Source organism: Azospirillum sp. UENF 112521 (assembly GCF_058780665.1).
In genome coordinates this window covers 1-113,856 of record NZ_JBSNCI010000003.1, presented here as the reverse complement: position 1 = coordinate 113,856, position 113,856 = coordinate 1, and the positions used below count along the sequence as shown (strand labels likewise).

The window sequence follows — 113,856 nt, the reverse complement described above, 5'->3', positions numbered from 1 at the left end:
ATCGATGGCGCGGAACTCGCCGGCCAGCCCGTTGCGGGCCAACTCGGCGATGGCGCCGGCCAACTCGACGCCGGTCGGGCCGCCGCCGACGATCACGAAGGTCAGGTGGGCGCGGCGCAGTTCGGGATCGGTGGCGTTCTCCGCCTCCTCGAAGGCGAGCAGCAGGCGGCGACGGATTTCGGTGGCGTCCTCGACCTTCTTCAGGCCGGGAGCGAAAGGCTCCCACTCCTCGCGGCCGAAATAGCCGTGACGGGCGCCTGTCGCGAGCACGAGTTGATCGTAGGGCACGCGGCGCCCATCCTCCAGCAGGACGGACTGCTCCGAGGTGTCCACCCCGGACACGTCGCCCAGCAGGACGCGGGCGTTGGGCTGGTCGCGCAGCAGGCTGCGGATCGGCGTGGCGATGTCGGCCGGCGACAGGCTGGCGGTCGCCACCTGATAGAGCAGTGGCTGAAACAGGTGGTGGTTGCGCCGGTCGATCAGCGTGACGCGGCACGCCGTCCGCGCCAGTCCGCGCACCGCCGCCAGCCCTCCGAAGCCGCCACCGACCACCACCACGCGCGGCGCGTCCTCCGGCAGTGCCGGAGCCATGCCGGCCAGCCGCGGGAAACGGCTGCGCACGGTCCCGGCGATGACGCGATCCAGCGACAGCGGGCCGGGGCCGCGGGCAACGATGAGGCCCAGCAGCATCAGCCAATAGAGGTGGTCGACGTGGTGCAGGTAGGTGGCGTCGATGACCAGCGTCATGCCGATCAACGGCAATGCGGCGAGGCGTGTACCCAGCCCGATCACCAGCAGCACCGGGCACATCAGCTCGAACGCGGTGGAGACGACCGCGGCCAGTTCTGGCGACAGCAGCGGCACCGAATACTCGGACTGGAACAGCAGGACCGTCGTCTCGAAATCGGCGATCTTCGTCAGGCCGGAGCGAAAGAACACCCCGGCGATCCAGTACCGGACGATAAGCTGCACCAACGGCCCGGCGTACCGCGTCACCGCAGCCAGCAACCGTGCCCCGCTCTGCGCGAAGGGCAGGGCGCTGCCCGGCAGCCCGCGCGCCAGGCGCCGGTCGAGCGACAGCGGCCCGGCACCCAGGACGACGTACCAGACCAGCAGCACGGCCTGGAACAGGTGCTGGTCGAGCGCCAGGTAGGCATACTGCGTGACCAGCGACAGGGCCAGCAGCGGCAGCGCCGCGGCGCGGGTGGCGAGGCCGAGCGCCAGCAGCGGCGGGCCGATCAGTTCGACCGCCGCGCCGAGAACGGCGGCGGTCACCGGGTCGAGCCAGGACACCGGGTATTCGGTGCGGGCGAGGAACAGCGCCTGTTCCCAGTCGTGCAGCTTGACGATGCCCGACACCCAGAAGGTCTGGGCCAGCCACAGGCGGATGAGCAGGTCGAGCACCGGCCACGCCGCCCGCTGGGCGAGGCGCAGCAGGTCGAGCGCGCGCTCGGCGCGATGCAGGGTTCGGTCAATCATGGGCGTGGTCCTGTCGCGAGGGTTGGGCGAGGACGAAGGCGTGTCCGTCCGGGTCGCGGGCCATCAGCGCCCGTCCGAGGCCAAGGTTGCGGTCCGGCAGGACGACGATCTCCGGCGACACCAAGCGGTGCCGTGCGGCGTCGGCCGGGGTGAGGTCGTCGGTGAGCAGCGTGACCTGCTCGTGCCAGAGGTCGTTGGCGCGGGTGTCGGCGGGGGCCAGGCGGCCATCGCGCGGCGTCAGATATTCCAGCAATTCGATGCCCGGCCCGGAGGCGGCGCGCAGCGTGGTGATGCGCAGCCGCGCGCCGAAGACGTTGTTCAGGTGCTCCTGCTCGGTCCCGTAATTTTCCGCACCGCCCGCCACCCGCAGGCCGAGGCGGTCGCGGTAGAGGGCAAGGCTGGCATCGGTGTCGGCGACCACGATGGCGGTGTGGTCGATGCCGAGGAACAGGCGGTCATCGGCACGGTGCCACTTCGGATCGCCCTTGCCGGGCGGGAATTGCAAGATCTCCAGCGGGTTGCCGTCCGGGTCCTTGAAATAGAAGGCGCGGATGCCCCCAGCGTTTGGGTTCCAGTCCGGCAGGGTCTGCGGGCCGGTGGAGGCGTGCCTCGCCTTTGCGGCACGCAGCCGCGCGTAGGCCCGATCCATGTCGCTGACGATGATGGCGACATGCTGGAACCAGCGGTCGTTGCTGCGGGAGTCCGCCGGGATCGGCCGGCCCTCGGGGGCAAGGTACTGGATCAGTTCCACCGCCTCGTCGCCCAGAGCCATGCGAACCACGCGGATGCGCGCGCCAAAGACGCCGGTCAGCGCCTCGTACTCGGGACCCGCCATCTCCACATCGGAAACGGGGCGGAAGTCGAGCGCGCCGCGGTAGAACGCCAGCGCCCGGTCCATATCGGACACAGTGATGCCGACGGAATCCACCGCCCGCACCGTCTGCGCCATGGCGGCTGCGCTCAGCATCAGCACGGCGAAGCCGGCCAGGACGATAATGGGGAGGATGGAGCGGGAGGGAGTCATGCCGCACCTCCCGCCGCCCCGAGGCGCTCGATCAGGTGGTCGCCGACGCGCAGCGCGTTGGCGATGATGGTCAGCGTCGGGTTCACCGCCGCGCTGGAAGGAAAGATGCTGGCGTCCGCCACGTACAGATTGTCCACCTCGTGCGCCTTGCAGTTCACGTCTAGCGCCGAGGTCTTCGGGTCGTGCCCGAAGCGGATGGTCCCGTTCTGGTGGCCGGTGCCGGCGATGGGGATGCGCTTGCCGAAATAGGCCTCGCGAGGGATCAGGGTGCGCTCACAGCCGATGCGGGCCAGGAGACCCTTCAGCTTGGCGACCAGCCGTTCATGTGCCTCGACGTTGTTCGGCGTGTAGCGCAGGGTGATGCGGCCGTCTCGCCCGACCTCCACCCGGTTGTCGGGATCGGGCAGATCCTCCGACGTCAGCCAGAAGTCGAGCGCGCGCCTTGCCAGCGTGTCGGCGGCAAAGCCCGGCAGCAGCCCGCCGCTTTCGGCGGCGAACATGGCGGCGTCGGTCTTGCCGAGCATCTGGATATGGCCAAGCGGATGGTCCCAGTCGTCCGCCCCGAAATAGAAGTCGTTGAGTCCCAGCGTCTTCTGGAAACGCGTCGGATTGGGGCGGCGCGACACGGCGACGAGGGCCGAATTCAGGTGGCACATGTAATGCCGCCCGACCACGCCCGAGCCGTTGGCGAGCCCGTCCGGATGCCGGTCGTTGGCCGAGCGCAGCAGCAGCGCGGCGGAGTTGATGGCTCCGCAGGAGACGACGACGAGATCGCCACGGTAGGTCTCGGCCATGCCGTGCCGGCGGACCGCCACGCCGGTGACGGTGCGTCCCGAGGAGTCGGTTTCCAGCCGTTCCACATAGGCGCCGGTGAGCAGTGTGACGTTGGGATGCTCGACCGCCGGAGCGACGCAGGTGACATGCGCGTCCGCCTTGGCTTGCACCAGGCATGGAAAACCGTCGCAGGTGGAGCAGCGCAGGCAGGCGCTGCGATGCGGCTGCGCTTCGTCCAGGCGGATGCCGACGGGCAGCGGGAACGGCCGGTGTCCGGCGCGCATCAGGTCGTCGGACAGTTCCTGGATGCGGGGCTCGTGGCTGACCGGTGGGTGGGGGTAAGGATCGGCGCAGGGCGGCTCGGTCGGATCGCTGCCGCGCAGGCCATGCACGCCGTAGAGCCGTTCGGCCCTGATGTAGTAGGGCGCCAGGTCGGCGTAGCCGATCGGCCAGGGCGGCGAGATCCCGCCCCTGTGGTGCAGCGTGCCGAAATCCCGCTCGCGCAGGCGCAGCAGCACGGCGCCGTAGAATTTGGTGTTGCCGCCGACGCAGTAATGGATGCCGGGATGGAAGGGGCGGCCGTCCTTGTCGAGCCAGGTCTCGTCCGCCTTGTACTTGCCGTCCACCACGACGGCTCTGGAATCCCAGTTATCGCGCTCGCGCGGCAGATAGTCGCCGCGTTCCAGCAGCAGGATGCGCTTGCCGGTGGGCGCCAGATGGTGGGCCAGTGTGCCGCCCCCCGCCCCGGTGCCGACGATGATGACGTCGTAGCGCTCAGTGGACATGGATGTCCTCCATGGAGTGGGCCGCCGCGCCGGGATGGCCGCAGAAGATGCAGGGATGCCGCGGGTCGTGGTCGAGCTTGGCGCAGGCGGCAGGGCGCCCCACCCGCAGATGCGCCTCGGCGGCCAGCAGCATCCCCAGGGGTGGTGCCACGGCGTAAATCCAGGCGTGGGTCCACACCCCGCCGGCGACCGCCGAGGCCAGCGTGCGCGCCGGGTTGATGCTCATGCCCGACAGCGGTGCCGCGGCGGTGATGAAGAACGCCACCAGTGCTCCGGCGCACAGCCCGGTCAGGCGCATCCGGCGCGTGTCGCCGGAGATGGCCAGCACCGTCGACATCAGGACGAAAGCCATCGCCGCTTCGACGGTGAAGGCCGCTGCCGGACCGGCAGGGCCCGGTACCGTGGCGATGGCGGAGAGTGGCGGCAGCGTGAACCGCTCACCCAGCAACCCCGCCACCAGCAGCGCGCCGGTGATGCCTCCCAGGCACTGGAAGACCACGTAGAAGGCCGCGTCGGCCGCGGTGATCTTGCCCAGACGCAGGAAGGCCAGCGTGACGGCCGGGTTGATGTGCGCTCCCGACCGCCGGCCCATGGGGGAGTGGATGATCGCCACCGCCATCAGGCCCATGGTTGCCCCCATCAGCGCACGCCGGCCAAATGCCGACGGCAGCGCGTGGCGGACCGGCGAGGCGGGGTGCTCCAGCAGCGTGGCGACGAGACCGGCGGACAGCATGAAGAGACCAACCCCGATCGCCTCCATGAGGTACTCCGGCCAGTGCGCGCGAAGGGTGTCCGGCATCGCTCAGCCTCCGGACTCGAAGCCGGGGTAGAGCGTCATGCCGCCGTCCACGAACAGCGTCGTGCCGGTGATGTAGTCGGCGGCATCCGACGCCAGCCATGCCGCCGCCGCCGCGATGTCCTCCGGCTCGCCGATGCGCTTGTAGGGGACGAGCTTCAGGAGCGACGCGTAGGCTTCCGGTGTCTCCCAGGCCTCGCGGTTGATCGGCGTGCGGATGGCGCCGGGAGCGATGCCGACGACGCGGATGCGGTCGGCCGCCAATTCCTGCGCCAGGGTCTTCATCATCAGCATGACGCCGCCCTTCGAAGCCGCGTAATTGACGTGCCCGGCCCATGGGATAATCTCGTGCACCGAGCTGACACAGATGATCTTGCCGAGCGCGCGCGAGACCTCCGGGCGTGGCCCGCGCCGCTTGAACTCGCGCACGGCTGCGCGGGCGCAGAGAAACTGGCCGGTGAGGTTCACGCCGATCACCCGGTTCCACTGCTCCAGCGTCATCGTCTCGACCGGTGCGTCCTGTTGCAGGCCGGCGTTGTTGACCAGGATGTCCAGCGTGCCGAATGCGGTGATGGTGTGGGCGAACATCGCCTCGACCTCGTCCTCGCGCGAAACATCGGCCTTCACCGTGACGGCGCGCACGCCGAGGTCGCGGAATTCGGCCGCGGCCGCCTCGGCGGCGGCCTCCCCACGGGTGTAGTTGAGCGCGACGTCGGCGCCGGCCTCCGCCAGGGCACGCGCTATTGCGCGTCCGATTCCCGAACTGGACCCGGTCACCAAGGCCCGCTGACCGTACAGTGGACGCGCGTCTCCTCTCGCCGGCCCATGCCCGGGCCGCCCGAAATTGCCTTCCATGACTGACCTCCTGTATGAACGGTGGCGCACGGCCCGGATGTCACGGGGGGCGGTTCGCGCCGTCTTTCGCATTTCGGAGCCTAAGTGCCCCGGCCTGCGGTTGTGAAATGCCCGATGTCTTTGGTCTCCATAGCGGCCGGCTATGGCATGCGCTCAGGGCAGGAAGTTGACGACGGGTGCCACCGCCACGAGGACAAGGATGAGGGTCGCGGCCCGCCGCTCGACCGAGGACCAGCGTGCCCAGTCGCGCAGGAAGCTGCGCAGGGTCTGTCGCAGGCTGAGGGTATGCGCGGTGGACGGTTCGGTGCGTGCGTTGGCATCGCTCATGGCATCCTCCTTTGAACTACCGGCCCCTGAGTTGCTGGTGATCCGACGCCGTTCATGCTAGAGTCGGGCGGGCGGTCTTGTTAAATGGCAAGAATTCATCGCTTCGATGCCGGGTGGCTATGGTGCGGCAGCGATGTCCAGGCGCGGCCGCTATCGTATCGATGTCATCAATCGATTTCGCTCCGTCGTTCTTCCGGACCTATCGTTCAGTTATAAAGTTGGAAGGCTGAAATTATCTTCTGGACGAGCAGGAAAATCGCAATCAAATGAGTTCGCCGTGTCGTCACATCGTCTTATCACTATCGCTGCTCTTACCTTCACTTCCTTGGAATCATCAAAATTTCTTGCAAAATTGTTTTTTCGCCTTCTGCAGTAAAGTCCCGGTGCAGCTTGCGGAGACCAAGTCCTCCGTCTGCACCTTCAACAGAGCGACCCTGGACTGGACGGAGCGCTTAGAGGCCGACAAGTACGTCGCCCGCCCGGAATCGCTGTACGGCCTTGGTTCGGAGAAGAATGCCAGGGAGTTCCTTGACGTGGCACGCAGCCGGCTGCGGCATGTCGATCATGCCCTGGGACATGCAGTTGACCTCAGGTGTCGGGGACCAACTCCGCTCGCCGCACTGAGCATCGGAACACGCAAAGATCGGCGAGGGTTGCCCGTCGCCGGGCGAGCCTCTTTCGGCATTTGCAGCAAGGAGATGTCGCTTCAGATCGAGATGGCTGGCAGCCGCAATTCTCGGTGGCTTCGCGCCCCCGCAACCAACCTTTACCGAACATACCAAAGGCCGGCCGCTTTCTCAGCGCCGGCCTTCTGTTTTTGGGCTCAGCCGAAGGCCGAGAGGCGTCACCAGATCACTCTCCAACTCGATCTCGACGACGCTGGGTCATCAGCGGTGCTGATGCGCACCGTTACCTGCTCGATCAGCGAACGCAGCCGGTCGAGCGTTTCGATCTGACGATGGGGATGCCGCGGATCTGGCTATACATCGCGCAGATGCACCCTCAAGTACAACGTCCGGGGCGCAGGCGAATTGGACATCGCGCCAGCTATACCCTCAGCCGAGCAGCAGTTGCCCCGTTTTGTGACGGGCTTCCAATGATTTGGGTCGGAGGTCATAGCCGGTCTCCGGCGCAGCAGGAGCTATACCTGATCAATACCCAGCGCAACCAACTGTGCCAATTCAACGCCTCATCCAGATGTCTTCAACATTCCGCCGGATAACCTCCTATAGCGTCGTGCATTTCATAGGAAACGCACGACGCCATCGTCCCGATACCGACTCACCTGTCGGATGTGATCGGCAGATTCCGAACACGGTTGCCCGTCGCTGCATACACGGCGTTTGCAACGGCAGGGGCGATGCCGGACGTACCGGATTCACCGACACCGAACGGCGCCTCCCCACTTTCGATGAGATGAACGGCCACGCGTGGAGCTTCGTCCATCCGCACCGCGGCGTAGCTGTCGAAATTCCGCTGTTCGACACGCCCCTCGGAGAAGGTGATCTGGCCGTAGAGCGCGGCGGAGAGGCCGAAGATGACGCCGCCCTGGATCTGGGCGATCACCGTGTCGGGATTGACCAGCTTGCCGCAGTCGACGACGGAGGTGACCCTGCCCACCCGAAGCGATCCGCCGTCATGGACGGAGACCTCGGCGATCTGGGCAAGGATCGTTCCGCCGAAATCCTGAAGAAGACTGATGCCGCGGCCGCTTCCTGGAGGCAATGGCTCGCCCCAGGCGGATTTTTCGGCTGCCAGATCCAGCACGGCCCGCAGGCGCGGGTCATCCCGAAGGTGCCGCCGGCGGAATTCCAACGGATCGACCCCGCTCGCCGCGGCCAGTTCGTCGATGAAGCTCTCGACGACGAACACGTTGTGAGTGGTTCCGACGCCTCTCCAGAAGCCGGACCGGAAAGCGTGCTCCTCATGCCGGACATAATCGACATGCCGGTTCGGGAATTGGTAAGGACCGGTCGCACTGGTCACCGCATCGGGGTCGAGCCCGTTCTGAACGGCCGGCGGCAGCCAGCGGGCGAGGGGCGACGGGCCGACGATCCGGTGGAACCAGCTCGTGACCCGGCCGTCCCGATCGAGTCCGGCTCGCAGCGTGTTGTGATAGGCCGGCCGGTAGAAATCGTGCTGCGTGTCCTCCTCGCGGCTCCAGACGACCTTGACCGGGTGGTCCAGACGCCGCGCGATGGACACGGCCTGGACGATGTTGTCGGTCTCGGCACGCCTGCCGAACGAGCCGCCGAGATATTGGTTGTGAATCGTCACACGATCCTGCTGCAGGCCCGCGGCGGCAGCCGCGGCAGCCTGGGCGCGGCTTGCCGCCTGGGTGCCGACCCAGACGTCACAGCGCCCGCCGTGCAGATGGACGGTGCAGTTGAGCGGTTCCATCGCCGCGTGGGCCAGGAGCGGCAGCCGGTAAACGGCCTCCGCCCGCCGCGCCGCGCTGGCGAAGGCGCCCGCCTCGTCGCCCGCCTCGTCGCCGACCACGCCGTCCCGCTGTGAGGCGGCGTCCAGTTCGCCCTTGAGGCGGGCGGTCGAGAAGCCGGCGTTCGGCCCATCGTCCCAGGTGACGACCATGGTATCGAGAGCTTTCTTCGCGGCCGCCCAGTGGTCGGCGACGACCGCCACGGCATCCTCGAGGCGAACAACGCTGCGGACTCCCGTCACCCGGCGTGCTTCGCGGTCGTCCAGACTGGCGATCCGCCCCCCGAGCACCGGCGAGGCCATCACCGCGGCGATCTTCATTCCCGGCAATCGCACATCCATGCCGAAGATCGCGGTGCCATTGATCTTGTCCGCCGAGTCCAGCCGCTTCTGCGGCCGTCCAATCAGGGTGAAGGCCGCCGCGTCTTTCAGTGTCACCTGCGGCGGTATGGGCAAGGTCGCCGCCCGTTCGGCGAGGTCGCCATAGGCGATGCGGCGGCGCGTCCGATCATGGACGACGAATCCCTCCGCCGCCCGGCATTCGGCGGCGTCCACCCGCCACTCCGCGGCGGCCGCGGCGATCAGCATCGTCCGCGCCGTGGCCCCGGCGCGGCGCATCGGCTCCCACGCCGCACGCATCGACAGCGAACCGTCGGTCTCCTGCGCTCCCATGATCGGGTTGCGGTAAAGCATGTCGTCGGCCGGCGCGTGTTCGAGCGTCACCGCGGCAAGCGGCACCTCCAGCTCCTCCGCGATCAGCATCGGCACCGAAGTATAGGTGCCTTGTCCCATCTCGACATAGGGCATGGTCAGCGTGACGGTGCCGTTCCGGGCGATCCTGATGAACGCGTTCGGAGCAAAATCGACCGGGCCGCTCTTCGAGAGAACCGGCGCAGCCAGCGGAACGCCGACCAGCAGCCCGCCCCCGACGGCGATGCCTGCGGACAGGACGGTGCGGCGCGATGGGCCGTGGCCCGGGCGGGTGGCGGGAGTCGTCATTGCGTCGTCTCCATGGCCGGCTTGCCGAGATGGGCGGCGTGTCGGATCGCGTCGCGGATGCGGCTGTAGGTTCCGCAGCGGCAGAGATTTCCCGACATCGCCTCGTCGATCTCGCCATCGGACGGGTCGGGGTTTCCGGCGAGCAGGGCGGCGGCCGACATGATCTGGCCGGGCTGGCAATAGCCGCACTGCACCACCTCCAAGTCGATCCAGGCCTGCTGGACAAACCGGCCGGCGTCGGTGCGGTCCACGCCCTCGACGGTCACGATCCCGGCGGTGCCGACGCTGTCGATCGGAGTTTGGCAGGCGCGGATCGCCACGCCGTCGATGTGCACCGTGCAGCAGCCGCAAAGGCCGGCACCACAACCGAATTTCGTTCCAGTCATCCCGAGGATGTCGCGGAGCGCCCACAGCAGGGGCGTGTCGCCATCGGCGTCGATCTCGCGCGTCTCGCCGTTGATGGTCAGTCTGTAGGGCATGTCGTCGATCTCCTGATCCAAAGGGGGCCACGGTCATCGCCAACCCCGCATCAGTGCGTTCCGGTGTTTGGCGAAGGGCGGTCGGCAGGCCCTGCATTTTCTGGATCAGGAGGTATTGCGGCAGGTTTACCCGTACAATCCCGGGGCGTTTGACTTGAAAATTCACATTATGTGAACGTAGGCGCCGGCCGGCGTGCCGGTTGCCTCGGATCGGGTTCCGAAATCGCCGAGTTTCGCGGGAGGAGCATGTGGACAGATTGCGGGCCATGGAAGTTTTCGTCCATGTCGTGGATAGGAACGGCTTCCAGAAGGCCGCCCATGCCCTATCCCTGCCTCGCTCGTCTGTCACTATGACGATCCAGAGGCTGGAGCAGCATCTCGGGGTCCAGCTGATCAACCGCACGACGCGCCAGATCAAGCTGACCCCGGACGGGGAAGCCTATTACGAACAGAGCCGCCAGATCCTGTCGATGGTCGACACCGTCGAGAATGGGCTGCGGGACGGGCGCGGGCGAGCCAGCGGCCGGTTGAGGGTGAACATGCCGGCCTCCATCGGGCGTTCGATCATTCTTCCCGCGCTTCCAGGATTCCGTGAACGGTATCCGGAGGTGGACCTCGTGATCGGCATGAGCGACCGGCTGGTCGATCTCGTCCAGGAAGGGATCGATTGCGTCATCCGCACTGGAACCCTGCCGGATTCCAGCCTCATTGCGCGGCGCATCGGCTGCTTCCGCTGGGTTGTCTGCGCCGCGCCGTCCTATCTTGCCGCGCGCGGTGAACCACAGGAACTGGCGGACCTCCAGGATCATATCGCCATCGGCTACTCGTCCTCCCGCAACGGCCGGCCCGATGGGTGGACCTTCAGCGAGGGCGGTGCATCGACCACCATGACCATGCGGACCGGCTTGGTGGTCGACGAGACCTTCGCGCTCCGCGACCTCGCCACGGCCGGATTCGGGCTTGCCCGCCTGTCCGATTTCATCGTCGCCGACGCTGTGAAACGCGGTGGCCTGCGCGAGGTGCTCGGCTCGTACAGCCCCGAACCGGTCCCCGTGTCCGTCCTCTATCCGTCGTCACGGCATCTTTCGCCTGCCTTGCGGGTCTTCGTCGATTGGGTGCAGAGCATAGCAGGCGCCAGACTAGCCCCTCCCTCGGTCGTATGAATTGGCAGGCCACATTTCTGATTCCCGAAGAGGTGCGCTCGGCATCGGTCGGCCGACAGTTCTTCTTCACCACCGTTTCTTTCCAGATGCGTTTGCGGACAGAGGTAAAACCTATGACGGCCAAAGGAGGCCGCGCGGTGGCGTTTGACTTCATTTGCATGTGGAGCTAGGGCTTTATTGCCACACGGCTACGCCGGCCCGTCGCGAAGCGGGCGAATTGGCAGGGTCGTGCGAATACTGCCTGTAAAAGGCGGATTATACATAAAGCCGGCTGAGCGCTGCGAGCAATCCCCGCTATTTCCGGTGCATTCGGGATGGGAAGGAACGTCATGTCGGACAAGCAGAATTACTCGGATTTTGAAGCGGACGTCGTCGTCGTCGGCGGAACGGCGGCCGGCTGTTCCGCGGCCATAGCGGCAGCCCGCGGCGGCATGACAGTCATCGTCCTGGAGCCGACGCCGACCCTGGGTGGGGTGACGACGAACGGTGTGCATTGCTTCGATACCGGCTCGTTGCAAGCCCTGAGCGGAATCGCGGAAGAGTTCGTGGACCTCGTGCTGAGGCATTACAAGCAGGTCGGCCTGGTCGATCCGATGCTCGCAAGCCGGTCGGATGTCTTCTGGGAGTTCCATGTCGCCGAACGCATCTGGCGCGAGCTTCTGGCGAACCATCCGAACATCACGGTCATCACCGGTGCCGTCCCCGTCGATGTCGTGGTCGACCGGAAACGCCTCAGGGAGGTTCACTGGGAACCGGCCAGCGATTCCTTCGGCAACCCGCCCGGCGAGCCGACGCAGCCGAACCGGGTGCGCGGCAAGGTTTTCATCGATGCGAGTTACGAAGGCGACGTGGCGGCCTGGGCGGGAGCGCCGTTCGACATCGGCCGCGAAGCCCGCTCGGCGGAGGAGCCGCATGCCGGCGTGATCTACACCGCGACGCACGAACGCCGGGTCGACGACCAGGGGTTCCTGCCGTCGACGATCCTGCCGGGCAGCACGGGCGCGATGGACGACAACATCATGGCCTTCACCTACCGGTTGAGCCTGCGCTATCTGAAGGATGGCTCTCCGGGCCGCATGCAGGCCAGGCCGTCGTCCTATGACCCCGGCAAATACGCATGGAACTCCGCTGCGCTGTCCGCCGACGGCGTTCCCACCTTCGGACCTGACGTCATTCCGACGGTGAACGGCAAGATGATCCTCAATCGGCGGTACGAGGGGAACGATCTGCTCCAGGGGACGCGGGAGTTCATTCTTTCCCATCCCCGCGAGCGGACGGCGATCCGCCAGAATTTCTTCGATCACGTCCTGGGTTTCCTCCATTTCATCCAGACCGAAGGAGGAATGCCGCAACTCGTCCTCGCCGAAGACGAGTATGTCGAGAACGACCATCTTCCCTACATTCTCTATGTCCGGGAAGGGCGGCGGTTCCGCGGGCAGGTGAAGATGACGGAAGCGAACGTCAACCCCTATCTGGCCGGACCGGGGCCGCGCCCACCGAGACAGCCGGATTCGATAGCGATCGGCGACTGGGCGATCGAGAGCAGGCGCTGCAACGACGAACCCAGCTCGGCGACGAAGACCTATGAAGGGTCGATGTTCATGCGGGCGCTCCGTGCTCCCTATCAGGTGCCGTACGGATGCCTGACGCCGCAAGGCGTCGACAACCTGCTGGTCACCACGACCATCTCCGCCAGCCATGTCGCCTTCTGCGCCCTGCGCGTCGAGGCCCTCTGGACGGAAACCGGAACGGCGGCGGGCATCGCGGCCGGATTGTCCATCGGCTCCGGATGCAAGGTGTCGGAGGTGCCGGTATCCGACATCCAGGAGGAAATGCTCCAGCGCAAATGCAAGCTGACCTATTTCTCCGACGTCGAAACGGGACATCCCGACTTCGTCGCGATCCAGAAGCTGGCGCTCAAGGGATTCGTGCCGGACGACGAGCGCTACCGGTTCTTGCCGGACTTGGCGGCGACCTGGGGGGACCTCGTCGAAGCCGCGGTGCTCTGCTTCGATATTCCGATCAGCGTGACCGGCTTCCATTTCGAGGGCATCAATCCCGGCCACCGCTCCTTCCGCTACGTCGAGTCACTCTATGATCTGGCCAGCCGGGCCGGTGTGATGCTGTTCCCCAACATGCGCCATCCGGTCATCGATGTGCCCGCCGACCATCTCAGGCCGGAACTGCGGACGCGCTGGCTGGAATTGCAGGTCGATGCCCCCGTGTCGTCCGCACAAGGCGAAGCGTTTCTGGACCTGCTGCTCCAGTCGCTCGGCCATTCATCCGGCCATCCGTCCGACAGCCGGTCCGGATCGCCGGAAAACGCGCCAGCCCCCGCCCCGATGCTCACGCGCGGGGCCCTTGCAAGCCTGCTGGTCGGCGCCGCGCGCGCCTGACGGCGCGATACGGCCAGCCGCTCCATGTCGCATTCGCTGAAATGACAACAGGCCGGTCGCCAAGACCGGCCAACAGGAGGACACGGCCATGATCCGGACGAAATCCGTCATTGTTCCCTGCATTGCTGCCCTTGCATCCTGCTGGGTCGCCGGTGCCGAAGCGGCCGACAAGGTCAGGATCGGCTTCGTTGCGACCCTGTCGGGGACGAACTCCGTCATCGGCATCCATGCGCGCGACGCATTCAACCTCGCCATCGAGCATTCCGGCGGCAAGCTCGGCGGGTTGCCGGTGGAAGTCCTCGTCGAGGACGACCAGCAGAAGCCCGATGTCGCGCGCCAGATCGCGGACAAGTTCGTCGAGTTCGACAAGGTCGACGTTGTCGTCGGGCCGGTGATTTCCAGCGCCCTCCTGGCGGCGTCGGAACGGGTGACAAGCAACAAGACGGTCATGATCGGCCCGAACGCCGGGCCTTCTCCCCTGGCTGGCGACAAGTGCTCCGAGTATTATTTCTCGACCTCGTGGCAGGGCGACAATCTGGCCGAAGCGATGGGATCGGTGCTGCAGAACAAGGGGGTCAAGAAGCTCTACGTCATGGCGCCGAACTTCCTGTCCGGCCGGGACGTCATCAATGGCATCAAGCGGTACTACAAGGGCACCATCGCGGGGGAAGTCTATACGCCTCTGAACCAGCTGGATTTTGCGGCTGAACTGGCTCAACTGCGGGCGGCGAAGCCGGACGCCGTGTTCGCGTTCTATCCGTCCGGGCTGGCGATCCAGTTCGTGAAGCAGTTCGTGCAGAGCGGCATGAAGGAGCAGTTCCCGCTCTACATGTCCTACTCCGTCGACAACATGAACCTTCCGGCCATCGGCGACGCCGCGCTCGGTATTACCGTGACCGATAACTGGAGCCATGTCGGAGGCAACGAAGAGAACAGGAAATTCGTTGCGGATTTCATGCGCAAGTACAAATACGCGCCGTCGGCAACCGCGGCGCAGGCCTATGATGCCGGTCGGCTGCTGGACAGCGCCATCGGGAAGGTCAACGGGAAGATCGAAGACAAGAAGGCCTTCCTCGCGGCGATCAAGGCAGCCGATTTCCATTCGGTCCGCGGAAACTTCAAGTTCAACACCAATCATTTTCCGATCCAGGATCTGTTCGCCGGAACGGTCGTCAAGGGTGCTGATGGAGAGCCCGTCATCGAGTTGGGCAACGCAGTGATGAAGGAACACGGTGATGTTTATGCGGCGAAATGCTCGTTGAAGTGAGGACGGTTCGGGGCCTGCCGGAGCAGGCCTCAGAAATTCAGCTCATTCTCCATTCTGAATGCCATTTTGTTTAATGCCGGCCGTTCTGGGGAAGAGTGATTGACCGACGACCTCCGCCACTTCGCGGAGGTCGTTTCCCAACTCCGCCAAGCGTTCCAGGGAGTGCTGGCCGGCAATCGTGATGCCGCTGAGCCCGAACCGCGGCTGGCGGTTTGCGTCGGTCACCAGCGCGGCGACCGTGATGATTCCCCGATAGAGCTGGCCATTGTCGATTGCCCACCCGCGTTCGCGCGCGACGGCAACGTCCGCCGCATAGCTCTCGAAACCAGGGGGCGATTGCCAGCGCAAAGTCGAGAAACGTCGCCGTAGCTCGGAAGACGGAAGGTCAAGCGACGCCGCGACGCAGCGGCCGATCGCACCGATCAACTGCGGCACGCGAAGCCCGATCCGCATCTCGACCCTGACCGCCGTGTGGCTGTGAGCCCGGTCGATCAGTACGAGATGCCCGTTCTCGGTGACCCGCCACAGCACGATCAGCATGTCGTAGTTGAGGGCCAGCCGTTCCAGTTCCGGACGGATCAGCTCCGCATGACCGATTCCGATCATTCCCGCCGCCATTTCCGCCACGGCCAAGCCCAGCGTGTAGCTCTTGTCCGCGCTATGGAAGGCGACGAAGCGGGCCCGCGCCAGCGTGCGCAGGATGTTGAAACAGGTGCTCGGGCTGATCCCCGTCCCGCGGGCCACGGCGGCCACCCCCACCGGCGCCGTCGCGCTGGAGAGGAAGCGAAGAATATGGACGGCGTTCACAACCGCCCCGACATCCTTCGAGGCGGGCGCCGCATCATTTCCATATACAGATTGATCTTCCGTATTCTGAATGATAGCCTCCCTGATCGTTGGTTGATCAATGCAAACCGAACGGGCCGTGATATGCCCTCGGAACTCGTCGGCAGGATCATCGGCACGAAAGAAGAAGTCAAGCTCAACTTGACCGATGCGCCAAATAATGACCGGATACATGAAGATGTTTTGGCATCTTCTTGAAATATTCGGTGATAACAAAAGTTTCCGACAAGGGAGGAAGAGCATGGAATTTCGGCAGATGAGCTATTTTCTATCCATCGTCGATCACCGGTCGGTGTCCGCTGCCGCGGCGCGTCTTGGCATCGCCCAGCCATCCCTGTCGGATGTCCTCGGAAAGCTGGAAAGGGAGTTGGACGTGCAGCTGATGGTGCGGACCCCGCGCGGCACACGCCTGACGGAGGCCGGTGCGGCGCTGGCCCGCCACAGCCGGGACATCCTGCATAACGTCGATATCGCCGTGCAGGAGGTCAGGAACCTGGGAGGAACCAATGCCGGGGGCGCCGTTTCCATCGGCCTGCCGCCCTCGATGGCCTTGCTGTTGAGCGTGCCGCTCGCCGAGACGGTCCGCAACGATTTTCCCGCCGTCCGCCTGCGCATCATCGAATCCATGTCGGGCTATGTCCTCGACTGGCTGACCTCGGGGCATGTCGACATCGCCTGTCTCTATGACCCGCCCGATTCCGACCAGCTCGTCGTCAAGCCGCTGCTCAACGAAGAACTGTACCTCGTCACCGCACCCGATCACTGGCCGTCGGCAGAGGTCGTCGACGGCGTCGCTGTCGAAGGATGCAGCTTCTCCGACGTCTGCAAACTGCCGCTCGTGCTGCCGAGCCGGCCCCATGGGCTGCGGGAGATCATCGAACGCCACGCCCGCTCGGCCGGCACCGCGACCAATGTGGTGATGGAGGTCGACTCGCTTGCGCAGATCCTGAAGCTGGTGGACCGGGCAAGCGCCTATACGATCCTTTCGCATGCGGCCTGCTTCGATGCGGTCCACGATGGCCGCGTCATCCTGGTTCCCATCGAGAAGCCGGCGCTGAAGCGGACCGCCTATCTGGCGCGCCGCGGTGACCGGCCCGCGAGCAGTGCCAGCCTCCAGGTGGAATCAGTGATCGGGACGATCCTGGAGGAGGCGATAAACCGCTTCAACCTGCGGGCCCAACTTGCCGCCACACGCTGACCTGCATGCCCGCTCCCCTGTCAGGAACCGGTGCTTGACTGTATTGGTTGTCGATCCCGTTCCTGAGCAAGATACAGAATTAAGAGACAGAAGTTCAAATATAAAGAAACATTGGAGCGACGTATAGATTTTATCTATCCATTATCAAGGAAAAATGGATGATCTTTCCTCTGTGTGACTTTGATATAGAAAAGCCCAGTCAAAGAAAATTGGCGATCTCGGGAGCGTCTTGCAGGTTCTTCTATTCGGAAGACCAATCCCAAGCCGGAGCGAATGGGCATGGATATGGGAATGAACGGGGTTCTGGAGGGCATCCGGGTCCTTGATTTCGGTCGCTACATCGCCGCCCCCTATTGCGCGGCGATGCTGGCCGGCCTGGGCGCCGAGGTCATCCGGATCGAGCGGCCCGGCGGCAACGACGACCGCTACGTGATGCCGCTCACCCCGGACGGCGAGGGCGCCGTCTATCACCAGATGAACAGCGGAAAGCGGTCGCTGACCCTCGACCTGACGCAGCCGAAGGCGCGGGATATCCTGACCCGCCTCGTCGCGGGCTGCGACGTGGCGGTGGTCAACCTTCCGCCCAAGGCCGCGCATCGCCTGGGATTGGACTATGAGGCGCTCCGTGCGGTGAAGCCGGACATCATCCTGGTCTCGATCACCGCCTTCGGCTCGCGCGGGTCGCGCAAGGACAGCATCGGCTTCGACGTGACCGGTCAGGCGATGAGCGGTGCGATGGCCTTGACCGGCCTGCCCGGCCAGCCTTTCCGGTCGGCCACCTCCTATGTCGATTACAGCACCGGGATTTCCGCGGCCTATGGGGCCTTGGCGGCCATCCTGGCCCGGTACAGGACGGGGAGGGGGCAACAGGTCGAGGCCTCCCTGCTCGGGACGGCGCTCGCCATCATGAATCCGGTGCTGATCGAGGAGGCTTCCGGCGCCCGTTCCCGGACCGCGACCGGCAACCGCAGTCCGATTTCGGGACCTTCCGATCTCTTCGTGACGCGCGACGGGTGGGTGTTCGTCCAGGTGATCGGTCAGGATATGTTCGAGCGCCTGGCACGGCTCGTCGGGGCGCCGGGGTTGATCGACGATCCGCGTTTCGCCGACGACATCGGACGCGGCGAACATGGCGAGGTCCTGAGCACGATCGTCGCGGAGTGGTGCGCGCCGCGGACCAGCGCGGAGTGTCTGGCCGAATTGGCGGAAGCCCGTGTCCCGGGCTGCCAACTCCTGTCGCCCGCCGAGGCGCTGGTCGAACCCCAGCATGCCGAAGGCGGACATTTCGACTGGGTGCAGCCGCCTGGGCTTCCCGCCGCGATTCCGCTCGTGGCGCCGACGGCCAGGCTGACGGCGGGGGCGCGGCTGGGGCGGCAGCCGGCGCCGGCGCTGGGGGCCGATACCGACGACATCCTGAAGAGCTTGGGGTACGGCGATCGTGAGATCGCCGATTTTCGGACTACCGGCGTCGTCTGACGCGACTGCCTGCAGATCCCCCTGCAACTGTTGCCGGCCGGTGTATTCCCGTCCGCAGCCAAGGAGTATGCGGCATGCAGACCGCATTGCAAATCATTGCCACGGGGCTTCAGATCGGCGCCATCTATGTGCTGTTCTCCCTTGGCCTCACCCTGACCTTCGGAATCATGCGCATCGTCAATTTCGCGCATGGCCAGTTCTTCACCCTCTCGGCCCTGGTCGTGGCGGTGGTGATGCCATACCTGGCGACCGCCGGCCTGCCGTTGCCGGCGGCCTTCGCCGGCTCCGCCGCGGCCGGGGTCGCCGCATCGCTGCTGCTGGGCCTCGTCACCTATGAGTGGGGGTTCAAGCGCCTCCAGCGCGACTTCGTCGGGTCCTTCATCCTGTCGCTCGGCCTGATCCTGCTGCTCGAAGGGCTGTACCTCGACGTCTTCGGCGGTGCAGTGCGGTCGGTCCCGCCGATCATCGACGGTACGGTGTCGGTCTTCGGCGCGTCGCTGACCTCCCAGCGCCTTCTGCTCTGCTTCGTCGCCGTGGTCCTGACCGGCCTGCTCTACGCGGCGCTGGCGATGACGCCGGTGGGCAAGGCCCTGCGCGCGGCGTCGATCGACCACGAAGCGGCGATGCTCCAGGGCATCCCCTACCAGCGCATCGCGCGGCACGGCTTCATGATCGCGACGCTGCTGGCGGCGGTCGCCGGCGCCCTGATCGCGCCGGTCTCGGTGGTCACCACGACGCTGGGTTCCGACTACCTGATCAAGGGGTTCATCGCCGTGATCGTCGGCGGGCTGGGCAGCATTCCGGGCGCCATCATCGGCAGCCTGTTCATCGCGCTCGTCGAGAGCGTCGGCGGCTACTTCTTCGATCCGTCGCGGGCAAGCATCGCCATCTTCGCGCTGGTCATGGTGGTCCTGCTGGTCAGGCCCCAGGGGTTGATGGGACATGGATAATCACGCAATTCTGAAAGCCGGCGCTCCAGCCGTCCTCGCCATCGCGCTCGCGGCGGTCCTTCCGGCGTCCTATGCGTCGAACCTGCTGAACTGGATCGCCATCGCCGCGCTGATCGCCGCCAGCCTCAGGATGGTCCTGCTGTTCGGCGAACTCAACTTCGGCACCGCGGCCTTCGTCAGCATCGGCGCCTATACCGCCGGCCTGCTGACGACCCGCTTCGAGCTGCCCTTCCTGGCGGCGATCCTGGCCGCCGGCGTCATGGCCGCCCTGGTCAGCATCCTGTTCGGCTATGTCACGCTGCGGATCAAGGGGCCCTACTTCAAGCTGATCGGCTTCGCCTTCGCCGAAGTCGTACGGCTCTGCTGCACGCAGATCGACTGGCTCGGCGGGAATTCCGGAATGGTCGGCATCTTTCCGCCGGCCGGCCTGGACGCCTGGTACGGCACCTTCGTCATGACCGTGGTCGTTCTGATGCTGGTCGGGCTTTATGCCGTGGAGCGGTCCGATTTCGGCAAGCTCCTGACCGCCATCCGCGACAATGACGCGGTGGTGCGGACGGTCGGCATCGACGTGCACCGCGCGAAGGTGATCTGCTTCGCCATCGCCTGCTTCGCCGCCGGGATCGCGGGGTCGCTCCAGGCCTTCGCCAACACCGTCATCAGTCCCGGCGATTTCGGCGTGCTGCTCTCGATCATGGCGCTCGCCTACCTGAAGGTCGGCGGCGAGGAGTCGATCTTCGGACCGGTCGCCGGTGCCGCGCTCCTGATCCTTCTCGGCAGCGTCGCGCTGAGCTTCGGGGCAGGAGAACATGTCTTCTACGGCGCCGCAATCGTCCTGTCGGTGCTGATCATGCCCAAGGGGATCGTCGGCATGGTGGACGGACTCCTGCGCCGGCCGGGCGGGCCGGCCGCTTCCACCCCGGCCATCCGGGAGGCTCGTGGACAATGACCGACACCACCGCACTTCTGCGAACCGAAGCATTGACCCGCCGTTTCGGCGGCCTGCTGGCGGTTTCCAATCTCGACATGGACATCCGTCCCAACGAGATCCTCGGCCTGATCGGCCCGAACGGCGCCGGCAAGAGCACGACGTTCAACCTGATCAGCGGCTTTCACAAGCCGACGGCCGGACGTCTGTTCATTGGGGGACGCGATGTCACCGGCCGGTCGCCCGAACAGATCAGCCGGCTGGGCCTGGTCCGGACCTTCCAGCACGGCAGCCTGATGCGCGGCATGACGGTGCGCGACAATCTGCTGGTCGGCGCGGTGGGGGCGCTGCCGCAGGCGCGTGGCGAACCGCGCCGCGCCCGTGTGGCGGAGACAGCGAAGCGTCTGCGCCTCACCGCCTATCTTGACGAAAGGGCGGGCAACCTGCCGCACGGCCTCCAGCGGCTGGTCAGCATCGGGATCGCCGTGGCCACCGGGCCACGGGTGCTTTGCCTGGACGAGCCCCTGACCGGGCTGAACCAGTCTGAGGTCGCCGGCATCCTGGACCTCTTCCGCTCGATCCGGGACGAGGACGGCAGTTCGATCCTGCTGGTCGAGCACAACATGAAGGCGGTCATGCAGGTCTGCGACCGGATCGTCGTCCTTCACCACGGCCAGAAGCTCGCCAGCGGCACGCCCGCGGAGATCGGCCGCGACGAAGCCGTCATCTCCGCCTATTTGGGAAAGCGCCATGACTCCCACTGAACTTTCCCTGGAGATCACGGATCTCAGCGTCAATTTCGGCGTGGTTCCCGCTCTGCGCGGCGTATCGCTGGCGCTGCGCAGGGGGCGGATCGCCACGATCATCGGCGCCAACGGGGCCGGCAAATCGACGATCATGAAGGCGGTCTGCGGTCTGGTGAAGCCTCGCGGCGGCAGCGTCAGCCTGTTCGGCAAGCCGGTCACCGGCCTGCCCGCCGACGAGATCGTCGTGCGCGGCCTGTCGCTGGTCCCGGAAGGCCGCCGGCTGTTCGGCAGCATGACCATCCGCGAGAATCTCGAGCTTGGCGCCTACCGACGCAAGGACAGGCTGCGGGTGGGCGAAGACTTCGCGCGCGTGCTTGACTATTTCCCGGCGCTGCGCGACCGGCTGTCCACCCCGGTCGGCAGCCTCAGCGGCGGTCAGCAGCAGATGGTCGCCGTCGGCCGGGCATTGATGAGCGCGCCCAGGATCCTGCTGCTTGACGAGCCCACCATCGGGCTGGCACCGGCGGTGGTCGACGATATCGCCGGAATCGTCAGGACGATCGGGCGATCCGGCGTCGACGTCCTTCTGGTGGAGCAGAACGCCGAAGTCGCGCTGTCGATCGCCGACTACGGCTACATCCTGGAAAACGGCAGCATCGTGGCCGAGGACGAGTCCACCGCGCTGGCGCGCAGCGAGACGGTCCAGCGGGCCTACCTGGGCATCTGAGGCCGCTCCGCCGGGGAGTGGACCATGGCATACTATTCGCTTGAAGGGCAAACTGTTCGATGACTGAAGTGAACAGCCAGTGTGGAGGGCGTCCGTGACGAAAGACCAGTACGGTGTTTGGACGCCCAGCGCGAACGACATCGAATCCGCGAAGGTCACCGAACTGGGCAGGCTGCTGGGCGTATCGGATTACGATGCGCTCTATCGTCTGTCGATCGACGAGCCCGAGCGGTATTGGAGGACGGTGACCGACTATTGCGGCATCGTCTGGCAACGTCCCTACGACCGGCTGGTCGATCTCAGCGACGGGGTGGAATTCCCGCGTTGGTTCGTCGGCGGCGAACTGAACTGGGTCGATTCGATCTTGGCCCGTGCCGACGATCCCGACCTGCGCGACCGTCCGGCCATCGTTGCCGAACACGAGGACGGCACCGTCGGCAGCATTCCCTACAGGGAATTGCCCGAAGCGGTCGGCCGCTTCGCCGGCGGGCTTGCGGAGCTGGGCATCGGACGCGGCGACCGTGTCGGCCTGCTGATGGAAACCGGCATCGAGAGCATCGTCTCCCTGCTGGCGCTCTCCCATATCGGCGCCATCGCCGTGCCGCTGTTCAGCGGCTTCGGCGTCGACGCGATCGTGGCACGGCTTGCCTCCTGCTCGGCGACGGCGCTGCTCGGCACCACGGGCTTCCACCGGCGCGGCCGCTGGATCGGCGTCCTGGCGCATCTGCGCGAGGCGGCGGCGAACCTCCCGGATCTGAGCAGCATCATCGTCAAGCGTCAATCGGCGGACGAGGAGCTGCCCGCGGGGTGGCATGACTGGAACGTCGTATCGGCGTCGGGGGTGGCGCACGCCGCGAAAGCGTCGGCGCGCATGTCGCCCGACGATCCCTTCATGATCATCTACACCTCCGGCACCACGGGAAAGCCCAAGGGAGCCGTTCACACCCACGGCGGCTTCCCGGTCAGGATCGCCCACGATGCCGCGGTCCACTTCAATGTCGGCCGGGGGGACGTGTTCTGCTGGCCGGCGGACATGGGCTGGATCGCCGGCGCGCTGGTCGCCACGACGGCGCTGATGCGGGGAGCGATGCTGGTCTGCTATGACGGCGCCCCCGACTTTCCGGACTGGTCGCGCATGTCGCGGCTGATCGAACGGCATCGCATCACCCATTACGGATCCGCGCCGACCCTGATCCGCGGACTGGCCGCCAATGCGGCGGTGTCGATGCGGGGCGACCTGTCGAGCGTGCGGCTGCTGATCACCGCCGGCGAGGGCATCGACCCCGAACATTTCCAGTGGTACCAGCAGAATTTCGGCCATGGGGCGGCACCGGTCATCAACTATACCGGCGGCACCGAGGTGTCGGGAGCCCTGCTGTCCAGCGTCGTGGTCAAGCCGATCGTGCCGTCGGGCTTCAACACCGCCTCGCCGGGAATCGTGGTGGACGTGGTCGACGATGCCGGGCGCAGCCTGACCGGCCAGATCGGCGAACTGGCGGTCCTCGGCCCCTTCATCGGCATGACCAAGGCCTTCTGGCAGGACCGCGAACGCTATCTCGACAGCTACTGGCGGACCATTCCCGGCATGTGGATCCACGGCGATCTGGTGATCCGTGACAGCGAAGGCAATCATTTCCTGCGCGGACGCTCGGACGACACCTTGAAGGTCGCCGGCAAGCGGCTGGGGCCGGCGGAGGTGGAGGACGTGCTGCTGGAATTGCCGGACATCGCGGAGGCTGCGGCCATCGGGGTGGACGATGCCGTCAAGGGGCAGAAGCTGGTGGTCTTCGTGGTTCCCGCAACGGGCGGCGCGCGCGACGCCGCCGCGCTGTCGGTGGCGGCCGGGAAGCACATCGAACTGCGGCTCGGCAAGCCCTTCCGGCCGGAGAAGGTCCATGTGGTGAGCCAAATCCCCAAGACGCGCACCAGCAAGAGCATGCGGCGCGTGATCCGAAACATCTACCAGAACCGCCCGCCGGGCGACCTGACCGCCCTCAGCAACCCCGATGCGCTCGACGAGATCAGGGCGGCAATTGGCCAATAGGTGGCGGCAGCAAGGAGGGGAAAATGGATCTGGAGTTGAAGGGCAAAAAAATCCTGATCACCGGCGCATCGCAGGGCATCGGCGAGGGGCTGGCCCACGCGTTCGCCGCCGAAGGCTGCTCGCTGCATCTGGTGGCGCGATCCGCCGACAAGCTCGACGCGCTGGCTCAGGCGATCCGCGCCGAGCACGACGTCGCTGTCGCCGTGCAGGCGCTCGACCTGACCGAACCGGGGGCCATCGACCGCCTCGTCGGGGTCTGCGGCGTCGTGGACGTGCTGGTCAACAATGCCGGCGCCATTCCGGGCGGCGACCTTTGGGAGGTCGACGCGGAGCGTTGGCGCGCCGGATGGGAGCTGAAGGTCTTCGGCTATATCGATCTGACGCGGGCGATGTACCGGCTGATGAAGGCGAACGGCAGCGGCGTGATCCTGAACAACATCGGGAACGGCGGCGAAGTCTTCGATTTCAACTACATCGCCGGAAGCACGGGCAATGCCAGCCTGATGGCCTTCACCCGCGCGCTCGGCGGGCGCAGCCTGGACGACAACATCCGGGTGGTCGGCGTCAATCCGGGGCCGGTGGCGACCGCCCGCATCGAGGGTCTTCTGAGGAAGCGCGCCAAGGCCCTCCATGGCGACGAGGAGGGCTATCTGCAGTTGGCGCGGGCCTATCCGCTGGGCCGGCCGGCCCATGTGGCGGAGGTCGCCAGCCTCTTCGTCTTCCTGGCCTCGCCGCGATCGGGCTACACGTCGGGCGCGATCTTCACCGTCGATGGCGGCATCGCCTCGCGGCGTTCCATAACGTGAAAGACATTGGACATGAGCGACCTCTATGCCAACTACCAGCGGATCCGGTTCGACCGTCCGGCGGACGGCGTCCTGCGCCTGACGCTGAACCGGCCGGAGCGGATGAACGCGCTGGACGCCATCGGTCATCGCGAGCTGACCGACGTCTGGCGCGACATCGACCGTGACCCCAGCGTCAGCGCCGTCATCCTGTGCGGCGAGGGGCGGGCCTTCTCCGCCGGGGGCGATTTCGAGATGATCGACGAGATGATCGGCGACTTCGACGCGCGCTGCCGGGTCTGGAAGGAGGCCAAGGACCTCGTCTACAACATCATCAATTGCTCCAAGCCGATCGTCTCCGCCATTCAGGGGCCGGCTGTCGGGGCGGGCCTGGTGGCGGCCCTGATGTCGGACATCCCGATAGCGGCCAAGGACGCCAAGATCGTCGACGGGCACACCCGCCTGGGCGTCGCCGCCGGCGACCATGCCGTGATCCTGTGGCCTCTTCTGTGCGGCTTGGCGAAGGCCAAGTATTACCTGATGCTGTGTGAACCGCTGACCGGGCAGAAGGCCGAGGAGATCGGGCTGGTCGCGCTCTGCGTCGAGGAAGCGGAGCTTCAGGAAACCGCATTGAAGACCGCGATCCGCTTGGCCGAGGGGGCGCCGAGCGCCATCCGCTGGACCAAATACGCCCTGAACAACTGGCTCCGCATGGCCGGACCGATCTTCGACACCTCGACCGCCTTGGAAATACTGGGGTTCAGCGGCCCCGACGTGCGGGAGGGCGTGGCGTCCCTGCGCGAGAAGCGCCCGCCGTCCTTCGGGAAATCCTGTTCCGTCTGATCGGCCGCATCGCCCGGACGCCGCCTCCAGCCCGGTGGCGTCCGGGCTGCCCGGCATACGGAGCGGTCCGCCGATAATGGAAGGGTCGATTTTAAAATATAGAAGCGGCCTATATCTGCCACGGTCGCAAGAATCGAAGTCTTCTATTCCAATAATCCCGGTGAGATAATCGCTCACACAGCTTGGCCGACCGGCTGACCGGCGTCGCTCCCATGAATCGGGGCGCCGTCGCCGGGATCGGGCCCGGCCACACGCACCGAAAACACATGCGGCGGCACGCAGGGAATTCCCGCGCCAAGGGAAGATCCCGGCGCGGCTCCGCCGCCTGCGGGAACAGCGGATCGCCAATGATCGATGCCGAAAAGCTACTGAAGACAGAAATTCCGGAAATCCGCCAGAGCGTGAGCAAGCGGGACGCGATCCTCTACGCGCTCTCCGTCGGGTTCGGGCAGGAACCGCTGGACGAGCGGCAGCTCGACTTCGTCGATCACCACCGCGATCTGGTGGCGGTCCCCTCCATGGCGGTGGTGCTGGGCCATCCCGGATTCTGGCTCGGCCGCGACGACCGCGGGGTCGATCCCAAATCGGTCCTTCACGGGGAACAGCAAATCGAACTGTTGCGCCCGCTGCCCGTGGACGGGCAGGTGATCGGACGGACGCGCATCACCGGCCTGATCGACAAGGGGGCCGGCGGGGCCGCTCTTCTGCTGACCGAAAAGCGGATCGTCGATGCCACAACCGACGATCTTCTCGCGGTGACGCGCAGCACGATTTTCCTGCGCGGCGGCGGCGGCTTCGGCGGGCCGTCTGGGCCGCTTCCGCCGGTGCACGCCGTTCCCGAGCGGGCGCCCGACATGGTGATCGACATCGCCACCCGGCCCGAGCAGGCCTTGCTCTACCGGCTGAACGGCGACGACAACAGTCTGCATGCCGATCCCGCGGTGGCGCTGCACGCAGGCTTCCCGCGGCCGATCCTGCACGGGCTGTGCAGCTTCGGCATTGCCTGCCACGCCCTGCTCCGGGCGCTGGCGGACTACCGGCCGGACCGGTTGCGGCGGATGTCCCTCCGGTTCTCCGCACCGGTCTTTCCCGGCGAAACCATACGCACCGAGATTTGGCGCGACGGATCGTTCCGGGCGCGGGTGGTCGAACGCGACGCGGTGGTGCTCAACAACGGGTTCGTCGAATTCACGTAGTCGCGGTTCGCTGCCGGCGCGGATGATTGCAATTGAAGGGTACGGGGCTATGAGTATCGATGCGGACCGGTTGGAAAACATTCGCATGATCCGTGACAGCGCGCAGGCGATCGCCAAGCGCGGCGACTTGCGGCGTGCCCGCGACTGGCGCGACCGGTCGCCCGGCTTCGACCGGGCGGTCTGGCGTTCGATGGGCGATCTCGGATGGATCGGGTTGCGGGTCGAAGAGGCGGATGGCGGCTCCGGCCTTGGCATGCTGGAATTCTGCGCGCTGGTCGAGGAGCTGGGCGCCACGCTGACGCCGGAGCCGCTGATCGCCGCCGCCGCCGCCGTCCGCCTGCTCGGCCGAAACGCCGGCAGCGACCGGCTGTCGGGCGGCCGCATCGTGCTGCTCGCCTGGCAGGAGCGCACCGGCAGCCTCGACCCTACCGGTGGAGCGAGCTTCGCCGGCGGACGGCTTTCCGGCTGCAAGCGCTTCATTCCGTCCGCCGACGGGGTGGACGAGTTCCTGGTGACGACGGAAAGCGGCTTGGTCCTGGTGCCGCGCGACGCCGCCGGCCTCACCGTCGAGCGGTCCCTGGGGCAGGATGGCGGGCATCTGGCGACCCTGCATTTCGACGGCGTGCAGGGAGAACTCCTGCCGGGCGACGCCGGCCGGGTGCTGGACGAGGCTGCGCTCGCCACCGCGGCATATCTGCTGGGCGTAATCGAGGGGGCGCTGGCGCTGACCGTCGATTATCTGAAGACGCGCCGCCAGTTCGACGCGGCGATCGGCAGCTTCCAGGCTCTGCAGCATCGTGTGGTCGACCTGACGCTCCAAGCGGCGCTGACCCGCGCCAGCGTCGAGAGTGCCGCGGCCTGCCTCGACGGCGGGGCCGTCGGTGCGGAGGCGCAGGCGGCGGTGTCGCGGGCGAAGGCCCGCGCTTCGGACGCGGCAATGCTGGTGACCCGGCAGGCGATCCAGCTGCATGGCGGGATCGGCTACACCGACGAGTGCGACGTCGGCCTTTACCTGCGCAAGGCGATGGTGCTGGCGCCCGCCTATGGCGGCGCTGCCCTGCACCGGCGCCGCTACGCCGCGCTCCAGTCCCCGATGGACGAAGTGGTGGACGAGCCGTGAAACCGGCGACCCCAGACGAGAGGCGAACACAGACCATGACGATCCCGACGCAACCGCCGGATTTCGACGCGCTGGGCGACGAGGCGTTCCGCGCCGCCGTCCGGACCTTCCTGGCCGACCACCATCCCCGCCACCTGCGCAACCCGGCCAAGCGGCTGCACTGGGACGAGGCACGGGACTGGTACCTGATCCTCGCCAACCATGGCTGGCTGGCGCCCAGCTGGCCGCGGCGTTACGGCGGCATGGGCCTTTCGGCCTCCAAGCAGCTGATCTACGTCGACGAGTTCGAGCGTTTCGGGGCGGCCCGGCTGCCCGACCACGGGATCATCCTGCTCGGCCCCCTGCTGATCCGACACGGCAGCGAGGAACAGAAATCCCATTTCCTCCCGAAGATCCTCTCGGGCGAGCATATCTGGTGCCAGGGCTACAGCGAACCCAACGCCGGTTCCGACCTCGCCTCGCTACGGACCGAGGCGGTGCTCGACGGTGAGGAATGGGTGATCAACGGCCAGAAGACCTGGACGACGCTGGCCCAGGACGCCAACTGGATCTTCCTGCTGGTCCGTACGGCCAAGGGGGGCAAGAAGCAGGAGGGGATCAGCTTCCTGCTGGCGCCGATGGACAGCCCCGGCATCACGGTGCGCCCGATCCTGAACATCCACCGTCATGACGAGTTCTGCGAGGTCTTCTTCGACAATGTCCGGGTACCGAAGGGCAATCTGGTCGGGGAGATCAACCGCGGCTGGTCGATGGCGAAGGCTCTGCTGGGGTTCGAGCGCATCTTTCTCGGCTCGCCACGCCAGTCGGCCCATGCGCTGGCGCGGCTGAAGCATCTGGCGCGGCATCTCGGCGTCTGGGACGATCCGGTCTTCCGCGACCGCTATACGCAGCTGGCGCTCGATCTGGCCGATCACAACGCGCTGTTCGAGACCTTCGCCGACCGGCTGCGCCGCGGCGAAAGCCTGGGACCCGACGTGTCGCTCCTGAAGATCCACCAGAGCGAACTGTTCCAGCGCATCACCGACACCATGATGGAGATCGCGGCGGAGCATGCCGGCCTGCTCGACCCGATCGACGGCGACCGCGACCTGGATCCGGCCGGCCTGTTCCTCACCGCCCGCGCGGCGACCATCTACGGCGGCTCGTCGGAGGTGCAGCGGAACATTCTGGCGAAGAGCGTGCTGGGCTTGCCCTCCTAAGCAGGTTTTCCGAGTTCCGCCCACAGATGGGCGGCCTGGAGAAACCTGCAAAACCATAGAGTCCGCAGGTTTCTCCACGCCGGGCCTGTGGCCCGATCTGGAGAAACCTGCCTAGAGTCAAAAACGAGGATTCGACGAATGCTACTTGAAGGAAAGGCCGTCATCGTCACCGGTGCCGGTGGCGGGATCGGCCGCGACATCGCCATCGCGATGGCCGCCGCCGGGGCTGCGGTGGTGATCAACGACGTGGGGGCATCGCTCGGCGGTGCCGGCCTGTCGGCGACGCCGGCCGAGGAAACCAGGGCCATCATCGAGCGGTCCGGCGGCCGCGCCTGCGTCAGCACCGACAGCGTCGGCGAATGGGCCAGCGCGCAGAAGATCGTGCAGGCGGCGCTGGACCATTTCGGCCGCATCGACGCGGTGGTCAACAATGCCGGCATCCTGCGCGACGCCATGTTCCACAAGCTGTCGCCGGAAGACTGGCTGTCCGTCATCGCCGTCCACCTAAACGGCAGTTTCTTTGTCAGCCGGGCCGCCGCCGACCATTTCCGCGCACAGGAAAAGGGCGCCTACGTCCACATGACCAGCACGTCCGGGCTGATCGGCAATCTGGGGCAGTCGAACTACTCCGCGGCCAAGCTCGGCGTCGCCGCCCTGTCCAAGTCGATCGCGCTGGACATGAAGCGCTACAACGTGCGCTCCAACTGCATCGCCCCCTTCGCCTGGAGCCGGATGACCAGCGGCATCCCCGCCGAGACACCCGAGCAGAAGGCCCGCGTCGAAAAGCTGATGCGGATGACGCCGGCCAAGAACGCGCCGCTCGCCGTCTATCTGGCGTCCGACGCCGCCCAGGACGTCACCGGGCAGATCTTCGCGGCGCGCAACAACGAGATCGTCCTGATGAGCCAGAGCCGGCCGTTGCGCACGATCCACCGCGGCGAGGGCTGGACGCCCGACACCATCGTCGAGCACGGCATGGCGGCGCTGAAGCCGTCCTTCGTGCCGCTCGACCGCAGCGCCGATGTGTTCAGCTGGGATCCCGTCTGATCCCGCCACCGGAGTGATCGATGATGAGACGAGCAGCCTTTGTCAGCCCGGTCCGCACGCCGGTCGGCACGTTCGGCGGCAGCCTTCAGCCGGTGCCGGTCGAGGAACTCGGCGCGGTGGCGGTCAGGGCCGTGCTGGAACGCACGGGCATCGACCCGGCGCTGATCGAGGACGTGGTCTTCGCCCAATCCTATGCCAACAGCGAGACGCCCTGTGTCGGGCGTTGGATCGCCCTGCATGCCGGGCTGCCCATCGAGGTTCCGGGGATGCAGCTGGACCGCCGCTGCGGCGGTGGTCTGCAGGCGCTGATCACCGCCGCCATGATGGTCGAGACCGGGGCCTGCGACGTCGTGCTGGCCGGCGGCGTCGAGAGCATGAGCAACATCGAATACTATACGACCGGCATGCGCTGGGGTGCCCGGTCCGGAAACGCCGCTCTCTACGACCGGCTCGACCGCGGGCGGGAGCGGTCGCAGCCCGAGCACCGCTTTGGTCCCATCTCCGGCATGATCGAGACGGCCGAAAACCTCGCCCGCATCCATGGGATCGCGCGGGATGAGGCCGACGCCTTCGCCGCCGAGAGCCATCGGCGTGCCGCCGCCGCCTGGGAGGCCGGGCGTTTCGATGAGGAGGTCGTCCCCGTCACGGTTCCCCGCCGCAAGCAGGAGCCGGTGGTGGTCAGCCGTGACGAGGGCATCCGTCCAGCAACAAGTCCGGAAAGCCTTGCGCGCCTGAGCCCCCTGACCAAGGGCGGCACCGTGACCGCCGGCAATGCCAGCCAGCAGAACGACGCCGCCGCGGCCTGCCTCGTGGTCGCCGAGGACAGGCTGGAGGCGCTGGGACTGTCGCCGATGGGCTTTCTCTCCGGCTGGGCGGCAGCGGGTTGCGATCCGGCGACCATGGGCTTCGGCCCGGTCCCGGCGGTGAAGCGGCTGTTCGGCAAGACCGGGCTGTCCTTCGCCGACATCGATCTGGTGGAGCTGAACGAGGCCTTTGCAGCACAGGTGCTGGCGGTGCTCAAGGGGTGGGACTGGGACGACCGCTCCCGCCTCAACGTGAACGGCTCGGGCATCTCGCTCGGTCATCCGATTGGGGCGACCGGAGTGCGGATGATGACCACGCTGCTGCACGAGCTGCGCCGCCGCAATGGACGTTACGGGCTGGAAACCATGTGCATCGGCGGCGGGCAGGGTCTTGCCGCCCTGTTCGAGGCGGCCTGAAGCGGTGCCGCGCGAAATCACCCTCGACGCGCTGGACTTCACCGAGTTCGTGCGTCCCGGCGATCTGGTCGCCTGGGGGCAGGCGGCGGCGGAGCCGCTGCCGCTGACCGCCGCCTTGATGACCCAGCGCCATCGCATCGGCGGCTTCCGCGCCTTCCTGGGGATCACGCTGACCGGGACGGCCGATCCGGCGCATGCCGATGCCGTCACCTTCTCCAGCTATTGCGGCACCGGGGAGAACCGGCGGCTGGCCGCCGCCGGGTTGCTCGACCCGCTGCCCTGCCATTACTCGGACATGGCGGCCAGGCTTCCCGGAGCGGTCGACGTTCTGCTGGTGCAGGTGGCGGAAGGGCCGCATGGGTTCAGCCTCAGCCTCGCGCACGAGTATCTGGTGCCGCTGGTCGCCGCGGCCCGTCTGGTCATCGCCGAAGTGAACGGGCGGGCTCCCTGGACCGGGGGGGACGGGGTCCTGCCGGCCGACGCCATCGACGTGATGGTGCGGACCGCGCGGCCGGTGGTGGAGTTGCCGGCAGCTGATGCCGGTCCCGTGGACCGGGCGATCGCCCGGCGGGTCGCCGCCCTGATCGAAGACGGTTCGACCTTGCAGATGGGGCTGGGTGGCGTGCCTAAAGCGATCCTGGGCGACCTCGCCGATCGGCGCGACCTGGGGATCCACTCCGGCGTGATCGGCGACGAGGTGGTCGACCTGATCGAGCGGGGCGTCGTGACGAACGCCCGCAAGACGGTCGATCGCGGGGTGTCGGTGGCCGGAATGCTGATGGGCAGCCGGCGTCTGTACCAGTTCGCCGACCGAAATCCGGCGGTGTCGCTGCGGGCCACCGCCTACACGCACGATACCGGCGTTCTGGAGAGCATCGATCGCTTCGTCGCGATCAACTCCGCGATCGAGGTGGATCTGACCGGCCAGATCAATGCCGAAACGGTCAGGGGGGTCCATGTCGGTGCGGTCGGCGGTGCGGTCGATTTCCTGCGCGGTGCCCACCGCTCGCGCGGTGGACTGCCCATCATCGCCCTGCCGGCGACCGCCGGCGGCGGAGATCGGACGGTCAGCCGCATCGTCGGCCACCTCTCCGGCCCGGTCAGCACGGCCCGCTCCGATGCCGGCATCATCGTGACGGAGCATGGCCTGGCCGATCTGCGCGGCCTCACCCTGTCGCAGCGGGTGAAGCGGATGATCGACGTCGCGGCCCCACCGTTCCGCGAGGGGCTGGAACGCGAAGCCCGTCAGCTTGGGCTGGCGCGCTGAAGCTTGATTTCCGGCAGGAGGCATCATGGACTTGCGGTTGGCCGGGAAGGTCGCCGTCGTGAACGGCGCCAGCCAGGGCATCGGCTATGCCATCGCGCGCATGCTGGCCGGTGAAGGGATGAAACTGGCGATCAGCGCCCGTAAGGAGGCGGCGCTGGCGGACGCGGCGGACCGCATCCGCAGCCAGACCGGCGCCGAGGTGCTTCCCATCACCGCCGATATCCGCAGCGCCGAGGATTGCGAGCGCATCGTCACGCAATCCCTCGCCCATTACGGGGGAGCGGACGTGTTGGTCAACAACGACGGCGCGCCACCGGTCGGCGAGCTGCTCGGCTTCGACGATGCCCGATGGGCGATGGCGGTCGAGCAGAATTTGATGAGCGTCGTCCGCCTGACCCGCGGCTTCGTCCCGTCGATGCGGCGGCGCGGCGGCGGCAGTGTGGTCAACATCACCGCCATATCGGCCATCCAGCCGATCGCCAGCTATGGGCTGTCCGTCGCGACCTGGGCGGGGGTGATCGGCTACGCCAAAACCGCGTCGATCGAACTTGGCGCCGACAACATCCGCATCAACACCGTTTGCCCAGGGCCGGTGCATACCGGGCGCCTCGAAAAGGCGTCCGCGAAGATCGGAAGCAGCCTGGAGGATCTGAGGGCGGCCTTGGGTCGGGAGATTCCGCTTGGCCGTGTCGGCGAACCGGAAGAGGTCGCCGACGTGGTGGCGTTCCTGGCCTCGCCGCGCAGTTCCTACGTCACCGGCGCGACGCTGCAGGTCGATGGCGGCATGCTGAAGGGGATCCGCTGAGGCGGCGGACTCCCCGGTGATCCCTGTTCAGCCGCGCAGAAAGCCGCTGGCCGGATCGATCCAGTCCTGCCGGGGCGGGTTGAAGATGTCGTATTCGAGCGTGTCCTCCAGGGCCTCGACGCTGTGGGGCAGGCCGGAAGGGATCACCACGATCCCACCGGCGCCGACGACGATCTCCTGTTCCCCCTCATCGCCGAACGCGAATTTCAAGGCGCCGGAGATGACGTGGGTGAACTGTTCGTTCGGGTGGGAATGGCGGGGCACCGTGTCGCCCTTGCGGAACTTCACCTCGCCGACCATCACGGTCTCGCTCGTAACGAAGCGCCGGGTGATCGATCCACGCAGATGTTCCGACGGCAGGTCGGACCAGATGTAGTGTGTCGCCTGTTTGGTCATTTTCCCTCATTCCCGATAAATCGTTTGTCGACTTCAAAACATTCTCCCGACGAACGGCGTGACCACAACGGAAGAAATTCGGGCCATAGTAAAATCCTATGAGAGGAATAGTTTAAAACTGGCGCAATACCGCTGGAAATACATTGTCGGTGAATACACTGTTTCCCGGATATTTGCAGGCGCCCGATGATCGGCGGCCGGTAGGCGCACGGCCTGCCGGACCGACACGGTGCGTCCTGCCAGCACCAATTCAAATCAGGGAGAGGGACCATGAAGGGAAGCGTCAGGCTGGCTCTGGCCGTCGGCGGCATGATCACCTTGGCGGCCGGGACCGGCCGGGCGGCGGACGAGGTGGTCAAGCTCGGCCTCTCGGTGCCGCTGTCCGGTACCGCGGCCGTCTGGGGCAAGGCGGCGGACTGGCTCTGCAAGCGGGCGGCGCAGGACGTCGCCGCAGCGGGAGGGGTCAAGGTCGCCGGCAAGACCTATTCTTTCGAATGCATCTCCTACGACAACAAATACAACGCCGCCGACGGGGCGAAGGTGGCGCAGACGCTGCTGAACCGCGACGGGGTGCGCTTCATCGCGCTGAGCATCGGAACCGCGCCGGTGCGGGCGTTGCAGTCGCTGTCGGAACGGAATGGCGCCCTGCTGTTCACGGTTGCCTGGGGCGCCAGCATCAAGGGTCCGAACTTCCCGCTGACCTTCACCCAGATGAACACGCCGTACGAACTGTTCGGACCGCTTCTGGGCTATGTGAAGAACGAGAATCCCGGTATCAGGACGGTGGTGCTGCTCAATCCCAACGACGCGACGGGGCAGGACTCCGAACCGGTCAACCGCAAGGTCTGGGAGTCGCTGGGCGTCAAGGTGGTGTCGAGCGATTGGTACGAGCGCGGAACCACCGAGTTCCAGCCGATCGCCGCCAAGATCGCCGGCATGAAGCCGGATGCGGTCGACCTCGGAACCTCGCCCCCCGGCGAGAGCGGCTCGATCCTCAGGGAGCTGAAGGTGCTGGGCTGGGACGGCGTGAAGGTCGAAGGCACAGGATCGGGCACCGACGGCATCGTCCAGACCGGCGGCGAGGCGGCCAACGGCGTCTATGTCGGTGCCGCCATTCCCTTCGACGGGCCGTTCGCGACAGAAAGACAGAAGGCGATCAACGAGGAGGCCCGCGCGACGTTCGGCGAGAACCTGAACGCCATCGAGATCGGCGCCTACAACGCCGTGATGGCGCTCAAGGCCGGCATGGAAAAGGCGCAGAGCGTCGATCCGCGCAAGGTCGCGGCGGCCCTGCCGGAGGTGGTGTTCGATTCCTTCTACGGGCCGGCCGCCTATGGCGGGAAGGCGGATTACGGGTCGGCGCAGCAGATGCTCATCCCCGTGATCGTCAGCCAGATTCAGGGCGGAAAGCTGGTGGAGCGGCAACGGATCCTGCCCGACGAGCTGAAGGCCCGCATCGGACAGTGACGGCCGGCGGCGGACGATGCCGCCGCGTGCCAAACGGGGATTTCCAATGTCCATCAGAACCAGGATCATGGGCGGCTTCCTCGGCCTGCTGCTGTTGACGGCAGCCGTCGCAGCCGCCGGCTGGCAGGGTCTGGAGGCCTTCGCGCGGCATGTCGCCGGCGCCCAGGCGGCGCAGCAGCTGGCGATGGATGCCGCCGCCATGGTTGCCGCCGGCGACAGGGCGGGACGGGGTACGACGCCGGGCAATGACGTGGACAAAGACTTGGGCAAGGACGCGGAGCGGCTGATCCGGCAGGTGCTCGCGGACATCGCCCTGGTCGGCCGGCTGTCGGAGATCGCCACCGGCGAGCAGGCGGTGCTCGAGGCGCCGGTCGGGGTCTTCAGGGCCGCCTTCGAAGAGCAGACCGCGCAGCAGGGCGCCATCCGGGAGATCAGCCGCTCCCTGACCGAGGTGACCGGGGGATTGCAGGCGGTGGCGACCGCCATCGCCGACGCGCAGGCCAAGGAGGTGTCGGCGGCGCGGACCGCCTTCGCCCAGGTGAAGCAGCGTCAGGCGAAGGCCGCGGTGGTTGATCAGCTAATGAGCGCGCTCGGCCAGAACCTCGCGGAACTTCAAGGCGCGCAGGCCGTCTGGACGGGATCGGTCGATCCGGCCGATGCGGAGCGGCTGCGCTGGGTTCTAGACGGGACCGGGGGTGCGGTGACGGCCCTGCGGGCAAGGCTGGGCGACGGCGCGGCGGCGGCGCTGACCGCCGCGCTGGACGCCTACACGGGGGCGCTCGATGCCGCGCTCCGCGCTGCCGACGGGCGGGGGCTCGACGGAGCGCTGGCGCTGGTGCGGGACCGCATGGGCCTGCTGAGGACTGCGGTTCTGGAGGAGCGCAATACCGTGAACGACCAGATGGAGGAGGCGCAGGATCGGCTGACCAAGGCCACCGATCTCCGCGATGCCGCGCTCACCACGATCGGGCTCAGCAACCGTGCGCAAGCCGAGGGTCTGGCGCTGGTCGGCAGCGGAACCGACAGCGCCGATCTCGACGAATCGACCGGGCTGCTGCTGGGGATCACCGAGGAGATCTATTTCCGCGTCGCCGACCCGGACATCCGTCGGAATTTGGGCAGGCTTCGCAATGACATCGGGCAGCTCCGCGCCGGCGCCGGGAAGATCGTCGCCGCCAAATCGGAGCAGCGGCGCCTGACCGCCAGCCTGTATGCCAGTGCCGGAGAGGTCACCGCGCAGGCCGAGCGGCTGCGCCGCCTCGGGCTCGACCGGATGGAGCAGGGGCGGCGGGAAGCCGGCTGGCTGATCGCGGCGGGGGTGTTGTTCGCCCTGGTGATCGGGAGCGGCCTCGCCTGGGGGATCGGGCGGGGGATCACCGGTCCGCTGGCCGGGATCGTCACCGCCATGCGCCGTCTGGCCCGCGGCGAGATGATCGACAGCGTGCCGGGCCACGACAGGCGGGACGAACTGCGCACCGTGGCGGAGGCGCTCGACGTCTTCCGGGCCAACATCCTGGAGATGGATCGTCTGAAACGGGAGCAGGACGGCATCCGGGAGCAGGCGGGGATGGCGCGGCGCGCGGCGATGGAAACGCTCGCCGCGTCGTTCGACCGGAACGTCCATCGGGTGGTGGAGACGGTGGGCTCCTCCGCCCGGAGCTTGCAGGACACCGCGTCGCGCCTGTCCGCGACCACCGGTCAGGCATCCGGCGAGGCGTCGAGCGCCGCGGACGCGGCCTCCGGCGTCACGAGCGACGTCCAGACCGTCGCTGCGGCGACGGAGGAGCTGTCGGCCTCGATCGGCGAGATCGGCCAGCAGATGGACAGCTCGGTCCGGATCACGGCGGAAGCCACCGCTGCAGCCAGGGAGTCGACCCGCAAGATGGCCGCGCTGTCGCAGGCCGCGTCGGAGATCGAAGCCATCGTGCAGTTGATCCACGGCATCGCCGAACAGACGAACCTGCTGGCGCTGAACGCCACCATCGAAGCGGCCCGGGCTGGAGAAGCGGGACGCGGTTTCGCCGTGGTCGCGGGGGAGGTCAAGCAGCTCGCCAGCCAGACCTCGCGGGCGACGGAGAGCATCACGGGCCGGATCCTGTCGGTGCAGAGGGCGTCGCAGGACTCGGCCCAGGCCATCCAGGCCATCACCGACATCATCGGCCGGATCGACGCGGTCACCGAAGAGGTGTCGGACGCCGTGGAAAAGCAGGGCATCGCGATCCGCGAGATCGCAACCGGAATGCAGCGGGTGGCCGGGAGGACGGGCGATGCCTCCAAGAGCATCGGCGGGGTCTCGGCCGCCATGGCGAGCACCGACGGGATTGCCGGACATGTTCTGGCTGCCGCGACGGCGCTGGCCGGCGAAGCGGATTCCCTGCGGGTGCAGGTGGACGGCTTCCTCAAGCAGGTGGCGTCGGCCTGACGGCGCCGCGCCCGGCCGCCGGTGGCGGCTTCCTCACCTGCAACCCGTATCCGGCATAGGCCGGTCCTATGGCTGGGCCGGCAGTCCGACTGGGGCCTAGGTCGCCCGACCGCCGGGTGTTATTCTTCCAAACCAGTTGGGCCTTAAGGGCCTGCGCATCCCAAAAAGTTCGTTGGTAAAACGGAATGTAGGCGCTTCGCTGCGGGATCGTGCGATCTCCTGGAAGCCCGCTCAAGACGTCATGCCCGCGGAAAAGATCAGCCGCCGCGCCGTCCTTCGATCGACGGCGCGATCCGCATCCGCGCGGGCCGCTTCCACCGAACCCGACCGCCGGCTTCCGGCAATAATTCATGAGACAGGGTGGAGACATGCAAAATACAGGAACGGTGGCCCATCTCCCGGTCCTCAAGCCGGGATTCACGACATGACCCTCAACCTGATCATCGAGCAGGTGCTGAACGGATGTCAGCTCGGCGTGATGCTCTTCATGATGTCGGCCGGGCTCACGCTGGTGTTCGGCATCATGAACCTGATCAATCTGGCGCACGGCTCGCTCTACATGATCGGCGCCTACGTGGCGGCGAGCGTGCTGGCAGCGACGGGAAGCTTCCTGCTGGCCGTGCTGGTCGCGGTGCCGGCCGCCGCCGCGGTCGGCTATGCGGTCGACCGCATCCTGCTGAGGCACTTCTATCGCCGCAGCCATCTGGACCAGACGCTGGCGACCTTCGGGCTGATCCTGGCGGCGAACGAGCTGGTCCGCATGATCTGGGGGGCGACGCCCCTGGCCATGCCGTTGCCCGGCCTGCTGGCGGGATCGGTGCCGCTGCTCCCCGACCTGCAATATCCGGTGTTCCGGCTGGTGGTCCTGGTGGTCGGGCTGGTCATGGCCGGAGTCCTCTATGTGCTGGTGACGCACACCCGCGGCGGCATGTGGGTCCGCGCCGGAGCCAGCGACCGGACCATGGCGGCGGCGCTCGGCATCGACGTCTCGCGCGTCTTCTCCGTGGTGTTCGTCGCCGGCGCGGCCCTGGCCGGCCTGGCCGGCGTCATGGCCGGACCGATCCTCGCGGTCCAGGTCGGCATGGGAGAGCCGATCCTGATCCTGGCGCTGGTGGTCGTCGTGGTCGGCGGCTTGGGGTCGATCCGCGGCGCCTTCGTCGCGGCTCTGCTCATCGGCCTGGGCGACACCTTCGGCCGGGTGCTGCTGCACCCCGCCCTGGGGTCCATGGCGATCTACGTCATCATGGCGGCCCTGCTCGCCCTGCGACCGGGAGGTCTGTTTCCGAGCCATGCTTGACAATCCTCAACAAACGACCTTTCGACGGTCAGCATCCTTGTCCGGCCTGGAACCGCTACGCCGTCTGGCGCCGGTCATCATCCTGGTCGGCCTTCTGGCCCTCGTGCCGGTGCTGGCCGAGGGGCTGGACCAGCCGTTCCTGATCCGCGTGTTCACCCGCATGGTGGTGTTCGCCATCGCCGCCGTCTCGCTGAACATCGTCCTGGGCGTCGCCGGGCTGGTCAGCCTGATGCATGCCGCCCTGTTCGGGCTCGGCGGCTACACCGTGGCGATCCTGGCGGAGCACGGCACGACCGAGCTGCTGGTCCTGGTGCCGGCGGCGGTCCTGGGAAGCGGGCTGGCCGCCGCGGCCTTCGGGCTGATCGCCCTGCGGACGGCCGGCGCCTACTTCATCATGATCACGCTCGCCTTCAACCAGATGTTCTTCTACTTCTTCGTCGCGCTGGAACGGTACGGCGGCGAGGAGGGGCTTCAGGTCTCCACATCGCTCGACGTCGCCGGCATGGCGCTCGGCGGGCGGACCGCGATCTTCTACCTGTGCCTGGCGGTGCTGCTCGCCGTGCTGGTGGCGGGGACGCGGCTCGTCGACAGCCGCTTCGGCATGGTGATCCGCGCCGCCGCCGGCAACGACCGGCGCGTGTCCTCGGTCGGCATCGCGCCGCTGAGCTATCGTCTGGCGGTCTTCGTCATCGCCGGGGCGATCGCCGGACTGGCGGGAGCCCTGCTGGTCGTGTCGCAGACCTTCATCAGCCCGGCCGAGATGTCCTGGGTGCGATCCGGCGATCTGATCGTCATGGTCGTGCTCGGCGGCATGGCGACGGTCTGGGGCCCGGCCCTGGGGGCCGTGGTGTTCCTGCTGCTGGAACTCGTCCTGTCGGCGCTGACCATCCATTGGCAGCTTCCCTTCGGCATCATCATCATCCTGCTGGTCCTGTTCCTGCGCGACGGTCTCGCCAACCTGATCGGCGCCCTGCGCAGCGGCGACGGAGGGCGCGGCCATGACTGAGTCCATTCTGCAGGTCGTCGGGCTGGGCAAGCGGTTCGGCGGGCTGCAAGTGACCCGCGACCTGTCGCTCGACATCCGCCGGCACGAAACGCATGCCCTGATCGGTCCGAACGGGGCGGGCAAGACGACCTTCATCAACCAGCTGCACGGCGGCATCCTGCCCGACGCCGGCACCATCCGGTTCGACGGGGTGGAAATCACGCGGGAACCGGTGCATCGCCGGGCCTTGCTGGGGGTTGCACGGTCGTTCCAGATCACCTCGATCGTCGCCGGCTTCACCGCGCTGCAGAACGTGGCGCTGGCGATCCAGGCACGGCAGGGGCACAGCTTCCGTTTCTGGAAGCGGGCCGACGACGACCGCCGGCTGCAGGAACCGGCGATGGAGTGCCTGCGGCTGGTCAACCTGGGCGGCCGGGCGCATAGCATGGCGGCCCACCTGTCGCACGGCGACCGCCGCCAGCTGGAGATCGCGATCGCGCTCGCGATGGAGCCGAAGCTGCTCCTGCTCGACGAGCCGATGGCCGGCATGGGACGCGACGAGAGCCAGCGGCTGGTGCAACTGCTGAAATCGCTCAAGGGCCGCTACACCATCGTCATGGTGGAGCACGACATGGACGCCGTGTTCTCCCTGGCCGACCGGGTGAGCGTTCTGGTGCGCGGCAGCGTGATCGCCACCGGCACGCCGGCCGAGATCGGCGCCGACCCGGCGGTCCAGGCCGCCTATCTCGGTCATCAGCATTAAGGGGGCGGCATGCTTCTCGAATTGTCGAACGTCCAGGCCGGCTACGGCGCCGTCCGCATTCTGCACGGCCTCTCCCTCCGGCTGGCGAAGGGGGAGGCGATCGCGCTCGTCGGCCGCAACGGCATGGGAAAGACGACCACGATCAATACGATCATGGGCATTTGCCCGCCGCGCGGCGGGACCATCGCCTTCGACGGGGCGCGGATCGATGCGATGCCGGCCCACCGGATCGCCCGGCGCGGTGTCGGTCTGGTTCCGGAGGGGCGCCGGATTTTTCCCAACCTGACCGTGCGGGAGAACCTGCTGATGGCGGCCCGTCCGGCGCCCATGCGCAACGCCGGGCGCAGCTGGTCCTACGACCGGGTGCTGGAGGTCTTCCCGCGCCTGCGCGAGCGGCTGGGGAATCCGGGCAACCTGCTGTCCGGCGGCGAGCAGCAGATGCTGGCGATCGGACGGGCGCTGGTCACCAATCCGTCGCTGCTGATCCTCGACGAGGCGACGGAGGGGCTGGCCCCGCTGATCCGCGAGGAAATATGGGCCAACCTCGCCATGCTCCGCTCCGACGGCATGTCGATGATCGTCGTCGACAAGGAGATCGAGGCGGTCTGCAAGGTGGTCGACCGGCAGTACATCATCGAAAAAGGGGCCGTGGCATGGGAGGGCAGGGGATCGGCCCTGCTGGAGGACGAGGCCCTGCGCAACCGCTATCTGAGCGTCGGCGAAGCCGCGGCCTGACGGATGTCGGAGCGGCCGTGCGGCCCCCGTGGCTTATCGGCTATGTCCGGGATAGCCGCTTCCTATGGGGCCGGAGCGGCCGGGCTCCGGCTCTTCCTTCGGTACGGCGAAAATGGAATGCTGCCCTCCGCGACCCTTGTCCGGCTGGCCATACGCAACCGGCCTTGCGCAGCGGCGCACATCGCTTTCCGGAGACCAGCAGCATGAACACTCCGCGCCGTCCCATCGACCTGACCGCGCTCGACCTGTCCGAAGGCTGGGAACCGCTGAAGGGCTACCCGGCCGCCTTGCAGGTGAAACTCCTCTCCGACGATCTGGACGAGACGTCGAAAACCGGTGCGCGCACCCGGATCGTCCGCTTCGCACCGGGATTCGCCACGTCCGCCACCCTGGTGCACGACTACTGGGAAGAGGTCTACCTCCTGGAGGGAGACATGCAGTTCGAGGATGGCACCGGCCCATCCGGCATCCAGGCACCTGCCTATTCCTGCCGGCCGCCGGGCACGCCGCATGGCCCCTACGGCTCACGTCGGGGGTGCCTGATGCTCGAATGGCAATATTACCGGAAATAGCAGGGCGGCGGGACATGCAGGACCTGGCCCGAGTTCTTCGAGGATTTCAAATGCCCAGCCTTTTCGACCCGATCACCCTTCGCGGCGTCACGTTGCGCAACCGCATCGGCGTTTCGCCGATGTGCCAGTACAGCTCCGTCGATGGGGAGGTGAACGACTGGCACCTCGTCCATCTCGGCTCCCGCGCGGCCGGCGGCGCCGGACTGGTGCTGACGGAGGGAACCGCGGTGCTGCCGGAGGGACGCATCACCCCGTCCGACCTGGGACTCTGGCGTGACGGGCATGTCGAAGGACATGCCCGCATCGTCCGCTTCCTGAAAAGCCAGGGCGCGGCGGCCGGGATCCAGCTCGCCCATGCCGGACGCAAGGCCGCCCGGCTCCCCCCCTGGGAACTCGACCCGCGCGAACAGCAGGGCCGCCCCCTTACGGAGGAGGAGGGAGCATGGCCGCTGGACGGCGCCAGCCCGCTGGCGTTCGACGACGGCTATGCCGCCCCGCGCGAGATGACCGGCGAAGAGATCCGGCGGATAGTGGAGGCTTTCGCCGCCGCGGCCCGGAGGGCAGACGCGGCCGGCTACGACTGGCTGGAGGTTCATGCGGCCCACGGCTATCTGCTTCACTCGTTCAATTCGCCGCTGTCCAACCGGCGCGGGGACGAGTATGGCGGCACTCTGGAAAACCGCTGCCGCATCACCCGCGAGGTGGCGCAGGCGGTCCGCTCCGTCTGGCCGGCCGGCAAGGTGCTGTCCTTCCGGCTGTCCCACACCGACTGGACCGATGGCGGATGGAGCACCGGGGACACGGTGCAGCTTGCCCGCTGGCTCAAGGAGGATGGGGTCGATCTGATCGACGTGTCGTCCGGGGGGAACGTACCGCGCCCCACCATTCCCTTCGGTCCTGGTTACCAGGTTCCGGGTGCCGAGGCGGTCCGTAGCGGCGCCGGAATTCCGGTGGCGGCCGTCGGGATGATCCTGGAGCCCTCCCAGGCCGAGGGCATCATCCGGGAGGGGCAGGCCGATCTGGTCTATCTCGGCCGCGAAATGCTTCGGGATCCCTATTGGCCGTTGCGTGCGGCGGTGGCGCTCGACCGGACCGGGGAAGCCCGCGTACCGGTCCAATACAACACGGCCTGGATGCGGCTGGGCACCTTTGCGCTGGAGCCGCTGTCCGTTCCACGGATTTCATCGAAAAGATGAAGGCTGGGATCGCGCCCCTCTTCGGCACGCGCCTTCGACATTGTCCTCAGTTTCCCGCGCTCTGCGCTTTCTTCCTCCTGGCGGAGTGCGGGACTTGAGCCGGGCGTGCATCGCCCGGCTCCCTTTCCAAACCATCGCATTTTGCGGGATGCGGCGACTTCGGCGCGCGGCGAAACGCAGTCAGAACCTCCCGCCGCACCGCGCGTTCCCCGCGAAGCGCGGCGCTCGGTCGGGGTGATGCGAACACTCTCCCCTCTTTTTCGAGGCCCGCTGCGCCTCCTCAATGGAAATGCACATGAGTGGACGCGAGAGCTTGGAATTCGACGTGCTTGTCGTGGGCGCAGGTCCGTCCGGCCTGTCCGCGGCCATCCGTCTGAAGCAACTGGCGCAGGAGAGCGGAAAGGAGCTCTCGGTCTGCGTCATCGAAAAGGGTTCGGAGGTGGGAGCGCACCTGCTCTCCGGTGCGGTGTTCGAGACACATGCGCTCGACGAACTGATCCCGGACTGGCGCGACAAGGGCGCCCCGCTCGATACCGCGGCCAAGGAGAACCGCTTCCTCTTCCTCACCGAGGCCAAGGCGTTCCGCCTGCCGACCCCTCCGCAGATGCACAACACCGGCAATTTCATCATTTCGCTGGGCAATCTCGGCCGCTGGCTCGGCCAGCAGGCGGAGCAGCTGGGCGTCGAGATCTATGCCGGCTTCGCCGGTGCGGAAGTGCTCCATGATCCACAGGGCGTGGTGAAGGGCGTCGCCACCGGCGACATGGGCATTGGCAGGGATGGGAGGCCCACCGGCAACCACACCCCTGGCGTCGAGCTGCATGCCAGGCAGACCATCTTCGCCGAGGGGTGCCGCGGCAGCCTGACCAAGACGCTGATGGCGCGCTTCAACCTGCGCGACGGCGTCGATCCGCAAACCTACGGCCTCGGCATCAAGGAGCTGTGGGAAATCGACCCAGCCAAATCGAATCCGGGCCTCATCGAACACAGCATCGGCTGGCCGTTGACCCCCGACACCTACGGCGGTTCGTTCCTGTACCACCTGTCGGACAATCTGGTGTCGGTCGGTTTCGTGGTGGGGCTGGACTATGCCAACCCGCATCTGAGCCCATTCGAAGAGTTTCAGCGCTACAAGACGCACCCGGCCATCCGTCCGACCTTCGAAGGCGGCCGGCGTCTGGCCTACGGCGCCCGCGCACTGAGCGAGGGCGGCTTCCAGTCGATCCCGAAGCTGACCTTTCCCGGCGGCCTGATCGTCGGCGACGGCGCCGGCTTCCTGAACGTGCCGAAGATCAAGGGCAACCACACCGCCATGAAGTCGGGCATGGTCGCGGCCGAGGCGGTGTTCGACCACCTGACCGGCGGCGGCGACGGGCGCGAGGTGACGGAATACCAGGCGCGCCTCAGGAAATCCTGGGTGTGGGACGAGCTGTACCGGGTGCGCAACATCCGGCCCGGCTTTCGGAAGGGCCTGTGGGCCGGCCTCGCCAATGCGGCCTACGAGACGGCCGTCGGCGGCAGGTCGCCGTGGACGCTGCACCACAGGCACCCGGACCACGCGACGCTGAAGAAGGCCGGCGACGCGCAGCCGATCGCCTATCCCAAGCCGGATGGCACGGTGAGCTTCGACCGGCTGTCCTCGGTGTACCTGTCGAACACCAACCACGAGGAAGACCAGCCGCCGCACCTGACGCTGAAGGACGCGGAGACGCCGATCCGCATCAATCTGGCGCTCTACGACGCGCCGGAGACCCGCTACTGCCCGGCCGGGGTGTACGAGATCGTCCGCAGCGGGGACGGCGGCGATCCGCGCCTGCGGATCAACGCTCAGAACTGCGTCCACTGCAAGACCTGCGACATCAAGGATCCCACCCAGAACATCGACTGGGTGACCCCCGAGGGCGGTGGCGGACCGAACTATCCGGGACTGTAGGGCCATGCCTCGGAGTGACGCGGAGGCACGGCTTGAAACGACGGTCCTCCCCGCCTTCAGGGGTAACCGGCCGCATTGCGTTTCCGCCACGCCGCCATAGTGGGACCCTATGACCTGCATAGATGACATCCCATTTGACGGATATCGTCCAAGCGCCGTTTAATTCCCCGAACATCAACCCGCAACACTAATGGAATTGAAATGGACGCGGATTCCTTTCCCGAAATCAGAGAGTCTGTCCGCCGTTTGTGCGCGGGTTTCCCTGGCGAATACTGGCGCAAGCTCGATGCGAGCCGCACTTACCCGACCGAATTCGTCCAGGCATTGACGCAGGCGGGCTTTCTCTCGGTGCTGATCCCCGAGGAATACGGTGGCTCCGGCCTCGGCCTCGGTGCGGCGACCGCGATCCTCGAGGAAATCCACCGCAGCGGTTGCAACGGCGGAGCCTGCCACGCCCAGATGTACACGATGGGCACCCTCCTGCGGCACGGCACGCCGACCCAGAAGCAGGCCTATCTGCCCGGAATTGCCGATGGGTCGCTCCGCCTCCAGGCGTTCGGAGTGACCGAACCGACGAGCGGCACCGACACCACCCGCATCCGCACCTTCGCCCAGCGGGAGGGCGACAAATACATCGTCAACGGCCAGAAGGTCTGGATCTCGCGCGCCGAACATTCCGACCTGATGCTGTTGCTGGTGCGCACCACGCCTCGCGATCAGGCGGCCAAGCCCGCGGAGGGCATGAGTGTTCTGCTGGTCGATATGCGCCAGGCGGTCGGCAACGGGCTGACCATCCGGCCGATCCGCACCATGATCAATCACGCCACCACCGAACTGTTCTTCGACAATTTGGAGGTCCCTGCGGAGAACCTGATCGGCCAGGAGGGCAGGGGCTTCCGCTACATCCTCGACGGCATGAACGCGGAACGCATCCTGATCGCGTCGGAATGCATCGGTGACGCCCGTTTCTTCATCGACCGCGCCTCGACCTATGCCCGCGAGAGGGAGGTGTTCGGCCGCCCGATCGGCGCCAACCAGGGCGTCCAGTTTCCCATCGCACGCAATTACGTGGAGACGCAGGCCGCGGCGTTGATGGTCGACAGGGCCTCGTCCATGTTCGACGCCGGCATCCCATGCGGTACCGAAGCCAACATGGCGAAGATGCTGGCGTCCGAGGCCTCCTGGCATGCCGCCGATACGTGCCTGCAGACCCACGGCGGATTTGGCTTCGCGGAAGAGTACGACATCGAGCGCAAGTTCCGCGAAACGCGCCTCTATCAGATCGCGCCGATCTCCACCAACCTGATTCTGTCCCACGTCGGCACGCACGTGCTCCAAATGCCGAAGTCGTTCTGACCGGGACGCCCGCGAGGGATGGGTATGATGAACCTGGAAAACCTGAAGGACTGGATCGGGCGCGAGGAGGAGAACCTCGACGTCGCCGCGGTGCCGCCGCTTCTGGCGCTGGCCGCCACGCTGGATTACGCGGCTCCGCCCTGGCGATCCGGCGAGGTGCCGCCGCTCGGGCATTGGCTGTACTTCCTGCCGAAAGCCATGCAGGGGATGCTCGACCGCGACGGCCATCCCCACCGCGGCGGCTTCCTGCCTCCGGTGCCGTTGCCGCGCCGCATGTTCGCCGGCGGACGCCTTGAATTTCTCGCGCCGATCCGCCAAGGCGAGGCCCTGCGCCGGCGCTCGACCATCCTTTCCGTGGAGCCCAAGACGGGACGGTCGGGCCCCATGCTGTTCGTGACGGTCGCGCATGACGTCTTCGTTCAGGACGGTCCTGCGCTGCGCGAGTTGCAGAACATCGTCTATCGTGAGGCCGCGGCTCCCGGTGCCGCGCCATCAACCGACCCGGCCGACCCGGCACCCTCGGCCGTGTGGGAGCGGACCGTCGACGCCGACCCGATGCTGCTGTTCCGTTTCTCGGCGCTTACTTTCAACGGCCATCGGATCCACTATGACCGGCAATACGCCGAGGCGGTCGAGGGATACCCGGGGCTTGTGGTTCATGGTCCGCTGATCGCCACCCTGCTGATGGACCTGTTCCTGCGTCACAACCCCGGCGCCCGGATCTCCACCTTCCAGTTCCGCGCGCAACGGCCTTTGTTCGACGTGCAGCCCTTTACGCTCTGCGGAACGCCGACCCCGGACGGGGCATCGCTGTGGGCGCTCGATCCCGCCGGACGGATCGCCATGCAGGCCGAACTGGAGGCCGCGTGATGCCCCGCCGCAGCTGGCTGTTTACGCCCGGCACCAAACCGGAGCGCTTCACTCGGGCGGCCGAGGTCGGTGCCGACGTCGTCATCATCGATTTGGAGGATGCCGTTGCGGCCGGCGGCAAGGCCGCGGCACGGACCGCAGCGATGGACTGGCTGTCCCAGGCGCCGGATGGCCATACAGGGCGTGCATTGCGCATCAACGCTCCAGGCACGGCGTTCGGGCTTGAAGATATGCTGGCCCTCCTGCACTCCGGAGCGCAGCCCGACGCGATCATCGTCCCCAAGGCCGACTCGCCAGACATCCTGCGTTTGCTGGACGGGCTGTTGACCCAGGCGGGAAAGACCGCCCGCCTGATCGCTCTGATCGAGAGCGCCAGAGGCGTGGAGAAGGCCGAGGCCATGGCGCGCGCCACTCCGCGCCTCGATGCGCTGTTCTTCGGGGCCGCCGATTTCGCCGCCGATCTCGGTGCGGACTGCGCGTGGGAGCCGTTGTTGCTGGCGCGCAGCCGGGTGGTCCAGGCGGCGGCGCTCTGCGGGCTTGCCGCCATCGATTCACCGTACTTCATGCCGGACGACGATCCCGGACTGCGCGCCGAAACGCATGCATCCATCCGCCTCGGCTTTGGGGGCAAGGCGGCCATCCATCCAAGGCAGGTGGCCGTCATCAACGAAGCGCTGACGCCGAGTGCGGAGGCCGTGGCGGAGGCCCGCCGCATCCTGCTGGAAAGCCTCAAGGGCGTCGGCGTCGTCTCCGGCCGCATGGTCGACGAAGCGGTGGCACGCAAGGCACGGCTCGTTCTCGCTGCGGCTGGAGAGACGGCTGTGGAATAGAGGCCGGGAACTCCAACCGGAGCCGGTAACGAGACAACGGACCGTGGCGGTCGCCGTGCAGGGCGATGCGCGATGCCACGGCCATACCCATACGGAATTAGGGAGGGATGCCGAGTTGAGCAGGGTGCTGGTGCCCGTCAAACGGGTGGTCGACTACAATGTGAAAGTCCGCGTGAAGGCGGACGGCTCGGGCGTGGAGACCGCCAACGTCAAGATGTCGATGAATCCCTTCGACGAGATCGCCGTCGAAGAGGCGGTTCGCTTGAAGGAAGCCGGCAAGGCCACCGAGGTGGTCGCCGTCTCGATCGGCCCGGCCGGCGCCCAGGAGACGCTGCGGACCGCGCTGGCGATGGGTGCCGACCGCGCCATCCTGGTGCAGACGGATGCCGAGCTGCAGCCGCTCGCCGTCGCCAAATTGCTCAAGGTGCTGGTCGAAAAGGAAGCTCCGCAGCTGGTGCTGCTCGGCAAGCAGGCCATCGACGACGACTGCAACCAGACCGGCCAGATGCTGGCGGCGCTGCTCGGCTGGCCGCAGGGCACGTTCGCCTCCAGGCTGGTGCCGGGCGAGGGGAGGCTGACGGTGACGCGAGAGATCGACGGCGGTCTGGAGACCATCGAGCTGGCGCTGCCGGCGGTCGTCACCACCGACCTGCGCCTGAACGAGCCGCGCTACGCCTCGCTGCCGAGCATCATGAAGGCGAAGAAGAAGCCGCTCGACACACTCACGCCCGACGCGCTCGGCGTCGATGTGGCGCCGCGTCTGACGACACTCAAAGTGACCGAGCCGCCCAGGCGCAAGGGCGGCATCAAGGTGGCCGATGTGGCCGCCCTCGTGGACAAGCTCAAGACGGAAGCGCGGGTGATCTGACATGACGATCCTGATCCTGGCCGAACACGACAACGCGTCGCTCAAGACCGCCACGCTGTCCGTCATCGCCGCCGCCCGGAAGATCGGCGGCGAAGTCCACGTCCTGGTTGCCGGGCAAGGCGCCCGCGCCGCGGCAGAGGACTCGGCCAAGGCCGACGGCGTCGCCAAGGTGCTGCTGGCCGAGGACGCAATCTACGCGCATGCGCTGGCCGAGCCGCTGGCCGCACTGCTGGCAAGCCTGGCGCCGGGGTACGGCCATGTGCTGGCGGCGGCGACCTCCACGGGCAAGAACGTGCTGCCGCGCGTGGCGGCGCTTCTGGACGTGGCGCAGATTTCGGAAATCACCGCGGTGGTGTCGCCGGACATTTTCGAGCGGCCGATCTATGCCGGCAACGCCATCGCCACGGTGCGATCGGCGGATTCGGTGAAGGTCATCACGGTGCGCAGCACCGCCTTCGATCCGGTGGCGGCGACCGGTTCGGCGCCGGTCGAGGCGCTGGCGGCCACGGCCGATCCGGGGATGTCCAGCTTCGTGTCGGCGGAGCTGTCGAAGTCCGAACGGCCGGAGCTGACCTCGGCGCGGGTGGTGATCTCCGGCGGACGCGGCATGCAGTCGGGGGAGAACTTCCATCTTTTGGAAGCGGTCGCTGACAAGCTGGGCGCCGCGGTCGGTGCGTCGCGCGCCGCAGTGGATGCGGGGTATGTGCCGAACGACTATCAGGTCGGGCAGACCGGCAAGATCGTGGCGCCGGATCTCTATATCGCCGTCGGCATATCGGGGGCCATCCAGCATCTGGCCGGCATGAAGGACAGCAAGATCATCGTCGCGATCAACAAGGACGAGGAGGCGCCGATCTTCCAGGTCGCCGACTACGGCCTCGTCGCCGACCTGTTCACGGCAATGCCGGCCTTGGACGCCGCCTTGTAGGGGTGACGCCAACCCTCCGTCAGGTCCGGACGGCTTCCGGATGTTCTCTTCTGGTCGGGATATCGTGATGCATGCCTCCCCCTTTCGCAAAATTCTGGTCGCCAACCGGGGCGAGATCGCCATTCGTGTGCTGCGTGCGGCTACCGAACTCGGGATCCCGACCGTCGCCGTCTTTGCATACGAGGACCGTTTTTCACTGCACCGCTTCAAAGCGGACGAGAGCTATCGGATCGGCGAGGGCAGGGGACCCATCGAGGCGTATCTCGACATCGACGCCATCATCGCCACCGCCGTCCGCGCCGGCGCCGACGCCATCCACCCCGGCTATGGCTTCCTTTCCGAGAACCCGGACTTCGCCGACGCCTGCGCCGCGGCGGGCATCACCTTCATCGGTCCGTCGGCCAACACCATGCGCCTGCTCGGCAACAAGGTGGCGGCGCGCACCCTTGCCGTCTCGGCCGGCGTTCCCGTCATGCCCGCAACGGGCGCACTGCCCGACGACGTTGCCGGCGCGGCGCGCCTTGCCGCGGAAATCGGCTATCCCCTCATGCTGAAGGCAAGTTGGGGCGGCGGTGGCCGTGGCATGCGCGTCGTCGAGACGGCTGAGGACCTTCCGGATCTGGTCGCCGCCGCCCGGCGCGAGGCCCAGGCCGCTTTCGGCAACGGCGAGCTTTACCTTGAGAAGCTCGTCCGCCGCGCCCGTCACGTCGAGGTGCAGGTTATGGGCGATGCGCACGGCACGCTCGTCCACCTGTTCGAGCGCGACTGCTCCGTCCAGCGCCGCAACCAGAAGGTCGTCGAGCGCGCCCCGGCCGCCTACCTGACGGCGGTCGAGCGCGCCGCGCTGTGCGACGCCGCACTCACGCTTGCCCGCGCTGCCGGCTACCGCAACGCCGGCACCGTCGAGTTCCTGATGGACGCCGACACCGGCGCCTTCTACTTCATCGAAGTGAACCCGCGCATCCAGGTCGAGCACACCGTCACCGAAGCGGTCACCGGCATCGACCTCGTGAAGGCGCAGATCCGCATCGCCGCCGGGGCCCGCATCGGCGATGCCGGGAGCGGGGTTCCGGCCCAGAGCGACATCAACTTGTCGGGTCACGCCATCCAGTGCCGCATCACCACCGAGGATCCGGACAACAACTTCGTCCCCGACCACGGCCGCATCAGCCTGTACCGTGGCGCCAACGGCTTCGGCATCCGCCTGGACGGCGGCACGGCCTACTCCGGAGCGCTGGTCACGCGGCACTACGACAGCCTGCTGGAGAAGGTGGTCGCCTGGGCGCCGACCCCGGACGAGGCGATCGCCCGCATGGACCGGGCCCTGCGCGAGTTCCGCATCCGCGGCGTGACGACCAATCTCACTTTCCTTCAGGCTCTGATCGCGCATCCGGAGTTCCGCGCCGCCACCTGCACCACGCGTTTCATCGACACCACGCCCGAGCTTTTCCGCCGCCCGCCGCCCCGCGACCGCGCCAGCCGGCTGCTGACCTACATCGCCGACGTGATGGTCAATGGCCATCCCGAGCTGAAGAGCAAAGCCGCTCCCCGTCCGGCACAGCCGAAGCCGCCCGCCATGTCCGCGGACGCGCCGCCGCCGGGCCTCAAGCAGCGCCTGGAGTTGGACGGGGCCGACGCCCTGGCCCGCTGGGTGCGCGAGCAGCGCAAGGTGCTGGTGACCGACACCACCATGCGCGATGCCCACCAGTCGCTGCTGGCCACCCGGGTTCGAAGCCACGATCTGCTCGCCGCGGCGCCGGCTTATGCCCGGCTGCTCCCGCAGCTGTTCTCGGTCGAGTGCTGGGGCGGCGCTACCTTCGACGTGGCCATGCGCTTTCTCAAGGAGGATCCGTGGGAGCGCCTCGCCGGCCTGCGGGCGGCGATGCCGAACCAGCTGCTGCAGATGCTGCTGCGCGCGTCGAATGCGGTGGGCTACGCCAACTACCCGGACAACGTGGTGCGCCACTTCATCCAACAAGCGGCGTCGGGCGGCGTCGACGTGTTCCGCGTCTTCGACAGCCTGAACGGGGTCGAGAACATGCGCGTCGCAATCGACGCGGTTCGCGGGACCGGGGCGATCTGCGAGGCGGCCCTCTGCTACACCGGCGATCTGCTCGATCCGCGCCGGCCCAAGTACGACCTGAAATACTACGTGGCCCTCGCGAGGGAACTGGAGGCGGCGGGCGCCCACATCCTCGGCATCAAGGACATGGCCGGCCTGTGCAAGCCGGCCGCTGCCGCTCTGCTGGTGCGCACGCTGCGCGAGGAGGTCGGGCTGCCCATCCACTTCCACACCCACGACACCTCCGGCGCCGGCGCGGCCAGCGTGCTGGCTGCGGTGGAGGCCGGGGTGGACGTGGTGGACGCCGCCATGGACAGCCTGTCGGGGTTGACGTCGCAGCCCCCCCTGGGTTCCATCGCCGCGGCGCTTGAGCATACGGCGCGCGACACCGGCCTTGACCGGCGGGCGATCACGGTGCTGTCCCAGTATTGGGAGCAGGTGCGGCGATGCTATGCGCCGTTCGAGAGTGACGTGCGTGCCAGTTCGTCGGAGGTCTACCGGCACGAAATGCCCGGCGGCCAGTACACGAACCTGCGGGAACAGGCACGCGCGCTCGGTTTGGAGGAGCGCTGGGATCAGGTGGTCGAAGCCTACGCCACGGTGAACCGGTTGTTCGGCGACATCGTCAAGGTGACGCCGACGTCGAAGGTGGTCGGCGACATGGCGCTGATGATGGTCGCCGGCGGGCTGGGCGAGGCGGATGTGCTCGACCCGGCAAAGGAGATCGCCTTCCCCGATTCGGTGGTGCAGTTGATGCGCGGCGAGATCGGCCAGCCGCCGGGCGGCTTCCCGGACGCTTTGCAGCGCAAGGTGTTGAAGGGCGGGACGCCGCTGCCCGGCCGGCCCGGTGCGCTGATCCCGCCGGCCGACCTGGAGGCGGAGCGCGCCGCGGCGGAGCGTGCGGCAGGCCATCCGGTCGATGACCGCCAACTCGCCTCATACCTCATGTACCCGACTGTGTTCACCGACTACGCCAGGCACCGTGCGGTTTATGGTGACGTCGGCGTGCTCCCCACCCCGGTTTTCTTCCACGGGCTGGTGCGGGGCGAGGAGGTGTCGCTGTCTCTGGAAGCGGGCAAGACGCTGGTGGTGCGTTACCTGGCGATCGGGGAGGCCGACGAAGCCGGGCAGCGTGCAGTGTTCTTCGAACTGAACGGGCAGCCGCGCACGATCGAGGTACAGGACCGCTCGGTAACACCGGCGCGGGCTGGACTGACCAGGGCGGAGAACGGCAACCCCGCCCATATCGGGGCGCCGATGCCTGGGCTGATCACCGGGATCCTGATCCGGCCGGGCCAGCGGGTCGAAGCCGGCGACGCGCTGATGTCGCTGGAAGCGATGAAGATGGAGACCATTGTGCGCGCCGATCGCCCCGGTACGGTCGAGCGCATCGTGATCGAGCAGGGATGGAGTGTCGAGACCAAGGATCTGCTCGTTGTGGTATCCGATTGAAGGGGAACTGAACCGCACTAGGTCCTGTCTGACGAGCCTATTGACGTTGTGGTTTAGAGCCCAAGGTCAGTTTGATGGCTTACGATGCGACAGGGCTGCGACGCTACGAACTGAGCGATGCGCAGTGGGATCGGATCGCGGATTTGATGCCGCGGTCGAATCCGCGAGGTGGCGGTGTGTGGCGGGATCACCGTCAAGTGGTTGATGGGCTGATGTGGAAGCTGAACACCGGCGCCCAATGGCGGGACATTCCCGAACGCTACGGCCCCTGGCAGACGATCTACGAACGCTTTGTGCGATGGCGTTGCGACGGGCTGTTCGAGCGGATCCTCGACCGGCTGCGCTTGCAGCTTGATGCGGATGGTCGGATCGATGTGGACCTCTGGTGCATCGACGGCACCAGCATCCGGGCCAGTCGCTCGGCGGCTGGGGGCGGAAAAAGGGGGGCTCGGACGAGCCGGCCGACCACGCACTCGGCCGCTCCCGCGGGGGCTTCGGGACCAAAATCCATTTGGTGACCGATGGCAACGGCCTGCCGCTGGCCGCCGTGCTGAGCGCAGGTCAGCTTCAGGAAATCTCCTTCGCCGTCGCCGCCTTGGAGGCGGTCAGCTTGCCCACCCGCCGAGGGCGCCGACGCACCAAGCCTCGAAAGCTGGCTGGCGACAAGGGCTACAGCGCCAATCGCTTTCGTCAGTACCTGCGACGCCGCCACATCGAACCGGTCATTGCCATGCGCAAGGACGAACGCAGGCGAACCCACCGCGGCAGGCCGCCTCGGTTCGATCGGGAGGCATACCGGCGACGAAACGTCGTCGAGCGTGGCATCGGATGGCTCAAAGGATGCCGATCCGTTGCCACGCGACATGACAAGCTTGCCGTCAACTACATGACCTTCATCAGGCTCGCCATGATCCAGCGATGCCTGCGCGTCAGTAGGCCGTCAGACAGGACCTAGTACTACAGCCGGTCTCTATCGGTTTGTGTTCGGCGTTTCCAATGAGACCAGCGTGTCCGCTGTTGATGTCGTCTTCGCCATATGGACCAAGCGACAGCGACGGTGGGGAGGAGTTGCCGGCCGGCCAAGGCTGCCAGGAGGGTGCGGATCTCGGGCACGGTCAGGGGGAGAAGGTCGGCGGTCAGGTCGAGCCGGTCCTCTCCCCTCAATGGCCGTCGTGCGCACGACGGTGAGGAAGGCCAAATCCTGCCCCCCGCAACCACCGACACTTGACGCCCCGGTTCGAAAGAGCCGGGGCGTTCGTGCGTCTGGGAATTGCGCATCTGAGCAGCGCCTTCGCAGACCGCCAGGACGCCGGCCAGCTCGCCGTGCAAGTCCGCATCCAGCCCCATACCGGCAGGGGAGGGCGTCAGGACGACGCGGTCGATCATGATCCGCACGGCGTCGGTGCAAAAAGGTCGGACTGGTGGCGGTCTGGAGGGCGAGCAGGTATAGAAGCGGCCCGCTGGAGCTGATGCCGTACAAGGTCAATGAGCCCCGCCGCCATAAGATCCCGAAGGCCCGGTACCGTGTGGAGAACTGGGCGGCCTACGATGAGGCGCTGCGCCGGCGGGGCGAGTGGCACCTGGAGAAGCATGGCGGCACCGCGCGCCGATGCTGGAGCAATTTGCACCTGGCCGTCGCTCCCGCCACCGGCGAGATCCTCGCCTCGGCGTTGACGGGCAACGAGGAGGGAGACGCCCCACTGGTCGGTCCGTTGCTCGACCAAGTCACAAGGCCCTATCGGCGCGGTCCTGGCGGACGGCGCCTACGACGGCGAGCCCGTCTATCGTGCTGTCGCCGCCCACACACCCGACGCCGAGGTGATCATCCCGCCGCGCGCGACCGCCGTGGTGAGCGACACCGCCGAGAGCGCGCCAACCCGGCGCGACCGCCACATCCTGATGATCAAGGAGCGTGGTCGGCTGGGCTGGCAGTGAGCTGTCCAATACGGCAGGGGATCGTTGGTCGAGGCGGCGATGATTCGGTACAAGGTTTTGATCGGACACAGCCTGCGCGCCCGCACTCTGCCCGCACAAAAAGCCGAAGCCAAGGCCGCCTGCGCCGTCATCAATCGTATGACCAGCCTCGGCATGCCAACCTACCGGAAGGTCGCCTGATCTCCATCGCCTCTGGGCGAAATCCGTCAGCAAACAGAGTTCTGCACCAAAGTCCGGCCGCCCCGTTCATGCCGTCATCATGCCGGGATCCACCGCTGGGGCCATCGCCTCGGCCATTGCCAGCAGGTTGGCGTCGGCGAAGCGCGGCGCCACGAACTGCACCCCAACCGGCAACCCATTGGGGCCCTGCGTGCAGGGCACGGCCACACAGGGCGCGTGCAGCACGGTCCAGATGCCGTTGAAGATGTGGTCGCCGGTGGTGTGCAGTCCCTTGGGCGCCTCGCCGGGAGCCGCCGGGGTCAGGATCACGTCGATCCCCTCGAACAGCCCGGCGAAGCGGGCGCGGCATAGCCCGGCGACGTCGTAGGCCTCGGTCAGGGTCCGTGTCGTGATCCCCCGATTGTGCTCGCAATGGTCGGCCAGTTCGGGATGCAGCCGGTGGCGGTCGCTGAGGTGCAGGTCGAGAAAGGACGCGCGCCCCTCGCCGCGGCGGATGACGTCCTGCACTTCGGCCAGGGTGGCGAACTCCTCGGGCAGTTCGAAGGGCACGACGATGGCGCCGGCCTGTTCCAGCCGCGACGCCGCCAGATGGAGCGCCGCTTCGCCGGCCGGCTCGATGGACGACCACACCGGCGAGCGGCACAGCCCGACCCGCAGTCCGGCCAGCGGCACCGGTGCGGTCGTTCCCATTCCCTCCAGCCGGTAGGCTTCCGCCATCAGCGCGAGATCGGCGACCGAACGGCCGTACCAGCCTATGGTGTCGAGCGACACCGCGTAATGCTTGACCCCCTCGCGGCTGACCGCACCCCAGGTCGGCTTCATGCCGTAGATGCCGTTGAAGGAGGCCGGGCGGATATGGGACCCGCCAGTCTGGGTGCCGAAGGCGAGCGGCACATGGCGGTCGCCCACCGCCGCTCCCGAGCCGGAAGAGGAGCCGCCTGGCGTGTGGTCGGGGTTGAGCGGGTTGCGGGTCGCCGCCTTGCGCCCACCCGACGCGAATTCCACCGTGTCGGTCTTGCCCAGCAGAATGCCGCCCGCGCTGCGCGCGATGGCGACGCAGGCGGCGTCGCGGCCCGGCCGATGCCCCTGGAAGATCGGTGAGTTGTGGGTGGTCGGCATATCGGCGGTGTCGATCACGTCCTTGACGCCGAAGGGCAGGCCGTGCAGCGGGCCAACGGCCGACGGGTCGGCGACGAAGCGCTTGTCGGCCTCGCGGGCGGCGGCGAGCGACAGGGCGGGGTCGAGGTGAATCCAGGCACGGATCCCGGGGTCGCGCGCATCGATCCGCTCCAGGCAAGATCGCACCAGCGACTCGCTGGTCAGCCGACCCTCGCGGATCGACCGGGCGGCCTCGCTGGCCGAAAGTTCATAGGGTTCCATGACGTGCTTCCTTCGGTGCAGAGGGAGAGGGCGCAGGGGAGGCGAGGGCGATCAGGGCGCCGGGCGCCGGCGGTGATGGTCGGTGGCGGCCTGGAAGGCGACGCCAGCGCGGAAGACCAGCGGTTCTTCGAACCAACGGCTGACGATCTGCATTCCGACCGGCAAGCCATGCGCGCCGAAGCCGCAGGGCACTGTCATCGCCGGCAGGCCGAGCGCGCCGAAGCCATAGGTGAAGCGGCTGACCGCCTTGGTCGCTTCGATCATGTCGGCGGCGTCGGCGATGGCCGGGGCGACGATGGGGGTCGTCGGCGTCACGATCAGATCGACCCGCTCGAACAACGCCCGGAACCGCAGCTTCCAGGCGGCCAGCCAGCGCCGGGATTCGGCGTATTGCACGCCGCTGACCGGCAGGCCGAGCCTCAGGCGGCGCAGGACCTCCGGGCCGATGGCCTCGGGCGCGGTTTCGATCCTGTCCAGGTGGTATTGGGCCATGTCGGCGACCAGCAGCGAGAAGCCGGTGCGGGCCTGGGCCACCTCGGCGTCCTCGACGGTGACATCGACCAGCGTGGCCCCGGCCCGCTCCAGCACTGCCAGCGCCTCGCGCAGCCGTTCGGCCACCGCCGGCTGGAGCCCCTCGAAATAGAAGTTGCGCGGCACGCCGACGCGCACCCCGGCAATTCCGTCGCGCAGCGTCGGCAGGAAATTGCCGAGCGGTGCATCCACCGAATTGGGATCCTCCGGGTCATAGCCGGCGATGGCCGCGAAGGCGCGGGCCACGTCGGACACCGAATAGGCCAGCGGGCCGATGGTGTCGAAATCGACGCTGCACGCGATCGAGCCGGTGTTCGGCACCCGCCCGACGCTGGGCCGCAGCCCCGTCACGCCGCACAGTGCGGCGGGAATGCGGATCGACCCGCCGGTATCGGTGCCGATGGACACCCGGCACAGCCCGCCCGCTACGGCGGAGCCCGACCCACCACTCGACCCGCCCGGCACATGGGCGGTGTTCCACGGGTTGCGGCAGGAACCATGGTGTTCGTTCTGGTTGGTCGAGCCCAGGCAGAACTCACTGAGGTTGTTGCGTCCGATGAGCACGGCGCCGGCCGCCTTCAACCGCCGGACCACCGTGGCGTCCTGTCGACCCTCGGCGGCGAAGCGGACCGAACCGTAGCTGGTGGTTTCACCGGCCAGTTCGAAACAGTCCTTGATGGTGACCGTCACGCCGTCGAGCAGTCCCGGCCATTCGCCGGCCGCCCGCTCCTGGTCGAGCGCGCGGGCGCGGCCGAGCGCCGCGTCGCCTGTGACGGTCAGGACGGCGTTCAGTGTCGGGTTCCGCCTGGCAATGGCGTCCAGGCAGGCGCGGGTTTCGCTTTCGCAGGAGCCGGGCAAGCCGGTGGCGGTCCCGGCCGGAATGGTCGTGGTGGACATGCGCTGCTGCTTTCGGTTGGCAAGGGGGCTAAAGCCCTCTCCCGTCCCGGGAGACGGAGGGAACCCGCGGAGCGGGGAGGGTAAGGGGCTGGCGGGTGTGACGAAACCCATGTGCCGAGAGCCGCTCACCCTTCCCATGCTCCGCATGCTCCCTCTCCCGGGGTGGGAGAAGGAGCATGCGGTTGCCCGCGTTCAGGCTGCCTTGGCCATGCCGATGTGGGCGATGACGGCCTGGAGCGACATCACGTCGGCGTATTTCTGCCGCATGTCGAACAGGTTGGCGCGGTGCGGCTCCTCGGCGCGGTCGCCGACGCACTCCTCGACGATGATCGGCCGCAGCCCGTGGGCGGAGGCGTCGATCACGCTGGCCCGCACGCAGCCCGACGTGGTGCAGCCGGTCACCAGCAGCGTATCGACGCCGTTGGCGCGCAGCCAGGTCGACAGGCCGGTGCCGAAGAAGGCCGAGGCATGCTGCTTGCGGGCGATGTATTCGCCCTCCCGCGGCGTCACCGCCGGGGCGAACGCGGTGTCCGGTGCGTCCTCGGTCAGCTTCAGCAGGTTGGGGATCTTCTCGCCGAAGGGGCCGATGCCGCCGACCGCGTCCGGCGCGATGAAGCAGGCGTGGGCGATCGGCATCCCCACGGCGCGGGCGTGCTCCAACAGTTCGGCGGTCGCCGTGATCGCGTCGTTGATGTTGAAGCCGCCGAAGGCGTCCTCACGGGTGAAGCCGAGTTGGAAGTCGATGACCAGCAGCGCCGTCTTGCGGCCGAAGCCGAGCGGTTGGCCGAGTCCCTGGCGTTCGTAGATGGAAAGGTCGCTCATGTCGGGTGATGTCCTTTTCCGGTGGGAGCGCCGGATGACAAGCGCAGAAAAAGCATACAGTCAGTTTAATATGCATTCAAAGTCCATAGTTTCGCCATTTGAGCGGTGCAGATGCCCACGGAGCACGCAATTTTCCATATCGCGGTATGTACGAATGTTCTTTGATCTAACAAAATAACTCATTGATAAATAAGAATTCATGGAATTCCCGAGCGCTTTTGTCAGGGATGGTACGGTTTCTGCTATTCCCCTTGTCGCATCGGCATAGCGCAGATTGTGTGCATTCTTGCGAGGCCATCTGCAGCCACCGCCCAACCAATTCCAGACGACACAGGAGCAGGCCATGGTCGGGACCCATCGACAGGAGCGGAACGGAGTGAATCGCCGGCAGTTCGGCACTCTGCTGGCAGCCGGTGCGCTGGTGGCGGGCAGCGGATGGCCGCTCGGCGCCGTCGCCGCCCCTCCGGTGCTGCGTGTGCGCATCGGCAGCGACATCGGCAACCTCGACCCCGCCCGCATCTTCCAGATCGAGAACCAGACGGTCGCCACCCAGATCTACAACGGGCTGGTCAAGTACGACGAGGCGAGCAACGCCCTGGTTCCCGACCTTGCCACTTCCTGGGAGATCTCGCCCGATGGCACCGTCTACAGCTTCGCGCTGCGCAGTGGCGTCGTCTGGCACAAGAACTACGGACCCTTCACCTCCGACGACGTGAAGTTCTCCTTCGAGCGGGTGCTCGACCCGCAGACCGGCAGCAGCTACGCCGGCCAGCTCGCCTCCATCAAGTCGGTCGAGACGCCGGCACCAGACCGCGTGGTCATCACCCTGAAGGAGCCGAACTCGGGCTTCCTGCACAAGGTGTCGGCCTTCAACCAGGGCTGGATCCTCAGCCGCAAGGCGCTGGGCGAGATTGGCGAGAAGGCCTACGCGCTGAACCCGGTCGGCACCGGCCCCTTCGTCTTCCAGGTCTGGACCCCGGGCCGCGAGGTCAGGCTGTCCGCCAACAAGGAGTATTTCGCCGGCGCGCCGAAGGTGGAGGAGTTGCTGTTCCGCGTCATCAAGGACGAGACGGCGGCGGCCATCGCGCTGGAGAACGGCGAGATCGACATCTTCTTCGGTCTGCAGCAGCCGGAGATCATCCAGCGCCTGAAGAGCGGCGGCGTGGTGACGGTGCATGACCGCGACGCCAACCACACCATCAACCTGATCCTCAACACCAGCATCAAGCCGCTGAACGACCTGCGAGTCCGCCAGGCCATCAGCCACGCCATCAACCGCAAGGCGCTGATCGACGGCTTCTTCAAGGGCACCAAGACCGAATCGGACGGCTTCCTGACCTCCTCCTTCCAGGAGTTCACCAACACGGTGCCGGCCTACCCCTACGACCCGCAGAAGGCCAAGGCGCTGCTGAAGGAGGCCGGCGTCGGACCCTTCACGCTCGATCTGGTGGCACCGGGCGCCAACCCCTACGACAAGATCGTCGTGCCGATCGCCAGCGACCTCGCCGCCGTTGGCATCGACGCCAAGATCAAGGTGCTGGAGCGCGGTGCCTATCTCCAGGCGCGCAACAAGGGAACCGTCCCCACCTGCATCACCGGCGTGGTCGGCGCTCCCGATCCCGACAGCCCCATCCTGTCGATGTTCGCCAAGTCGTCCTTCCCGCCGGGCCTCAACACCTCGCATTACGAGGGCGTCGAGGATCTGATCGCCGCCGCCCGCAAGGCCCAGGGGGACGCCGCCCGCAAGGAGGTCTACGGGAAGATCCAGGCCAAGGTGATGGGCGACGCCCCCATCGTGCCGCTCTATGCCGACCGTCTCTACATCGCCCACACCAAGGCGGTGACCGGCTTCGTCCAGAACTCGCTCTTCACCATGAGCGCCTATCCCGTCGTGCTGGCCGGGTGACGCCATGGATCGCCTCCTCCGTCAACTGACGCAGCTCGCGATCACGGTGTTCGGCATCGTGACCGTGACCTTCTTCCTCGTCCGCATGATTCCGGGCGATCCCGCGCAATACATGCTGGGCGATTACGCGACCGAGGAGGCGCTGGCGACACTGCGCGCCCAACTCGGCCTCGACCGCCCGGTGATCGTGCAGTACGGGCTTTACGCCCTGCGCGCCCTGACCGGGGATTTCGGCGCCTCGGTCGTGACCGGGCGGCCGGCGCTGGAGGAAATCCTTCTCAGCCTGCCCGATTCCGCCGTGCTGGCCTTCGCCGGCCTGGCCATCGCGGTGGTGATCGGCATTCCGCTCGGCATCGTCACGGCGGAACGGCAGGGTTCGTGGAGCGACCTGCTCATCATGGTCGTCGCCCTGTTCGGCATTTCCTTTCCGGTCTTCTGGCTCGGCCTCGCCTCGGTCCTGCTGTTCTCGCAGGAGCTGAAATGGTTCCCGGCGCTGGGTGCCAGCTCGGGCGGGGGCTTCCTCGACCAGATTCACCATCTGGTGCTGCCGGCCGGGGTGCTCGGCATCTCGGTCGCCGCCTACATCACCCGGCTGACCCGCTCGGCGATGCTGGAGGTTCTGGGCCAGGACTATGTCCGGGTGGCCCGCGCGATGGGCGTGCCGCAGCGCCGAGTGGTCTGGCGGCTGGCGCTGAAGAACGCGCTCGTCCCGATCCTCGCCATCGTCGGCGTCACCTTCGCTTGGTCGTTGGGCAGCGCCATCCTGATCGAGGTGGTGTTCAGCCGTCCCGGCATCGGCTCGATGATCCTCAAGGCGGTTTCGGCCCGTGACTACCAGCTCGTCCAGGCGGGCGTGCTGGTGCTGGCCGTGGCTGTCGTCCTCGTCAACAGCCTGCTCGACCTCGCCTACGGGCTGGTCGATCCGCGCCTGTCCACACGGTGAGACCGATCATGTCCGCAACCGCAGCCGTGTCCGCCCCGCCCAGGCGGTCCTCCCTGATGCGCTACTTCCGCCATCCGGGATTCCTGATCGGTACGATCCTGCTGGCGGCGATGCTGGTCATCGCCGTCGCCGCCCCCTGGATCGCGCCCTGGTCGCCGCTCGACACCGACCTTGCCAATACGCTGGCGGCCCCTTCGGGCCAGCATCTTCTCGGCACCGACCAGTATGGCCGCGACGTGCTGTCCCGGCTGATCTGGGGAACCCGCATCTCCTTGCAGGTCGCCGTTGCCGTGATGGCGCTGTCGCTGACGCTGGGCATGGTGATCGGCGCCGTCGCCGGCTTCTTCGGCGGCTGGGTCGAGCGGATCACCGTCTCGATCATCGACATCCTGCTGGCCTTCCCCGGCTTCCTGCTGGCTCTGGCGCTGGTGGCCGCGCGCGGCTCCTCGCTGGAATCGGTGATCGTCGCCGTGGCGCTGGCCTATACCCCGCGCGTCGCCGCCGTCATGCGCGCGGTGGTGCTGACCATCAAGCCGCGCACCTACGTCGAGGCGTCCCGCGCCATCGGCATGGGGAATCTGCGGCTGCTGTTCCTGCATGTCGTGCCCAACAGCCTGCCCCCGGTGATCGTCGTGGCGACCATCGGCGCCGCCACCGCCATCCTGGCAGAGGCGGGGTTGAGCTTCCTTGGCCTGGGCGTGCAGCCGCCGGCGCCGACCTGGGGCAACGTGATCGCCGACGGTCAGAGCTTCCTGGCGTCGAACCCGATGATCTCGCTGTCGGCGGGGCTGTGCATCGCCCTGATGGTGGTTGCCCTCAACCTGCTGGGTGATGGGCTGCGCGACACGCTCGATCCGCAGATGCGCCGCTCGTCCGGCAAGCTGCTGTGAGGACTCCGACCATGGCAAACCCAAACCCGCACCCCGGCCTGTCCGTTGCCCCGCCGCCGCCGGTGGCCCCCGTTCCGGTCCCGCGACCGGTGGCGCTGGAGTTGCGCGACCTGACGACCGTCTTTCCCAGCGATGACGGTCCCATCACCGTCATCGACGGCATCTCGCTGGCCGTGCGGGCCGGCGGCACGCTGGCGGTGGTCGGCGAATCCGGCTCGGGCAAGTCGATGACCTTCCTGTCGGCGCTCGGCCTCGTCGCCAGCCCCGGCCGGGTCCAGCGCGGCGAGGTGCGCATCGGCGGCGCCGATGTCCTGGGCCAGACGCCCGAGCAGCTGCGCCGCCTGCGCGGCGCGGTGGTGTCGATGATCTTCCAGGATCCGCTGACCGCGCTGAACCCGGTCTTCACCATCGGGGAACAGATCGTCGAAGTGTTGCGCGCGCACGGCCATTTCAGCCGCGCCGCCGCCCGCACCCGCGCCGTCGAGCTGCTGGCCCGCGTGCAGATCCCGGACCCGGCGCGGCGCATCGACGACTATCCGCACCAGCTTTCCGGCGGCCAGCGCCAGCGCGTGCTGATCGCCATGGCCATCGCCCTGTCCCCCAAGGTGCTGATCGCCGACGAGCCGACCACCGCGCTCGACGTGACGGTGCAGGCCCAGATTCTCGACCTGCTGGCCGAGCTTCAGGCCGACACAGGCATGGCGCTCGTTCTCATCACCCACGATCTCGGCCTCGTCGCCCGCTACGCCGACGATGTCGCGGTGATGTATGCCGGCCGGCTGGTCGAGGTCGGTTCCATCGAAGAGGTGTTCTCCGACCCCCGCCATCCCTACACCCGCGCGCTGTTCCGCAGCATTCCGCGCCTCGACGGACCGGTGGACGAGGAGTTGCCGGCCATCGAGGGCCAGCCTCCCAACGTCGCCCGCCTGCCGCCCGGCTGCGCGTTCGAACCGCGCTGCACGCTGGGCCGCGGCCGGGCCGACTGCTGCACCAAGCGCCCGCTGCCGCTGGCCGGCGACCGCAGCGGCCACCGCAGCGCCTGTTTCCATGCCGACCGGCTCGATCAGATGGAGGCCGCCCGATGAGCCAGACCCAGAGCCGATTCCAGACAGCATCGGGGGCCGCCGACGGGCAGCCGCCGGCCCTGGAACTGGTCGACGCCTCGCGCGTCTTCACCCGGCGCGGCGGCCTCTTCCGCAAGGCGGGCACCCCGGTGCGCGCGGTGGACGGGGTGTCGCTGGCGATCCATCCCGGCGAGACGCTGGGACTGGTCGGCGAGAGCGGCAGCGGCAAGAGCACGCTGGGCCGCCTTGCCCTGCGGCTGGTGGATCCCAGCAGCGGCCGTCTGCTGGTGGACGGCCGCGACGTGACCGAGGTGCCGAAGGCTGCGATGCAGGCGATGCGCCGCGACATCCAGATGGTGTTTCAGGATCCCTACGGCTCGCTCGATCCCCGCGTCACCATCGGCCAGAGCATCGCCGAGCCGTTGAAGGTCCACGGCCTGTGGGATCCAAAGGGGGGGCCGCACAAGGTGGCCGGGGTGATGAGCCTCGTTGGGCTCGACCCGTCGCACGCCGACCGCTACCCGCACCAGTTCTCCGGCGGCCAGCGCCAGCGCATCGGCATCGCCCGCGCCCTGACGCTCGATCCCAAGATCCTGGTGCTCGACGAGCCGGTGTCGGCGCTCGACGTGTCGATCCAGGCCCAGATCATCAACCTGCTCCAGCGCATCCAGCGCGAGCGCGGGCTTTCCTACCTGTTCATCGCGCATGATCTCGCGGTGGTCCGCCACGTCAGCCACCGCATCGCCGTGATGTATCTCGGCACTGTGGTAGAGCTGGCCGCGCGCGACACGCTCTACCGCCGGCCGCTGCATCCCTACACCGTTTCCCTGCTGTCGGCAGTGCCGATCGCCGATCTCCGCATGCGCAAGCGACGCCGCACCTCGGTGACGATGGGGGAGATCGGCTCGGCCACCAACGTGCCGCCGGGCTGCCGTTTCCATCCCCGCTGCTACCGCGCCCGGCTGGTGGCGGCCGGCGGCGACGTGCCGACCGAGCGCAGCGGCGATGCCCTGCTGCCGCGCGCCTGCCTGATGGAACAGCCGGTGTTGCGCCCCTGCGGCGACCAGACCGGCACGGCCACCGGCGATCAGGTCGCCTGCCATTTCCCCGAAACCCCGGAAACCCGATCCGAGGTGGCGGCGGCCGTCCTTCAGGACATCGGCTATCCGCCCATCCGCCCGATCTCCCCGCAATCCGTCTGAAGGCGAAATCCCATGTTCAGTGTCACCGACGAACTCAAGGACAATTATTCCGGCGTCTTCCAGAACCGAATCGGCTTCGGCCGGAAGGCCGCCGTGCTGTCGATCGACTTCATCGATTTCTACACCCAGCCCGGCGCACCGTTCTTCGGGCAGGGCGTGGTGGACGCGGTCGAGGCGAGCGTCCCGCTTTATGCGGCCGCCCGCCGGGCCGGGCTGCCGGTGATCTATACCAAGGTCGTCTATGACGAGGCGGGCAGCGAGGGCGGCATGTTCGTGAAGAAGGTGCCGGCCCTGCGGGCCTTCACCGCCGACAACCCGCTGGCCAATTTCGACGCCCGCGTCACGCCCGAAGCGGGGGACATCGTGCTGGTGAAGCATCACTCCTCGGCCTTCTTCGGCACGCCGCTCAGCACCATGCTGCGCGTGCTGGAATGCGACACGGTGATCGTCACCGGTTGCTCGACCAGCGGGTGCGTCCGCGCAACGGCGGTGGACGGGGTATCGCACGGCTTCCGTGTCATCGTTCCGGCGGAATGCGTCGGCGACCGCCATCCGGCTCCGCACGAGGCCGCGCTGTTCGACATGAACGCCAAATACGGCGACGTGCTGCCGGTGGCGGACGTCATGGCCCATGTCAGCGCCCATGTCAGCGCCCATGCCAGCGCCCAGACCGGCGCTCATGCCGGGACCCGGGCGGTGGGCCAGCCGGCCTGATCGGCCGGCTCTGCCAAGGTTCCCCGAAGGGTGGGGCAACCGCATCGGGCGGGACCGTTCATGGTCCGCACCTGCGATGCCCCAACCCGAAGGGAACGGCTGTTCCCCAAACACCCTCAAGGAGCGGTGGCCCGCCACCCGACAGATCGTCCATCATGAGTTCCCTGCCCATTCCTCTCCAGTGGTGCCTGCTGGTGGCGGCCACCCTCCTGTTCACCGGCCTGTTCACCGTGGCGACCGTGCCGGGGGCGGTGCTGCTCGGCCCGATGTTCGCCGCCGTGATCCTCGGGGTGCGCGGTTCGACCATCGAACTGCCCAAGCGGTCCCTGTGGCTCGCCCAGGCGCTGACCGGCGGGGTGGTGGCGCGCTCGCTCGACGCGTCGATCCTCCATGACGTGGCCCTGCACTGGTTCCCGATGTTGGTGGCTCTGACGAGCATGATGGCCGGGGCCGTTCTGGTCGGCTGGCTGCTGGAACGCTCGGGCCGGCTGCCGGCCGGCACCGCTCTGTGGGGTACCATGCCGGGTGCCGCCCCGGCGATGATCGCCATGGCCGGCGATTTCGGCGGCGACCCCCGTTTCGTCGCGGTGATGCAGTATCTCCGGGTCATCGTCGTCGTCGTCCTTGCGTCGCTGGCCTGCCATTTCCTGCTGGGTGTTCCGGCCGGTGCCCCCCTTGCCGGCGCCACCGCGGCTGCCGCCGTGTCGATGGCAACGCCGCTTTCCACCCTGACGCTGGTGGGGGTGGCGCTTCTCGGCGGCTGGCTCGGCACCGTGCTGCGGCTGCCGGCGGGGCCGCTGCTGGGGCCGATCCTGCTCGGCGGCGTGCTCGGCATGTCCGGTCTGGTGACGCTCGACGCGCCAAGCTGGCTGATCGCCGTCGCCTTCGCCATCATCGGCTGGACCACCGGTCTGCGTTTTCGCCGCGACCTGCTGCGCGACCTCGTGAGTTCGATCCCGGCCATGCTGCTGTCCACCCTCGGCCTTGTGCTCCTGTCGGTCGGGTCGGCCTGGCTGCTCAGCAGGCTGACCGGGAAGGATCCGCTGACCGCCTATCTCGCCACCAGTCCCGGCGGGCTGGATTCCGTCACCGTGGTGGCGCTGGGCAGCGCGGCCGACGTGCCTTTCATCCTGACCCTGCAGACGCTGCGATTGTTTGGAACGATCCTGCTCAGCGTTCTGCTTGTGCGGGTTCTGCGCCGCAGCTAGAAACCCTGCGCCAGTTCCATCAACATTGCCCCGCGCGCTGGCCGTCCCATGCTGGAGGATGTCCATGTCCGAGTTTCCCGAAGGCAAGACGGCCGAGCCCTACCGCTCCGAGCAGGTGGGGTCGATCATGATCGCGCTGCGGAACCAGGTCCTCGAAGGCCGCTTGCCCCCCGGCACCAAGCTCCGCGAGACGGAGCTTGCCGCTCAGTTCGGCGTGTCCCGCACCCCGATCCGCGAGGCGCTGGTAGCGGCCGAGCGGGAAGGGTTGGTCACCTACGAAACCAACCGTGGCTACACGGTGCGCCAGTTCACCCTGCGCGACCTGTTGGAAAGCTATGAGATGCGCGGCCTGCTGGAGGGGCATGGCTGCCGGATCGTCGCCGAGCGCGGTCTGCCGGCGGATGTGGAGCGGACCTTGCGGGCGGGACTGGACCGTGCCGAGGCGCTGGTGAGCGGGGAGGGGCTGTTGGAGGGGGAAGGGTTGGCTCAATGGCGCCAGCTCAACCAGAGATTCCACAACGGACTGATGGCGCAGGTTTCCAGCGGACTGTTCAGCCGGATGTTCCAGCTCGTCTACCGCGTTCCCAAGATCGACGACGTGCTGGAGATGGAGCGGGACTGCGCCACCCTGCGCCGCTACAACGACGAGCACCGCCGCATCCTGGACGCCGTCGTCCGCCGGCAGGGCAGTCGCGTGGAGTTCCTGGTTCGCGAGCATCTCCAGGGGCCTAGCGATCTGATCAGCCGCCGGATGGAGGAAAACGAAGGATGATCGCGTGCCGGCCAGATGCGCACCGCCATGCCGGTCGGTTCGGAAATGGCGACCAGCCCGCCGATGCCGAGGCGCGCGTCCTTCTGCACCAGTTCATGGCTGGCGCGGCTGAAGGTAGGGACGAAGCCACCGCGCCGGTCGGTGCCGGTGCGAACCAGCCAGCCGATCAGCTTGTCCAGCGCGTTGTGCCGTCCTGCGGTTCGAGGCTACGAGTTGCTCCGCCTGGGCGATCTCGACGCCGTGATGGGCTTGTTACTTTATAGCCTGCCAATCATAGCTCTTCATATAATCCAGAAATGCGCGCATGGCTGCGCTCGGCAGGCGGCGACTGGGGTAGTACAGGAACCAGTGCGGCAAATTTGGGCTCCAATCGGCAAGGAGTTCCACCAGCCGACCATTCAGAATAAGGGGTTTGGCATAGTCATCGAAGACATGCGCGATTCCTCTGCCGGCCAGCGCCGCTTGCAGTTCGTTGTGCGCCGCGCTCACCGTCAGGCGGCCTGTGGGTGAGATTTCTATCTCGTCGTCGCCATCGACAAACCGCCATGTAACCAGGGAGCCACCGGGAAATCTGCGCTTGATACAGTCATGATTTACGAGATCTTGCGGGACCTGCGGCCGGCCATGCCTTTTTATGTAATCCGGTGAAGCGACAATCGCATATCGAAGCGTAGGGCCAAACGGGAGTGCGATCATGTCCTGCGCCAACTGCTTGCCGAACCTGACGCCGGCATCGAACCCCTGCTCGACGATATCGATGACAGCCGCGTCGCTGACGATCTCGATCTTAACTTCGGGATAAGCATCCATGAAGTCGAAGGCCAGCGGGCCGAGAAGATGATCGACGGCGGGGCCCGGCGCGTTGAACCGCAAAGTGCCGGATGGGCTGTCCCGCAACTCGTCGACCTCCGCGATGGCGAGCCTGATATCACTCAACGCCGGGGCCAAACGATCGAGGAGGCGTTGTCCTGCTTCCGTCGGAGCCACGCTTCTCGTTGTTCGATTGAGGAGCCGAATGCCGAGAGCCTCTTCCAAGGTGTTCATCGTTTGGCTCAAAGCCGATGAGGACACGCCTCGTTCGAGCGCGGCAGCACGGAAACCGCCGCAGCGGACGATGGAAACGAACACATCGAGGTTGTCCAGCCGAACCGGATTCATTGGGAAGCTTCTCTAATCAAGCTGATTATAACTGCATAGCTTATCGGATCAATTTTCCCATGTCATGGTTGGCACCAAGCTGGCTGTCGCGCTCCTCCGCTTCCTTTCAGCGGTCATGTTCTGCCCGATACATCCGCCCGGTACATCCGAATGAAGCGCGAGTGCGTCCAACTGAAAAGGGAAGACAGATGAATGCCTTCACTCTCAACAGACGCACCATCATGGTGTCCGCCGTCGCAAGCGCATCGAGCATGCTCGTCCCGGCTTCGGGCGGCTTCGGCAGCGCGACGGCCCGGGCCGCATCCTCGCCGAGCGGCAACGCCGGCCACTACCGTTTGCGTGTCGGTGAGATCAGTGCGACCGTCTTGAGCGACGGCGTAATCGGCGGCCCACCTCGCATCTATGCGAGCGACGCGCCCGAGGCGGAGCTTCAGGCGGTGCTGCGGCGGGCATTCCTTCCGACCGACCATTTGACCCTCAACCTCAACACGCTGCTGATCGAAATCGGTGGGCGGCGGATTCTCATCGAGGCCGGCGCCGGCAGGACAATGGGTCCGAACGGCGGCCGCATCTTTGAAAATCTGGCGGCGATCGGCCTCGGTCCCGCTGACATCGACGTGGTCGTCGTCTCCCACACCCACCCCGATCATGTCGGCAACCTGAGAACCGCGGACGGCGGCAAGGCCTTCCCCCGCGCCACGGTCTTCGTTCCGAAGGCGGACTGGGATTTCTTCGTCCGCACCGATCCGGATCTCTCCTACATGCCGGTTCCGGAGGATTTCCGTGTGCGCTTCGCGGCGGCCATCAAGAGCAGCCTCGATCCGGTCAAGACCGATATCGAGTTCTATGAAGCCGGCGCCGAGATCGTGCCCGGCCTCACGACGATCGTCGCATCCGGCCACACCCCGGGCATGGCGACGTTTCTTGTCCATTCGGGGAACGACCAACTGCTGCTGACGGCCGACCTTGCCTATCACCCGGTCGTCAACGTGGATCAGCCCTGGGTTCCGGGACCGGACCGCGACAAGGGGACGGCCTTGGCCTCCCGCCGGCGCATCTTCGATCGGGCGGCGGTCGATCGCATTCCCGTGCTCGGTTTCCATTTTCCGTTCCCGGGCCTCGGCCGGATGCTGAAGACCGATGGCGCCTATGTCTGGGTGCCTGCCGACTGGCAGTTCTGACGCCGGGGAAAGAGGAGGGATTTCATGGACCAGTCGAAGATCGACAGGCGCGGTTTCATCGGCACGATGGGGGCGGTGGCAACAGGGCTTGCCCTGGCCAACCAAGCCACGGCTCAGGTCCAGGATACGAAGGCGGGGTTGTCGGCTTCGGGATCGAATCCGGATGTACTGACGCGCGCCTTGCCGCGCACCGTCCAGGCGATGACCTGCCCGCTTCCCGACGACCGCATGCGTGTCCGCATGGTCGCGCATATGGAGACGATCCCCGGCTTCGGAACAATCGGCTCCATGCCTTGGTACCCCGGCAATGAGATGATGTATTCCGGTCTGATCCGGGAGGCCCAGGCCAACGCCGCGCGACGCCTGCGGTGACGGTCCACAACCAGCCGGGATCCCGGTGAAATCTACGTCTGGAGATGGACCTTGCCCACCAGCCGCCGCTCCCTATTGATCGCATTCCTGACGCCGCCTCCGATCCACACCGCCAGAACCAGGGCATTCGCGCAAGCGGACCTTGAACTCCCTCTGGCCCTGGATTGCCGCGACGGAGACGACCTCACTCTGGAGCGGGAAGCCGGTCCATTCTTCAAGCTCAACGCGCCGCGCAATCGGGAACTCCAGGCGGACGCCATCGGCGGCGACACGGTGTGGGCAAGCAACGTCGCCGCCTACAACGGCCTGTCCTAACCGATCCGCCGTCTGCTGGAGCCGTTGAAGGCCCTGCACGACTTCACCCGCTCCGTTCCGGAATGGCGGCACAACGGCGATCCGGAGACCCATGCGCGTTGGAAAGCGGGTCACGTCCCAGAGCGTGGTGTAGGAACTGTGGGTAAGCGGCCCGCCGAAGCGCCTTCACATGGCTGGCGTAGGCGGGCCGGTTCCCCACAGCGGGGCGGTCATCGTGGATCTTCGGTAGAGTCTGGTCACCACACCTCAACCCGACCGAAGGATGACCACGATGACCGACGAGATGATGGCGCTTCGCGCGCTGCTGGAGAAGAGCCCTGACGCCGACGTTCTGCGCGAGATGATCGGTTTCGCGGCCGAGCGGCTGATGGAGTTGGAGGTGCAGGGCCTGACTGGTGCTGCCCACGGCGAGCGCTCCGCCGAGCGGCTGGTCCAGCGCAACGGCTACCGCGAGCGCGACTGGGAAACCCGCGCCGGCACCGTCGAGCTGCGCATCCCAAAACTGCGCAAGGGCTCGTACTTCCCCGGTTTCCTGGAGCCGCGCCGGATGGCCGAGAAGGCGCTGACCGCGGTGATCCAGGAAGCCTACGTGCACGGCATCTCGACGCGCTCGGTGGACGACCTGGTCAAGGCGCTCGGCATGGGCGGCATCTCCAAGAGCCAGGTCAGCCGGCTGTGCGAAGAGATCGACGAGCGGGTGAAGACCTTCCTGGAGCGCCCCATCGAAGGCGACTGGCCGTACCTGTGGATTGACGCCACCTATGTGAAGGTCCGCCAGAATGGCCGCATCGTCTCGGTCGCCGTCACCATCGCGGTGGCGGTGAACACCGATGGCCGGCGCGAGGTGCTGGGCATGGACATCGGCGCCTCGGAGGCGGAGACCTTCTGGATCGACTTCCTGCGTAAGCTCAAGCGCCGCGGCTTGGCCGGCGTGAAGCTGGTGATCTCCGACGCCCACGAGGGCATCAAGGCCGCCGTGTCCAAGGTGTTCCGCGCCACGTGGCAGCGCTGTCGGGTGCATTTCATGCGCAACGTGCTGGCGCATGCCGGCCGGAGCGGCCGGCGCGTGGTGTCGGCCTTCATTGCCACGGCGTTTGCCCAGGACGACGCCGGCGCCGCCAAGGCGCAGTGGCGCCAAGTCGCCGATCAGGTCCGCCCCAAGCTGCCGAAGCTGGCCGCCCTGCTCGACGAGGCCGAGGACGACGTGCTGGCCTTCATGACCTTCCCCAAGGAGCACCGCGCCAAGATCCACAGCACGAACCCACTGGAACGCCTGAACGGCGAGATCAAGCGGCGCACCGAGGTGGTCGGCATCTTTCCCAACGAGGCGGCGATCACCCGGTTGATCGGTGCCATCCTGCTCGAACAGAACGACGAATGGGCGGTGCAGCGGGCGCGTTACATGACCCTGGAAACCATCGCCCCGCTGCGCGATGATCTTGCCCTCACGTTGCCCGCTGCGGCCGCGTGACCGTCCCGGCCAGAACTGCCGGAGACCAGATGAGCGCCCCGGCTCCTACACCACGCCTCGGGACACGACCGGAAAGCGGCGCGGGACAAGCACCCTGCGGTCGTCCATCCCGTCCTCCGCACCCATCCGGTCAGCGGTGCCAAGGCCCTGTTCGTGAATGAGACCTTCACCGCGCGCATCGTCGGGTTCAGCGACCGGGAGAGTGCGGCGATTCTGGACTTCCTGTACGACCATATCAGCCGACCGGAATACACGGTGCGCTGGCACTGGAAACCTGACGATCTGGTGCTGTGGGACAGCAGATCGACCCAGCATTACGCGGTGAACGACTATTCGCCGCACCGGCGCATTATGCACCGCGCCACTGTTTTGGTTGACCGGCCCTATTGAGTAGGGAAGCGGGGTGTCAATCCTGCCGCACCCAGGATCGGGTCATCATTCGGTAAAGGCCAAATCCCGCCCCCGCAACCACCGACACTTGACAGCCCGCCTCCAACGAGGCGGGGGCTGTCGGCGTTTCGGGTCCACCCCGGCGCACGCCTCCAGGATCGCCAGCAGGTCGCCAGGACGCTGCGCCTCCACCGCCACCTCCACCTCCACCTCCACCTCCAACGGGTTGGCGGGGGCCGGCTTCGGCCCGCGCTTGAGCGGTTTGAACGCCTTGAAGGCGCCGGCATCGCGCTGTCGGCGCCAATCGGTCAGGGTCGACGAATAAAGTCCTTCTCGCCGCAAAATCGCGGCGATCCCGCCGGTATCCGCCGCCCGATCCCTCTTGGCCAGGATCCGAAGCTTCTCACCGGCGTCAGGAGCCACTTCCGATGCAGGGGCTGGCAAGGGCGTCTTGTTGGGCATGACCACGAAATCAGTTTCTTACGCCCTCAAGCCTAAACTTCCGGGGGGCCGATGTCTCACCGTCATTGGCACGGAAAGCGGAGCCCGTGACCCGAGCCAACCGGCTTGGTCGCGCATGAGCACCGCCTGGACCTATGCCCGCACCGGGACGGTGGGCGCGTCCAGCCCGAACAGATGGGCGGCGAGCGCCTCCGGCAATGCGGCGGGGTCGGCGAGATGTCGCACCCCTTCGACCGTTGCGGCGCCGGCCAGCCCGAAGACGGTCTTGCCCAGGCGCAGGCCCAGCGCCACCTCCGACAGGGTGCCATAGCTGTCGCCGACCGCGATCAAACAGTGGCTGGCCTGGGCGATCAGCGCGTTGCGCGCCTCGCCGATGCCGGACGCCAGCACGATGCCGGCATAGGGGTTGGCGGTGGCGGGATCGGCGCCCGGCAGCAGGGCGATGCCCAGGCCGCCCGCCTCCGCCGCGCCGCGGCAGGCCGCCTCCATCACCCCCTGGCGACCGCCGCACAGCAGGGTCAGGCCACAGCGCGCCAGGATGGCGCCGATGGCACGGGCGGCAGCCAGGGCGGCGTCGGTCGCCTCGTTCGGGCCGATCACCCCGACCGGCGCCCGCAGGGGATGGCCGCCCCGGGTCTGGAGCCAGTGCAACGCTTCTTCCGGTCCGAGCGCCTGCGCCCCGGCGGGCTGGGGTACGGCGCTCCAGCTCCGGGTGGCGGGATCGAAGAGACGGCCGGCGTGGTGCAGGCGGTTGGTGTCGCGGTCAAGTTCGAACATGGTGATCGGCCTCGGAACGGGCGGCGGCGATCTCCGCCACCGCCATCAGGAAGGAACAGACGGCCAGCAGCAGCACCGACAGCGCGGCGGCCAGCGGAAAATCGGCGCCGGCATCGGCGATCAGGCTGTAGAGCCGCAGGGGAAGGATGTTGATCTGGGTGCCGACCAGCGCCAGTGCCGTGCCATAGGCGCCGAAGGCGACGGCCGTCACCAGGGCGAAGGAGGCGAGCACGGTGGGCGCCACCTGCGGGGCGAGGATGTCGATCAGGGCGCGCAGCCGGCTGGCCCCCATCGATTCCGCCGCCTCGGTCTGGCGATGGTCGAAATTGGCGAAGACCGGCAGCAGGGTCAGGATCACGCGCGGCGTCAGGAAATAGCTGTAGGCCAGAACCAGCCCCGGCCGGTCATAGAGGAAGGCGGCGATCGCCGCCGGATCGGCGCCCAGCTCCGCCAGCAGCAGCGTGGCGAAGCCGGCGCGGCCGAGCAGCAGGATGAAGCCGTAGGCGACGATCAGGCCGGAAAAGGTCAGCGGCAGGGCGATGACCACCTGAAGCAGGGCGCGGCGGCCTGGGGGCAGGCGGGCGAGATGCAGGGCGACGGCCACGCCCAGCACCACCGAGGCCAGCCCCGCCTCCAAACCCAGCAGCAGCGAGTTGCCCAGCGCCGCCAGCAGGTCGCCCTGGGCGAAGACGCGCTGGATGGCGTCTCCGGCCAGGGCCTGCCATGCCACGGCGCCCAGCGGCAGCAGGAAGAAGAGAATCAGCAGCGCCAGCCCCGGCACCGCCAGCAGCAGACGGAGAATGGGCGATCCGCTCATGATCCGGACCCTGGGCGAGCGATGCCGGGACGGGTGGCGGTCATTTGTCGAGAGCCGCCTTGGTCCAGCCGGCATCGACCGCCGCCTTGCGCGCCGCCGCCGCCTTGACGTCGAGGGGACGGACCTGCGGGGCCGGCGGCAGCTTCGCGGCGATGTCGGCCGGCAGGGCGATGCCGGGCACCGACGGCCGGACATAGCCCTCGGCGAAGATCGCCTGGCCCTTGGCGCTCATGATGAAGTTCAGCCACAGCTTGCCGGCGTTCGGGTTGGGGCCGTTCTTCACCAGGCTGATGCCATAGGGGGCGGCGGCCGATGCCTCGGCCGGGATGACGACGGAGACGGCGTCGCCCAGCCCGTCGGTGTGCTTGGCCTTCAGCCCGTCGTTCTCGTAGGAGATCCAGATCGGAATCTCGCCCTTGACGAATTTGGCGTAGGGGGTGGTGCCCTCCACCCGCATCACGTTGCCGGACTTGTGCAGGCGGGCGAAATAGTCGAAGCCGGGCTGGAGATTGTCCATGTCGCCGCCATTGCCGAAATTGGCGGCGAAGCCGATCACCTGCCCGATGCCGGTGGAGCGCGGGTCGAGATAGACGACGCTGTTCTTGTATTCGGGCTTCAGCAGGTCGGCCCAGCTCTTCGGCACCTCCTTGACCAGTTTGGTGTTCACGACGAAGGCGACGGTCAGCGAATGGATGGTGAACCATTTGCCGTCGGGGTCACGGAACACCTCGGGCAGCCTGTCGAAATTCACCGGCTTGAAGGGGGCAACGACGTCCTTCGCCATGGCATCGAAGGCCGACGCGGCGAAGTAATAGGCGGTGTCGGCCTGCGGGCGGTTGCGCGCCTTGTCCAGCGCCACCACAGTCGCAGCGGAGCCGAGATCGTTGTAGGTCATCTCGACACCGGGATAGCGCTTCTTGAAGGCGGCGAACTCCGCCGCCCAGTTGGCCCAGGTCGGGCCGGTGTCGAAGGAGACGACCAGCCCCTCCTTCAGGGACTGCTCGTAGAGGGCGCGTTCGCCCTGATAGAGCTCGTCGCCGGCGGTGACCGCCTCGACGGCGGTGGCTTGGGCCAGCGCGGTGCCGGCGGTCGGCAGGGCGGCGGTCATCAGGCCGGCCGCCGACAGGGCGACGGCGGTGATCAGGCGTTTCATCGGGTCAGGCCTTTCCAGGGAGGCCGGCGGACGGGGCCGGCGGGGAAGGGGGAACTGCGGGTCAGGCGGGAAGGATGCGCAGGCACTCCGGCGGGATCTGAACCGAGCGGATGTCGGCGCGGGACAGGGTCTCGCCCAGGATCGTGCCGCCCGGCACCGCAAGGTCGTAGCGGCGCAGAGAGCCGAGGAAGCGGTCGCGCACCAGCGTCCCGGCGAAGCGGTTGACGGCGTCGTCGGGTGGATCGGTGCGGACCGCCTCCGGACGCGCCAGCAAGGTGACGCTGGTTCCGGCCGGCTGGCCGCCGGTGGCGCAGGCCAGCGGACCGATGGCGGTCTCCACCAGATCCGGCCCGCGCACCGTGCCGTCGAACAGGTTGGCGTGGCCGACGAAGCCGGCGACGAAGCGGTCGGCCGGACGGTCGTACAGCTCCTGCGGGCTGGCGAGCTGGAGCAGGGCGCCGTCGCGCATCACCGCGACCTTGTCGGCGATGGACAGCGCCTCCTCCTGGTCGTGGGTGACATGCAGGGTGGCGATGCCATGTTCGCGCTGCACCGCGCGGATCTCGTCCCGCATCGCCGCGCGATGGGCGGCGTCCAGCGCCGACAGCGGCTCGTCCAGCAGCAGGGCGCCGGGGGCGAAGACCAGGGCGCGGGCCAGCGCCACCCGCTGTTGCTGGCCGCCGGAGAGCTGGCGGGGGTGGCGGTCGGCCAGCCCCGACAGGCGGGTGCGCTCCAGCGCCTGACCGGCCCGGCGCAGCCGCTCCGCCCGGCCGACGCCGCGCAGCTTCAGCGGGTAGGCGACATTCTCCAGCGCCGTCATGTGGGGGAACAGGGCGTAATTCTGGAAGACGATGCCGAGGTTGCGCAGCCGGGTCGGCACGCCGGTCATGTCGGTCCCGGCGATCCTAATCTGCCCGGCCGCCGGGCTGAGAAAGCCGGCGATCAGCTTCAGCAGGGTGGATTTGCCGCAGCCCGACGGGCCGATGACGGCGCAGAACTCGCCCGGCGCCACATCGAGGCTGACGCCGTCGAGGCCCGCCCCGGCGGCGGGATAGCGGAAGGCGAGGGAATCGACGACGACGCTCATGACGGCGTCCCTTTGCTGGAGGGAAGCCCGCGCCCGGCCGAAGCCGAGGCGAGGGCGGACAGAACGGCCAGCAGCAGCAACAGCATGGTGCCGGCGCAGGCGAAGCCGGTGGCGCCGTAGAAGGCCTGGAGCAGAACCACCGGATAGGGGCGGGAGAGGAAGCCGGCGATCAGGTTGGACAGCTGGAATTCGCCGATCGACAGGGCGGCCACCATGATCAGGCCGGAGGACAGGCTCTGGCGCAGGCTTGGGATCACGATGCCGACCAACCGCTGGCGGAAGCCGGCACCCAGCGATTCCGCCGCCGTTTCCAGCGTGACGAGATCGAGATGGCGCATGTCGGCCACCAGGGTCTGCATCAGGTAGGGCAGGGTCGAGACCACATGGCCGGCGACCAGCAGCCAACCGCTGCCGAGGAAGGGCAGGCTGTCCGACGAGAAGACCAGGATGAAGCCGAACCCCAGCACCAGCGGCGGCGCCGCAACCGGCAGCAGGAACAGCACGCGGGCGGCGGCGCGCAAGCCACGGCGGGAGGCGCCATAGATCGCGTAGGCGAGCGGAACGCCGATGAGCGCCGTGACGGCGCAGGTCGCGGCGCAGACGGTCAGGCTGACGGTGAAGGCCCGGCGGAAGCTGGCGTCGGACCAGAGCTGCCCGTACCATCCGGCGGTCAGGCCGCTGGGCAACAGGCTGTTGGTCCAGGACTGCCCCACCGACCCGATGGCGAGCAGGGCGATGGGGGCGGCCAGATACAGCAGGTAGAGGGCGGTGACGATGGGCATGAGGTGCCGGGTCTGTAAGATTTCGATCACGTTCTGATCGTTTTCTTACATAGCACGGCTCGATGATCCTTTTGTGACCGTCCGGCTGCAATTCCTGGACATTTCGACGGGAAGCCGGCGCTGTCACGGGTGTGGGCAACCGTGGCGGGCGATGGCTGCCGCTTGTCAGCGGCGGGGGCTTGCTGTAAGAAACTGATCGTTTTCTTCCACAACCATTCGACGTGGGGTTTGAGCGGCATGACGGCGCACGGGCAGGGGGATGACCCGGAACAGAGTCTTCCGCTGCGCCAGCGGGAAATCCTGGCGCTGATCCGCGACCGGGGCTTCGTGACGATCGAGGCGTTGGCCGAGCATTTCGCTGTGTCCGACCAGACCATCCGGCGGGACATCATCCGGCTCGACGGCGTCGGTCTGCTCCAGCGCTTCCATGGCGGCGCCGGGGTGCGCGACCAGTCGGTCCGGCTCGGCTATGTCGAAAAGCAGGCCATCGCGCCGCAGGGCAAGGAACGGATCGCCGCCGCCGTCGCGGCGCTGGTGCCGGAGGGGGCGTCGGTCTTCCTCGATGTCGGCACGACGGTGGAGGCGGTGGCGCGGGCCTTGCGCGGCAAGCGGCGGCTACATGTCTTCACCAACAGCCTGTCGGCGGGAAGCCTGTTGGCCGGACGGCCCGGCATCGACGTGTTCGTCACCGGCGGCGTCGTGCATGGCGCCGATGGCTCGCTGGTCGGTGACGCGGTGATCGCGACGTTGGAGCGCTGCCGGCTGGATCTGGCGGTGATCGGCATTTCCGGTTTCGATGAGGACGGCGCGCCGATGGATTTCGACATGCAGAAAATCGGCATCAAGCGGGTCGCCATGGCCGCCGCCCGCCGGTCGGTGGCGGTCGCGGACGCCGGCAAATTCTTGCGTTCCGCCATTGTCCGCATCGCCCCGGCCAGCGATTTCGGGCTTCTGGTCACGGATTCGCCGCCGCCCGCCGCGCTGGGCCGCGCGTTCGAGATGGCTCGTCTGGCCGTGCAGATCGCCGACGGCGACGAGCGGTAGCAGTAGCGGCCGCCAGTCGGGCGGCCATCCGGTTCGCTGGCGACGGTGCCTTCGCGGTTGTCATGTAACATGACCGTCGCCACCGCTTCATCATAGAGTCGCGCATCTCGGGCAGAACTATGGGGGAATGAACGGGAGGATGGCACTTGGCCTCGTTGACTTTGAACGTCGTGTCAGCCCCCATTGCGTCCCCGGCCGTGGCACGCTTCGAGGTGCGGCTGGCCACGAGCGCCCGGGAAATTGACGCCGCACAGGCCTTGCGCTACCGCGTGTTCCACGATGAACTCGGAGCCACGCTCGCGAGCGTGGTTCCTGGCCGTGATGTGGACGCCTTCGATGCCGTCTGCGACCATCTCGTCATCCTCGACCATGCGCTGGACCATAAGATGGGGGGCGCGATCGTCGGCACTTACCGCCTTCTGCGGCGGTCGGTGGCGGAACGGTGCGGCGGCTTCTATTCGGCCACCGAATTTGACATCGCTCCCCTGTTCGATCATCCCGGCGAACTGCTGGAACTTGGGCGGTCCTGCGTCGACCCGGCTTACCGCAACGGGGCGACCATGCAGCTGCTGTGGCAGGGCATCGCCGCCTACATCCTGCAACATGACATCTCGTTGATGTTCGGCTGCGCCAGCCTGCCCGGCACGGACATCGACGCGCTTGCCCCCATGCTCGCCTATCTGCACCGCCATCATCTCGCGCCGCCGGCTCTCCGGACACGGGCCTTGCCGGACCGCCGCGTTGCGCTGGACAGCCTGCCGATGCCGGCAGCGTCGGGCGATGCGGTGGTGAAGCAACTGGGCGCCCGTGCGGCCGTGGCCGGGCTTCCTCCCCTGCTCAAAGGATACTTGCGGGTCGGTGGCTGCATTGGCGACGGCGCCGTCATCGACCGAGAGTTCAACACGACCGATGTTTGCCTCATCGTCCCAATGGATGACCTGTCGGGCAAGTACGCCAAGCATTTTCTGAACCGCGCCCACTGAAGCTCTTGTCCAGGTGGGCCAATGCGCGGGAAGCGAAACACCGACGGGACCCAGAGTTTCAGCATCAGCTATTCGGAAGCGCGGGCCAAGTTCCGGGCGGCGGCGGACGCGGTTGAGGCCGACGTCGAGTGCTTGGCCAGTCCGATGCTCGGACCGGATGGCGAGTCTCTGTCGACCGACGTCGCCTGGATCGGACCGCGTAAGGCAGAGCGTGTGCTGACCCTGATCTCCGGCGTCCACGGCGTGGAGGGGTATTGCGGCTCCGGTGCCCAGGTCGACTGGATGCGGAGCGGCGAAGCGGCGAGGATGCCGGAGGGCACGGCCGCGCTGCTCATTCATGCAGCCAACCCCCATGGTTTCGCCTGGACCCGCCGCGTGACCGAAGAGAACGTCGACCTCAACCGCAACTGGGTGGATTTCGAGACTCGTCTTCCGGGGAACCCGGACTACGAGATGCTGCGCGAAGCCCTGGTGCCCAGGACGTGGACGCCGAAATCGCGGGCGGCCAGCGCCGAAATCTTCGGCGCGTACATCGGCGCACATGGGTTCCCCAGGTTCCAGGCCGTCGTTTCCGGCGGGCAATACACCGATCCTCGGGGATTGTTCTATGGTGGTCGGGAGCCAACCCGCGCACGACGCACGCTGTCCGACATTCTCACCGGCCGCCTGTCCGCCGCCGGCCGGGTGGCGGTCATCGACTACCACACGGGACTGGGGGCGTGGGGTGTCGCCGAGGAGATCGTGAGCGAACGCCGCGACACCGCAGTCTTCACACGGGCAGCCCGCTGGTTCGGCGCAGGCGTCACATCCAGCGTAGACGGCAGCTCCGTCTCGGCCGACCTGTCGGGCGATGGCTTGATCGGCATCCTTCGCTTGCTGCCCCATGCGGAGGTGACGGCGATCGCGCTGGAGTTCGGCGTCTGTGCTCTTGAAGACACGTTCGACGCCTTGCGTGCGGATGCCTGGCTGCACCGGTATGGAGAGCCCGTCTCGACACAGGGACGGCGCATCCGCACCAAAATGCTGGCCGCCTTCTACGACCAGTCCGCGGTCTGGAAAGGCATGGTCCTCGGTCAGTCGCGGTCGGTCATCCGGCGCGCTCTGGCGGGCCTCAATCAATCCGATTAAATCGGCGCCGGTGTCGCGGCTGACACGTTCCGCCGAAACGATTGACCGATCCGGCCGTCGACGCGACGCGGCCGCCGGCATGGGGGAGGTTTTCTTACCAGCCCGGCGTCACCAAAGCTTAACGGGAGTGATCGGGCGCTTGGGCGTAGAGAGGATTCCTGTATCGGGACGGCGAACACGGCCGTTCCGGGACGCCTCCAGACACCGCCGATCCGACCACGGGAGCTTCCTGATGATCCGCCGCACCACTCTGCCTGGGACTTGTGCGCTTGCGCTGCTGACCATTGTCGCGTCCACTACGGCGGCCGGGGCAGCCACCCGCCTGACCGTCTACACCGCGCTGGAGAACGAACAGCTCACCCCCTACAAGAAGGCGTTCGAGGCCGACAATCCCGGCATCGAGATCGACTGGGTGCGCGATTCCACCGGCGTCGTCACCGCCAAGCTGCTGGCCGAAAAGGACAACCCCAAGGCCGACGTGGTGTGGGGGCTCGCCGCCTCCAGCCTGATGATCCTGGACGCCCAGGGCATGCTGATGCCCTATCAGCCGAAGGGTGCCGAGGAGCTCAAGGCCAGCTTCCGCGACGCCAAGACCCCGCCGGCCTGGGTCGGCATGGACGCCTGGATGGCGGCGATCTGCTTCAACACGGTTGAGGCCGAGAAGAAGAAGCTGCCGAAGCCGACCTCCTGGGCCGACCTGCTGAAGCCGGAATACAAGGGCCAGATCGTCATGCCGAACCCGGCCTCCTCGGGCACCGGCTTCCTCGCCGTGTCCGGCTGGCTGCAGACCATGGGGGCGGACAAGGGCTGGTCCTACATGGACAGGCTGAACGACAATGTCGCGCTCTACACCCATTCGGGATCCAAGCCCTGCAAGATGGCGGCGGCCGGCGAATATCCCATCGGCATCTCCATCGAATACACCGGTGCCCAGCAGAAGACCAAGGGTGCGCCCATCGACGTCATCCTGGCCTCCGAAGGGGTGGGCTGGGAGATGGAGGCGACGGCCATCGTCAAGGGCACCCAAAAGGCCGAAGCCGCGAAGGCGCTCGCCGACTGGGCGGCCAGCCGCAAGGCCAACGAGCAGTATGTGAACTTCTATCAGGTCACCGCCCATCCCGGCGTGACCAAGGAGACGCCGAACTATCCGAAGAACGCGGAAGCGGCGATGAACAAGGCCAACGACTTCGTCTGGGCCGCGGCCAACCGCGACCGCATCCTGGCAGATTGGGAAAAGCGCTACGGCGCCAAGTCCGAACCGAAGAGCTGAGGCCGACCGCAGACCGACCGCAGGGGCGGGCGCATGGACGCGCCCGCCCGTCCTTTCCGTTTCCTGCCAGGACACGCCGCCGATGAACGCAGAGACAGCCGCCACGCCCCATCTCCGCCTGGACTCAATCGTCAAGACATTCGGCAGCTTCACAGCGCTGAAGGGCGTGTCGCTCGACATCCGGCGCGGCGAGTTCATCTGCTTCCTCGGGCCGTCCGGTTGCGGCAAGACCACGCTGTTGCGGGTGATCGCCGGGCTCGACCCGCAGAGCGGCGGCATGGTGTGGCTGGGAAACCGCGATGTGTCGCGCCTGCCGCCGTCGGCGCGGGATTACGGCATCGTCTTCCAATCCTATGCGCTGTTTCCGAACCTGACCGTGCAAAAGAACGTCGCCTATGGCCTGAAGCTGGAGCGGGCGGCCGAGCGGGCGCGGGTGGAGGAACTGCTGGCGCTGGTCGGGCTTCCCGATGCAGGCCCGAAATACCCGGCGCAGCTTTCCGGCGGACAGCAGCAGCGGGTGGCGCTGGCCCGGGCGCTGGCGCCGTCTCCCGGCCTGCTTCTGCTGGACGAGCCGCTGTCGGCGCTGGATGCCCGGGTGCGGCTGCATCTGCGCCGCCAGATCCGCGAGCTGCACCGCCGGCTGGGCATCACCACCATCATGGTTACCCATGATCAGGAAGAGGCGCTGACCATGGCCGACCGCATCGTCGTGATGAACGACGGCGTCATCGAACAGGTCGGCACCCCCGACGAGGTCTATCGCCGGCCGGCCAGCCCCTTCGTCGCCGATTTCGTCGGGGCGATGAATTTCCTGCCGGGCGTGCTGGAGGCGCCGGGGCAGGTGCGGCTGGGCGATCATCGTTTCGAGTGCGGCGGCGACCATCTGTCCGACGCGGCCCCCGGTGCCGCCGTCACCGTCTGCCTGCGGCCGGAGGACGTGCAGGTGCGCGCGGCCGGCGGCGCCAACACCTTGGAAGCGGTGATCGAAAACCTGGAGTTCCTTGGTCCCTTCCACCGCGCCCGGCTGGCTGCCGACGGGCTGGGGGACGCCCGCGTCACCGCCGACCTGTCGGCCAATCTGGTGCGCGACCTGTCGCTGGAGTCCGGCTGTCGGCTGGCGGTGACCCTGCCGCGCGAGCGGTTGCGCGTGTTCGAGGCTGCGCGATGAGCATGCTGAAGGTGACCGCGGCGAAGCCGTCCTTCTTCACCGTTCGCCACTCCGGCCGGCCGGTCGATCCGGGCGAGCGCTGGCTGTTCGGGCTGGGGATGGGCGGGGTTGCGCTGTTCCTGGCGCTGTTCGCCCTGCTGCCGCTCTGCGCGCTGTTCCTGCGCAGCGTCTATGACCGCGACGGGGCCTTTGTCGGACTCGCCAATTTCGCCGCCTTTCTGGAGGCGCCGACGCTGGTGCGCTCGGTGGTCAACAGCCTGACGTTGTCGCTGCTGACCACGGTCATCACGGTGGCGCTGGCCTTCCTCTACGCCTTCTGCCTGACCCGCACCCACATGGCCGGCAAGGGGCTGTTCCGGCTGCTGGCGCAGATCCCGCTGCTGGCGCCATCGCTGCTGCCGGCCATCGCGCTGGTCTATCTGTTCGGCAACAAGGGCATCCTGCGCGGCCTGCTGATGGGGGAGAGCATCTATGGCCCCATCGGCATCGTGATGGGCGAGGTCTTCTATGCCTTCCCGCATGCGGTGATGATCCTCACCGTGGCGCTGTCGACCTCCGACGCCCGGCTGTACGAGGCGGCGGAGGCGCTGGGGGCCGGTGTCTGGAAGCGCTTCGTCACCATCACCCTGCCCGGCGTGCGCTATGGGCTGATCTCCGCCATCTTCGTGGTGTTCACGCTGGTTGTCACCGATTTCGGCGTGCCCAAGGTGATCGGCGGCTCCACCAACATGCTGGCGACCGACGTGTACAAGCAGGTGGTGGGCCTGCAGAATTTCGGCATGGGGGCGGTGGTCGGCATCGTCCTGCTGCTGCCGGCGGTGCTGGCCTTCGTCGCCGACTGGATCGGCCAGCGCCGGCAGATGGCGCAGCTGTCCGCCCGCTCTGTCCCGTTCCAGCCGCGCGTGAGCCCGGTCGGCGACCGGCTGGCCCTGCTGTTCTGCACGCTGGTCGGCGGCCTTCTGCTGGGTCTGCTGGGGGTGGCGGGCTTCGCCTCCATCGTCACCTTCTGGCCCTACAACCTGACGCCGACGCTGGCGAACTACGATTTCGCCGAGTTCGACTCCGCGGGCTGGAGCAGCTACGCCAACAGCCTGACCCTGGCCTTCTGGACGGCGCTGGCCGGCACCGTCATCGTCTTCACCGGCGCTTGGCTGGTGGAACGGGCGCCGGGGCGCGCGGCGATGAAAGGGATTGTGCGGCTGCTGGCGATCCTGCCGCTGGCGGTGCCGGGGATGGTGCTGGGCCTCGCCTACATCTTCTTCTTCAACGCGCCGTGGAACCCGCTGGGCTGGCTCTATCACGGCATGGCGATCCTGGTTCTGGCCACGGTGGCGCATTTCTACACCGTCAGCCATTTGACCGCTGTCACCGCCCTGAAGCAGCTGGATGCCGAGTTCGAGGCGGTGTCGGCCAGCCTGAAGGTGCCGGTGTGGTCGACCTTTCTGCGGGTGACGGTGCCGCTCTGCCTGCCGGCCATCCTCGACATCGCCATCTATTTCTTCGTCAACGCGATGACCACGGTGTCTGCGGTGGTCTTCCTCTACGCGCCGGAGACCAAGCCGGCCTCGGTCGCCGTGCTGAACATGGACGATGCCGGCGAGGTGGCCGGCGCCGCTGCCATGGCGATGATGATCGTCCTCACCTCCGCCGCGGTGCGGGTGCTGCATGCCCTGCTGTCGCGGGCGTTGCAGGCGCGGACCCAGGCGTGGCGGCGGCGCTGAGGCCGGATAGGGGCCCGCCTGCCTCGGCCGCCACCTCCCGCGCCAGATCCAGGAAGGCGCGCACCACCGCCAGACGGCGCCGTTCGCGCAGGCAGACGACATACTCATCCATCTCGATCTCGGCCCCGGCGATCGGCAGCAGGACCAGCCGACCGTCGCCGGTGAATTCCGCCGCCGAGGTGAAGCCGATGCCCAGCCCCGCCGCCACCGCCTCCACCACCGCCTCGCGGCTTTGAATCTCGATGAATGCTGCGGGCGTGACCTCCGCCGCCGCCAGCGCCCGTTCGACCAGCCGGCGGGTCATCGATCCCGGCTCGCGCAGCACCAGCCGTTCCGTCGCCAGATCGCTCAGCGCCATTGCCCGGCGCCGTGCCAGCGGATGCGTCTTCGGCAGCAACGCCCGCACCGGATCGCGCCGCAGCGGCAGCACAAAAATCCGTGAATCCCCCGGCACGTCGGCCAGCACCGCCACGTCGATGCGCGTCTCCATCAGCCCTTCCAGCATGGTCCGCGAATTGCCGACCGCCAGCGTCACCGTCGGCCCCGGATGGGTGCGGGTGAAGCGGGCGATCAGCGGCACCGCGTGGAACGGCCCGTCCGCCCCCACCGCCAGCGTGCCGCCATCCAGATGCCGCACCCCGGCCAGCAGTTCCATCGCCTCCTGCTCCGCCGCGAACAGGCGGCGGGTGACGGCGAACAGCGCAGTACCGGTCTCGGTCAGCGCCACCTGACGGTTGCCGCGGTCGAACAGGGTGACGCCAAAGGTCTCCTCCAGCGCCTTCACCTCCTGCGAGCAGGTCGGCTGCGTCACGTTCAGCAGCCGCGCCGCCTTGGTGAATCCACCCTCCGTCGCCACCGCATGGAAGGCTCGGAGCTGGGCGAAGTTCATTGATTTCATCTATGGACCCATAGGTCGAATGGATTGGCTTTATGATAGGAGAACCGGCGTCATGGGGCCATTCCGACAGTCGCAGTTCCCCTTCTCCTGCGGGATTTCCCCTGATGCCTGACACTGTGCCCTATCTTTTGACCCCGGGCCCGCTGACCACCTCCGCCACCGTCAAGCAGGCGATGCTGCGTGACTGGGGATCGCGGGACGGCCGCTTCATCAATCTCAATGCCGGCATCCGCGACCGGCTGGTGCGGCTGGCCGGCGGCAATGCCGACAGCCATGTCGCGGTGCCTGTCCAGGGTTCCGGCACCTTCGCGGTGGAGGCGATGATCGGCACGCTGGTGCCGCGCGCCGGCCGGCTGCTGGTGCTGGTCAACGGCGCCTACGGCACCCGCATGGTCCGCATCGCCGAGGTGGCCGGCCGGTCGGTCACCGCGCTGGAAACGGCGGAGGATCTGCCGGTGTCGCCGACCGCGCTGGCCGAGGCGCTGGACGCCGATCCGGCGATCACCCATGTCGCCGTCGTCCACTGCGAAACCACCTCCGGCATCCTCAACCCGATCGACGCGGTGGCCGAAGTCACCCGGTCGCGCGGCCGTGCCCTGCTGATCGACGCCATGAGCGCCTTTGGGGCGCTGGCGCTCGACATGGCGGCGCTCGGTGCCGTCGCGGTCGCGGCATCCTCCAACAAGTGCCTGGAGGGGGTGCCTGGCATGGGCTTCGTCATCGCCCGCCGCGATGCGCTGGAGGCCGCCAGGGGCAACGCGCATTCCCTGTCGCTCGACCTGCATGACCAGTGGCGCGGCTTCGAGGGGAACGCGCAGTGGCGCTTCACCCCGCCGACCCATGTGGTTGCCGCCTTCGCCCAGGCACTCGACGAGCATGCGGCCGAAGGCGGCACCGAGGGACGCGGCGCCCGCTATCGCGCCAACGCCGCCATTCTGATCGACGGCATGCGGGCGCTGGGGTTCGAGACGCTGCTGCCCGACCATCTCCAGGCGCCGATCATCGTCACCTTCCGCATGCCGGCCGACCCGGCCTTCGTCTTCGCCGACTTCTACGACCGGCTGCGCGAGCGCGGCTTCGTCATCTATCCCGGCAAGCTGACGGTGGCCGACAGCTTCCGCATCGGCTGCATCGGCCGGCTGGGAGCGGAGGAGATGACCGCCGCCCTCGCCGCCATCGGCACCACCCTGTCCGAGATGGGCGTCGCCTCCGGCGTGCCCTGACCGTTTCCCCTGCTCGAAAGCCCGATCCGATGAGCTTCGTCTATTCGCGCCGCTACACCGGCCCGCTCCAGGCCGTCATCCTCGACTGGGCCGGGACCACGGTCGATCATGGCTGCCTTGCCCCGGCGGGCGCCTTCATGGAAGCCTTCCGCCGCTCCGGCGTCTCGATCACGCTGGATCAGGCGCGCGGTCCGATGGGCATGGCCAAATGGCACCACATCCAGGCGATCACCCGGATGGGGCCGGTGGCCGAGTCCTGGACCGCCGTCCATGGCGCCGCCCCGACCGACGCCGATGTCGACCGCCTCTATGAGACCTTCCTGCCGCTTCAGGTCGAGGTGGTGGCGCAGCATTCCGACCTGATCCCCGGTGCCGCGGAGACGGTCGCCGCCATGCGGGCGCGCGGGCTGAAGATCGGATCGACCACCGGTTATCCGCGTCCGGTGATGGATGTGGTGCAGCGGGTGGCGGCGGCGCAGGGCTACACGCCCGACATCACGGTCTGCGCTGGCGAGACACCGGTCGGGCGGCCCGGTCCGGCGATGGCTCTGCGTTGCGTCGTCGAGCTCTCCATCTCTCCGGTGGAGTCCTGCGTCAAGATCGGCGACACCGTCGTCGATGTCGAGGAGGGGTTGAACGCGGGGATGTGGACCATCGCGGTCGCCGACACCGGCAACGAGGTCGGGCTGCCGCTTGCCGACTGGCAGGCGCTGGCGCCCGAGCGGCGCGACGCGCTGCATGCCACGGCATCCGACCGGCTGGCCCGTGCCGGTGCCCATTACGTGGCGCGGTCGCTGGCCGAGGCACTGCCGCTGCTCGATGCCATCGAGGCGCGGCTGGCGCGCGGCGAGAAGCCGTGACGACAGTGTCCGCCAGCCCTGCCGCTGCCATCGACGGCACCGACATCGTCGTGATCGGCGCCGGCATCCTGGGATTGGCCGTCGCCTGGGCGTTGGGGCAGGCGTTGGGACCCGGCGGCGGACGGTCGGTTCTGGTTGTCGACCGTCATCCGCCCTCGACCCAGGCCACGGCGCGGGCCGCCGCCCTGTTGACCCGCGCGCGGAGCGACGCGGCGACGGCGGCGCTGGTGCGGGAGACCTATGTCGCCATCGCGAGCCTGGAACGGGAGTTGGAGGAGGATCTCGGCCTGCGGCGGGTCGGCACCCTGCATGTCGCCGCAAGTCCGGCGCGTGTCGAGGCTCTGCGTGCCCTGGTCGCCGGCAGCGGCGATCCGGTCGGATGGCTGGACGGGGAGGGTGCTGCGCGCCTCGCCCCCTGTCTGTCGGCCGAAGCCGTCGGGCGCGCCGCCTTCATGCCGCGGGACGGCTTCATCGACCCCGTCCGGCTGGCCGACGCCTACCGCCGTTCCGCCCGCCGCGCCGGAGTCCGGATCAGGACCGGCCTGTCCGTGCAGGCGCTCCGGCTGCATCTTGGCCGCATTGCCGGGCTGGAGACCGACCAGGGCTTCATCGCCGCACCGGTCGTGGTGAATGCCGCCGGTGCCTGGGCGGCAGGACTGGCCCGGTCCGCCGGGGTCGGGCTGCCGCAGGCGCCGGTGCGCAGCCAGTATTGGATCACCGAACCACGCCCCGACCTGTTCCCCCGCGACCTGCCGGTGCTGGTCATGCCCGATGCCGGCGCCTATGCCCGGCCGGAACTGGGCGCGCTGCTGTTCGGGCTGCGCGGGCGCCGGTCGCTGGCGCTCGATCCGGCGCTGCTTCCTGTCGACACGACCGGGCTGGACCTTGCCGACTCCGATGGTGGCCTGGAGACGCTGGAGGAGGGCTGGCAGGCGTTGGCGCGGCTCTGTCCGCCGCTGCTCCAAGCCGGGATCGCCCATTACGTTTCCGGCCTGTCCACCTACACCGCCGATGGCCGCTTCGTTCTGGGGCCGGTCAAGGAGGTGGAGGGGCTATTCATGGCGACCGGCTGCTGCGGCGCCGGCATCGCAGCGTCGGGAGGCATCGGCCGGGCGGTGACGGCAGCCGTGCTTGGCCGGCCGGGAGCGGTGGACCTCGCTCCCTTTGCACCCGGCCGGCTCGGCCCGGTCGATCCCTTCTCCCAGGCGCTGCGCGACGCCTGCGCCGCCGCACGGTCCGGCAAGACCGCCGGCTGACGGGCCAACCAACCGAAAGATGACAGGATGCAGCCCGACCGTTCCGAAGGCGACGTCAATCTAGGGCCGCGACGGGCACGCTGGATGGCCGACGCGCTCGGCCCCAAATCCCGGGCGCTGGTGGACCGCGATGCCGACGCCTTTCTGAGACAGTCCCTGTCCACCCCCTGCCTGTCGGCGATCCGCCGGGCCGAGGGCATCTGGATCGAGGACATGGATGGCCGTCGCTTCATGGATTTCCACGGCAACAGCGTCCATCACATCGGCTACGCCCACCCAAGGCTGGTGGCGGCGCTGAAGGCGCAGATGGACGAGCTGTCCTTCGCCCCGCGCCGCTTCGCCTGCGAACCGGCGGCGGAGTTGGCGGAGCGGCTGGCCGCAATCGCTTCGACCGGTCCCGGCAGCCGCGTGCTGTTCGCGCCAGGCGGGTCGGAAGGGATCGAGATCGCGCTGAAGCTGGCCCGCGTCGCCACCGGCCGTTTCAAGACCGTCTCCTTCTGGGATGCCTTCCACGGCGCCGGCTTCGGTGCGTCCGGTGTCGGCGGGGAGGCGCTGTTCCGCTCGCACGGGATCGGTCCGCTGCTGGCGGGAACCGAGCATGTGGCGCCGTTCGCCTGTGCCCGCTGTCCCTACGGCTTCGACCCCGCCCCCGGCGGCGGTCCCGATCTCGCCACCTGCCGGATGACCTGCGCGCGCATGCTGCGCTATGTGCTGGAAAAGGAGGGCGACGTCGCCGCCGTGGTGGCCGAGCCGGTGCGCGCCGTCCCCTATGTGCCGCCTCCCGGCTTCTGGGCGGAGGTGCGGTCGGCCTGCGATGCGGCCGGTGCCCTGCTGATCTTCGACGAAATCCCGACCGGCCTCGGCAAGACCGGCAGCCTGTTCAGCCATGAGCCGTTCGGCGCCCGGCCGGACATTCTGGTGCTGGGGAAGGCGCTTGGCGGCGCCATGCTGCCTCTGGCCGCGGTGATCGCCCGCTCGGCACTGGACGTCGCCGCCGACCGTGCGCTCGGCCATTACACCCACGAAAAGAACCCGCTGCTCGCCCGCGCCGGCCTGACCACCCTGGACATCATCCGGGATGAAGGGCTGGTTGACCGCGCCGCGGCATTGGGCACCCATGCGCTGGATCGCCTGCGTGAGCTGACCGCGGCCCTGCCGGGGATCGCCGACATCAGGGGCGCCGGACTGCTGATCGGGGTGGAACTGGCCGACCATGACGGCCGCAGCGGTGCGGATCGGGCGGAGGCTGCCTTCTACGCGGCACTCGCCGCCGGTGTCAGCCTGAAGATCTCGCAGGGAACGGTTCTGACCCTATCCCCACCCCTGATCATCGAAAAAACCGATCTGGATCGGGCTCTGGCAATCGTCGTACGGGCGATCGCGACAACGGCATGATGACGCTTTCGTGAATTCTCAAGAGCTTAAGCAACCATCCCATCGCGATGGTGGATGTTCGACCGGTTGCTATGGACCGGACCCTGGCTGGCGTTGGCCGCGCCAGGCTCCCGGCGTCCGGCAACCAAATGAGGCCGGCCGTGAGGGACACCACACTGCCCCCCAGCGTGCCATCGTCGCGCCGCCTGATGATCCTCCTGACCGGCTTCCCCGTCGTGACATATTTCTCAGACGCGGGGGACGACCTCGCTTCCCCTCGCGGCAATAGCCACCGGACATGCCGTGTGCTGAATGCCGTTTGAAAGACCGAGTCATCATCCTCATAAACTCGGCCTGCATTCCGCGCGCTCAGCCAGCCTGCAACGTCCCGACAAAGCGGTCGACCTGCGCCTGGAGTTCATGGACGCCGCGTTCCAGGTCCTGAATGCCGCCATGCAGGGTCGCAGCGGCGGTCCCGTTGCGCTGCGCGGAGTCGGCAACGGTGTGAACGTTCAGGCGCAGGCGCTCGGTCCCCTGGGCAGCCTGCTGGACCGCACGGCTGATTTCCGTCGTCGCCGCATTCTGTTGTTCGACGGCTGCAGCAATCGACGCACTGATGCTGTTCAACTGGTCCATGACGCGCGAGATATCGCCGATCTTGCCGGCGGCATCCCCGGTCGATGCCTGGATCGCTCCGATCAGGACGGAAATCTCCTCCGTCGCCTTGGCGGTCTGACCCGCGAGATTCTTCACCTCGGTTGCCACCACCGCGAAGCCCTTGCCGGCCTCGCCCGCCCGGGCCGCTTCGATGGTGGCGTTCAGCGCCAGCAGGTTGGTTTGCCCTGCGATGGAGGTGATGAGCGTCAGGACGTCTCCGATCCGCCCGGCATCGCCGACGAGCCGGTTCATGAGATCGACCGTGGCGGCGACCTGCCGGCTGGCACCCTGCAATTCGGCCTGCGAGCTTTGCGCCTGAATGGAGATCTCACGGATTGATGCGGCCAGTTCCTCCACAGCCGCTGCCACGGTCTGCACGCTGCTGCTGACCTCCTCCGATGTGTGGGCGACAGTCTGGCTGACCGTGGCGTTCTCGCCGGCGCTGGCGGCCACCTCGCCAACCGACAGGCCCATGGAGGAGGATGTCCTGTTGACGTCCGTCAGCAGGCGTGCGACGTCGCGGTCGAAGGTTTCGGCGACCGAGGCCAGCGCATGCTGCCGCTGCCGTTCGGCTTCCTCGCGCAGGTGCAGCTGCTCGGCTTCCAGCCGGCGCCGCTCGATGGCGTTTTCCCGGAAGCTCTGTACGGCGAAGGCCATCTTGCCGACCTCGTCCTCCCGTCCGGTGGCCGGAACGTCGACGTCGGTTTCGCCGGCGGCAAGTGCACTCATCACGCGGGTCATCTGTGCGATCGGACGGGTGACGGTTCGGACGATGGCGCCGAGGACGCCGCAGATCACCAGGACCGCCAGCAGAGCGGCCAGCGCGATGATCGCTGTGGTCGTGCGGATGTCGTTCTGGATGCGCTGGGTCGACAGCCTGACTTGGAGCGTTCCGATCTCCGTCGCTTTCGCGCCTTCGCTGCGCGTTACGGGAGCTGTGCCCATGATTCCGGCTTCGGACTGCGAGACCGTGGCGCCGTGCGAGGCGAAGACCTTGCCGTCCTTGTCCTTGATGGAACTGCCGACATAGTCGGGATCGGCCGACAGTGCCGCAAGCAGAGCCGACGCCGCATTGCCATCCATGTTCCACAGGGCCTCGCCGGCCCCGCCGGCAAGAGCCGTCGCGATCATCTGCGCCCGTTCCGTAAGCCCATTGCGGGCAACGGCCATGTTCATGTAGGCGACGCCCGTCATCGCGGCGAGGGCAAGAGCGACGAAGAGGGCGGCGATCGGAAACAGAACGCGGACTGTAAGATTGCGGCGGTAGAGTCCGAACATCGCTACTCCTTTTGACGCGGCAGCCCCGGCGACGCGGGGATCCAATCCATCATCTTCGGGACTGCCCCTGTCTCCGGGATCGCAGTGGGGGCTGACGGGCGGATGCCGCTATTGCGTGAGGGCCGACAGGTGCTGCTTCTGGAGGGTGCCGATGTCGATCTTCTTCAGCCCTTCGGCAAAGATCGCAGCCCACTTTTGCCCTTCCGGTTTTGTATTGAAGGCGACGTGAAGCGTCTTCGCTTCGAGAAGCGGGCCGAATTCAACCTTGTCCTGAAGAGGCTTCAGTTCTGCGGTGTTGCGCATCAGGTAGGAGAAGACATAACGGTCGATCTCCGCAGCCTCGATCCGGCCGGCGGCGACCTTGCGGATGTTGGTGGTATCGTCCACCACCGCTTCCGGCTTCAGGCCGTTTGCCGCGATGGCGTCGCCCACCGGCTTGGCATTCACATAGCCATTGACCACGCCCAGCTTCAGGCGGGCCAAGCCGGTGGGGCTGGTGTCGGCGATCCTGGCACCGGCCGGAACGATCAGACCGAGCGGGCTGTCGCCGATCGGGCCGGAAAGGGCGAAGCCATCGAGATCCGCCGGATATTCCGGAAAGTACCCGACGATGCCGGGCTCTTCCTTGGCGCTGTGGACGGCGCGCTGCCAGGGCAATACGTCAATGCTGACCGTATGCCCCATCGCTTTGAACGCTTCGCGGACCACGATGCTCGAGAAACCATTGTCCGGCAGAGAACCGGAATAGGGGGGCCACTCCAGCGTCGTCAGGCGAACCGTATCCGCCTTGGCTCCTGCGGCGGACGCCAGGACGGTTCCGGCCAGGAAAAGAGTAAGACCTATCAGTCTTCCAATCACGGCAATACTCCTTGGACGGCCAGACCCCGGTTCCAGCACAGGACCGGAGGGCGGAGAGGCACGTTGTGAAAGGCGCTGTGACAATGTCGATTCCGCATCATTAATTGCCCGTTACCAATTTAATCCTCTTGAATATTTTCACGAAAAATTCACTGTTCATTTATTGTTTACGTGTTTGTGGAGGCAATTGCATTTTATTGTCGGTTTTATTTCGAAATTCCCCAAACCGTCATGTGATATTCATTCTGGCGCAAAGCAGGTCTGCGACAGTGCAGCCAAGTCGGTCCTGACGAGGTGAAGCCCGATGCCCTTCCTGCTGATCGTGCTGTTTGTCGTGGCGATGGTTTCACCCGGCCGGGCCTACATCCGGCGTCTCCATCACGACATCAAGCAGGATGACAGCAAAATCGCTATCCTTCCGCAGAATGGCATAGGCTTCCTCCGCTGATTTCGCGTGAGTCAGTTCCAGCCGGCGACCAAGGATCTCCAAGTCATGAAGCGAGTACGTGGTCGATGTATGAAGGGTCGTGAGCGGTTGCGCCGGGGAGGTCAGGCCGCAGACGGTTCCATCGCACCGGCCAGGATGAAGACACCCAGGGCGATGATTGCGATGCCGAGCAGTGCGGACGGGGCCAGGGCCTCACCGAACAGCCACCAGCCGCCGATGGCGGCACCGGCCATGCCGAACCCCGCCCAGACCGAATAGACGAGCGAGATAGGGAAACGCTGGAGGGACACGGACAACAGCCAGAAGGACAGGGCATAGCCGACGGCGACGATCACCATCGGGCCGATCCGGGTCATTCCGTCGGCGGCCTTCAGCGCAATCGTGGCGGTGATTTCCGCCAGGATCGCGAGGCCGAGAAGCCCATAGGCGCCGGCCGCGGTCATGCCGCCACAGAATCCGGCTGAACCGAATTTTCCTGAACCGCGGGGGCTTCGTCGAACATGCCGAGATCGTCGGCGAACTGGTCGAGAATCGAGAGGTTGGCGGGGGCCGACAGGCAGGCGGGCAGATAGTCGGACAGCGTTGGCGGCAGGGAAAAGCCCTCCGCGGTCAGCCGCTCGTTGGCGAAGACGACGCCGAGCGTGCTGAACTGGTAATAGGCGCGCATCGCCCGCAGCATCGCCAGCTTGATCGGCTGGTCGAGGCCGAAGACCGCCTGGAACCGTGCCCGCAGCGTCTTCCAATCGCCGTCGTCGAACCGGCTGTAGCAGCGGGGGCCGCCCTGGGGATCGCAGCGTTCGAAGGCGGCGGCCAGGCTGTCCCAGCTCGTGCGCTTCGCCTCGCCGGCCGAGAGATGATAGACGTCATGGGCCAGCGTCGGCTTGGCCAGAAGCCCGACCAGAACCTCGGCGGTCCAATCGACCGGAACCACGTCGATGCCGCCCGCCAGCTCGCCCGCCACCAGACGCAGCCGGTCGCCGGCACGGAACATCCAGAAGATACTGCTGCTGGGGATGCAGCCGAGCGTCCGGTGCCCGGTGACGATAGAGGGGCGCACCATGACGACGGGCAAATCGGCAAACTCCTGCCTGAGCATGGTCTCGGCGGCAACCTTGGTCCGGGTATAGGGAACGAGGTGTTGCGCCGCCTCCGCCGGTGCATCGGATTCCCGGACCACCGGCGGCGGGTTGCCCCCGCAGATCATCGCGGTTCCGCCATAGAGGAAGCGATGCAGATGCGGCATGCGCCGCGCCCGCACCGCGAGCGCCCGAGTGCCCTCGACATTGATCCGATGGCAAAGCTCCTGCGCACGGAAGGAGGTGTCGGCGGCGAGATGCAGGATGTGGGTCACGCCATCCAGACGCCCGTCTTCCAGGCTTGCCGGATCGGTGATGTCGCCGACGACGATCTCGACCCGCCGAATGGCCTTGCAGGCCGCTTCGGCGCCCATGAAGCGGCCCAGGTTTTCGGCAAGCCGGGCACGGGCCTGTTCCTCCCCCTTGCCCCGCACGAGACAAATCCAATGCCAATCCGGATCGTGGGAGAGGCCGTGGGCGAGAACGGCGCCGCCGATGAAGCCAGTCGCGCCGGTCAAAAGAACAGTCGTCATCCGTATCGAGTCCTTGAGGGAAGGAGGCTGCGTCGCATCGCATCGCATCGCGGCGACTGCGGCTTGCCGGAAACCTTCCATCGCTCCGTGCAGATTTCATGGAGCTTCGATCAAGGCCGGGTCGGCTTGCGCATTTCACCCCCCGGTCCACCGTCTCTGCACGATCTCGACAATCGATGGACGGTCCCTCCACGACCGGATGGCACTTGGTTCGGGCAGATAGCCCGGGGACATTCGATGGTTTCGCTTGCTCGACAAAATCTTGTGCATGAATGGAGGCGGTTCGCCGCAGCGATCCTGACGCTGGCCTTCTCCGGTCTGTTGATCCTCGTGCAGGTCGGCTTGCTGCTGGGCCAGCTCGACGCCTTCACCCTCCCGCTCACGCGGTCGAAAGCCGATCTGTGGATCACCGCCCCGAACATCCAGAGTTGGGACCAGTCGACCGTCGTTCCGGCCCGTGTCGAAGGGCTGTTCTGGTCGCACCCTGCCGTTCTGGATGTTCATGAGATGAGTCTCGGATACACCGACTGGCGGACCGGGGATGGCGCGCGGCAGAACGTCATGATCGTCGGCGTCAACATCCGGCCTGGCGCGCTCAGCGGGCTTGACGGCATTGCGGCGGACACGCTGGCGGTCCTGTCGGCTCCCGAGACGGTGCTGGTGGACCAGGCCGACGCGGCCAAGCTGGGGGCAACCATCGGCGGCACCGCGGAGATTGCCGGAAGGCGGGTGACCATCGGCGGTTTCGTTCGCGGATTCCGCAGCAATCTCATGCCGCTCGTCTTCACCTCGGCCGAGTCGCTCCGGCGGATCAACGCGGACTGGACCAGCAGCGGGCCTCCGTATTTCCTGTTGAAGCTCGATCCCCGCTTCGATGTCGAACAGGTCCGGCAGGACTTGGAAGCCGCCGGCGGGGTGCAGACCTATGGCGTCGCGACGCCGGAGGAGCTGACGGCAAAGTCCGCCCTGTTCTGGCTGGAGGAGTCGGGGGCTGGAACCTCGTTCGGCTTCTCCATGCTGCTGGCGCTGTTGGTCGGCGTCGGCGTGACCGGCCAGACCCTGCGCGGCGCGGTGATCGCCTCGCTGAAGGAATATGCGACGCTGCGCGCCCTCGGCGTCACGGTCGGCCAACTGCGCGCCATCGTCCTCGAACAATCCCTGTGGGTCGCTCTTGTCGGCAACCTCCTGATGTTCGTCATCGCCGGCCTGCTCAGCGGGCTGGCCTGGGTCATGGGGATTCCGCTGGTTCTGACCTGGTGGCTCGGCGGCATCACCACCCTGTTCGTCACCGCCATCGCCTGTCTGTCTGGACTGGTCGCCCTGTCGGTGCTGTACCGCAGCGAACCGGCCGATCTGCTGCGATAGGAGAACAACAATGCTCGTTTCCTCGGACACGCCGGCGCTCTTCGCCCGGGGCCTTTACAAATCCTACAGCAGCGGCGACAGCCGGATGGACATCCTGAAGGGGATCGACCTGTCGGCGCGGTGCGGCGAGCTGACCCTCTTGATGGGACCGTCCGGCTCCGGCAAATCCACGCTGATGGCGGTGCTGGCCGGCCTGTCGCGTCCCGACCGCGGCACGGTCAGCATTCTGGGCCAACCGATCGACGATCTCGGCGAGGCAGACCTCACCGCCGTGCGCCTGCGGCAGTGCGGCTTCATCTTTCAAAGCCCCAACCTGTTCGGCGCTTTGAGCGCCCTGGATCAGGTGCGGCTGGTTCTTCAGCTGACCGGCGCCCCGGCGGCGGACATCGACAGCCGCGCGTGGGAGAGCCTGAAGGAGGTCGGGTTGAGCGACCGGGCCCATCTCAAGCCTTCGGCCATGTCCGGCGGCGAGAAGCAACGGGTGGCCATCGCCCGTGCCTTGGTCAAGCAACCGACCCTGCTGTTCGCCGATGAACCGACCTCCGCCCTGGATCGCACCAACGGCGATCTGGTGATCCGCATCCTGCGCAGGATCGCCCACCGCAACGGGGCGGCGGTCCTGTGCGTGACCCACGACAGCCGTCTGGCCGGCCATGCCGACCGCATCGTCACCATCGACGACGGGCGGATCGTGAGCGACGAACGGCCGGAAACGCCGGACACCTTCCATCATCGGGACATTGAACATGCTGCGTCCTAAGCGCCTGATGCTGGGCGGACTGGCGGTGATCGCCATTGGATCCTGCATCGGGCTGGCCGTCTCCACCGGACTGACTGATGAGCTGTCCGGGGCCGGTTCGGGAGACCAGGAAATTCTGTCGGTGGAGGCGCCGGTCGCGGCGGCCGGTCGCGGCCGGATCGATGTCGAAGGCGGCATGATCCAGATCGCCGCCCAGCGGGACGGCGTGATCTCTGCGATCTTCGTGTCCGAAGGCGCCGACGTGCGGGCCGGCGATCTGCTGGCGCGGCAGGACGACCGGGCGGCCCGCGCCACGCTGGACGAAGCCCGTGCCGCCCTTGCCGAAACGGAGGCCCGCTTTGCTGTTATGCGGGTCCGTGCCGCCGCCGCCCGCCGCGAACGCGACCGGCTCGACCGCCTGCGCCGGGATGGCGCCGAAGCGGTCAAGCTGGTCGACGAGGCCCAGAGCCGCCTGGAGGAAGCCGAGGCCGATCTGGACGTCCACAAGGCGGCGATCCGCCTCGCCCAGGCACGGCTGGCGACCGCGGACATGGAGATCGCCCAGCGCGAGATCCGGGCGCCGGTCGATGGACGGATCGTCCGGCTCCAGGCCCGGCCGGGCAGCGGCGCCTCGACCCTCAGCGTCTCCACCCTGTTCACGCTGGTGCCCAACGAGCGCTTCATCTTCCGTGTCGATGTCGAAGAGCGGCTGATGCGGCAGGTCCATGCCGGCCAGCCGGTGACGGTCACGCTCGACAGCACGCCCGAGCCGCTGTCCGGCGAGGTCCTGCGCATCGGCGAGATCCTCGGGCAGCGGAAGATCGACCCGAGCGATGCCACGCAGCGTGTCGACGAGCGCGTGGTGGAGGTGGTGGTCGCCCTGTCGGCCCGCGCCGGCCAACGCTTCCTGATCGGACAGCGCGGACTTGCGAAGTTCCTCACCGCCCGCCAGGTTCCCGGCGACGCACGGCCGGAGACGCCGTCGCTGCGGACCCCGAAGGAGGTCCGGGGATGACCGCTCCGTCGAAGCCTCATCGCCGGGCCGCGGCCCTTGCCGCCGTCTGCGCCGTTGCCCTGCTATCGGGTTGTTCGCTGGCCCCCCTTTACGAGCGGCCCGCAGCGCCGATCCCCGCCAGCTATCCGGTTGCGGCACAATCGTCCGATCCCCGGTCGGCCAATCAGCCGGAGCCGGGAGGCAAGGCGGCATCCGTCCTCCGCAGCACGGCCTGGTGCACGCAATTCCCCGAACCCGTGCTGAGGCGCCTTGTCGCGGCGGCGCTTGAGCACAACCGCGATCTGAAACTGGCGGCGGCACGGGTCGTGGAGGCGCGGGCTCTGCATGGCATCCAATCGGCCTCCCGCCTCCCCACCGTCGCCCTGGAGGCCACGACCACCCATCCGGCGAGAAACAACGAGTCCGCCCATCAGGCGGGAGTCACCCTGGCTGCCTATGAGCTGGATTTCTTCGGCAAGGCCCAGAGCCTGTCCGATGCGGCCCTGCACGAGTATCTGGCGACGGAGCAGGCGCAGAGGGCGGCGAGGATCAGCGTGGTGGCCGAGGTGGTGCGGGGCTATGTGCTGGAGCGCGCGGCGGCGGCCCGTGTCGAGCTTGCGCGGCGTGCCGTCGCGTCGCGGACGGCGGCGGTCGCCTTGCTGACGCGGCGCGTCGCGGCCGGCGTTTCCTCCCCGCTGGAGCTGGAGCAGGCCCGGTCGCTGGTCGGGGCGGCCGACGCCGACCTGATCGAGCAACAGCTGGTCCATGCGCGCGCCGAACAGGCCCTGGCCCTGCTGACCGGCTATGGCGACAGAGGTGGAACCGAGGATGCGCCGCCCTTCACCGCCGCCGCCTTCGGTGCGGGATGGGGGGTGATGCGGGCCGGCCTGCCGTCCGAACTGCTGACGGCGCGTCCCGACATCGTCGCGGCGGAGCAGCGGCTCCAGGCCGCCAACGCCCAGATCGGCGCTGCCCGCGCCGCCTTCTTCCCGTCGATCCGGCTGACGGGAATGGGAGGTGTCGCCTCCGGTGAACTCAGCAGCCTTTTCACCGCCGGCAGCGCTGCGTTGCAGGTCGTTCCCCAGGTGAGCCTGCCGATCTTCGACGGCGGGCGGAACCAAGCCAACCTGGATCTGTCGCGGGCGCGCGAAAACTCCGCCGTCATCGAATATGAGCGGACCATCCAGACGGCGTTCCGCGAGGTGTCCGATGCCCTGGCCGGGCAGGCGTCTCTGGAGCGCGATATCGCGGCCCGCACCGCCCTGCGCGAGGTCGAGGCACGTCGCCGCACGATGACGATGAACCGGTATCTGGCCGGCGCGGTCGGTTACCTGGAGGTCCTGGACGTCGAACGCAGCCTGTTCGCCGCCGACCAGGCGCTGCTGGACGCCAAGCGGGCAAGGCTGGAGACTGCCGCATCCCTTTACCGCGCCCTGGGCGGCTGTCCGGCGGTTTCCGGATAGGTCGGGCCCGTCATTCTGCGAACGGCGCGACAGTCTCTGCACGTTCTCCACGGAACCTCCATAAAGCGGCGCTACCATGAGCCTCACGGCCGAAATCTGGAGTTGGAAATGAGCGTGCTGGTGTTGGTTGTGGAGGACGAGCCCGACGTTGCCCGGATCATCACGGGGTATCTCGACCGTGAGGGGCTGCGGACGGTCCGGGCGGAGAACGGGCAGATCGCCCTCGATCTGCATCATCAGCTGCAGCCCGACATCGTGCTCCTCGACGTCAAGATCCCCAAGCTCGACGGCTACGAGGTTCTGGCGGCGATCAGACGGCGCGGCGATACCCCCGTCATCATGGTCACGGCGCTCGACGAGGACCTCGACAAGCTCCAGGCGCTGCGGATCGGTGCCGACGACTACATCGTCAAGCCGTTCAACCCGCTGGAGGTGGTTGCCAGGGTCAAGGCGGTCCTGCGTCGCGCGATGGGCCGGAGCGACATCGCGGTGCTGCGGGTCGGTCCGCTGGAAATCGACCTGACGGCCCATGCCGTCGTCGTCGAAGGCGCCGACGGCCGGGTCCGCATCGACCTGACGGCGACGGAGTTCCGCATCCTGTCGCATATGGCCCGCCAGCCCACGCGCGTTTTCAGCCGCGCCGACCTGATCGACGCCTGCCTGCCGGAAGGCAACACGCTGGAGCGGACCATCGACACGCACGCCAGCAACATCCGGCGCAAGCTCCATGCCGCCGGAAACCTTACTCTCTTCGAGAGCATCAGGGGCGTCGGCTATCGGCTGTCGACCATTCCATGAAAGCGGCCAAGTCATTGAACCGGCAGCTGGTTGCGTCCATGGCGGGGGTGACCGGGCTGGCGCTCATCATCATGTGCGCCGGGTCCTTCCTGTTCTACGAGTTCGTCTATTTCCGGTTTTGGGCACCCGAGGGGTTGGAGGGCCTTCCCGAACCGGACAGCTACTGGCCGACGACGCCGGAGTGGGTCGCCTTCCTTGGGCTGTGGGCCATCGGACTGGGAGGGGCAATCGTTGCGGCGATGCGCTTCGCCCGCCGGCTCATCCAGCCGCTGGAGGCGGTCGCGACGGCGGCGCGGCGGGTTGCCGCGGGCGATCTGAGCGCGCGCGCCGCGCCGACGAAGGCGTCGTTCGCCGAAACCCGCCAGTTGATCGAGGATTTCAACCACATGGCCGGGCAGCTGAACCGGGCGGAAACGGAGATGCGGGCGTGGCATGCCGCCATCGCCCATGAGCTGCGCACGCCCCTGACCATTCTGCGCGGCCAGATCCAGGGGTATGTCGATGGTGTCTTCACACCCGACACGCCGTCGCTCCAGGGGTTGCTTGTCCAGGTCGAGGGGCTGAGCCGGATCGTCGACGACCTGAAGGTTCTGACCCTGGCGCAGAACGGGCGTCTCGAACTGAGGCTTGAGACCATCGACCTTGCCCAGGAAGTCGCCTCGGTGGTGGCCGTCACCGCGCCCATGTTGCGAATGGCCGGCGTGTCGGTCCATGTCGATCTTGGATCGGTGGTGATCCGCGGCGATGGTGCCCGCATCCGTCAGACCCTGACCGCACTGCTCGACAATGTCCGGCGCTACGCCGCCCCTTGCGAGGTTCGCATCGAAACCCGTGTGACCCGCGACCATGCCATCCTGCGGGTCTGCGATCACGGTCCCGGCTTGCCGAAGGGGGCGGAGACCCAGGTCTTCGACGCCTTCTGGCGGAGCGACGCGTCACGTTCGCGGGAGAGCGGCGGCAGCGGCCTGGGCCTGGCGGTGGTGCAGGCCATCGCACAGGCCCATGGCGGCGTTGCGGTGGCCATGGCATCGGAACCGCAAGGCGTTACCTTCGAGATCCGCTTACCGAAACTCTGACCATACACCCGCAAGCATGCTGCCCGGCGCTCGGCAGGTCCGGCGCCGGACGAGCTGCCTTGCGCCCGCCTCGGCGCCAGGCAAAACCTACAGTTCGACCAGAGATGACCTATGGTAGATAGACGTCAGGAATTCGAGGAGTCTTCACGACGATCTTGCAGCGAAGCACGTTTCCGTGCGCCGCGTGCCTGGTCTGTTCAAGGCCTATGCCGCCCGCCTGATCTTGCTGCTCGTCCTGATCGTTGCGTCGTCGGCTTTGGGCATCGCCTCGCCTTTCCTGTTGCGCGCCATCATCGATGACGCGCTGCTGAACGGCGATCTCGGGCTTTTGGCACGTCTCGCCGGCAGCCTGATCGCCCTTGCCTGTTTCGGAGCCTTGATCGGTGCCCTTCAGGTGGCGATCACGTCAAGGGTCGGACAGGCGATCATGCATGACCTGCGGGTGCGGGTTCATGCGCATCTGCAAGCCCTGTCCCTCGGCTTCTTCACGACGACGCGGACGGGCGAGGTGCAGTCCCGCATTGCCAGCGACATCGGCGGCCTGCAGGCGCTCGTCACTCACACCGCAAGCGAGCTGACGCGCAACGTCAGCACGGTGGTGATGACGACGATCGCCATGCCCGGCCACCTTCTTGCCCGGCTCTACGATGTGGATGCGGGCTCGACCTGCTACGACGGCGTCGATGTTCGCGATCTGAGTTTTCAGGCGTTGACGACATGCTCGGCATGGTCACCCAGGAACCGTACCTGCTCAATGCGACCATCGCCGACAATCACCATCGTCCACCGGCTCTGCGCGGTCCGACATGCCGATCCGATCGTTGTGATGGATCATGGGCAACTCGTCGAGCAGGGCGGACATGATGAGTTGCTCGCACTCGGCGGCGTCCATGCCGAAATGGTCCGCTCGTCGCTCCTCCCGGTTCGATCCATCTGCCATGGGTCGTGTATCCAAGATGTCGATCAACGCGAACTCCCCGTGTCTCCGAACGGCTGCGGCATGAACTCTGGCGCTGTGCCGACGATGATCCTTCACTCAACTGAGCACCGAGGATCGTTCGAGCGTCCGGTCCGATCCTCACAAAAACGATAGGCCGAATGTCACTCATCACACGGCATCTTGCCCTTGGGACCGTCACGAGCCTGGCGCGGGGCCGCGCGCCTTGCTCGGCATCCGGCCGAACTGGGCCTTGAAATCGCGCGAGAAATGCGCGGTGTCGGCGAACCCGCAGTCGAACGCGATGTCGGTGATCGAGCGGCGCGTGTTCTCCAGCAGCCAGCGCCCGTAATCCAGCCGCAACCGGCGCTGGAAGGCCGCCGGCGACACGCCGAGCGCCGCCTGGAAGGCGCGCTCCAACTGCCGGGCACTCACCCCGACATAGCGGGCGATGGCCTCGACCGACGGCGGGGAATCGAGCCGCTGCTCGATGAAATGCGACGCCTGCCGGACGCGGATGTCGGCGATGCCGTCCAGGTTGGCATAGAAATGGGCCTGCGGCAGCGCGGCGGACCGGATGTCCTGCAGCATCATGTGGCGGACCGCCTGCCGCGCCTTCTGGCCCCCGCAATGCCGGCCGACGAGATAGAGGCCGAGATCGATGGCGGCGGTCGATCCCGCGCAGGTGATCAGGTCGCCTTCGTCGATGAACAACTGGTCGACCGCGGCGTTGACGGTCGGGAAGCGCTCGCGGAAGGCGTCCAGGACGTTCCAATGGACGCACACCCGACGGCTGCCGACAAGACCCGCATGGGCGATGGCGAAGGTCCCGGTGCAAACGCCGAGCAGCCGGACGCGGCCGGACACCGCCCGCCGCAGATAGTCGGTCAGCCGCGCCGGCTGGACATCGTTCAGGTAATCGTTGCCGCCGCAGACGGCGACATAGTCGAAGGAGGTCGGATCGCGCAGATCCTCGTTCGGCGTGACCAGCACGCCGCAGCTGGACCGCCGGGCCTGTCCGCCGACGCTCATCACCGTCCAGCTGGCGTCGATCTGCCGGCTGCGCCCGCCGAGGTCGGCGGCCAGCCGGACCGCGTCGATCAACCCCGAAAAGGCGGTCAGCGTGAATTGATCCAGAAGGACGAAGCCGATCCGCAGGCGGGGGACCGTGCCGGAGACCATGGCTGGGTCCGCGCCGGGAGGGGATCGGGTGCCGGGGTGTTCGCTGCTCATGTCGGAATTATTCAAGCATCCGTCCGCATTCTTCTATCGGAAAAAGCCGCCCCCTGGCTAGCATCGACCCTGTTGCAAGGGTTTCACGCCCGCAAGGGCCGACATTGAGGGAGAGCGTCATGACTTCTCTGCGTGCTGCCACCTGTTGCGCCGCTCTGATGGCCGGTGCCGCCTTCGCCCCAATTGCCGCCACCCAGCCCGCCACCGCCCAATCCGCCGCCGCGCCGACCTCCCTGACCGTCGCCTGGTACGGCGGCAATTGGGGCGAGGCCTTCCGGAGCTGCGTCGCGGAGCCCTTCACCAAGGCGACCGGCATCAAGGTCGTGCCTGAGATCGGGACTTCGACGGTGACGCTGGCCAAGCTCCAGCAGCAGAAGGGCGCGCCGACCATCGACGTCGCCTGGATGGACGGCGGCATCAGCGAACTGGCGCAGGCCGCCGGCGTCACCGGCGCCATCGACCCGCAGGCCGTGCCCAACCTCGCGAAGGTCTCGCCCGAAGCGGTCTACAAGGCCGACGGCGCCGTCTTCGCGGTGGGAACCGGCTACTACTCGCTGGGCCTGACCTACAACACCCAGAAGGTCAAGACGCCCCCGGCCTCGTGGAACGATCTCTGGAACCCGGAATTCGCGGGCGCCGTCACCATCCCGTCCCCGGCCAACTCGTCGGGCGTTCCCTTCATCCTGTTCCTCAATAAGATCTGGGGCAACCCGGCCAACGACCTGTCCAAGACCTTCGCGAAGCTGAAGACCCTCGACACCGCGCTCTACTTCGACAGCTCGGGCGCCGCCTCCAACGCCTACCAGAGCGGCGAGGCGATCGTCGGCGCCCATTTCAGCGTCGGCGCCTGGGATCTGGCGGACAAGGGCCTGCCGATCGGCTTCGTCGTTCCCAAGGAAGGCGTGTGGGCGACCGACGCGCGCCTGCATCTGGTGAAGGGCACGCCCCGCGCGGCCGAAGCCGCACGCTTCATCGACACCGCCCTGACTCCGCAAGCCGCCACCTGCCTCGCCGAGAAGCTCTATCTCGGCCCGTCCGTGCAAGGCGTCTCCGTGGCGCCGGACATCGAGCGCAAGCTGCCCTGGGGCGTCGGCGGATCGGTCAAGAACCTGCAGCTCTTCAACTGGGCCGACATCAACCGCGACCGGGGCGCGATCACCGACGCCTGGAACCGCGAACTCGCGCGCCAGTAAGGGGGACGAGGCATGCCCCCGGCCCTGCTGTCCATCCGCGATCTCGGCAAGCATTTCGGTGGATTCCACGCGCTCAAGGGCGTCTCGCTGGAGGTTGAGCATGGCGAGTTCATCGCCCTGCTCGGTCCCAGCGGCTGCGGCAAGACCACGCTGCTGCGCTGCATCGCCGGTTTTCTCACCCCCGATTCCGGCGACATCCGGATCGGCGGCGACAGCGTGACGCGGCTGCCGCCACACCGGCGGCCCCTGAACACGGTCTTCCAGAACTACGCGCTGTTCCCCCACATGAGCGTCCTCGACAACATCGCCTACGGCCCCCGCCGGCACGGGGTTTCGCGGGGCGAGGCGGCGGAGCGCGCGGCGCAGGCGCTGCAACTGGTCGGGCTGGAGGCGCTGGGTGCGCGGTACCCGCGCGAGCTGTCCGGGGGACAGCAGCAGCGCGTCGCCCTGGCGCGCGCGGTGGTCAACCGGCCCAAGCTGCTGCTTCTGGACGAACCGCTGAGCGCGCTCGACATGAAGCTGCGCAAGCGGATGCAGATCGAGCTGAAGCATCTGCAGGAGAAGCTGGGCATCGCCTTCGTGTTCGTCACCCACGACCAGGAGGAGGCGATGAGCATGGCCGACCGGATCGTCGTGATGAATCGCGGCCTGATCGAGCAGGTCGGGTCGGGGACGGCGGTCTACGCCACGCCGGCAACGCGCTTCGTCGCCGAATTCATCGGGGAAGCGAATTTTCTGCCCGGTGCCGCGGACGGCGACGGCGGGCTTCGGCTGGCCTTCGGGACGGCGGCGGTTCCTCATCCTGGTCCCGGCGCCAGCACAGGCATCGGCATCGGTGCCGGGCAGAGCCGCACCGGCGTGCTGCGGCCCGAGCATCTGGAGCTTCTCGACCGCGCCGACGCCCCCGGTTTCCTCACCGAACGCGGCATCGTCGAGGACGTGATCAACACCGGCGGCCAGACCTTGGTGATGGTCCGGGTCGGCGACGCCCTGCTGGCGAGCCGCCGCCTGGGCATGCCGGGCGCCGGCCTCGGCCGGGGAACCCAGGTCGTCGTCGGCTTCCGACCGGAGCATCTGCACGTCGTCGCCGGCGAGCCGGCGCCATGACCGCCGCCCTGACCGGCGACCCCGCGACGGTCCCCGCCGCCGCGCCGCCCACCGCCCTACGCCGCGCCCTGCCGTTGCTGGCCGCCCCCGTCGCCTTCTTCGTGGCCTTCTTCGCCGTGCCGATGGTCGTCGTGCTGTCCTCCAGCCTCATGGCCGGCGGCGCGCCGTCCCTGGCGAACTACGCCCGCGTGCTGCTCGACCAGTATCACTGGGACGTCCTGGCGGTGACCTTCCGGATCGCCGCGCTGACCACGCTGGCCGTCACGCTGCTGGGATATCCGCTGGCCTATTATCTGGTGCGGGTGGTGTCGTCGAACGCCTTGCGGCGAAGCTGCGTCATCCTGCTGCTGCTGCCGCTGTTCACCAGCAACATCGTCCGCTCCTTCGGGTGGATGATCCTGCTCGGCCGCAACGGTCTGGTCAACGACACGCTGGTCGGGATCGGGCTGCTGGACCGGCCGGTCCGCTTCCTCGGCACCGAGACGGGCATCGTGATCGGCCTCGTCTATATCCTCCTGCCCTTCATCGTCCTGGCAGTCGGCAACGCGCTGGCCACTGTGGATCCGACGCTGGAGGAGGCCTCGGCCGATCTCGGCTCCAGCCCCTTCACCACCTTCTGGACCGTGACCTTCCCGCTGTGCCTTCCCGGCCTGATCGCGGGCGTGATCATGGTCTTCACGCTGGCGGCGAGCGCCTATGTGACGCCGGCCCTGCTGAGCGGCGGCAAGATCACCGTCTTCCCGATGCTGATCTTCCAGCAATACAGCACGGTGTTCGACGTCCATTACGGCGGCGCGCTCAGCATCACCCTCCTGGTCGTCACGCTGGTGCTGGTGGCGCTGGCCGGGCGGATCGGCAACGGCGGAGGCAACCGGTCATGATCGCGCGCATTCTCCTGCGGATCGTCGCCTGGGCGGTGATGGCCTATCTGGTGCTGCCGCTCGTGGTCATCGTCGGCGCGTCGCTGACCGCCACCAGCTATCTCGCCTTCCCGCCGCAGGGCCTTACGCTGGACTGGTACGGGCGGATGCTGGCCGACACCTCCTACGTGGCGGCCTTCGGGATTAGCACGGCGCTGGCGCTGGCGGCCACGGCAGGGGCGGTGCTGCTCGCCCTGCCGGCGGCCCTGGCCATCGCGCGCTACGATTTTCCGGCCAAGCGGACGCTGCTGTCGCTGCTGATGTCGCCGCTGGTGCTGCCGCACGTGGTGCTGGGCGCGGCCCTGCTGCAATATTGCGCTGCCCTGGGCCTGATGCGCAGCTTCGCGGCCCTGCTGGTCGGCCATGTGGTGATCGTGACGCCCTTCGTGCTGCGCTCCGTCCTGCCGCAATTGACGCCCGAGCAGCGCGCCCTGGAGGAGGCTTCGGCCGATCTCGGCGCCCGGCCCTTCGAGACTTTCCTGCTGGTGGTCCTGCCGCAGATCCGCGGCGGACTGACGAGCGGGGCGATCTTCGCCTTCATCTCGTCCTGGATCAACGTCGAGCTCAGCATCTTCAACACCACCGCCGAGCTGACGACGATCCCGGTCAAGCTGTTCAACTATGTCCAGTACACCATCGACCCGGTCATCGCCGCAGTCTCGTCGATCACCATCGCGGTGGCGGCGGTCACCATCGTTCTTCTCGACCTGACCGTGGGGCTCCACGTGCTGTCGAAGCGGCGCTGACCCCGTCCCGGTCCTCCATCCCCTTTCTTCCCGCCAACACCCCGAGAGGCCCCAAGTCATGCGCAAGCAAGACGTGTTCGACGTTGTCTACACCCATACCGAGGGTGAGCCGCTCTGCATCGTCCACAGCGGCATTCCCTATCCTCCCGGCTCCAGCATCCTGGAGAAGCGCCAGTTCCTGGAAACCCACTACGACTGGCTGCGCTGCGCCCTGATGCGCGAACCGCGCGGGCACAAGGACATGTTCGGTGTCTTCCTGACGCCCCCGTCCGGTCCGGATGCCGACGCCGGGCTGATCTACATCGACGGCACCCAGTATTCGCACATGTGCGGGCACGGCACGATTGCGGTGGCCATGGCCATGGTGGCGCTGGGGCTGGTCCGGCGCGGCGAGGGCGACCGCACCACCATCCGCTTCGAGACCACCGCCGGCCTCGTGGTGGCCGAGGTGGCGACGGACGGCGACGCCGTGCTGTGGACCCGGTTCGAGAATGTGCCGGCCTATGTCGCAGCCCAGGACGTGGCTTTCGAGCTGCCCGAGATCGGCCCCCTGAAGGCCGACATCGTGTGGGGCGGCAATTATTTCGGCATCATCGACCTGACCGGCACCGCGCTCCGCATCGGTCCGGAGAACGGCACGGCGCTGTCGCGCTACGGCGTGCTGGCGCGCGAGCAGCTGCGCCAGAAGGTTGCCATCCAGCACCCGGCCTCGGCCCACATCAACAACTTCAACTTCGTGACCTTCTGGCATGAGCCGACCATCGAGGGCGCCTTCTACAAGAACGTCCATGTGTTCAGCGCCGGCCAGCTGGACCGCTCGCCGGGCGGCACCGGCACCAGCGCCATGATGGCGATGTTCGAGGCGCGCGGCAAAATGACCATCGGCCAGACGATCCGCTCCGAGGGCTTGCTGGGCAGCGGTACCTTTGAAGGCTGCCTGCTCGGCGAGACCCGCCTGAACGGCGTGCGCGCGGTGCGGCCGACCGTCAAGGGCACCGCCAGCATCCTGGGGACGGCCCGCTGGGTCATCGACCGCAACGACCCTGTCGGATCGGGTTTCCTCGTCGCCTGATAAAGCCGGCGGCAGCCCCGGTCCATTGGAACCTGGGCTGCCGCCGATCGACGTTGGGGCACAGTTCGGTTCCGTCAGGTCTCCCTCGGTGAGCAGCTGCTAGCTTGGCTTCCCAAGCATGCCGGCCAGCGCCTGCATGAAGCGGTCTGCGGCCTCAAGCTGCGACGCTTCGATGAACTCGTCAGGCTTATGGCCCTGTTCCATCGACCCTGGGCCGCAGACGATGGTCGGGTAGCCCGCCCGGCTGTAATGGCCGGCCTCGGTGGTATAGGCGACGACGGCGCTGTCGTTGTCGCCGGTGATTCGCCGTACGATCGCAGCGATGTCGGAGCCGGGGTCGGCGACGAGTCCGGGGGTATCGCAGAACACGGAAAACGTGATCCCGGTTTCAGGAGCGACGGCGCGCATCTCCGGCTCCAGCACGTCGCGGCAATAGCGTTCGACGGATTGCAGGATGCGATGGGGATCCTCGGTCGGCAGATGGCGGATCTCCAGGTCGAACCGGCAATCCCGCGGCACGATGTTGAAGGCGGTGCCGCCTTGCACCGTGCCGACATGCAGCGTGGTCGAGGACGGGGCGAAGCGGTGGTCGAACGGCCCCTCCTTGTATCGCCGCTCGGTCTCCCGCCGGACGAAATCGATGACCCTGGCGGCATACTGGACGGCATTGACGCCCTCCGGGGCCATTGAGCTATGACATTCCAGACCGCGAACATGCCCGCGGGCACACAGGATGCCCTTATGTCCGACCACCAGCTTCATCATGGTCGGTTCGCCGACGATGCAGGCGGCCGGTCGGATACCGAGCCGGTCGATCGCCTCCAGCAGGCTCGGCATACCGAGGCAGCCGATCTCCTCATCGTAGGAGAAGGCGAGATGCACCGGTCGGTCGAGCGCCGCCGCCTTGAAGCGCTCCACCGCATTCAGCGCGACCGCGATGAACCCCTTCATGTCGGCGGTGCCGCGGCCGTAGAGCCTGCCGTCGCGTTCGGTCAGGGTGAAAGGATCGCTGGTCCAGGGCTGGCCGTCCACCGGCACCACGTCGGTATGGCCGGACAGCACGATGCCGCCGTCGCGGTCGGGGCCGATGGTCGCCCACAGATGTGCCTTGGTCCCGGTCCCGTCACGAATCACCTCGGAACGGATGCCGTGCTGCTCCAGGTAGCCGCGAACCCAGTCGATCAAAGCCAGGTTGGACGTCGAACTGACCGTGTTGAAGCCGACCAGATGGGCCAGGATGTCTCTGCTCGTCATGACACTCTCCGATAACAGTGCGGCTTGGCAGCCATCGCCCGTGGCCATCCCGGGGGTCATCCCAGGGGTCATCTCCAACGTCATCCCGAAGTCATGACGGCTTCTTGCCGCGGCCATTCCGCGCAACGATCTCGCCGACGATGCCGCGGCGGAAGACCAGCACGCAGACGACGAAGATGCAGCCGATCACCACCGGCACCGGCAGGCTGGTGGAGGCGAGATAGCTTTCCAGCGTCACCACCAGCCCGGCACCGACCACCGGCCCGAACAAAGTGCCCATGCCGCCCAGCAGCGTCATCAGCACCACCTCTCCCGACATCTGCCATGTCACGTCGGTCAGGCTGGCGAGCTGGAACACCAAAGCCTTGGTGCCGCCGGCAAGCCCTGCCAGCGAGGCCGACAGCACGAAGGCCACCAGCTTGTAGCGGTCGGTGCGGTAGCCGAGCGACACCGCCCGCGGCTCGTTCTCGCGGATCGCCTTCAACACCTGGCCGAAGGGCGAATGCACCGTGCGCCAGATCAGGGCGAAGCCGGCGACGAAGATCGCCAGCACGGTGTAGTACATGGTCAGCGGCTGGCCGAGGTCGAACAGCCCGAACAGGGTGCCGCGCGGCACGCCCTGGATGCCGTCCTCGCCATGGGTGAAGGGAAGCTGGAGCGCCAGGAAGAACACCATCTGGCTCAGCGCCAGCGTGATCATGGCGAAATAGATGCCCTGGCGGCGGATGGCGATCAGGCCGAAAACCAACCCCATCAGGCCTGCGGCCGCGGTGGCGGCGAGCAGCCCGAACTCCGGCGCCCAACCCCATTCCTTCACCGTGTGGGCGGCGATGTAGGCCGCACCGCCGAAGAAGGCGGCATGGCCGAAGCTGAGCAGGCCGGCGAAGCCGATCAGCAGGTTGAAGGCGCAGGCGAACAGCGCGAAGCACAGCACCTTCATCAGGAAGACGGGATAGAGCGCATAGGGCGCCAGGACTGCCAGCAGCAGCCCGGCCCCGGCCAGCAGGATCTTCGGCGAGCCGCCATACATGACGATACCTTCGTGCAGTGTGTCCCTGGTTTGCATGGTCATGGCTTATCTCTCCCGTCCGAACAGACCGGCCGGCTTCACCATCAGCACCACGGCCATGATGACGAACACGACGATGTTGGAGGCCTCGGGGTAGACCACCTTGGTCAGCCCCTCCAGCAGTCCCAGCCCGAGCCCGGTGAGGATGGCGCCGAGGATCGAGCCCATGCCGCCGATCACCACCACCGCGAACACCACGATGATCAGGTTCGACCCCATCAGCGGCGACACCTGGTAGATCGGTGCGGCCAGCACGCCGGCCAGACCGGCCAGCGCCACGCCGAAGCCGTAGGTCAGCGACACCATCACCGGCACATTGATGCCGAAGGCCTGCACCAGCGTCGGGTTCTCCGTCGCCGCCCGCAGATAGGCCCCGAGCTTGGTCCGCTCGATGGCGAACCAGGTGCCGAGGCATACCAGAAGCGAGGCCACCACCACCCAGCCGCGGTAGGTCGGCAGATACATGAAGCCGAGGTTGGTGCCGCCCTTCAGCAGGTCGGGGATCGGATAGGGCTGGCCCGACACGCCATACTGGTGGCGGAAGGCGCCCTCGAAGATCAGCGCCAGCCCGAAGGTCAGCAGCAGCCCATAGAGATGGTCGACCTTGTAGAGCCGGCGCAGCATGGTGCGCTCCAGCACCAGCCCGACGGCGCCGACCGCCAGCGGCGCCAGCACCAGCGCCCCCCAATAGCCGACGCCGGCATAGCTCAGCAGCAGCCACGCCACGAAGGCGCCGACCATGTACAAGGCGCCATGCGCCATGTTGACGACGTTGAGCATGCCGAAGATCACCGCCAGCCCCAGGCTGAGCAGCGCATAGAAGGAGCCGTTGATCAGGCCGAGCAGAAGCTGGCCGAACAGGGCTTGCGGCGGAATGCCGAACAGGTGCGACATCGGACGGTCCTCTCCCGCTCACACGCCGAGATAGGTGTGCAGCTTGTCCATGTTGGCGTGGAGCTGGTCGTTGGGGATCATGTCGACCACATGGCCTTCCTCCATCACGTAATGGCGGTCGGCGATGGTGGCGGCGAAGCGGAAGTTCTGCTCGACCAGCACGATGGTGAAACCGCGCGCCTTGAGCGCCCGCACCGCGACACCGATCTGCTCGATGATGACCGGAGCCAGACCCTCGGTCGGCTCGTCCAGCAGGATCAGATTGGCGCCGGTGCGCAGGATGCGGGCGATGGCCAGCATCTGCTGCTCGCCGCCCGACAGCCGCGTGCCCTGGGTCGAGCCGCGGCCCTTCAGGTTGGGGAACAGCTCATGGATCTGCGGGACCGTCATCCCGCCTTCCTTGACCACCGGCGGCAGCGTCAGGTTCTCGTCCACGCTGAGGCTGGAGAAGATGCCGCGCTCCTCCGGCACATAGCCGATGCCGAGGCGGGGGATCTTGTGCTGGGCCATGCCGATCAGCTCGGTGCCCTGGAAGCGGATCGAGCCGGTGCGCTTGCCCATGATGCCCATGATGGCGCGCATGGTCGAGGTCTTGCCGGCGCCGTTGCGGCCCAGCAGCGTCACCACCTCGCCCTGCCGCACCTCCAGGCTGACGCCGTGCAGCACATGGCTCTCGCCATAGAAGCCGTGCAGGTCGGCGATCTCCAGCATCGCCGTTCCCACTTGGGCGGTCTTGGTGTTCATCCCGTCAGGCATGTCCGGTCCCCCCCGTGCCCATATATGCTTCCATCACCTGCGGGTTCTTCGAGACGACCTCGTAGGGCCCCTCCGCCAGGATCTCGCCGCGGCGGAGCACGGTGATGGTGTCCGACAGGTGGGCGACGACCGACAGATTGTGCTCCACCATCAGAACGGTGCGGTCGGCGGCGACGCGCTTGATCAGGGCGGCGGTGCCTTCGATGTCCTCATGGCCCATGCCGGCCAGCGGCTCGTCGAGCAGCATCACCTCCGGGTCGAGCGCCAGCGTGGTGGCGATCTCCAGCGCGCGTTTGCGGCCATAGGGCAGCTCGGCCGCCAGATGGCCGGCCCAGGGGGTGAGGTTCACCGCCTCGATCAGCTCCAGCGCCCGGTCGTGCAGGTCGTAGAGCGACGATTCGGACTTCCAGAAATGGAAGCTGGTGCCGAGCGGCCGTTGCAGCGCGACACGGACATTCTCCAGCACGCTCAGATGCGGGAAGACGGCCGAGATCTGGAAGGAGCGGACCAGACCCATCAGGGCGATGTCGGCGGGCTTGGTGCGGGTGATGTCGCGGCCCTTGTAGAGGATCTGGCCGCGGGTGGGGGTGAGGAACTTGGTCAGCAGGTTGAACACCGTGCTCTTGCCGGCGCCGTTCGGGCCGATCAGCGCGTGGATGGTGCCGCGGCGAACCTGGAGGTTCACATCCCGAACCGCCACGAAGCCCTTGAACTCCTTCGTCAGACCACGCGCTTCCAGGATGATGG

At 67.3% G+C, this 113,856-nt stretch carries 101 protein-coding genes and 5 pseudogenes (1 of these 106 only partly in view); 73 read left to right on the top strand and 33 right to left on the bottom strand.

What is annotated here, in order from left to right:
• From ACWPN8_RS16465 to ACWPN8_RS16440, 6 genes are all read right to left on the bottom strand, one after another.
• Positions 1-1,479, bottom strand: the 5' portion of a protein-coding gene (locus tag ACWPN8_RS16465; protein ID WP_492241470.1) for an FAD-dependent oxidoreductase. The gene continues 729 nt to the left of window position 1, outside the view; only the first 1,479 of its 2,208 coding nucleotides appear in the window; the start codon lies at positions 1,477-1,479; its stop codon lies beyond the left edge, outside the window.
• Positions 1,472-2,503: a VOC family protein gene (locus tag ACWPN8_RS16460; RefSeq protein WP_492241469.1), complete on the bottom strand. Its 1,032-nt coding sequence runs from the start codon at positions 2,501-2,503 to the stop codon at positions 1,472-1,474. Before ACWPN8_RS16460 ends, ACWPN8_RS16465 begins: the two co-directional genes overlap by 8 nt.
• Positions 2,500-4,062, bottom strand: a complete 1,563-nt coding sequence (locus ACWPN8_RS16455; RefSeq protein ID WP_109095787.1) for a GMC oxidoreductase — start codon at positions 4,060-4,062, stop codon at positions 2,500-2,502. Before ACWPN8_RS16455 ends, ACWPN8_RS16460 begins: the two co-directional genes overlap by 4 nt.
• Positions 4,052-4,861 (bottom strand): MIP/aquaporin family protein, encoded by an 810-nt coding sequence (locus ACWPN8_RS16450; RefSeq protein ID WP_492241468.1) that lies wholly within the window; start codon positions 4,859-4,861, stop codon positions 4,052-4,054. Before ACWPN8_RS16450 ends, ACWPN8_RS16455 begins: the two co-directional genes overlap by 11 nt.
• 3 nt (positions 4,862-4,864) lie before the next feature.
• Positions 4,865-5,713, bottom strand: a complete 849-nt coding sequence (locus ACWPN8_RS16445; RefSeq protein ID WP_109095789.1) for a glucose 1-dehydrogenase — start codon at positions 5,711-5,713, stop codon at positions 4,865-4,867.
• Positions 5,714-5,866: 153 nt separating this feature from the next.
• Positions 5,867-6,040 (bottom strand): hypothetical protein, encoded by a 174-nt coding sequence (locus ACWPN8_RS16440; RefSeq protein WP_158285340.1) that lies wholly within the window; start codon positions 6,038-6,040, stop codon positions 5,867-5,869.
• A gap of 266 nt (positions 6,041-6,306) precedes the next feature.
• On the opposite strand from ACWPN8_RS16440, the gene ACWPN8_RS16435 reads away from it, so the two are divergent.
• Positions 6,307-6,996, top strand: a complete 690-nt coding sequence (locus ACWPN8_RS16435) for a hypothetical protein (RefSeq protein ID WP_492241467.1) — start codon at positions 6,307-6,309, stop codon at positions 6,994-6,996.
• A 325-nt stretch (positions 6,997-7,321) separates the two neighbouring features.
• On the opposite strand, the gene ACWPN8_RS16430 is transcribed toward ACWPN8_RS16435, so the two are convergent.
• Complete coding sequence (locus ACWPN8_RS16430; RefSeq protein WP_492241466.1) at positions 7,322-9,475, bottom strand: xanthine dehydrogenase family protein molybdopterin-binding subunit; 2,154 nt, start codon at positions 9,473-9,475, stop codon at positions 7,322-7,324.
• Entirely contained in the window at positions 9,472-9,954 is a 483-nt protein-coding gene (locus ACWPN8_RS16425) for a (2Fe-2S)-binding protein (RefSeq protein ID WP_492241465.1), read from the bottom strand. The genes ACWPN8_RS16430 and ACWPN8_RS16425 overlap by 4 nt, the downstream gene beginning before the upstream one ends.
• Before the next feature lie 266 nt (positions 9,955-10,220).
• Between ACWPN8_RS16425 and ACWPN8_RS16420 the strand changes: the two genes are divergently transcribed.
• The 3 genes from ACWPN8_RS16420 (at position 10,221) to ACWPN8_RS16410 (ending at position 14,780) form a co-directional block, all read left to right on the top strand.
• Complete coding sequence (locus tag ACWPN8_RS16420; protein ID WP_492241464.1) at positions 10,221-11,117, top strand: LysR family transcriptional regulator; 897 nt, start codon at positions 10,221-10,223, stop codon at positions 11,115-11,117.
• A gap of 329 nt (positions 11,118-11,446) precedes the next feature.
• Positions 11,447-13,513: an FAD-dependent oxidoreductase gene (locus tag ACWPN8_RS16415; RefSeq protein WP_492241463.1), complete on the top strand. Its 2,067-nt coding sequence runs from the start codon at positions 11,447-11,449 to the stop codon at positions 13,511-13,513.
• Positions 13,514-13,601: 88 nt separating this feature from the next.
• Positions 13,602-14,780 carry an ABC transporter substrate-binding protein gene (locus ACWPN8_RS16410; RefSeq protein ID WP_492241462.1) on the top strand — a complete coding sequence of 393 codons (1,179 nt, stop codon included), beginning with the start codon at positions 13,602-13,604 and terminating at the stop codon, positions 14,778-14,780.
• A gap of 42 nt (positions 14,781-14,822) precedes the next feature.
• On the opposite strand, the gene ACWPN8_RS16405 is transcribed toward ACWPN8_RS16410, so the two are convergent.
• Positions 14,823-15,800 (bottom strand): IclR family transcriptional regulator, encoded by a 978-nt coding sequence (locus tag ACWPN8_RS16405; protein WP_492241461.1) that lies wholly within the window; start codon positions 15,798-15,800, stop codon positions 14,823-14,825.
• 67 nt (positions 15,801-15,867) lie between these two features.
• Between ACWPN8_RS16405 and ACWPN8_RS16400 the strand changes: the two genes are divergently transcribed.
• From ACWPN8_RS16400 to ACWPN8_RS16325, 16 genes are all read left to right on the top strand, one after another.
• Positions 15,868-16,824 (top strand): LysR family transcriptional regulator, encoded by a 957-nt coding sequence (locus tag ACWPN8_RS16400; RefSeq protein ID WP_492241460.1) that lies wholly within the window; start codon positions 15,868-15,870, stop codon positions 16,822-16,824.
• A gap of 291 nt (positions 16,825-17,115) precedes the next feature.
• On the top strand, positions 17,116-18,300 hold the full coding sequence (locus ACWPN8_RS16395) for a CaiB/BaiF CoA transferase family protein (protein WP_492241459.1): 1,185 nt from the start codon (positions 17,116-17,118) through the stop codon (positions 18,298-18,300).
• A gap of 74 nt (positions 18,301-18,374) precedes the next feature.
• Positions 18,375-19,250 (top strand): branched-chain amino acid ABC transporter permease, encoded by an 876-nt coding sequence (locus ACWPN8_RS16390; RefSeq protein WP_109095795.1) that lies wholly within the window; start codon positions 18,375-18,377, stop codon positions 19,248-19,250.
• Positions 19,243-20,199: a branched-chain amino acid ABC transporter permease gene (locus tag ACWPN8_RS16385; protein WP_492241458.1), complete on the top strand. Its 957-nt coding sequence runs from the start codon at positions 19,243-19,245 to the stop codon at positions 20,197-20,199. Before ACWPN8_RS16390 ends, ACWPN8_RS16385 begins: the two co-directional genes overlap by 8 nt.
• Positions 20,196-20,942 (top strand): ABC transporter ATP-binding protein, encoded by a 747-nt coding sequence (locus ACWPN8_RS16380; protein ID WP_109095797.1) that lies wholly within the window; start codon positions 20,196-20,198, stop codon positions 20,940-20,942. Before ACWPN8_RS16385 ends, ACWPN8_RS16380 begins: the two co-directional genes overlap by 4 nt.
• Entirely contained in the window at positions 20,929-21,651 is a 723-nt protein-coding gene (locus ACWPN8_RS16375; RefSeq protein ID WP_413343108.1) for an ABC transporter ATP-binding protein, read from the top strand. Before ACWPN8_RS16380 ends, ACWPN8_RS16375 begins: the two co-directional genes overlap by 14 nt.
• Positions 21,652-21,745: 94 nt before the next feature.
• Complete coding sequence (locus ACWPN8_RS16370) at positions 21,746-23,695, top strand: AMP-binding protein (protein ID WP_492241457.1); 1,950 nt, start codon at positions 21,746-21,748, stop codon at positions 23,693-23,695.
• A 23-nt stretch (positions 23,696-23,718) separates the two neighbouring features.
• Positions 23,719-24,501, top strand: a complete 783-nt coding sequence (locus ACWPN8_RS16365; RefSeq protein ID WP_413343112.1) for an SDR family oxidoreductase — start codon at positions 23,719-23,721, stop codon at positions 24,499-24,501.
• Positions 24,502-24,513: 12 nt separating this feature from the next.
• Entirely contained in the window at positions 24,514-25,323 is an 810-nt protein-coding gene (locus ACWPN8_RS16360; protein ID WP_492241456.1) for an enoyl-CoA hydratase/isomerase family protein, read from the top strand.
• A gap of 182 nt (positions 25,324-25,505) precedes the next feature.
• Positions 25,506-26,519 carry a MaoC/PaaZ C-terminal domain-containing protein gene (locus ACWPN8_RS16355; RefSeq protein WP_492241455.1) on the top strand — a complete coding sequence of 338 codons (1,014 nt, stop codon included), beginning with the start codon at positions 25,506-25,508 and terminating at the stop codon, positions 26,517-26,519.
• Positions 26,520-26,604: 85 nt separating this feature from the next.
• Positions 26,605-27,639 (top strand): acyl-CoA dehydrogenase family protein, encoded by a 1,035-nt coding sequence (locus tag ACWPN8_RS16350; RefSeq protein WP_492241454.1) that lies wholly within the window; start codon positions 26,605-26,607, stop codon positions 27,637-27,639.
• Between the two features lie 35 nt (positions 27,640-27,674).
• Positions 27,675-28,838 (top strand): acyl-CoA dehydrogenase family protein, encoded by a 1,164-nt coding sequence (locus ACWPN8_RS16345; protein ID WP_492241453.1) that lies wholly within the window; start codon positions 27,675-27,677, stop codon positions 28,836-28,838.
• A 138-nt stretch (positions 28,839-28,976) separates the two neighbouring features.
• Positions 28,977-29,885, top strand: a complete 909-nt coding sequence (locus ACWPN8_RS16340; RefSeq protein WP_492241452.1) for an SDR family NAD(P)-dependent oxidoreductase — start codon at positions 28,977-28,979, stop codon at positions 29,883-29,885.
• A 20-nt stretch (positions 29,886-29,905) separates the two neighbouring features.
• Positions 29,906-31,105, top strand: a complete 1,200-nt coding sequence (locus ACWPN8_RS16335; protein WP_492241451.1) for an acetyl-CoA C-acetyltransferase — start codon at positions 29,906-29,908, stop codon at positions 31,103-31,105.
• A 4-nt stretch (positions 31,106-31,109) separates the two neighbouring features.
• On the top strand, positions 31,110-32,372 hold the full coding sequence (locus tag ACWPN8_RS16330) for an acetyl-CoA hydrolase/transferase family protein (RefSeq protein ID WP_247872760.1): 1,263 nt from the start codon (positions 31,110-31,112) through the stop codon (positions 32,370-32,372).
• A gap of 25 nt (positions 32,373-32,397) precedes the next feature.
• Positions 32,398-33,177, top strand: a complete 780-nt coding sequence (locus ACWPN8_RS16325; protein ID WP_109095805.1) for an SDR family NAD(P)-dependent oxidoreductase — start codon at positions 32,398-32,400, stop codon at positions 33,175-33,177.
• A 27-nt stretch (positions 33,178-33,204) separates the two neighbouring features.
• Here the strand turns inward: ACWPN8_RS16325 and ACWPN8_RS16320 are convergent, their stop codons facing one another.
• Entirely contained in the window at positions 33,205-33,573 is a 369-nt protein-coding gene (locus tag ACWPN8_RS16320; RefSeq protein ID WP_492241450.1) for a cupin domain-containing protein, read from the bottom strand.
• Positions 33,574-33,843: 270 nt separating this feature from the next.
• On the opposite strand from ACWPN8_RS16320, the gene ACWPN8_RS16315 reads away from it, so the two are divergent.
• The 16 genes from ACWPN8_RS16315 (at position 33,844) to ACWPN8_RS16240 (ending at position 54,264) form a co-directional block, all read left to right on the top strand.
• Complete coding sequence (locus ACWPN8_RS16315) at positions 33,844-35,040, top strand: ABC transporter substrate-binding protein (protein ID WP_109095807.1); 1,197 nt, start codon at positions 33,844-33,846, stop codon at positions 35,038-35,040.
• A 46-nt stretch (positions 35,041-35,086) separates the two neighbouring features.
• Positions 35,087-37,462, top strand: coding sequence for a methyl-accepting chemotaxis protein (locus ACWPN8_RS16310; protein ID WP_492241449.1), 2,376 nt, complete (start codon positions 35,087-35,089; stop codon positions 37,460-37,462).
• A gap of 424 nt (positions 37,463-37,886) precedes the next feature.
• On the top strand, positions 37,887-38,759 hold the full coding sequence (locus tag ACWPN8_RS16305) for a branched-chain amino acid ABC transporter permease (protein ID WP_109095809.1): 873 nt from the start codon (positions 37,887-37,889) through the stop codon (positions 38,757-38,759).
• A 37-nt stretch (positions 38,760-38,796) separates the two neighbouring features.
• Complete coding sequence (locus tag ACWPN8_RS16300; RefSeq protein WP_199237470.1) at positions 38,797-39,765, top strand: branched-chain amino acid ABC transporter permease; 969 nt, start codon at positions 38,797-38,799, stop codon at positions 39,763-39,765.
• Positions 39,758-40,507, top strand: coding sequence for an ABC transporter ATP-binding protein (locus tag ACWPN8_RS16295; protein WP_109095811.1), 750 nt, complete (start codon positions 39,758-39,760; stop codon positions 40,505-40,507). The genes ACWPN8_RS16300 and ACWPN8_RS16295 overlap by 8 nt, the downstream gene beginning before the upstream one ends.
• A 9-nt stretch (positions 40,508-40,516) precedes the next feature.
• A complete protein-coding gene (locus ACWPN8_RS16290; RefSeq protein WP_109095812.1) occupies positions 40,517-41,242 on the top strand; it encodes an ABC transporter ATP-binding protein in 726 nt (241 codons plus the stop codon).
• Positions 41,243-41,445: 203 nt separating this feature from the next.
• The gene (locus tag ACWPN8_RS16285) at positions 41,446-41,814 is read left to right on the top strand and encodes a cupin domain-containing protein (protein WP_109095813.1); all 369 of its coding nucleotides are present in this window, start codon (positions 41,446-41,448) and stop codon (positions 41,812-41,814) included.
• 50 nt (positions 41,815-41,864) lie between these two features.
• A complete protein-coding gene (locus ACWPN8_RS16280; RefSeq protein ID WP_492241448.1) occupies positions 41,865-43,010 on the top strand; it encodes an NADH:flavin oxidoreductase/NADH oxidase in 1,146 nt (381 codons plus the stop codon).
• A gap of 295 nt (positions 43,011-43,305) precedes the next feature.
• A complete protein-coding gene (locus ACWPN8_RS16275; RefSeq protein WP_492241447.1) occupies positions 43,306-44,943 on the top strand; it encodes an electron transfer flavoprotein-ubiquinone oxidoreductase in 1,638 nt (545 codons plus the stop codon).
• Between the two features lie 201 nt (positions 44,944-45,144).
• Positions 45,145-46,299, top strand: coding sequence for an acyl-CoA dehydrogenase family protein (locus ACWPN8_RS16270; protein WP_492241446.1), 1,155 nt, complete (start codon positions 45,145-45,147; stop codon positions 46,297-46,299).
• Positions 46,300-46,323: 24 nt separating this feature from the next.
• Positions 46,324-47,169, top strand: coding sequence for an HTD2 family dehydratase (locus tag ACWPN8_RS16265; protein ID WP_413343142.1), 846 nt, complete (start codon positions 46,324-46,326; stop codon positions 47,167-47,169).
• A complete protein-coding gene (locus ACWPN8_RS16260; protein WP_492241445.1) occupies positions 47,169-47,999 on the top strand; it encodes an aldolase/citrate lyase family protein in 831 nt (276 codons plus the stop codon). Before ACWPN8_RS16265 ends, ACWPN8_RS16260 begins: the two co-directional genes overlap by 1 nt.
• A 115-nt stretch (positions 48,000-48,114) precedes the next feature.
• Positions 48,115-48,867: an electron transfer flavoprotein subunit beta/FixA family protein gene (locus tag ACWPN8_RS16255; RefSeq protein WP_247872762.1), complete on the top strand. Its 753-nt coding sequence runs from the start codon at positions 48,115-48,117 to the stop codon at positions 48,865-48,867.
• A gap of 1 nt (position 48,868) precedes the next feature.
• Entirely contained in the window at positions 48,869-49,795 is a 927-nt protein-coding gene (locus tag ACWPN8_RS16250) for an electron transfer flavoprotein subunit alpha/FixB family protein (RefSeq protein ID WP_492241444.1), read from the top strand.
• A 67-nt stretch (positions 49,796-49,862) separates the two neighbouring features.
• Positions 49,863-53,309: a pyruvate carboxylase gene (locus ACWPN8_RS16245; protein WP_492241443.1), complete on the top strand. Its 3,447-nt coding sequence runs from the start codon at positions 49,863-49,865 to the stop codon at positions 53,307-53,309.
• 74 nt (positions 53,310-53,383) lie between these two features.
• Positions 53,384-54,264 (top strand): IS5 family transposase gene (locus tag ACWPN8_RS16240; protein ID WP_492241211.1). Its coding sequence is split into 2 segments (ribosomal slippage): positions 53,384-53,758 and positions 53,761-54,264, totalling 879 coding nucleotides; the frame shifts between segments, so codons are not numbered across the junction.
• Positions 54,265-54,279: 15 nt separating this feature from the next.
• On the opposite strand, the pseudogene ACWPN8_RS16235 reads toward ACWPN8_RS16240, so the two are convergent.
• Positions 54,280-54,507: pseudogene (locus tag ACWPN8_RS16235) on the bottom strand (IS701 family transposase); the annotation flags it as partial.
• Positions 54,508-54,874: 367 nt separating this feature from the next.
• Here ACWPN8_RS16235 and ACWPN8_RS16230 point away from each other — a divergent pair.
• Positions 54,875-55,424, top strand: a pseudogene (locus tag ACWPN8_RS16230) (transposase); the annotation flags it as partial.
• Between the two features lie 66 nt (positions 55,425-55,490).
• Here the strand turns inward: ACWPN8_RS16230 and ACWPN8_RS16225 are convergent.
• The 3 genes from ACWPN8_RS16225 to ACWPN8_RS16215 form a co-directional block, all read right to left on the bottom strand.
• Positions 55,491-56,804 (bottom strand): amidase, encoded by a 1,314-nt coding sequence (locus ACWPN8_RS16225; RefSeq protein WP_492241442.1) that lies wholly within the window; start codon positions 56,802-56,804, stop codon positions 55,491-55,493.
• A 51-nt stretch (positions 56,805-56,855) separates the two neighbouring features.
• Complete coding sequence (locus tag ACWPN8_RS16220) at positions 56,856-58,232, bottom strand: amidase (RefSeq protein WP_492241441.1); 1,377 nt, start codon at positions 58,230-58,232, stop codon at positions 56,856-56,858.
• A 192-nt stretch (positions 58,233-58,424) separates the two neighbouring features.
• Positions 58,425-59,054, bottom strand: a complete 630-nt coding sequence (locus ACWPN8_RS16215) for an isochorismatase family protein (RefSeq protein ID WP_492241440.1) — start codon at positions 59,052-59,054, stop codon at positions 58,425-58,427.
• A 376-nt stretch (positions 59,055-59,430) separates the two neighbouring features.
• Here ACWPN8_RS16215 and ACWPN8_RS16210 point away from each other — a divergent pair, with 376 nt between their 5' ends.
• From ACWPN8_RS16210 to ACWPN8_RS16175, 8 genes are all read left to right on the top strand, one after another.
• Positions 59,431-60,960, top strand: a complete 1,530-nt coding sequence (locus ACWPN8_RS16210; protein WP_492241439.1) for an ABC transporter substrate-binding protein — start codon at positions 59,431-59,433, stop codon at positions 60,958-60,960.
• Positions 60,961-60,964: 4 nt separating this feature from the next.
• Positions 60,965-61,903, top strand: coding sequence for an ABC transporter permease (locus ACWPN8_RS16205; RefSeq protein ID WP_109445733.1), 939 nt, complete (start codon positions 60,965-60,967; stop codon positions 61,901-61,903).
• Positions 61,904-61,911: 8 nt separating this feature from the next.
• The gene (locus ACWPN8_RS16200; RefSeq protein WP_109445731.1) at positions 61,912-62,793 is read left to right on the top strand and encodes an ABC transporter permease; all 882 of its coding nucleotides are present in this window, start codon (positions 61,912-61,914) and stop codon (positions 62,791-62,793) included.
• An 11-nt stretch (positions 62,794-62,804) separates the two neighbouring features.
• A complete protein-coding gene (locus tag ACWPN8_RS16195; RefSeq protein ID WP_492241438.1) occupies positions 62,805-63,878 on the top strand; it encodes an ABC transporter ATP-binding protein in 1,074 nt (357 codons plus the stop codon).
• Entirely contained in the window at positions 63,875-65,059 is a 1,185-nt protein-coding gene (locus ACWPN8_RS16190; protein WP_492241437.1) for an ABC transporter ATP-binding protein, read from the top strand. Before ACWPN8_RS16195 ends, ACWPN8_RS16190 begins: the two co-directional genes overlap by 4 nt.
• Before the next feature lie 12 nt (positions 65,060-65,071).
• Positions 65,072-65,773: an isochorismatase family protein gene (locus tag ACWPN8_RS16185; protein WP_109445727.1), complete on the top strand. Its 702-nt coding sequence runs from the start codon at positions 65,072-65,074 to the stop codon at positions 65,771-65,773.
• A 155-nt stretch (positions 65,774-65,928) separates the two neighbouring features.
• Positions 65,929-66,981: an AbrB family transcriptional regulator gene (locus ACWPN8_RS16180; protein ID WP_492241436.1), complete on the top strand. Its 1,053-nt coding sequence runs from the start codon at positions 65,929-65,931 to the stop codon at positions 66,979-66,981.
• A 64-nt stretch (positions 66,982-67,045) separates the two neighbouring features.
• Positions 67,046-67,753, top strand: a complete 708-nt coding sequence (locus ACWPN8_RS16175) for a GntR family transcriptional regulator (RefSeq protein ID WP_158285372.1) — start codon at positions 67,046-67,048, stop codon at positions 67,751-67,753.
• Between the two features lie 26 nt (positions 67,754-67,779).
• Here ACWPN8_RS16175 and ACWPN8_RS16170 read toward each other — a convergent pair.
• Both ACWPN8_RS16170 and ACWPN8_RS16165 read right to left on the bottom strand, forming a co-directional pair.
• A pseudogene (locus ACWPN8_RS16170) lies at positions 67,780-67,935 on the bottom strand (formate dehydrogenase accessory sulfurtransferase FdhD); the annotation flags it as partial.
• Positions 67,936-68,005: 70 nt separating this feature from the next.
• Entirely contained in the window at positions 68,006-68,911 is a 906-nt protein-coding gene (locus ACWPN8_RS16165; protein WP_492241435.1) for a LysR family transcriptional regulator, read from the bottom strand.
• Between the two features lie 188 nt (positions 68,912-69,099).
• On the opposite strand from ACWPN8_RS16165, the gene ACWPN8_RS16160 reads away from it, so the two are divergent.
• The 5 genes and pseudogenes from ACWPN8_RS16160 to ACWPN8_RS16140 all read left to right on the top strand — a co-directional run.
• Positions 69,100-70,092 (top strand): MBL fold metallo-hydrolase, encoded by a 993-nt coding sequence (locus tag ACWPN8_RS16160; protein ID WP_492241434.1) that lies wholly within the window; start codon positions 69,100-69,102, stop codon positions 70,090-70,092.
• 24 nt (positions 70,093-70,116) lie between these two features.
• On the top strand, positions 70,117-70,464 hold the full coding sequence (locus ACWPN8_RS16155; RefSeq protein WP_492241433.1) for a hypothetical protein: 348 nt from the start codon (positions 70,117-70,119) through the stop codon (positions 70,462-70,464).
• A gap of 51 nt (positions 70,465-70,515) precedes the next feature.
• Entirely contained in the window at positions 70,516-70,779 is a 264-nt protein-coding gene (locus ACWPN8_RS16150; protein WP_492241432.1) for a hypothetical protein, read from the top strand.
• A 271-nt stretch (positions 70,780-71,050) separates the two neighbouring features.
• Positions 71,051-72,250: an IS256 family transposase gene (locus tag ACWPN8_RS16145; protein WP_492240129.1), complete on the top strand. Its 1,200-nt coding sequence runs from the start codon at positions 71,051-71,053 to the stop codon at positions 72,248-72,250.
• A gap of 72 nt (positions 72,251-72,322) precedes the next feature.
• Positions 72,323-72,640: pseudogene (locus tag ACWPN8_RS16140) on the top strand (TauD/TfdA family dioxygenase); the annotation flags it as partial.
• 207 nt (positions 72,641-72,847) lie between these two features.
• On the opposite strand, the pseudogene ACWPN8_RS16135 reads toward ACWPN8_RS16140, so the two are convergent.
• The 6 genes and pseudogenes from ACWPN8_RS16135 to ACWPN8_RS16110 all read right to left on the bottom strand — a co-directional run.
• Positions 72,848-73,108 (bottom strand): annotated as a pseudogene (locus ACWPN8_RS16135) (helix-turn-helix domain-containing protein); the annotation flags it as partial.
• A 126-nt stretch (positions 73,109-73,234) separates the two neighbouring features.
• Positions 73,235-73,879, bottom strand: coding sequence for an SLOG cluster 4 domain-containing protein (locus ACWPN8_RS16130; RefSeq protein ID WP_492241431.1), 645 nt, complete (start codon positions 73,877-73,879; stop codon positions 73,235-73,237).
• Positions 73,866-74,696 carry an ABC transporter permease gene (locus tag ACWPN8_RS16125; protein WP_109445714.1) on the bottom strand — a complete coding sequence of 277 codons (831 nt, stop codon included), beginning with the start codon at positions 74,694-74,696 and terminating at the stop codon, positions 73,866-73,868. Before ACWPN8_RS16125 ends, ACWPN8_RS16130 begins: the two co-directional genes overlap by 14 nt.
• Before the next feature lie 40 nt (positions 74,697-74,736).
• Complete coding sequence (locus ACWPN8_RS16120) at positions 74,737-75,849, bottom strand: ABC transporter substrate-binding protein (RefSeq protein ID WP_492241430.1); 1,113 nt, start codon at positions 75,847-75,849, stop codon at positions 74,737-74,739.
• Between the two features lie 61 nt (positions 75,850-75,910).
• Positions 75,911-76,936: an ABC transporter ATP-binding protein gene (locus ACWPN8_RS16115; protein ID WP_492241429.1), complete on the bottom strand. Its 1,026-nt coding sequence runs from the start codon at positions 76,934-76,936 to the stop codon at positions 75,911-75,913.
• Positions 76,933-77,718 carry an ABC transporter permease gene (locus ACWPN8_RS16110; protein ID WP_492241428.1) on the bottom strand — a complete coding sequence of 262 codons (786 nt, stop codon included), beginning with the start codon at positions 77,716-77,718 and terminating at the stop codon, positions 76,933-76,935. Before ACWPN8_RS16110 ends, ACWPN8_RS16115 begins: the two co-directional genes overlap by 4 nt.
• Before the next feature lie 237 nt (positions 77,719-77,955).
• Here ACWPN8_RS16110 and ACWPN8_RS16105 point away from each other — a divergent pair, with 237 nt between their 5' ends.
• From ACWPN8_RS16105 to ACWPN8_RS16080, 6 genes are all read left to right on the top strand, one after another.
• Positions 77,956-78,762, top strand: coding sequence for a DeoR/GlpR family DNA-binding transcription regulator (locus ACWPN8_RS16105; RefSeq protein WP_492241427.1), 807 nt, complete (start codon positions 77,956-77,958; stop codon positions 78,760-78,762).
• Positions 78,763-78,908: 146 nt separating this feature from the next.
• Complete coding sequence (locus tag ACWPN8_RS16100) at positions 78,909-79,745, top strand: GNAT family N-acetyltransferase (protein WP_492241426.1); 837 nt, start codon at positions 78,909-78,911, stop codon at positions 79,743-79,745.
• Between the two features lie 21 nt (positions 79,746-79,766).
• Positions 79,767-80,873 (top strand): M14 family metallopeptidase, encoded by a 1,107-nt coding sequence (locus ACWPN8_RS16095; protein ID WP_492241425.1) that lies wholly within the window; start codon positions 79,767-79,769, stop codon positions 80,871-80,873.
• A gap of 232 nt (positions 80,874-81,105) precedes the next feature.
• Positions 81,106-82,143 carry a putative 2-aminoethylphosphonate ABC transporter substrate-binding protein gene (locus ACWPN8_RS16090; protein ID WP_492241424.1) on the top strand — a complete coding sequence of 346 codons (1,038 nt, stop codon included), beginning with the start codon at positions 81,106-81,108 and terminating at the stop codon, positions 82,141-82,143.
• Positions 82,144-82,225: 82 nt separating this feature from the next.
• A complete protein-coding gene (locus ACWPN8_RS16085) occupies positions 82,226-83,311 on the top strand; it encodes a putative 2-aminoethylphosphonate ABC transporter ATP-binding protein (RefSeq protein ID WP_492241423.1) in 1,086 nt (361 codons plus the stop codon).
• On the top strand, positions 83,308-85,032 hold the full coding sequence (locus ACWPN8_RS16080; RefSeq protein ID WP_492241422.1) for a putative 2-aminoethylphosphonate ABC transporter permease subunit: 1,725 nt from the start codon (positions 83,308-83,310) through the stop codon (positions 85,030-85,032). Before ACWPN8_RS16085 ends, ACWPN8_RS16080 begins: the two co-directional genes overlap by 4 nt.
• On the opposite strand, the gene ACWPN8_RS16075 is transcribed toward ACWPN8_RS16080, so the two are convergent.
• Positions 84,950-85,930 carry a LysR substrate-binding domain-containing protein gene (locus ACWPN8_RS16075; protein ID WP_492241421.1) on the bottom strand — a complete coding sequence of 327 codons (981 nt, stop codon included), beginning with the start codon at positions 85,928-85,930 and terminating at the stop codon, positions 84,950-84,952. The genes ACWPN8_RS16080 and ACWPN8_RS16075 overlap by 83 nt on opposite strands.
• Positions 85,931-86,034: 104 nt before the next feature.
• Between ACWPN8_RS16075 and ACWPN8_RS16070 the strand changes: the two genes are divergently transcribed.
• Genes ACWPN8_RS16070 through ACWPN8_RS16055 form a run of 4 tightly spaced genes read left to right on the top strand, consistent with a single transcriptional unit; the run spans position 86,035 to position 90,664 of the window.
• Positions 86,035-87,153, top strand: coding sequence for a 2-aminoethylphosphonate--pyruvate transaminase (locus tag ACWPN8_RS16070; protein ID WP_492241420.1), 1,119 nt, complete (start codon positions 86,035-86,037; stop codon positions 87,151-87,153).
• A gap of 29 nt (positions 87,154-87,182) precedes the next feature.
• Positions 87,183-88,013: a phosphonoacetaldehyde hydrolase gene (gene phnX, locus ACWPN8_RS16065; protein WP_492241419.1), complete on the top strand. Its 831-nt coding sequence runs from the start codon at positions 87,183-87,185 to the stop codon at positions 88,011-88,013.
• Positions 88,010-89,269, top strand: a complete 1,260-nt coding sequence (locus ACWPN8_RS16060; protein WP_492241418.1) for an NAD(P)/FAD-dependent oxidoreductase — start codon at positions 88,010-88,012, stop codon at positions 89,267-89,269. The genes phnX and ACWPN8_RS16060 overlap by 4 nt, the downstream gene beginning before the upstream one ends.
• 27 nt (positions 89,270-89,296) lie before the next feature.
• A complete protein-coding gene (locus tag ACWPN8_RS16055; RefSeq protein WP_492241417.1) occupies positions 89,297-90,664 on the top strand; it encodes an aspartate aminotransferase family protein in 1,368 nt (455 codons plus the stop codon).
• A 348-nt stretch (positions 90,665-91,012) separates the two neighbouring features.
• Here the strand turns inward: ACWPN8_RS16055 and ACWPN8_RS16050 are convergent, their stop codons facing one another.
• Both ACWPN8_RS16050 and ACWPN8_RS16045 read right to left on the bottom strand, forming a co-directional pair.
• On the bottom strand, positions 91,013-92,578 hold the full coding sequence (locus ACWPN8_RS16050) for a methyl-accepting chemotaxis protein (protein WP_492241416.1): 1,566 nt from the start codon (positions 92,576-92,578) through the stop codon (positions 91,013-91,015).
• Positions 92,579-92,686: 108 nt separating this feature from the next.
• The gene (locus ACWPN8_RS16045) at positions 92,687-93,436 is read right to left on the bottom strand and encodes a substrate-binding periplasmic protein (protein ID WP_492241415.1); all 750 of its coding nucleotides are present in this window, start codon (positions 93,434-93,436) and stop codon (positions 92,687-92,689) included.
• A 304-nt stretch (positions 93,437-93,740) separates the two neighbouring features.
• On the opposite strand from ACWPN8_RS16045, the gene ACWPN8_RS16040 reads away from it, so the two are divergent.
• Entirely contained in the window at positions 93,741-93,884 is a 144-nt protein-coding gene (locus ACWPN8_RS16040; protein ID WP_492241414.1) for a hypothetical protein, read from the top strand.
• Between the two features lie 101 nt (positions 93,885-93,985).
• Here the strand turns inward: ACWPN8_RS16040 and ACWPN8_RS16035 are convergent, their stop codons facing one another.
• Both ACWPN8_RS16035 and ACWPN8_RS16030 read right to left on the bottom strand, forming a co-directional pair.
• Complete coding sequence (locus ACWPN8_RS16035) at positions 93,986-94,327, bottom strand: DMT family transporter (RefSeq protein ID WP_492241413.1); 342 nt, start codon at positions 94,325-94,327, stop codon at positions 93,986-93,988.
• Positions 94,324-95,493: an SDR family oxidoreductase gene (locus ACWPN8_RS16030; RefSeq protein ID WP_492241412.1), complete on the bottom strand. Its 1,170-nt coding sequence runs from the start codon at positions 95,491-95,493 to the stop codon at positions 94,324-94,326. The genes ACWPN8_RS16035 and ACWPN8_RS16030 overlap by 4 nt, the downstream gene beginning before the upstream one ends.
• A 237-nt stretch (positions 95,494-95,730) precedes the next feature.
• On the opposite strand from ACWPN8_RS16030, the gene ACWPN8_RS16025 reads away from it, so the two are divergent.
• From ACWPN8_RS16025 to ACWPN8_RS15995, 7 genes are all read left to right on the top strand, one after another.
• On the top strand, positions 95,731-96,858 hold the full coding sequence (locus ACWPN8_RS16025) for an ABC transporter permease (RefSeq protein WP_492241411.1): 1,128 nt from the start codon (positions 95,731-95,733) through the stop codon (positions 96,856-96,858).
• A gap of 10 nt (positions 96,859-96,868) precedes the next feature.
• Positions 96,869-97,618, top strand: a complete 750-nt coding sequence (locus ACWPN8_RS16020) for an ABC transporter ATP-binding protein (protein ID WP_492241410.1) — start codon at positions 96,869-96,871, stop codon at positions 97,616-97,618.
• Entirely contained in the window at positions 97,605-98,612 is a 1,008-nt protein-coding gene (locus ACWPN8_RS16015; RefSeq protein WP_492241409.1) for an HlyD family secretion protein, read from the top strand. The genes ACWPN8_RS16020 and ACWPN8_RS16015 overlap by 14 nt, the downstream gene beginning before the upstream one ends.
• A complete protein-coding gene (locus ACWPN8_RS16010) occupies positions 98,609-100,054 on the top strand; it encodes an efflux transporter outer membrane subunit (protein ID WP_492241408.1) in 1,446 nt (481 codons plus the stop codon). Before ACWPN8_RS16015 ends, ACWPN8_RS16010 begins: the two co-directional genes overlap by 4 nt.
• A 108-nt stretch (positions 100,055-100,162) precedes the next feature.
• The gene (locus ACWPN8_RS16005) at positions 100,163-100,852 is read left to right on the top strand and encodes a response regulator (protein ID WP_492241407.1); all 690 of its coding nucleotides are present in this window, start codon (positions 100,163-100,165) and stop codon (positions 100,850-100,852) included.
• A 38-nt stretch (positions 100,853-100,890) separates the two neighbouring features.
• Positions 100,891-101,928 carry an ATP-binding protein gene (locus ACWPN8_RS16000; RefSeq protein WP_492241406.1) on the top strand — a complete coding sequence of 346 codons (1,038 nt, stop codon included), beginning with the start codon at positions 100,891-100,893 and terminating at the stop codon, positions 101,926-101,928.
• Between the two features lie 175 nt (positions 101,929-102,103).
• Positions 102,104-103,021, top strand: a complete 918-nt coding sequence (locus ACWPN8_RS15995; RefSeq protein WP_492241405.1) for an ABC transporter transmembrane domain-containing protein — start codon at positions 102,104-102,106, stop codon at positions 103,019-103,021.
• A 42-nt stretch (positions 103,022-103,063) separates the two neighbouring features.
• Here ACWPN8_RS15995 and ACWPN8_RS15990 read toward each other — a convergent pair whose 3' ends face one another.
• Positions 103,064-104,047, bottom strand: a complete 984-nt coding sequence (locus ACWPN8_RS15990) for a GlxA family transcriptional regulator (protein ID WP_492241404.1) — start codon at positions 104,045-104,047, stop codon at positions 103,064-103,066.
• A gap of 170 nt (positions 104,048-104,217) precedes the next feature.
• On the opposite strand from ACWPN8_RS15990, the gene ACWPN8_RS15985 reads away from it, so the two are divergent.
• The 5 genes from ACWPN8_RS15985 to ACWPN8_RS15965 are packed head-to-tail and all read left to right on the top strand — an operon-like array spanning position 104,218 to position 109,136.
• Positions 104,218-105,291, top strand: a complete 1,074-nt coding sequence (locus tag ACWPN8_RS15985) for an ABC transporter substrate-binding protein (RefSeq protein ID WP_492241403.1) — start codon at positions 104,218-104,220, stop codon at positions 105,289-105,291.
• Positions 105,292-105,303: 12 nt separating this feature from the next.
• On the top strand, positions 105,304-106,398 hold the full coding sequence (locus ACWPN8_RS15980) for an ABC transporter ATP-binding protein (RefSeq protein WP_492241402.1): 1,095 nt from the start codon (positions 105,304-105,306) through the stop codon (positions 106,396-106,398).
• Complete coding sequence (locus ACWPN8_RS15975; RefSeq protein WP_109445680.1) at positions 106,395-107,279, top strand: ABC transporter permease; 885 nt, start codon at positions 106,395-106,397, stop codon at positions 107,277-107,279. Before ACWPN8_RS15980 ends, ACWPN8_RS15975 begins: the two co-directional genes overlap by 4 nt.
• Positions 107,276-108,064 carry an ABC transporter permease gene (locus ACWPN8_RS15970; RefSeq protein WP_492241401.1) on the top strand — a complete coding sequence of 263 codons (789 nt, stop codon included), beginning with the start codon at positions 107,276-107,278 and terminating at the stop codon, positions 108,062-108,064. The genes ACWPN8_RS15975 and ACWPN8_RS15970 overlap by 4 nt, the downstream gene beginning before the upstream one ends.
• A 58-nt stretch (positions 108,065-108,122) precedes the next feature.
• Positions 108,123-109,136: a proline racemase family protein gene (locus ACWPN8_RS15965; protein WP_109445676.1), complete on the top strand. Its 1,014-nt coding sequence runs from the start codon at positions 108,123-108,125 to the stop codon at positions 109,134-109,136.
• A 99-nt stretch (positions 109,137-109,235) separates the two neighbouring features.
• Here the strand turns inward: ACWPN8_RS15965 and argE are convergent, their stop codons facing one another.
• From argE to ACWPN8_RS15940, 5 genes are all read right to left on the bottom strand, one after another.
• A complete protein-coding gene (gene argE / locus ACWPN8_RS15960) occupies positions 109,236-110,390 on the bottom strand; it encodes an acetylornithine deacetylase (protein ID WP_492241400.1) in 1,155 nt (384 codons plus the stop codon).
• Positions 110,391-110,481: 91 nt separating this feature from the next.
• Positions 110,482-111,420, bottom strand: a complete 939-nt coding sequence (locus ACWPN8_RS15955; protein WP_492242092.1) for a branched-chain amino acid ABC transporter permease — start codon at positions 111,418-111,420, stop codon at positions 110,482-110,484.
• 45 nt (positions 111,421-111,465) lie between these two features.
• Positions 111,466-112,353, bottom strand: coding sequence for a branched-chain amino acid ABC transporter permease (locus ACWPN8_RS15950; protein WP_492241399.1), 888 nt, complete (start codon positions 112,351-112,353; stop codon positions 111,466-111,468).
• Between the two features lie 18 nt (positions 112,354-112,371).
• Complete coding sequence (locus ACWPN8_RS15945) at positions 112,372-113,109, bottom strand: ABC transporter ATP-binding protein (RefSeq protein ID WP_492241398.1); 738 nt, start codon at positions 113,107-113,109, stop codon at positions 112,372-112,374.
• The gene (locus ACWPN8_RS15940) at positions 113,102-113,854 is read right to left on the bottom strand and encodes an ABC transporter ATP-binding protein (protein ID WP_492241397.1); all 753 of its coding nucleotides are present in this window, start codon (positions 113,852-113,854) and stop codon (positions 113,102-113,104) included. Before ACWPN8_RS15940 ends, ACWPN8_RS15945 begins: the two co-directional genes overlap by 8 nt.
• Positions 113,855-113,856: the final 2 nt, after the last annotated feature.

Excerpts from the sequence above, each read along its gene's own strand:
- ACWPN8_RS16460 (WP_492241469.1), bottom strand. The coding sequence starts at position 2,503 with ATGACTCCCTCCCGCTCCATCCTCCCCATTATCGTCCTGGCCGGCTTC.
- ACWPN8_RS16455 (WP_109095787.1), bottom strand. The coding sequence starts at position 4,062 with ATGTCCACTGAGCGCTACGACGTCATCATCGTCGGCACCGGGGCGGGG.
- ACWPN8_RS16450 (WP_492241468.1), bottom strand. The coding sequence starts at position 4,861 with ATGCCGGACACCCTTCGCGCGCACTGGCCGGAGTACCTCATGGAGGCG.
- ACWPN8_RS16445 (WP_109095789.1), bottom strand. The coding sequence starts at position 5,713 with ATGGAAGGCAATTTCGGGCGGCCCGGGCATGGGCCGGCGAGAGGAGAC.
- ACWPN8_RS16440 (WP_158285340.1), bottom strand. The coding sequence starts at position 6,040 with ATGAGCGATGCCAACGCACGCACCGAACCGTCCACCGCGCATACCCTC.
- ACWPN8_RS16435 (WP_492241467.1), top strand. The coding sequence starts at position 6,307 with ATGAGTTCGCCGTGTCGTCACATCGTCTTATCACTATCGCTGCTCTTA.
- ACWPN8_RS16430 (WP_492241466.1), bottom strand. The coding sequence starts at position 9,475 with ATGACGACTCCCGCCACCCGCCCGGGCCACGGCCCATCGCGCCGCACC.
- ACWPN8_RS16425 (WP_492241465.1), bottom strand. The coding sequence starts at position 9,954 with ATGCCCTACAGACTGACCATCAACGGCGAGACGCGCGAGATCGACGCC.
- ACWPN8_RS16420 (WP_492241464.1), top strand. The coding sequence starts at position 10,221 with ATGGAAGTTTTCGTCCATGTCGTGGATAGGAACGGCTTCCAGAAGGCC.
- ACWPN8_RS16415 (WP_492241463.1), top strand. The coding sequence starts at position 11,447 with ATGTCGGACAAGCAGAATTACTCGGATTTTGAAGCGGACGTCGTCGTC.
- ACWPN8_RS16410 (WP_492241462.1), top strand. The coding sequence starts at position 13,602 with ATGATCCGGACGAAATCCGTCATTGTTCCCTGCATTGCTGCCCTTGCA.
- ACWPN8_RS16405 (WP_492241461.1), bottom strand. The coding sequence starts at position 15,800 with ATGTATCCGGTCATTATTTGGCGCATCGGTCAAGTTGAGCTTGACTTC.
- ACWPN8_RS16400 (WP_492241460.1), top strand. The coding sequence starts at position 15,868 with ATGGAATTTCGGCAGATGAGCTATTTTCTATCCATCGTCGATCACCGG.
- ACWPN8_RS16395 (WP_492241459.1), top strand. The coding sequence starts at position 17,116 with ATGAACGGGGTTCTGGAGGGCATCCGGGTCCTTGATTTCGGTCGCTAC.
- ACWPN8_RS16390 (WP_109095795.1), top strand. The coding sequence starts at position 18,375 with ATGCAGACCGCATTGCAAATCATTGCCACGGGGCTTCAGATCGGCGCC.
- ACWPN8_RS16385 (WP_492241458.1), top strand. The coding sequence starts at position 19,243 with ATGGATAATCACGCAATTCTGAAAGCCGGCGCTCCAGCCGTCCTCGCC.
- ACWPN8_RS16380 (WP_109095797.1), top strand. The coding sequence starts at position 20,196 with ATGACCGACACCACCGCACTTCTGCGAACCGAAGCATTGACCCGCCGT.
- ACWPN8_RS16375 (WP_413343108.1), top strand. The coding sequence starts at position 20,929 with ATGACTCCCACTGAACTTTCCCTGGAGATCACGGATCTCAGCGTCAAT.
- ACWPN8_RS16365 (WP_413343112.1), top strand. The coding sequence starts at position 23,719 with ATGGATCTGGAGTTGAAGGGCAAAAAAATCCTGATCACCGGCGCATCG.
- ACWPN8_RS16360 (WP_492241456.1), top strand. The coding sequence starts at position 24,514 with ATGAGCGACCTCTATGCCAACTACCAGCGGATCCGGTTCGACCGTCCG.
- ACWPN8_RS16350 (WP_492241454.1), top strand. The coding sequence starts at position 26,605 with ATGATCCGTGACAGCGCGCAGGCGATCGCCAAGCGCGGCGACTTGCGG.
- ACWPN8_RS16345 (WP_492241453.1), top strand. The coding sequence starts at position 27,675 with ATGACGATCCCGACGCAACCGCCGGATTTCGACGCGCTGGGCGACGAG.
- ACWPN8_RS16340 (WP_492241452.1), top strand. The coding sequence starts at position 28,977 with ATGCTACTTGAAGGAAAGGCCGTCATCGTCACCGGTGCCGGTGGCGGG.
- ACWPN8_RS16335 (WP_492241451.1), top strand. The coding sequence starts at position 29,906 with ATGATGAGACGAGCAGCCTTTGTCAGCCCGGTCCGCACGCCGGTCGGC.
- ACWPN8_RS16325 (WP_109095805.1), top strand. The coding sequence starts at position 32,398 with ATGGACTTGCGGTTGGCCGGGAAGGTCGCCGTCGTGAACGGCGCCAGC.
- ACWPN8_RS16320 (WP_492241450.1), bottom strand. The coding sequence starts at position 33,573 with ATGACCAAACAGGCGACACACTACATCTGGTCCGACCTGCCGTCGGAA.
- ACWPN8_RS16315 (WP_109095807.1), top strand. The coding sequence starts at position 33,844 with ATGAAGGGAAGCGTCAGGCTGGCTCTGGCCGTCGGCGGCATGATCACC.
- ACWPN8_RS16310 (WP_492241449.1), top strand. The coding sequence starts at position 35,087 with ATGTCCATCAGAACCAGGATCATGGGCGGCTTCCTCGGCCTGCTGCTG.
- ACWPN8_RS16305 (WP_109095809.1), top strand. The coding sequence starts at position 37,887 with ATGACCCTCAACCTGATCATCGAGCAGGTGCTGAACGGATGTCAGCTC.
- ACWPN8_RS16295 (WP_109095811.1), top strand. The coding sequence starts at position 39,758 with ATGACTGAGTCCATTCTGCAGGTCGTCGGGCTGGGCAAGCGGTTCGGC.
- ACWPN8_RS16290 (WP_109095812.1), top strand. The coding sequence starts at position 40,517 with ATGCTTCTCGAATTGTCGAACGTCCAGGCCGGCTACGGCGCCGTCCGC.
- ACWPN8_RS16285 (WP_109095813.1), top strand. The coding sequence starts at position 41,446 with ATGAACACTCCGCGCCGTCCCATCGACCTGACCGCGCTCGACCTGTCC.
- ACWPN8_RS16280 (WP_492241448.1), top strand. The coding sequence starts at position 41,865 with ATGCCCAGCCTTTTCGACCCGATCACCCTTCGCGGCGTCACGTTGCGC.
- ACWPN8_RS16275 (WP_492241447.1), top strand. The coding sequence starts at position 43,306 with ATGAGTGGACGCGAGAGCTTGGAATTCGACGTGCTTGTCGTGGGCGCA.
- ACWPN8_RS16270 (WP_492241446.1), top strand. The coding sequence starts at position 45,145 with ATGGACGCGGATTCCTTTCCCGAAATCAGAGAGTCTGTCCGCCGTTTG.
- ACWPN8_RS16265 (WP_413343142.1), top strand. The coding sequence starts at position 46,324 with ATGATGAACCTGGAAAACCTGAAGGACTGGATCGGGCGCGAGGAGGAG.
- ACWPN8_RS16260 (WP_492241445.1), top strand. The coding sequence starts at position 47,169 with ATGCCCCGCCGCAGCTGGCTGTTTACGCCCGGCACCAAACCGGAGCGC.
- ACWPN8_RS16250 (WP_492241444.1), top strand. The coding sequence starts at position 48,869 with ATGACGATCCTGATCCTGGCCGAACACGACAACGCGTCGCTCAAGACC.
- ACWPN8_RS16245 (WP_492241443.1), top strand. The coding sequence starts at position 49,863 with ATGCATGCCTCCCCCTTTCGCAAAATTCTGGTCGCCAACCGGGGCGAG.
- ACWPN8_RS16225 (WP_492241442.1), bottom strand. The coding sequence starts at position 56,804 with ATGGAACCCTATGAACTTTCGGCCAGCGAGGCCGCCCGGTCGATCCGC.
- ACWPN8_RS16220 (WP_492241441.1), bottom strand. The coding sequence starts at position 58,232 with ATGTCCACCACGACCATTCCGGCCGGGACCGCCACCGGCTTGCCCGGC.
- ACWPN8_RS16215 (WP_492241440.1), bottom strand. The coding sequence starts at position 59,054 with ATGAGCGACCTTTCCATCTACGAACGCCAGGGACTCGGCCAACCGCTC.
- ACWPN8_RS16205 (WP_109445733.1), top strand. The coding sequence starts at position 60,965 with ATGGATCGCCTCCTCCGTCAACTGACGCAGCTCGCGATCACGGTGTTC.
- ACWPN8_RS16200 (WP_109445731.1), top strand. The coding sequence starts at position 61,912 with ATGTCCGCAACCGCAGCCGTGTCCGCCCCGCCCAGGCGGTCCTCCCTG.
- ACWPN8_RS16195 (WP_492241438.1), top strand. The coding sequence starts at position 62,805 with ATGGCAAACCCAAACCCGCACCCCGGCCTGTCCGTTGCCCCGCCGCCG.
- ACWPN8_RS16190 (WP_492241437.1), top strand. The coding sequence starts at position 63,875 with ATGAGCCAGACCCAGAGCCGATTCCAGACAGCATCGGGGGCCGCCGAC.
- ACWPN8_RS16185 (WP_109445727.1), top strand. The coding sequence starts at position 65,072 with ATGTTCAGTGTCACCGACGAACTCAAGGACAATTATTCCGGCGTCTTC.
- ACWPN8_RS16180 (WP_492241436.1), top strand. The coding sequence starts at position 65,929 with ATGAGTTCCCTGCCCATTCCTCTCCAGTGGTGCCTGCTGGTGGCGGCC.
- ACWPN8_RS16175 (WP_158285372.1), top strand. The coding sequence starts at position 67,046 with ATGTCCGAGTTTCCCGAAGGCAAGACGGCCGAGCCCTACCGCTCCGAG.
- ACWPN8_RS16165 (WP_492241435.1), bottom strand. The coding sequence starts at position 68,911 with ATGAATCCGGTTCGGCTGGACAACCTCGATGTGTTCGTTTCCATCGTC.
- ACWPN8_RS16160 (WP_492241434.1), top strand. The coding sequence starts at position 69,100 with ATGAATGCCTTCACTCTCAACAGACGCACCATCATGGTGTCCGCCGTC.
- ACWPN8_RS16155 (WP_492241433.1), top strand. The coding sequence starts at position 70,117 with ATGGACCAGTCGAAGATCGACAGGCGCGGTTTCATCGGCACGATGGGG.
- ACWPN8_RS16145 (WP_492240129.1), top strand. The coding sequence starts at position 71,051 with ATGACCGACGAGATGATGGCGCTTCGCGCGCTGCTGGAGAAGAGCCCT.
- ACWPN8_RS16130 (WP_492241431.1), bottom strand. The coding sequence starts at position 73,879 with ATGTTCGAACTTGACCGCGACACCAACCGCCTGCACCACGCCGGCCGT.
- ACWPN8_RS16125 (WP_109445714.1), bottom strand. The coding sequence starts at position 74,696 with ATGAGCGGATCGCCCATTCTCCGTCTGCTGCTGGCGGTGCCGGGGCTG.
- ACWPN8_RS16120 (WP_492241430.1), bottom strand. The coding sequence starts at position 75,849 with ATGAAACGCCTGATCACCGCCGTCGCCCTGTCGGCGGCCGGCCTGATG.
- ACWPN8_RS16115 (WP_492241429.1), bottom strand. The coding sequence starts at position 76,936 with ATGAGCGTCGTCGTCGATTCCCTCGCCTTCCGCTATCCCGCCGCCGGG.
- ACWPN8_RS16110 (WP_492241428.1), bottom strand. The coding sequence starts at position 77,718 with ATGCCCATCGTCACCGCCCTCTACCTGCTGTATCTGGCCGCCCCCATC.
- ACWPN8_RS16105 (WP_492241427.1), top strand. The coding sequence starts at position 77,956 with ATGACGGCGCACGGGCAGGGGGATGACCCGGAACAGAGTCTTCCGCTG.
- ACWPN8_RS16095 (WP_492241425.1), top strand. The coding sequence starts at position 79,767 with ATGCGCGGGAAGCGAAACACCGACGGGACCCAGAGTTTCAGCATCAGC.
- ACWPN8_RS16090 (WP_492241424.1), top strand. The coding sequence starts at position 81,106 with ATGATCCGCCGCACCACTCTGCCTGGGACTTGTGCGCTTGCGCTGCTG.
- ACWPN8_RS16085 (WP_492241423.1), top strand. The coding sequence starts at position 82,226 with ATGAACGCAGAGACAGCCGCCACGCCCCATCTCCGCCTGGACTCAATC.
- ACWPN8_RS16080 (WP_492241422.1), top strand. The coding sequence starts at position 83,308 with ATGAGCATGCTGAAGGTGACCGCGGCGAAGCCGTCCTTCTTCACCGTT.
- ACWPN8_RS16075 (WP_492241421.1), bottom strand. The coding sequence starts at position 85,930 with ATGAAATCAATGAACTTCGCCCAGCTCCGAGCCTTCCATGCGGTGGCG.
- ACWPN8_RS16070 (WP_492241420.1), top strand. The coding sequence starts at position 86,035 with ATGCCTGACACTGTGCCCTATCTTTTGACCCCGGGCCCGCTGACCACC.
- phnX (WP_492241419.1), top strand. The coding sequence starts at position 87,183 with ATGAGCTTCGTCTATTCGCGCCGCTACACCGGCCCGCTCCAGGCCGTC.
- ACWPN8_RS16055 (WP_492241417.1), top strand. The coding sequence starts at position 89,297 with ATGCAGCCCGACCGTTCCGAAGGCGACGTCAATCTAGGGCCGCGACGG.
- ACWPN8_RS16050 (WP_492241416.1), bottom strand. The coding sequence starts at position 92,578 with ATGTTCGGACTCTACCGCCGCAATCTTACAGTCCGCGTTCTGTTTCCG.
- ACWPN8_RS16040 (WP_492241414.1), top strand. The coding sequence starts at position 93,741 with ATGCCCTTCCTGCTGATCGTGCTGTTTGTCGTGGCGATGGTTTCACCC.
- ACWPN8_RS16035 (WP_492241413.1), bottom strand. The coding sequence starts at position 94,327 with ATGACCGCGGCCGGCGCCTATGGGCTTCTCGGCCTCGCGATCCTGGCG.
- ACWPN8_RS16030 (WP_492241412.1), bottom strand. The coding sequence starts at position 95,493 with ATGACGACTGTTCTTTTGACCGGCGCGACTGGCTTCATCGGCGGCGCC.
- ACWPN8_RS16025 (WP_492241411.1), top strand. The coding sequence starts at position 95,731 with ATGGTTTCGCTTGCTCGACAAAATCTTGTGCATGAATGGAGGCGGTTC.
- ACWPN8_RS16020 (WP_492241410.1), top strand. The coding sequence starts at position 96,869 with ATGCTCGTTTCCTCGGACACGCCGGCGCTCTTCGCCCGGGGCCTTTAC.
- ACWPN8_RS16015 (WP_492241409.1), top strand. The coding sequence starts at position 97,605 with ATGCTGCGTCCTAAGCGCCTGATGCTGGGCGGACTGGCGGTGATCGCC.
- ACWPN8_RS16010 (WP_492241408.1), top strand. The coding sequence starts at position 98,609 with ATGACCGCTCCGTCGAAGCCTCATCGCCGGGCCGCGGCCCTTGCCGCC.
- ACWPN8_RS16005 (WP_492241407.1), top strand. The coding sequence starts at position 100,163 with ATGAGCGTGCTGGTGTTGGTTGTGGAGGACGAGCCCGACGTTGCCCGG.
- ACWPN8_RS16000 (WP_492241406.1), top strand. The coding sequence starts at position 100,891 with ATGGCGGGGGTGACCGGGCTGGCGCTCATCATCATGTGCGCCGGGTCC.
- ACWPN8_RS15990 (WP_492241404.1), bottom strand. The coding sequence starts at position 104,047 with ATGGTCTCCGGCACGGTCCCCCGCCTGCGGATCGGCTTCGTCCTTCTG.
- ACWPN8_RS15985 (WP_492241403.1), top strand. The coding sequence starts at position 104,218 with ATGACTTCTCTGCGTGCTGCCACCTGTTGCGCCGCTCTGATGGCCGGT.
- ACWPN8_RS15980 (WP_492241402.1), top strand. The coding sequence starts at position 105,304 with ATGCCCCCGGCCCTGCTGTCCATCCGCGATCTCGGCAAGCATTTCGGT.
- ACWPN8_RS15975 (WP_109445680.1), top strand. The coding sequence starts at position 106,395 with ATGACCGCCGCCCTGACCGGCGACCCCGCGACGGTCCCCGCCGCCGCG.
- ACWPN8_RS15970 (WP_492241401.1), top strand. The coding sequence starts at position 107,276 with ATGATCGCGCGCATTCTCCTGCGGATCGTCGCCTGGGCGGTGATGGCC.
- ACWPN8_RS15965 (WP_109445676.1), top strand. The coding sequence starts at position 108,123 with ATGCGCAAGCAAGACGTGTTCGACGTTGTCTACACCCATACCGAGGGT.
- argE (WP_492241400.1), bottom strand. The coding sequence starts at position 110,390 with ATGACGAGCAGAGACATCCTGGCCCATCTGGTCGGCTTCAACACGGTC.
- ACWPN8_RS15955 (WP_492242092.1), bottom strand. The coding sequence starts at position 111,420 with ATGTATGGCGGCTCGCCGAAGATCCTGCTGGCCGGGGCCGGGCTGCTG.
- ACWPN8_RS15950 (WP_492241399.1), bottom strand. The coding sequence starts at position 112,353 with ATGTCGCACCTGTTCGGCATTCCGCCGCAAGCCCTGTTCGGCCAGCTT.
- ACWPN8_RS15945 (WP_492241398.1), bottom strand. The coding sequence starts at position 113,109 with ATGCCTGACGGGATGAACACCAAGACCGCCCAAGTGGGAACGGCGATG.